This window comes from Companilactobacillus sp. y65-5, from assembly GCF_057541095.1.
Window position 1 is genome coordinate 346,030 of the sequence record NZ_BAAJOA010000001.1, and the last position, 115,343, is coordinate 461,372.

The 115,343-nt window shown below is 37.5% G+C and carries 117 protein-coding genes, 2 riboswitches and 1 other annotated feature (2 of these 120 only partly in view); of the genes, 16 read left to right on the forward strand and 101 right to left on the reverse strand.

Annotation, left to right across the window (positions count from 1 at the left end; translation table 11 throughout):
* The 6 genes from ribA to dhaK all read right to left on the reverse strand — a co-directional run.
* Positions 1–504 carry the 5' end (the start) of a GTP cyclohydrolase II gene (gene ribA / locus AC27FM_RS01785; protein WP_487085611.1) on the reverse strand. Its footprint begins 711 nt before the window's first position, so 504 of the gene's 1,215 nt are visible here — the first part of the coding sequence; it begins with the start codon at positions 502–504; its stop codon lies off the left edge, out of view.
* The gene (locus AC27FM_RS01790) at positions 494–1,093 is read right to left on the reverse strand and encodes a riboflavin synthase (RefSeq protein ID WP_487085612.1); all 600 of its coding nucleotides are present in this window, start codon (positions 1,091–1,093) and stop codon (positions 494–496) included. Before AC27FM_RS01790 ends, ribA begins: the two co-directional genes overlap by 11 nt.
* Complete coding sequence (gene ribD / locus AC27FM_RS01795; RefSeq protein ID WP_487085613.1) at positions 1,093–2,133, reverse strand: bifunctional diaminohydroxyphosphoribosylaminopyrimidine deaminase/5-amino-6-(5-phosphoribosylamino)uracil reductase RibD; 1,041 nt, start codon at positions 2,131–2,133, stop codon at positions 1,093–1,095. The genes AC27FM_RS01790 and ribD overlap by 1 nt, the downstream gene beginning before the upstream one ends.
* 156 nt (positions 2,134–2,289) lie before the next feature.
* Positions 2,290–2,421, reverse strand: a riboswitch (FMN riboswitch).
* Between the two features lie 80 nt (positions 2,422–2,501).
* Entirely contained in the window at positions 2,502–2,870 is a 369-nt protein-coding gene (gene dhaM / locus AC27FM_RS01800) for a dihydroxyacetone kinase phosphoryl donor subunit DhaM (RefSeq protein WP_487085614.1), read from the reverse strand.
* A complete protein-coding gene (gene dhaL / locus AC27FM_RS01805) occupies positions 2,870–3,463 on the reverse strand; it encodes a dihydroxyacetone kinase subunit DhaL (protein ID WP_487085615.1) in 594 nt (197 codons plus the stop codon). The genes dhaM and dhaL overlap by 1 nt, the downstream gene beginning before the upstream one ends.
* An 18-nt stretch (positions 3,464–3,481) precedes the next feature.
* The gene (gene dhaK, locus AC27FM_RS01810; RefSeq protein WP_487085616.1) at positions 3,482–4,474 is read right to left on the reverse strand and encodes a dihydroxyacetone kinase subunit DhaK; all 993 of its coding nucleotides are present in this window, start codon (positions 4,472–4,474) and stop codon (positions 3,482–3,484) included.
* 223 nt (positions 4,475–4,697) lie between these two features.
* Here dhaK and guaD point away from each other — a divergent pair, with 223 nt between their 5' ends.
* Both guaD and AC27FM_RS01820 read left to right on the forward strand, forming a co-directional pair.
* Entirely contained in the window at positions 4,698–5,999 is a 1,302-nt protein-coding gene (guaD, locus tag AC27FM_RS01815; RefSeq protein WP_487085617.1) for a guanine deaminase, read from the forward strand.
* A complete protein-coding gene (locus AC27FM_RS01820; protein WP_487085618.1) occupies positions 5,989–7,332 on the forward strand; it encodes a uracil-xanthine permease family protein in 1,344 nt (447 codons plus the stop codon). The genes guaD and AC27FM_RS01820 overlap by 11 nt, the downstream gene beginning before the upstream one ends.
* Positions 7,333–7,424: 92 nt before the next feature.
* Here AC27FM_RS01820 and AC27FM_RS01825 read toward each other — a convergent pair whose 3' ends face one another.
* From AC27FM_RS01825 to AC27FM_RS01860, 8 genes are all read right to left on the reverse strand, one after another.
* Positions 7,425–8,585, reverse strand: coding sequence for a GNAT family N-acetyltransferase (locus AC27FM_RS01825; RefSeq protein WP_487085619.1), 1,161 nt, complete (start codon positions 8,583–8,585; stop codon positions 7,425–7,427).
* A gap of 73 nt (positions 8,586–8,658) precedes the next feature.
* Positions 8,659–9,441 (reverse strand): MurR/RpiR family transcriptional regulator, encoded by a 783-nt coding sequence (locus tag AC27FM_RS01830; protein ID WP_487085620.1) that lies wholly within the window; start codon positions 9,439–9,441, stop codon positions 8,659–8,661.
* 92 nt (positions 9,442–9,533) lie between these two features.
* Positions 9,534–9,872, reverse strand: coding sequence for a PTS sugar transporter subunit IIA (locus tag AC27FM_RS01835; RefSeq protein ID WP_487085621.1), 339 nt, complete (start codon positions 9,870–9,872; stop codon positions 9,534–9,536).
* A gap of 71 nt (positions 9,873–9,943) precedes the next feature.
* Positions 9,944–10,255: a PTS sugar transporter subunit IIB gene (locus tag AC27FM_RS01840; RefSeq protein WP_487085622.1), complete on the reverse strand. Its 312-nt coding sequence runs from the start codon at positions 10,253–10,255 to the stop codon at positions 9,944–9,946.
* 146 nt (positions 10,256–10,401) lie between these two features.
* Positions 10,402–11,253: a Cof-type HAD-IIB family hydrolase gene (locus AC27FM_RS01845; protein WP_487085623.1), complete on the reverse strand. Its 852-nt coding sequence runs from the start codon at positions 11,251–11,253 to the stop codon at positions 10,402–10,404.
* A 74-nt stretch (positions 11,254–11,327) separates the two neighbouring features.
* Entirely contained in the window at positions 11,328–12,638 is a 1,311-nt protein-coding gene (gene aroA, locus AC27FM_RS01850) for a 3-phosphoshikimate 1-carboxyvinyltransferase (protein ID WP_487086066.1), read from the reverse strand.
* A gap of 222 nt (positions 12,639–12,860) precedes the next feature.
* On the reverse strand, positions 12,861–14,195 hold the full coding sequence (locus AC27FM_RS01855; protein ID WP_487085624.1) for a M20 family metallopeptidase: 1,335 nt from the start codon (positions 14,193–14,195) through the stop codon (positions 12,861–12,863).
* A 37-nt stretch (positions 14,196–14,232) separates the two neighbouring features.
* Positions 14,233–15,735, reverse strand: a complete 1,503-nt coding sequence (locus AC27FM_RS01860; protein WP_487085625.1) for a YfcC family protein — start codon at positions 15,733–15,735, stop codon at positions 14,233–14,235.
* A gap of 189 nt (positions 15,736–15,924) precedes the next feature.
* Between AC27FM_RS01860 and AC27FM_RS01865 the strand changes: the two genes are divergently transcribed.
* Positions 15,925–16,470 carry a hypothetical protein gene (locus AC27FM_RS01865; protein ID WP_487085626.1) on the forward strand — a complete coding sequence of 182 codons (546 nt, stop codon included), beginning with the start codon at positions 15,925–15,927 and terminating at the stop codon, positions 16,468–16,470.
* A gap of 408 nt (positions 16,471–16,878) precedes the next feature.
* Here the strand turns inward: AC27FM_RS01865 and AC27FM_RS01870 are convergent, their stop codons facing one another.
* From AC27FM_RS01870 to AC27FM_RS01880, 3 genes are all read right to left on the reverse strand, one after another.
* Positions 16,879–18,255, reverse strand: a complete 1,377-nt coding sequence (locus AC27FM_RS01870) for a DUF4097 family beta strand repeat-containing protein (RefSeq protein WP_487085627.1) — start codon at positions 18,253–18,255, stop codon at positions 16,879–16,881.
* A gap of 1 nt (position 18,256) precedes the next feature.
* Complete coding sequence (locus tag AC27FM_RS01875; RefSeq protein WP_487085628.1) at positions 18,257–18,598, reverse strand: PadR family transcriptional regulator; 342 nt, start codon at positions 18,596–18,598, stop codon at positions 18,257–18,259.
* An 86-nt stretch (positions 18,599–18,684) separates the two neighbouring features.
* Positions 18,685–19,161, reverse strand: a complete 477-nt coding sequence (locus tag AC27FM_RS01880) for a GNAT family N-acetyltransferase (RefSeq protein WP_487085629.1) — start codon at positions 19,159–19,161, stop codon at positions 18,685–18,687.
* 125 nt (positions 19,162–19,286) lie between these two features.
* Here AC27FM_RS01880 and AC27FM_RS01885 point away from each other — a divergent pair, with 125 nt between their 5' ends.
* From AC27FM_RS01885 to AC27FM_RS01895, 3 genes are all read left to right on the forward strand, one after another.
* Positions 19,287–19,571, forward strand: a complete 285-nt coding sequence (locus tag AC27FM_RS01885) for a hypothetical protein (protein ID WP_487085630.1) — start codon at positions 19,287–19,289, stop codon at positions 19,569–19,571.
* Between the two features lie 319 nt (positions 19,572–19,890).
* Positions 19,891–21,114, forward strand: a complete 1,224-nt coding sequence (locus AC27FM_RS01890) for a cation:proton antiporter (RefSeq protein WP_487085631.1) — start codon at positions 19,891–19,893, stop codon at positions 21,112–21,114.
* Positions 21,115–21,144: 30 nt separating this feature from the next.
* Entirely contained in the window at positions 21,145–22,737 is a 1,593-nt protein-coding gene (locus AC27FM_RS01895; RefSeq protein ID WP_487085632.1) for an L-lactate permease, read from the forward strand.
* Positions 22,738–22,795: 58 nt separating this feature from the next.
* Here AC27FM_RS01895 and AC27FM_RS01900 read toward each other — a convergent pair whose 3' ends face one another.
* From AC27FM_RS01900 to rpsO, 17 genes are all read right to left on the reverse strand, one after another.
* Positions 22,796–23,818, reverse strand: coding sequence for a quinone-dependent dihydroorotate dehydrogenase (locus tag AC27FM_RS01900; protein WP_487085633.1), 1,023 nt, complete (start codon positions 23,816–23,818; stop codon positions 22,796–22,798).
* Positions 23,818–24,456 carry an orotate phosphoribosyltransferase gene (gene pyrE / locus AC27FM_RS01905; RefSeq protein ID WP_487085634.1) on the reverse strand — a complete coding sequence of 213 codons (639 nt, stop codon included), beginning with the start codon at positions 24,454–24,456 and terminating at the stop codon, positions 23,818–23,820. The genes AC27FM_RS01900 and pyrE overlap by 1 nt, the downstream gene beginning before the upstream one ends.
* Positions 24,456–25,148 (reverse strand): orotidine-5'-phosphate decarboxylase, encoded by a 693-nt coding sequence (gene pyrF / locus AC27FM_RS01910; protein WP_487085635.1) that lies wholly within the window; start codon positions 25,146–25,148, stop codon positions 24,456–24,458. The genes pyrE and pyrF overlap by 1 nt, the downstream gene beginning before the upstream one ends.
* Positions 25,149–25,165: 17 nt before the next feature.
* Positions 25,166–26,446 (reverse strand): dihydroorotase, encoded by a 1,281-nt coding sequence (locus tag AC27FM_RS01915; RefSeq protein ID WP_487085636.1) that lies wholly within the window; start codon positions 26,444–26,446, stop codon positions 25,166–25,168.
* Positions 26,403–27,344 (reverse strand): aspartate carbamoyltransferase catalytic subunit, encoded by a 942-nt coding sequence (locus AC27FM_RS01920; protein WP_487085637.1) that lies wholly within the window; start codon positions 27,342–27,344, stop codon positions 26,403–26,405. Before AC27FM_RS01920 ends, AC27FM_RS01915 begins: the two co-directional genes overlap by 44 nt.
* Positions 27,345–27,656: 312 nt before the next feature.
* Positions 27,657–29,087: a Na+/H+ antiporter NhaC family protein gene (locus tag AC27FM_RS01925; RefSeq protein WP_487085638.1), complete on the reverse strand. Its 1,431-nt coding sequence runs from the start codon at positions 29,085–29,087 to the stop codon at positions 27,657–27,659.
* A gap of 24 nt (positions 29,088–29,111) precedes the next feature.
* Positions 29,112–30,356, reverse strand: coding sequence for a tyrosine--tRNA ligase (tyrS, locus tag AC27FM_RS01930; RefSeq protein WP_487085639.1), 1,245 nt, complete (start codon positions 30,354–30,356; stop codon positions 29,112–29,114).
* A 337-nt stretch (positions 30,357–30,693) separates the two neighbouring features.
* Complete coding sequence (locus tag AC27FM_RS01935; protein ID WP_487085640.1) at positions 30,694–32,019, reverse strand: glycosyltransferase family 2 protein; 1,326 nt, start codon at positions 32,017–32,019, stop codon at positions 30,694–30,696.
* A gap of 11 nt (positions 32,020–32,030) precedes the next feature.
* Positions 32,031–32,531, reverse strand: a complete 501-nt coding sequence (locus tag AC27FM_RS01940; protein ID WP_487085641.1) for a hypothetical protein — start codon at positions 32,529–32,531, stop codon at positions 32,031–32,033.
* The gene (locus AC27FM_RS01945) at positions 32,521–33,339 is read right to left on the reverse strand and encodes an EAL domain-containing protein (RefSeq protein WP_487085642.1); all 819 of its coding nucleotides are present in this window, start codon (positions 33,337–33,339) and stop codon (positions 32,521–32,523) included. Before AC27FM_RS01945 ends, AC27FM_RS01940 begins: the two co-directional genes overlap by 11 nt.
* Positions 33,340–33,479: 140 nt before the next feature.
* On the reverse strand, positions 33,480–34,064 hold the full coding sequence (gene yihA / locus AC27FM_RS01950) for a ribosome biogenesis GTP-binding protein YihA/YsxC (RefSeq protein ID WP_487085643.1): 585 nt from the start codon (positions 34,062–34,064) through the stop codon (positions 33,480–33,482).
* Between the two features lie 55 nt (positions 34,065–34,119).
* On the reverse strand, positions 34,120–35,367 hold the full coding sequence (gene clpX / locus AC27FM_RS01955; protein ID WP_487085644.1) for an ATP-dependent Clp protease ATP-binding subunit ClpX: 1,248 nt from the start codon (positions 35,365–35,367) through the stop codon (positions 34,120–34,122).
* Between the two features lie 170 nt (positions 35,368–35,537).
* The gene (gene tig, locus AC27FM_RS01960) at positions 35,538–36,824 is read right to left on the reverse strand and encodes a trigger factor (RefSeq protein ID WP_487085645.1); all 1,287 of its coding nucleotides are present in this window, start codon (positions 36,822–36,824) and stop codon (positions 35,538–35,540) included.
* Positions 36,825–37,044: 220 nt separating this feature from the next.
* Positions 37,045–38,235: an elongation factor Tu gene (tuf, locus tag AC27FM_RS01965; protein WP_487085646.1), complete on the reverse strand. Its 1,191-nt coding sequence runs from the start codon at positions 38,233–38,235 to the stop codon at positions 37,045–37,047.
* Positions 38,236–38,441: 206 nt separating this feature from the next.
* Positions 38,442–39,392 carry a tetratricopeptide repeat protein gene (locus tag AC27FM_RS01970; RefSeq protein WP_487085647.1) on the reverse strand — a complete coding sequence of 317 codons (951 nt, stop codon included), beginning with the start codon at positions 39,390–39,392 and terminating at the stop codon, positions 38,442–38,444.
* Positions 39,393–39,432: 40 nt separating this feature from the next.
* Complete coding sequence (locus AC27FM_RS01975; protein WP_487085648.1) at positions 39,433–41,130, reverse strand: ribonuclease J; 1,698 nt, start codon at positions 41,128–41,130, stop codon at positions 39,433–39,435.
* A gap of 188 nt (positions 41,131–41,318) precedes the next feature.
* Positions 41,319–41,588, reverse strand: a complete 270-nt coding sequence (rpsO, locus tag AC27FM_RS01980; RefSeq protein WP_487085649.1) for a 30S ribosomal protein S15 — start codon at positions 41,586–41,588, stop codon at positions 41,319–41,321.
* Between the two features lie 216 nt (positions 41,589–41,804).
* Between rpsO and rpsT the strand changes: the two genes are divergently transcribed.
* Complete coding sequence (gene rpsT, locus AC27FM_RS01985) at positions 41,805–42,053, forward strand: 30S ribosomal protein S20 (RefSeq protein WP_487085650.1); 249 nt, start codon at positions 41,805–41,807, stop codon at positions 42,051–42,053.
* A gap of 104 nt (positions 42,054–42,157) precedes the next feature.
* Here rpsT and holA read toward each other — a convergent pair whose 3' ends face one another.
* From holA to AC27FM_RS02065, 16 genes are all read right to left on the reverse strand, one after another.
* Positions 42,158–43,171 carry a DNA polymerase III subunit delta gene (holA, locus tag AC27FM_RS01990; protein ID WP_487085651.1) on the reverse strand — a complete coding sequence of 338 codons (1,014 nt, stop codon included), beginning with the start codon at positions 43,169–43,171 and terminating at the stop codon, positions 42,158–42,160.
* On the reverse strand, positions 43,152–45,401 hold the full coding sequence (locus AC27FM_RS01995; RefSeq protein WP_487085652.1) for a DNA internalization-related competence protein ComEC/Rec2: 2,250 nt from the start codon (positions 45,399–45,401) through the stop codon (positions 43,152–43,154). The genes holA and AC27FM_RS01995 overlap by 20 nt, the downstream gene beginning before the upstream one ends.
* A gap of 4 nt (positions 45,402–45,405) precedes the next feature.
* The gene (locus AC27FM_RS02000; RefSeq protein ID WP_487085653.1) at positions 45,406–46,029 is read right to left on the reverse strand and encodes a helix-hairpin-helix domain-containing protein; all 624 of its coding nucleotides are present in this window, start codon (positions 46,027–46,029) and stop codon (positions 45,406–45,408) included.
* A 66-nt stretch (positions 46,030–46,095) separates the two neighbouring features.
* On the reverse strand, positions 46,096–47,145 hold the full coding sequence (locus tag AC27FM_RS02005; protein WP_487085654.1) for a SepM family pheromone-processing serine protease: 1,050 nt from the start codon (positions 47,143–47,145) through the stop codon (positions 46,096–46,098).
* Positions 47,146–47,150: 5 nt separating this feature from the next.
* Positions 47,151–47,642 (reverse strand): pantetheine-phosphate adenylyltransferase, encoded by a 492-nt coding sequence (coaD, locus tag AC27FM_RS02010; RefSeq protein WP_487085655.1) that lies wholly within the window; start codon positions 47,640–47,642, stop codon positions 47,151–47,153.
* 1 nt (position 47,643) lies between these two features.
* The gene (gene rsmD, locus AC27FM_RS02015; RefSeq protein WP_487085656.1) at positions 47,644–48,195 is read right to left on the reverse strand and encodes a 16S rRNA (guanine(966)-N(2))-methyltransferase RsmD; all 552 of its coding nucleotides are present in this window, start codon (positions 48,193–48,195) and stop codon (positions 47,644–47,646) included.
* A 7-nt stretch (positions 48,196–48,202) separates the two neighbouring features.
* Positions 48,203–48,475, reverse strand: coding sequence for a YlbG family protein (locus AC27FM_RS02020; RefSeq protein ID WP_487085657.1), 273 nt, complete (start codon positions 48,473–48,475; stop codon positions 48,203–48,205).
* 4 nt (positions 48,476–48,479) lie between these two features.
* On the reverse strand, positions 48,480–49,646 hold the full coding sequence (locus AC27FM_RS02025) for an FtsW/RodA/SpoVE family cell cycle protein (RefSeq protein WP_487085658.1): 1,167 nt from the start codon (positions 49,644–49,646) through the stop codon (positions 48,480–48,482).
* Positions 49,647–49,776: 130 nt separating this feature from the next.
* On the reverse strand, positions 49,777–51,627 hold the full coding sequence (gene typA / locus AC27FM_RS02030; RefSeq protein ID WP_487085659.1) for a translational GTPase TypA: 1,851 nt from the start codon (positions 51,625–51,627) through the stop codon (positions 49,777–49,779).
* 71 nt (positions 51,628–51,698) lie between these two features.
* On the reverse strand, positions 51,699–52,484 hold the full coding sequence (locus AC27FM_RS02035) for an inositol monophosphatase family protein (protein WP_487085660.1): 786 nt from the start codon (positions 52,482–52,484) through the stop codon (positions 51,699–51,701).
* Positions 52,465–52,758: a UPF0223 family protein gene (locus AC27FM_RS02040; RefSeq protein ID WP_487085661.1), complete on the reverse strand. Its 294-nt coding sequence runs from the start codon at positions 52,756–52,758 to the stop codon at positions 52,465–52,467. Before AC27FM_RS02040 ends, AC27FM_RS02035 begins: the two co-directional genes overlap by 20 nt.
* Before the next feature lie 178 nt (positions 52,759–52,936).
* Positions 52,937–54,364, reverse strand: a complete 1,428-nt coding sequence (lpdA, locus tag AC27FM_RS02045) for a dihydrolipoyl dehydrogenase (protein ID WP_487085662.1) — start codon at positions 54,362–54,364, stop codon at positions 52,937–52,939.
* A 2-nt stretch (positions 54,365–54,366) separates the two neighbouring features.
* Positions 54,367–55,668: a 2-oxo acid dehydrogenase subunit E2 gene (locus AC27FM_RS02050; protein WP_487085663.1), complete on the reverse strand. Its 1,302-nt coding sequence runs from the start codon at positions 55,666–55,668 to the stop codon at positions 54,367–54,369.
* A 32-nt stretch (positions 55,669–55,700) separates the two neighbouring features.
* Positions 55,701–56,678 carry an alpha-ketoacid dehydrogenase subunit beta gene (locus tag AC27FM_RS02055; RefSeq protein WP_487085664.1) on the reverse strand — a complete coding sequence of 326 codons (978 nt, stop codon included), beginning with the start codon at positions 56,676–56,678 and terminating at the stop codon, positions 55,701–55,703.
* Positions 56,679–56,680: 2 nt separating this feature from the next.
* Entirely contained in the window at positions 56,681–57,784 is a 1,104-nt protein-coding gene (gene pdhA, locus AC27FM_RS02060) for a pyruvate dehydrogenase (acetyl-transferring) E1 component subunit alpha (RefSeq protein ID WP_487085665.1), read from the reverse strand.
* Between the two features lie 148 nt (positions 57,785–57,932).
* Positions 57,933–58,931 carry a D-2-hydroxyacid dehydrogenase gene (locus AC27FM_RS02065; RefSeq protein WP_487085666.1) on the reverse strand — a complete coding sequence of 333 codons (999 nt, stop codon included), beginning with the start codon at positions 58,929–58,931 and terminating at the stop codon, positions 57,933–57,935.
* 305 nt (positions 58,932–59,236) lie between these two features.
* Between AC27FM_RS02065 and def the strand changes: the two genes are divergently transcribed.
* The 4 genes from def (at position 59,237) to AC27FM_RS02085 (ending at position 62,930) form a co-directional block, all read left to right on the forward strand.
* Entirely contained in the window at positions 59,237–59,797 is a 561-nt protein-coding gene (gene def / locus AC27FM_RS02070; protein ID WP_487085667.1) for a peptide deformylase, read from the forward strand.
* A 168-nt stretch (positions 59,798–59,965) separates the two neighbouring features.
* On the forward strand, positions 59,966–60,178 hold the full coding sequence (locus AC27FM_RS02075; RefSeq protein ID WP_487085668.1) for a DNA-directed RNA polymerase subunit epsilon: 213 nt from the start codon (positions 59,966–59,968) through the stop codon (positions 60,176–60,178).
* A gap of 3 nt (positions 60,179–60,181) precedes the next feature.
* Complete coding sequence (gene rnjA / locus AC27FM_RS02080; RefSeq protein ID WP_487085669.1) at positions 60,182–61,873, forward strand: ribonuclease J1; 1,692 nt, start codon at positions 60,182–60,184, stop codon at positions 61,871–61,873.
* Positions 61,874–61,982: 109 nt separating this feature from the next.
* The gene (locus tag AC27FM_RS02085) at positions 61,983–62,930 is read left to right on the forward strand and encodes a diacylglycerol/lipid kinase family protein (protein ID WP_487085670.1); all 948 of its coding nucleotides are present in this window, start codon (positions 61,983–61,985) and stop codon (positions 62,928–62,930) included.
* A 24-nt stretch (positions 62,931–62,954) separates the two neighbouring features.
* Here AC27FM_RS02085 and recD2 read toward each other — a convergent pair whose 3' ends face one another.
* The 26 genes from recD2 to mraZ all read right to left on the reverse strand — a co-directional run bounded on the left by recD2 (position 62,955) and on the right by mraZ (position 88,885).
* Entirely contained in the window at positions 62,955–65,351 is a 2,397-nt protein-coding gene (gene recD2, locus AC27FM_RS02090) for an SF1B family DNA helicase RecD2 (RefSeq protein ID WP_487085671.1), read from the reverse strand.
* A complete protein-coding gene (locus AC27FM_RS02095; RefSeq protein WP_487085672.1) occupies positions 65,338–65,982 on the reverse strand; it encodes a tetratricopeptide repeat protein in 645 nt (214 codons plus the stop codon). The genes recD2 and AC27FM_RS02095 overlap by 14 nt, the downstream gene beginning before the upstream one ends.
* Before the next feature lie 8 nt (positions 65,983–65,990).
* Complete coding sequence (locus tag AC27FM_RS02100; protein WP_487085673.1) at positions 65,991–66,641, reverse strand: histidine phosphatase family protein; 651 nt, start codon at positions 66,639–66,641, stop codon at positions 65,991–65,993.
* A gap of 136 nt (positions 66,642–66,777) precedes the next feature.
* Positions 66,778–67,896, reverse strand: a complete 1,119-nt coding sequence (mnmA, locus tag AC27FM_RS02105; RefSeq protein ID WP_487085674.1) for a tRNA 2-thiouridine(34) synthase MnmA — start codon at positions 67,894–67,896, stop codon at positions 66,778–66,780.
* 18 nt (positions 67,897–67,914) lie between these two features.
* Complete coding sequence (locus AC27FM_RS02110) at positions 67,915–68,250, reverse strand: hypothetical protein (protein WP_487085675.1); 336 nt, start codon at positions 68,248–68,250, stop codon at positions 67,915–67,917.
* Positions 68,251–68,302: 52 nt separating this feature from the next.
* Entirely contained in the window at positions 68,303–69,451 is a 1,149-nt protein-coding gene (locus tag AC27FM_RS02115; RefSeq protein ID WP_487085676.1) for a cysteine desulfurase family protein, read from the reverse strand.
* A gap of 15 nt (positions 69,452–69,466) precedes the next feature.
* Positions 69,467–70,159, reverse strand: coding sequence for a 5'-methylthioadenosine/adenosylhomocysteine nucleosidase (locus tag AC27FM_RS02120; RefSeq protein ID WP_487085677.1), 693 nt, complete (start codon positions 70,157–70,159; stop codon positions 69,467–69,469).
* Between the two features lie 21 nt (positions 70,160–70,180).
* Positions 70,181–70,495 (reverse strand): hypothetical protein, encoded by a 315-nt coding sequence (locus tag AC27FM_RS02125; protein ID WP_487085678.1) that lies wholly within the window; start codon positions 70,493–70,495, stop codon positions 70,181–70,183.
* Positions 70,482–71,048 carry an NUDIX hydrolase gene (locus tag AC27FM_RS02130; RefSeq protein ID WP_487085679.1) on the reverse strand — a complete coding sequence of 189 codons (567 nt, stop codon included), beginning with the start codon at positions 71,046–71,048 and terminating at the stop codon, positions 70,482–70,484. Before AC27FM_RS02130 ends, AC27FM_RS02125 begins: the two co-directional genes overlap by 14 nt.
* A complete protein-coding gene (locus AC27FM_RS02135; protein ID WP_487085680.1) occupies positions 71,041–72,462 on the reverse strand; it encodes an MFS transporter in 1,422 nt (473 codons plus the stop codon). Before AC27FM_RS02135 ends, AC27FM_RS02130 begins: the two co-directional genes overlap by 8 nt.
* A gap of 42 nt (positions 72,463–72,504) precedes the next feature.
* The gene (locus AC27FM_RS02140) at positions 72,505–72,732 is read right to left on the reverse strand and encodes a cold-shock protein (protein WP_487085681.1); all 228 of its coding nucleotides are present in this window, start codon (positions 72,730–72,732) and stop codon (positions 72,505–72,507) included.
* Positions 72,733–72,735: 3 nt separating this feature from the next.
* Entirely contained in the window at positions 72,736–75,516 is a 2,781-nt protein-coding gene (gene ileS / locus AC27FM_RS02145) for an isoleucine--tRNA ligase (protein ID WP_487085682.1), read from the reverse strand.
* 182 nt (positions 75,517–75,698) lie between these two features.
* Positions 75,699–76,538, reverse strand: a complete 840-nt coding sequence (locus AC27FM_RS02150) for a DivIVA domain-containing protein (RefSeq protein ID WP_487085683.1) — start codon at positions 76,536–76,538, stop codon at positions 75,699–75,701.
* A 12-nt stretch (positions 76,539–76,550) separates the two neighbouring features.
* Positions 76,551–77,348 carry a YlmH family RNA-binding protein gene (locus AC27FM_RS02155; RefSeq protein WP_487085684.1) on the reverse strand — a complete coding sequence of 266 codons (798 nt, stop codon included), beginning with the start codon at positions 77,346–77,348 and terminating at the stop codon, positions 76,551–76,553.
* Positions 77,348–77,614 (reverse strand): YggT family protein, encoded by a 267-nt coding sequence (locus AC27FM_RS02160; protein ID WP_487085685.1) that lies wholly within the window; start codon positions 77,612–77,614, stop codon positions 77,348–77,350. Before AC27FM_RS02160 ends, AC27FM_RS02155 begins: the two co-directional genes overlap by 1 nt.
* A gap of 18 nt (positions 77,615–77,632) precedes the next feature.
* Entirely contained in the window at positions 77,633–78,034 is a 402-nt protein-coding gene (locus tag AC27FM_RS02165; protein WP_487085686.1) for a cell division protein SepF, read from the reverse strand.
* A 32-nt stretch (positions 78,035–78,066) separates the two neighbouring features.
* Positions 78,067–79,296, reverse strand: a complete 1,230-nt coding sequence (gene ftsZ, locus AC27FM_RS02170; protein WP_487085687.1) for a cell division protein FtsZ — start codon at positions 79,294–79,296, stop codon at positions 78,067–78,069.
* 47 nt (positions 79,297–79,343) lie between these two features.
* Positions 79,344–80,690: a cell division protein FtsA gene (gene ftsA, locus AC27FM_RS02175; RefSeq protein ID WP_487085688.1), complete on the reverse strand. Its 1,347-nt coding sequence runs from the start codon at positions 80,688–80,690 to the stop codon at positions 79,344–79,346.
* Positions 80,691–80,768: 78 nt separating this feature from the next.
* Positions 80,769–81,470, reverse strand: a complete 702-nt coding sequence (locus tag AC27FM_RS02180) for a cell division protein FtsQ/DivIB (protein WP_487085689.1) — start codon at positions 81,468–81,470, stop codon at positions 80,769–80,771.
* A gap of 15 nt (positions 81,471–81,485) precedes the next feature.
* Positions 81,486–82,595, reverse strand: a complete 1,110-nt coding sequence (murG, locus tag AC27FM_RS02185) for an undecaprenyldiphospho-muramoylpentapeptide beta-N-acetylglucosaminyltransferase (RefSeq protein WP_487085690.1) — start codon at positions 82,593–82,595, stop codon at positions 81,486–81,488.
* Positions 82,595–83,965 (reverse strand): UDP-N-acetylmuramoyl-L-alanine--D-glutamate ligase, encoded by a 1,371-nt coding sequence (gene murD, locus AC27FM_RS02190; protein WP_487085691.1) that lies wholly within the window; start codon positions 83,963–83,965, stop codon positions 82,595–82,597. The genes murG and murD overlap by 1 nt, the downstream gene beginning before the upstream one ends.
* A 10-nt stretch (positions 83,966–83,975) precedes the next feature.
* Positions 83,976–84,941: a phospho-N-acetylmuramoyl-pentapeptide-transferase gene (gene mraY / locus AC27FM_RS02195; RefSeq protein ID WP_487085692.1), complete on the reverse strand. Its 966-nt coding sequence runs from the start codon at positions 84,939–84,941 to the stop codon at positions 83,976–83,978.
* Between the two features lie 26 nt (positions 84,942–84,967).
* Complete coding sequence (locus AC27FM_RS02200; RefSeq protein WP_487085693.1) at positions 84,968–87,133, reverse strand: penicillin-binding transpeptidase domain-containing protein; 2,166 nt, start codon at positions 87,131–87,133, stop codon at positions 84,968–84,970.
* Positions 87,130–87,495, reverse strand: a complete 366-nt coding sequence (gene ftsL, locus AC27FM_RS02205; RefSeq protein WP_487085694.1) for a cell division protein FtsL — start codon at positions 87,493–87,495, stop codon at positions 87,130–87,132. The genes AC27FM_RS02200 and ftsL overlap by 4 nt, the downstream gene beginning before the upstream one ends.
* Before the next feature lie 18 nt (positions 87,496–87,513).
* Positions 87,514–88,464: a 16S rRNA (cytosine(1402)-N(4))-methyltransferase RsmH gene (gene rsmH / locus AC27FM_RS02210; RefSeq protein WP_487085695.1), complete on the reverse strand. Its 951-nt coding sequence runs from the start codon at positions 88,462–88,464 to the stop codon at positions 87,514–87,516.
* On the reverse strand, positions 88,454–88,885 hold the full coding sequence (gene mraZ, locus AC27FM_RS02215; protein ID WP_487085696.1) for a division/cell wall cluster transcriptional repressor MraZ: 432 nt from the start codon (positions 88,883–88,885) through the stop codon (positions 88,454–88,456). Before mraZ ends, rsmH begins: the two co-directional genes overlap by 11 nt.
* A 235-nt stretch (positions 88,886–89,120) precedes the next feature.
* Between mraZ and AC27FM_RS02220 the strand changes: the two genes are divergently transcribed.
* Positions 89,121–89,240, forward strand: a complete 120-nt coding sequence (locus tag AC27FM_RS02220) for a DUF4044 domain-containing protein (RefSeq protein ID WP_487085697.1) — start codon at positions 89,121–89,123, stop codon at positions 89,238–89,240.
* A gap of 54 nt (positions 89,241–89,294) precedes the next feature.
* Here AC27FM_RS02220 and thiT read toward each other — a convergent pair whose 3' ends face one another.
* From thiT to AC27FM_RS02280, 12 genes are all read right to left on the reverse strand, one after another.
* Positions 89,295–89,879, reverse strand: coding sequence for an energy-coupled thiamine transporter ThiT (thiT, locus tag AC27FM_RS02225; RefSeq protein ID WP_487085698.1), 585 nt, complete (start codon positions 89,877–89,879; stop codon positions 89,295–89,297).
* 50 nt (positions 89,880–89,929) lie between these two features.
* Positions 89,930–90,028, reverse strand: a riboswitch (TPP riboswitch).
* 27 nt (positions 90,029–90,055) lie between these two features.
* Positions 90,056–90,856, reverse strand: a complete 801-nt coding sequence (gene minD, locus AC27FM_RS02230) for a septum site-determining protein MinD (RefSeq protein ID WP_487085699.1) — start codon at positions 90,854–90,856, stop codon at positions 90,056–90,058.
* Positions 90,857–90,858: 2 nt separating this feature from the next.
* A complete protein-coding gene (locus tag AC27FM_RS02235) occupies positions 90,859–91,521 on the reverse strand; it encodes a septum site-determining protein MinC (RefSeq protein WP_487085700.1) in 663 nt (220 codons plus the stop codon).
* A complete protein-coding gene (gene mreD / locus AC27FM_RS02240; RefSeq protein ID WP_487085701.1) occupies positions 91,518–92,060 on the reverse strand; it encodes a rod shape-determining protein MreD in 543 nt (180 codons plus the stop codon). The genes AC27FM_RS02235 and mreD overlap by 4 nt, the downstream gene beginning before the upstream one ends.
* Positions 92,060–92,923 (reverse strand): rod shape-determining protein MreC, encoded by an 864-nt coding sequence (gene mreC / locus AC27FM_RS02245; RefSeq protein ID WP_487085702.1) that lies wholly within the window; start codon positions 92,921–92,923, stop codon positions 92,060–92,062. Before mreC ends, mreD begins: the two co-directional genes overlap by 1 nt.
* Before the next feature lie 42 nt (positions 92,924–92,965).
* Positions 92,966–93,967, reverse strand: coding sequence for a rod shape-determining protein (locus tag AC27FM_RS02250; protein WP_487085703.1), 1,002 nt, complete (start codon positions 93,965–93,967; stop codon positions 92,966–92,968).
* A 93-nt stretch (positions 93,968–94,060) separates the two neighbouring features.
* A complete protein-coding gene (gene radC / locus AC27FM_RS02255; RefSeq protein ID WP_487085704.1) occupies positions 94,061–94,699 on the reverse strand; it encodes a RadC family protein in 639 nt (212 codons plus the stop codon).
* An 8-nt stretch (positions 94,700–94,707) separates the two neighbouring features.
* Positions 94,708–95,958, reverse strand: coding sequence for a bifunctional folylpolyglutamate synthase/dihydrofolate synthase (locus AC27FM_RS02260; RefSeq protein ID WP_487085705.1), 1,251 nt, complete (start codon positions 95,956–95,958; stop codon positions 94,708–94,710).
* A 63-nt stretch (positions 95,959–96,021) separates the two neighbouring features.
* Positions 96,022–98,670 (reverse strand): valine--tRNA ligase, encoded by a 2,649-nt coding sequence (locus AC27FM_RS02265; RefSeq protein ID WP_487085706.1) that lies wholly within the window; start codon positions 98,668–98,670, stop codon positions 96,022–96,024.
* Between the two features lie 35 nt (positions 98,671–98,705).
* Positions 98,706–98,899, reverse strand: a binding site (T-box leader).
* Positions 98,900–98,940: 41 nt separating this feature from the next.
* Positions 98,941–100,158: a tRNA uracil 4-sulfurtransferase ThiI gene (gene thiI / locus AC27FM_RS02270; protein ID WP_487085707.1), complete on the reverse strand. Its 1,218-nt coding sequence runs from the start codon at positions 100,156–100,158 to the stop codon at positions 98,941–98,943.
* Between the two features lie 15 nt (positions 100,159–100,173).
* The gene (locus tag AC27FM_RS02275) at positions 100,174–101,319 is read right to left on the reverse strand and encodes a cysteine desulfurase family protein (protein ID WP_487085708.1); all 1,146 of its coding nucleotides are present in this window, start codon (positions 101,317–101,319) and stop codon (positions 100,174–100,176) included.
* 77 nt (positions 101,320–101,396) lie between these two features.
* A complete protein-coding gene (locus tag AC27FM_RS02280) occupies positions 101,397–103,085 on the reverse strand; it encodes a septation ring formation regulator EzrA (RefSeq protein ID WP_487085709.1) in 1,689 nt (562 codons plus the stop codon).
* Positions 103,086–103,407: 322 nt separating this feature from the next.
* Here AC27FM_RS02280 and rpsD point away from each other — a divergent pair, with 322 nt between their 5' ends.
* The gene (gene rpsD, locus AC27FM_RS02285) at positions 103,408–104,016 is read left to right on the forward strand and encodes a 30S ribosomal protein S4 (RefSeq protein WP_487085710.1); all 609 of its coding nucleotides are present in this window, start codon (positions 103,408–103,410) and stop codon (positions 104,014–104,016) included.
* 64 nt (positions 104,017–104,080) lie between these two features.
* Here rpsD and AC27FM_RS02290 read toward each other — a convergent pair whose 3' ends face one another.
* Positions 104,081–104,680 carry a DUF1054 family protein gene (locus AC27FM_RS02290; protein ID WP_487085711.1) on the reverse strand — a complete coding sequence of 200 codons (600 nt, stop codon included), beginning with the start codon at positions 104,678–104,680 and terminating at the stop codon, positions 104,081–104,083.
* A 91-nt stretch (positions 104,681–104,771) separates the two neighbouring features.
* On the opposite strand from AC27FM_RS02290, the gene AC27FM_RS02295 reads away from it, so the two are divergent.
* The 3 genes from AC27FM_RS02295 to AC27FM_RS02305 all read left to right on the forward strand — a co-directional run bounded on the left by AC27FM_RS02295 (position 104,772) and on the right by AC27FM_RS02305 (position 106,889).
* Entirely contained in the window at positions 104,772–106,070 is a 1,299-nt protein-coding gene (locus AC27FM_RS02295) for a replication-associated recombination protein A (RefSeq protein ID WP_487085712.1), read from the forward strand.
* Positions 106,060–106,341 carry a hypothetical protein gene (locus AC27FM_RS02300; RefSeq protein WP_487085713.1) on the forward strand — a complete coding sequence of 94 codons (282 nt, stop codon included), beginning with the start codon at positions 106,060–106,062 and terminating at the stop codon, positions 106,339–106,341. The genes AC27FM_RS02295 and AC27FM_RS02300 overlap by 11 nt, the downstream gene beginning before the upstream one ends.
* A gap of 71 nt (positions 106,342–106,412) precedes the next feature.
* On the forward strand, positions 106,413–106,889 hold the full coding sequence (locus AC27FM_RS02305; protein WP_487085714.1) for a universal stress protein: 477 nt from the start codon (positions 106,413–106,415) through the stop codon (positions 106,887–106,889).
* Between the two features lie 76 nt (positions 106,890–106,965).
* Here AC27FM_RS02305 and AC27FM_RS02310 read toward each other — a convergent pair whose 3' ends face one another.
* The 12 genes from AC27FM_RS02310 to AC27FM_RS02365 form a co-directional block, all read right to left on the reverse strand.
* Complete coding sequence (locus AC27FM_RS02310) at positions 106,966–107,829, reverse strand: helix-turn-helix domain-containing protein (RefSeq protein ID WP_487085715.1); 864 nt, start codon at positions 107,827–107,829, stop codon at positions 106,966–106,968.
* A gap of 101 nt (positions 107,830–107,930) precedes the next feature.
* Positions 107,931–108,224, reverse strand: a complete 294-nt coding sequence (locus AC27FM_RS02315) for a glycine cleavage system H family protein (RefSeq protein WP_487085716.1) — start codon at positions 108,222–108,224, stop codon at positions 107,931–107,933.
* 9 nt (positions 108,225–108,233) lie between these two features.
* Positions 108,234–109,436, reverse strand: coding sequence for an FtsW/RodA/SpoVE family cell cycle protein (locus tag AC27FM_RS02320; protein ID WP_487085717.1), 1,203 nt, complete (start codon positions 109,434–109,436; stop codon positions 108,234–108,236).
* A 12-nt stretch (positions 109,437–109,448) separates the two neighbouring features.
* Positions 109,449–109,670, reverse strand: a complete 222-nt coding sequence (locus AC27FM_RS02325; protein WP_334328904.1) for a DUF2969 family protein — start codon at positions 109,668–109,670, stop codon at positions 109,449–109,451.
* 9 nt (positions 109,671–109,679) lie between these two features.
* Positions 109,680–109,970 (reverse strand): membrane protein insertion efficiency factor YidD, encoded by a 291-nt coding sequence (gene yidD, locus AC27FM_RS02330; RefSeq protein ID WP_487086068.1) that lies wholly within the window; start codon positions 109,968–109,970, stop codon positions 109,680–109,682.
* Positions 109,971–109,975: 5 nt separating this feature from the next.
* Positions 109,976–110,158, reverse strand: coding sequence for a DNA-directed RNA polymerase subunit beta (locus tag AC27FM_RS02335; RefSeq protein WP_487085718.1), 183 nt, complete (start codon positions 110,156–110,158; stop codon positions 109,976–109,978).
* A gap of 8 nt (positions 110,159–110,166) precedes the next feature.
* A complete protein-coding gene (gene mreB, locus AC27FM_RS02340; protein ID WP_487085719.1) occupies positions 110,167–111,156 on the reverse strand; it encodes a rod shape-determining protein MreB in 990 nt (329 codons plus the stop codon).
* 106 nt (positions 111,157–111,262) lie between these two features.
* Entirely contained in the window at positions 111,263–112,585 is a 1,323-nt protein-coding gene (gene murA / locus AC27FM_RS02345) for a UDP-N-acetylglucosamine 1-carboxyvinyltransferase (RefSeq protein WP_487085720.1), read from the reverse strand.
* Between the two features lie 29 nt (positions 112,586–112,614).
* The gene (locus AC27FM_RS02350; protein ID WP_487085721.1) at positions 112,615–112,845 is read right to left on the reverse strand and encodes a DUF1146 family protein; all 231 of its coding nucleotides are present in this window, start codon (positions 112,843–112,845) and stop codon (positions 112,615–112,617) included.
* Positions 112,846–113,013: 168 nt separating this feature from the next.
* Complete coding sequence (locus AC27FM_RS02355; protein ID WP_487085722.1) at positions 113,014–113,445, reverse strand: F0F1 ATP synthase subunit epsilon; 432 nt, start codon at positions 113,443–113,445, stop codon at positions 113,014–113,016.
* 15 nt (positions 113,446–113,460) lie between these two features.
* The gene (atpD, locus tag AC27FM_RS02360) at positions 113,461–114,915 is read right to left on the reverse strand and encodes a F0F1 ATP synthase subunit beta (RefSeq protein ID WP_487085723.1); all 1,455 of its coding nucleotides are present in this window, start codon (positions 114,913–114,915) and stop codon (positions 113,461–113,463) included.
* Between the two features lie 20 nt (positions 114,916–114,935).
* Positions 114,936–115,343 carry the final stretch of a F0F1 ATP synthase subunit gamma gene (locus tag AC27FM_RS02365; RefSeq protein ID WP_487085724.1) on the reverse strand. 510 nt of this gene lie beyond the right edge of the window, so the window shows 408 of its 918 coding nt (coding positions 511–918); the start codon falls outside the window, past its right edge; the stop codon is at positions 114,936–114,938.

Consider the following 115,343-nt stretch of genomic DNA (forward strand, 5'->3'; position numbering starts at 1 on the left):
TACTACTTCACAAATGTATGCCACGGGACTGGCTCCGGCTAACTTAGCTAGATCCACCGCCGCTTCAGTATGACCACCACGGCTCAAAACACCGTTTGAACGAGCAATCAACGGAAAAATATGTCCCGGATGATAGAAGTTATCTCTCGAACTATTGACGTCAGCTAAAGTCTTGATAGTATCTGCACGATCAAAGGCAGAGATACCTGTTGTTGTAGTCTTCGCATCAGTACTGACGGTAAAGGCTGTTCCAAAAGCATCGCTTGAATCAGTGACCATTGGATTAAGTCCCAAACGCTGAGCATATTCCTCACTCATAGGTACACACAGTAACCCACGTGCTTTATTGATCATAAAATTAACATTCTCTGGGCTTACAAAATCTGCTAAGCCTACCATGTCACCTTCCGCCTCTCGTTCAGGTGAATCTGCGACGATGATCAACTTACCTTGTTTCAATTCATTAATTGCATTTTCAACTCTTTGGATTTCTTTACTTGGCATAATTATCTCCTAACTTAGAATCAACCACGTATCTACTGAGAATATCTACCTCTAAATTCACCAAATCCAGCAACTTTACCTCACCTAGATTGGTTTCTTCGAGTGTATGTGGAATAATTCCAACTACAAATTTATTATTTTCGACTGAAATGACCGTCAAACTAATGCCATTAAGAGCAACTGAACCTTTCTCAACGACATATTTTTGATATTTGATTGGTAACGAAAAAGTTAAGATAAACGCATTTTGATTTTCGACCCGATCCAATAATTGCACGGTCGTATCGATGTGACCTAATACGATGTGACCATCTAGACGGTCACTCAGTTTTAGAGACTGCTCTAAATTAACAGCGTCACCATTTTTTAGTTGATACAAATTAGTGCGTTCATAGGTCTCAGGCATCACGTCAACGCTGAAATCTTGATCATTTAAATCAACAACTGTCAAACAAGTTCCATTGACTGAAATACTGTCACCCATTTTGATTTCTGTTAAATTTTGATATTGAATTGTAATTTGTTGTGTCTCTTGGACATCTTTGATGCTGATGATTTTCCCAACATCGTGAATAATTCCTGTAAACATTAGCTGTACCTCGTTGCTGTTATTTTTAAATCACGTCCTAATTGATTAACTTGCAAATTATGTAGATTCATTATTTCGGGGGACTTAGTTCCAAAGACTGCAGGTAAACCTGCTCCACCGAATATTTTAGGAGATAGATAAACCACAAGATCGTCGACTAATTGTTCACTGACGAATTCTGCGTGAATCGTACTCCCACCTTCAACTAATAATGATTGGATGTTGTGCTTTGCCAGTAATTCAATAATCGATTTTGGCGTCCAGTCGCCAGAATAAACTGCGACGTTTTTAGGAAATTCTCGGTCACTAGATGTTGCACTCAAAATCCAAATCGGCGACGAACTCATAAATATTTTTCTGTTCCAATCCAATTGATCAATATCCCTAACCAAAATAATCCTGATGGGCGGGAAACTCATTGACTCCGTTCTAACCGTCAATTCTGGATCATCGACTCTAAGTGTATTTTCTCCAATCAAAATTGCTTGATTATCAGCTCGCAACTGCTGTGAATCCAAATAGGCAGCTTCGCCACTAATAAGCGTGCGTTCACCAGTAGTTTGATTAATCTTTCCATCCAGTGACATCGCATATTTAACTGTAACTAATGGTCGATGGTTTCGATAAAAAAAGTTATAAGAACGGTTTATATCTGTAGTAGAGTTTAAAACTAAAACTTCTACGCCATGGTTCTTGAGATAATTAACTCCCCGTCCGCTAACAATAGGATTGGGATCGACTTGCCCTATCACAACTCTTTTGATTCCGACATCCACAACCTTACGGACACAGGGTGGAGTTTTGCCAAAATGAGAACAAGGTTCCAAGGTTACATATAGCGTCGCACCTACTGCATCCTTAATATTATTCAAGTCGTTCAGAGCATTAACTTCTGCATGATTATCACCAAACTTATCATGATGACCACTAGCCAGAACTTGCTCATTTTTTACGATCACGGCTCCAACTTTTGGATTAGTCCAGGTTTGTTTACCTTTCTTGGCCTCATTGATCGCCATTTCCATATACGTATTATCCAAATTCTTATTCACCTCACATTCAAAATGTACAAAAAAAGCCCCGCATCTTTTAAGAATGCGGGGCTACATTTTTTTAATAAGCCAAATAAGATTCCATACGAGAGAGATGTGGAGTTCAAAATGCACATAGACACCACAAAAAAGTATGAATCTTAATTTTTTCTTCTCCCATCCAGACTATACTGTCGGTCTCAGACTTGCACTGAGTCAACCACTAAACGTGGGTCACGGACTTCAACTTACGTTGTTACCGTCGGTCGGGAATTGCACCCTGCCCCGAAGAAATCATATTTAGTTTTCGTTATTATCGTACTCTATGTATTTTTTTATTGCAAACCTTTTCACAAATTTGTCTACAAAATCGAATATTATTTTATTTTCATATCTTTAATACTATTCTCGATTATTTCAATTGGTGAATCCACCTGTGCCATGGTTGCGGCAGCATATGCTCCTTCAACTAAGGCAACATCGTAACGATGAATAGGTTTGTCACTCATTTCTGACACCATATCTAAGTTCATCTTCGAACTACCTAAATCATAAAATGCCAAAATTTCATCACCAGTATTGGCGTCCACAGCATCTTGGATTTTTTGCATGGATGAACCGATTTCGTTATCATCAGTCCCACCAGCAGTAGTGATCGAAAGATCCGGAGCAGCCTCAGAGATAAGATCTTTGACACCTTCAGCTATTTTATTAGAGTGTGAAACGATTAATATACCAAATTTCATCAGCTATTATCTCCTATTACATCGATTAATGAACCGAACAAATACGCACTGGACTGTGAACCGGGATCCAGATGACCTTTAGACTTTTCTTCCAAGTAACTAGCACGTCCCTTAGTAGCAACCATATCTTTGGTCGACTCTAAGGCATCACTGACTACCTGATCAACAAATTTATTTGCTTTTAACGCATCGGCTACTGGTTGCCAAACATCGATCATAGTTTTCATTTTTACATCTGCATCACCACGACGTTTGATACCATCTGCGCCAGTTTGGATCAAATCAGCCAATCCAATGTTGCCATTTTTTACTGCTTTGGACATGTCCAAAAAGGCCGTCCCATACAATGGACCCGATGCTCCACCGACTTTTTGAATCATTGCAAAAGCTGTCGCCTTATACAAATCCGAAATATTTTCGGGTGCTTTCTTAGCTAAAGAGTCAGTTATGGCTTTTGCACCACGATCCATATTAGTTCCATGATCCCCGTCGCCGATGGCGGTATCCAATTCATTCAAAGTTGCCTTATTAGCTTCAAGTTTTTCTACAAACGATTCAATCCATTTTTGAGCTTGATTCAATTCTAATTCCATATTGACATCCTTTCTGCATTACCAACCAATTGTTACAACAGGTTCTTCCAATTTGTCGATCCAATCATCTTCTGTCTTCATAATTGTCAATGATACACCTTGCATATCCAGTGAGGTGACCATATTACCAACTTTACTAAATCCAACTTCGATTCCTTGATTATTCATTTCTTCCAAAACATCATTTGCAAAAATATATTGTTCCATCAAAGGAGTTCCACCCATACCATTTACTAGTACGGCAAATTTACCAGTCTTATTATCGAATTCCTTTAAGATTCTTTCAATTAATTCACTAGCCAATTCCTTAGCTGGTTGAATCTTCTCAACTGAGTAGCCACGTTCATTGTGAATACCAATACCGTATTCAATTTCATCGTCAGCTAATTCAAATCCGGGATGACCTACGGCTGGGACTGTTGCAGCATGTAAAGCTATACCGATCGTTTTGGTATTGTCGATAACTGTTTGTCCTAATGTAGTTAGATCAGCTAGTGACATCCCTGAACGTGCGGCGGCACCAATTATTTTCTCAACTAAGACAGTTCCTGCAACACCACGCTTACCTTGAGTGAATTCACTATTTTCAACTGCAATATCATCATCCACCACAACTGTCGCGATTTCAATATCATCAGCTTCTGCCATCTCTTTAGCCATGTCAAAGTTCATTACATCTCCAGAATAATTCTTAACTATCAGCAAGACACCCATTCCTTGATTCACAGTAGTAATAGCTTCGTAAATTTGATCAGGAGTTGGTGAAGTGAATACTTCTCCGGCAACGGCGGCTGACAACATCCCTTCACCAACATAGCCTGCGTGTAGTGGCTCATGACCACTACCACCTCCGGAGACTATCCCAACTTGTTTTGTCGTTGAAAATTTCTTATCATTTCTGACCACAGCTGTGGTACCTTCAATTTGTTTAACTATATTTGGATTAGTCTTAACCAGTCCTGAAATCATTTCTGGAACTATATCCTCAACATTATTGATGATTTTTTTCATCATAAACCTCCTTGAATTAATGAATTTATTGGGTCCGTTTACATTGACATTTCTATTATACTTCATTGAGTTATTTCAATGAATTTATTGAATACTTAATTCAGGATTTCGCTTATTCACGAACGATTTATCCTTTATTAAATTAATCATTCATGTTAATCTAATAACAACTTAAATAAGGAAGTGTTAGATTATCACCTATCAAATTGTTTTTGAGGGCGCTGTGTTCTCTTCAGCATCGTTTGACAAGGCGGATTTTTCACCCAAAGTTCTCACATGTATTGACCGATCAGGAATGATCGATCATGTAATATCTGTCGATGAACCGGATTTTAAATCGGTCAAACAAACTGCTGAAAATCACAACATTCTTCATGTCATACCAAAAGGCAGTTACATGCTACCAGGATTCATCGATTTACATGTTCACGCACCACAATGGCCACAAGCTGGTCTAGCGTTGGACAAACCACTAAACGAGTGGCTACAAACTTATACCTTTCCACTCGAAGCCAAGTATCAAGATTTGAATTTTGCCAAAAAGAGCTATCAAAGTCTCGTTCGAGAATTATTAGCCAACGGCACGACAACAGTATTATATTTTGGTTCTACCCACGTAGATGCAAATATGGTTTTAGCAAAAATTTGCGCCGAGTATGGTCAGAGAGCATTTATTGGAAAAACAGTCATGGACAATCCTGATCAAACTCCTGAGTTTTATCGCGATGAATCGTCACATCAGGCTTTGGAACAAACTGAACTATTCATCCAACGTCTCCAAAAATTACAACAAGAAACAAACGCAGAATTAGTTCCCGTTATCACACCGAGGTTCGTCCCCAGCTGTACTGATGAAACACTACAAGGTTTGGGAGAACTCGCAAAAAAATATGATCTACCAATCCAATCACATTGCAGTGAAAGTATCTGGGAAGATCAATATGCTATCGACAGATTCAATCTACGAGATGCAGAAGTACTCGATCACTTTAATCTTTTAACCGATCAGTCAGTAATGGCACATGGTACACAATTGAGGGATTCTGACCTCAAATTATTCCACGATAAACATGTAGCCATCGCTCACTGTCCTATTTCTAATGTCTATTTTGGGAACTCTGTTTTGCCTGTCAAAAAGATCCATAATCAGCAAATAAATATTGGTATGGGAACTGACATTGCTGGTGGATACTCACCCAGCATTTATCGGAATATACAGCAGGCAGTTATGTCATCTCAAATGTTAGAGGATAGTAGTAATACAACTGCCCGTATTTCTGCTGCTAACGCCTTTTATCTTGCCACCGTCGGCGGGGCCAGCTCTCTGCATTTACAAACAGGTCAAATAAAATCAGGATATAAAGCTGATTTTCAGATCGTAAACGACGAATATTCAAACATCATGTCTGATGATGCAAATGATATATTCGAGCGTTTGATTTATCATACGACAAAATCTCAAATTCAAGAAGTTTATGTTTCTGGGGAAAAAGTAATTGATCGAGGAGAGAACAATGGAAAATAAAAGCAGCTTATTAGTTGGACCAGACGACAAAGTCGGCTTTGGTGAAGCTGGTTTCTTGGGGTTACAACACGTTTTAGCAATGGATATTTACGTACCACCGATCATCTTGGCCGGAATGATGGCGATGGGAGTTGGCGATCAAATGAGCCTTCTTCAATCAACCTTCTTAGCTGCCGGAATTGGTACTATTCTTCAAACATACGTCTTCATGAAGATGCCCGTATCTCAAGGACCTTCATTCGTACCGTTAGGTGCCGCCGCTGGTGTCGTCTTGGCTTCTGGTGGGATACATGGAAATGGAATGGGGACTTTGATCGGCTCACTATTAGTCGGAGCAATCATTTTGATCATTCTCGGTGCTACTGGTGCCTTCCAAAAAATAATCAGCAAATTAGTCCCTGCCCTAGTGGGTGGTACTATTATTACTTGCGTGGGATTATCTCTGATTCCTTCAGCACTGAATGACAATATTTTTAAAGCAAGCGGAAATATCAATAACAATATTATTTTAGCTTCGATCACGGCACTGACACTATTGATCTCCGTCGGCATCAGCAATCGATATCCTAAAGTTCGTCGTTTCTTCCGTACTGGTTCGATCATCCTGGCACTCGGTGTTGGAACTGTCGTATCGACTATGATGGGATTATTCAATTGGAAAACTGTTTCCGATGCCGCATGGTTCAGTCTACCTACTGGAACTGTCTTGCATTATGGAATTAACTTCTCACCCTCAGCAATTATTACTTTTATTATCATCTACGCAGTTATCACTACCGAAACGACTGGTACTTGGTTCGCAATGGGTGCTGTAACTAATCACGAAATCAGCAAGAAACAATGGAACATGGGAATTATTGGTGAAGGTTTTAGTTGCCTAGTCGCAGCTCTGTTAGGGACTACTCCTGTTACTGGATATTCAACAAACGCTGGAGTTATTTCAATTACAGGCGTAGCAAGTAAACGTGTCTTCTTATTCGCCGGGATCTGGTTCTCCGTTTTAGGTTTCTTCAGTAAGCTATCAGCTTTCTTGGCAGCCATCCCTGCCCCAGTTATCGGTGGTGTATTTGCTATTATCTGTGTGACTATTATGTTGAATGGACTAAATGTTATTAGACGTCTAAATACTACTGATCGTGATATTTATATCATCGGCTTGCCGATCATTCTTACTTTAGCCTTGGTTTTACTACCAACTAACGTTACAAAGCAAGCTCCACAAATAATTCAATACTTATTAGGTTCTCCAATCGCAGTCGCTGCTGTTGCGGCTATCCTGTTAAACTTATTAATGCCTAAAATAAAAGAAATACCTTCTACAAAAACAGCTTAAAACCAAAAAATCTTAACTAGACCAATCACTGTCATTTTTAAAACATTGATTGAACTATGTTAAGATTTTTTTGTGAATACATATGATAAATTTTAAAAGTAATCTCTCAACCGTGGCTTCTGAGTAACTAATACATCACTCAACAAGCTGATCGAAATAGTATTTCCGCTAACGGCGCCATAATGTGCTAATGAACTAAGTGAACGGGTACCAAACATAGCCTTTGTTAACGTCTCAATATCAATCTGAATATCACTTGAACGATCAGTTTTCTCAAAAATAACATGCCCATTATCTATTGCTAACTTCCAAGTTTGATTATTCCAGTCGAGCGAATCAGTGACTTGTATCACGATCGGTTTCAACTTATCTTTAGTGAAGGGATATTTTTTGACAAAACTTTGTAAGTTGACAATTCTAGCCGACATATATGGTACGGTCTTCACTTCCGAAATCAATGGTTCTTCTAACAAATCTGACTGGACTTCTGAATCATCAGATTCATAGATAAACTTTTCAAAAGTAGATTGATGCTTAGTGATAAAATTGGCTAGAGCTCGATAACTATCTGAATCCTTATTGACCCATTCGTGAATATTCAAGGTCTCGCCATCTTTTGAATAAAATAAATAACCATCCAGCTCGTCATTCCCATCATAATACAGTGCCGCCAACCAATCAGAGTGCTTATACGCCATGTGTTTCCACCACCAGTCTGGTCGAATAACCCCGCCAAGCTGATTATGATATTCGTATAATTGATGCGCTGAAATAGGTACTTTATCTATATCCACTCGCTCAACATGACCAACTGACGGTGCTTTGATATGTGGCAACTCATCACTGGAGATTTCCATTACCACGTGATCAAAAACAAACTCAAATCCAAATTGGCGATAAAATCTATACGAAAATGGTGCTAGGTATGACAGCGTAACATTATCCTCATACATGTCTTCCAATGCTGCATTTATCAACTTGCCAGCGCCACCTTGACCAGCAAATTCCGGTGCACTCATCACGTCACCGATTCCATTCATCTGATAAGTAACTCCATGGAAGTCGACTGTGAAGGGAATACTGAATATACCACTACCTAGCTTGTCTCTATTCATAATTCCATATGCCAAGGAGTGCTCATATCTAGTATGAAGAGCATTCTTTTTTTGTTCTGTATTTTCACGATTGAAGGAATACAAGTACAATTCATAAAACTTGTCAAAATCTTCCATTCCTAAACGATAATCCGTCATTATATACCCTCACTTTGTTGTTTGAACGTAATTCAAACCTGACTAATTCCGAAAAATATCTCGATTATTAAACTTACTCATCTTCTCGTGCAACATCCTCTGAGAACTTGTGTTGCGGCTGTTCAGTCATTTTATGGTACGCATTGCTCGAAATCTGTTCGAGCATATAAACTAGTGGTACTTGTGTTGTTACATTTATCTGACCATTTCTAATTTGTGGGATATCATATGAGATTGGAAAATCAACAATTTGATTCAGCGAAGAATAAGAATTTGCCGTCAAGGCAATCGTGGCAGCACCATTTTTCTTGTAATATTTTGCCTGCTGCAATGAGTTGCTAGTTTCACCTGAAATCGAAACAATGATCAGTAAAGTCTTTGAAAAATCTCGATCAGCTAAGGGTTCTGGTTGGAAAGGATCTGCGATCGGCAAGGAATAAATTCCATAACTGGATAGTAGACTGGCACCATATTGTGCGATTCGACCACTATTACCAACTCCAAAAAATAATACTAAGTCAGAAGCGTTTATCATCCGCGCCGCTTGATTGATTTTTTCGTCGAAAGTATTCTCCCGTGCAACAACTTTAAAAAAGTTTTGAATCGGTTCAACACTGCTGTCGTTAAATTTGCGTACGGGATGATTCTGATTTTGTTTGAGTGCGAGCTTAAACTCCGAAAAACCACCATAATTCATTTTTTTCAAAAATCGCAGTACTGTAGTCGTAGAGACATTGGCTTCAGTAGCCAAATCTCGAATCGTCATGCTCTCGACTTCCTTTAAGTGACTAACGATATACTTATAAACTATCAATTCTAATCGATTGAGTTCATGAACCTTTTGATACGGGAACATGAATTACACCTTCTTCATTTATTAATTTACTGCATAACAAAATGAAAAAACTGGATATCTGATTACCAGTTTTTTTATTGTTTCAATTTTTATTACTTTTGAGAATCTAATTTTTTATATAGATCAATGATTTCTACCGCCAAATCCTTGAATGTGATGGCATTCATGATGTGATCCTGTGCGTGCGCCATCAGCAATGAAACTTGCATGTATTCACCACTCGCTTCATTTGCTAATACTTTTGATTGAACATCATGTGATTCGGCTAAATAATGATTTGATTCTTTTATTTTTTGATCTGCCGTGACAAAATCGCCCTTCTTTGCAGCATTGATTGCTTCAAATGCGGAATTTTTGGCGTTGCCTCCGTCAATGATCAAATCCATAATTATTTTTAATTGCTCGTCATCTTGACTTTGATTATTAGTCATTTTGATAACCTCTAATAAGAACAATGAATTTTACATCTTTCGATAACTAAAGGGGCGCTTGCATGCACCCCTTATTCTTTGATTAATGACACAGCGCGATTGAAGATTTTTTCTCCATTCATCATGCCGTAATCCTGCATGCTGATAACTTCAACAGGAATATCCAGCTTGTCTTTGAATTGACCTTCGAGGTATCTGACCTGAGGCCCTAACATCAATACGTCTGGATCTGTCTCATCTAGTTTGGCATCGGCATCAGCGGCAGAAGCAGCAAATATATCAGCTTCGATATTCTTTGCTTCAGCTGCTTTTTGCATTTTTGAAACTAGTAAACTTGTTGACATACCTGCGGCGCAACATAGCATAATCACTTTTTCAGCCATAATAATAGCTCCTCTATGTAATAAATTTATTCGTTTGTTTCTTATAAAAAGCATGGTTGTAAAGCGTTTCCATTAATCAGTTTGATTGTATAACTTGAAGTTAAATATATCAAGCTGTTTTACTCATAAAACACAAATAAATACAATTAGTAATCTGGCTTGCTATTACCACTATTACTGTCAAATTCACCTCTTAAAACTCGATCGATCATATCTGCAACACCATCTTGATTGTTGGTTTTAGTTACCTTCCAAGCAACATCTTTGATCTTTTCGATGGCATTGTCCATCGCAACACCATACCCTACCTCACGAATCATATCCAAGTCATTACCATAGTCGCCAAAACACATAAATTGTGAGATCGGAATCTGTTCTAGCTCTGATATTCTCTGTAGCGCTGACAGTTTGGTTATATCTTGCGCATTGATCTCAAAATAATCACTTCCCGAACGACTGATCGTAACTGGTAGCGAGGTAAAGGATTCTAATTTCTTTCTCAACTCCATCAAACGATTAGGTGTCGTGCTGAAGCATATCTTATAGATTTCAAAGTCTGGATCATCATTTTTTTTACGCAATTCATCGATTGAATTGGCGTGTAGATTATGCCGACTACTACCCTCAAAGTAAGTAGTCCAGATTTTAGTGGGGTCATAGACTTGCGTGTAATTTAATCCATCTAAGACGATTTTGAACTTACTGAATTCCGAACGCTTCAGTATCTCCTCAACAACTTCATGCGACAGCGGTTCATTGACAACAGTTTCCCCCTGACTATTGACAACGACAGCCCCATTGAGTACGACTTTATACCCCGATGTTTTCAAATCATCTTTAAAATACTTATTAACTGAATGTAGAGTTCTACCTGAACAGATTGCAAAAATTAATCCTGAATCAACTGCTCTACGAACTGCATTGATATTTTCTTCAGAAATTTGACTATAACTATTTAGTAAAGTCCCATCCAGATCAGTTCCAATAAATTTGATCATATAGTTTAGTAACCCCTTACACAATTTGTTACATTTATCATACGTCAATGAAACAAAAAAAAGAAGCATAAAACTTATGCTTCCACCAATACCTTCTTCATGTCTGAAATGAAATCTGGGTATGAAATATCAATCGCTTCGATGTTTTTTATTTGAAACGGCGAATCAGTAATATTAGATGCTACGCAAAGCATCATCGCGATGCGATGGTCATTATGGCTATCAACATCGTCTTTAACCCGAATCTCTTGTCCACCTTTAATAACGATAGAATCATCGTTTACGTCCATAACGATGCCCAATTTTGCTAATTCTACCCGCATGTTCTTGATGCGATCACTGATCTGTAAGTGAACATCGTGAATATCCTCAATAACCGTATTGCCACTAGCTTGAGACGCCATTAGTGCAATAATCGGGATTTCATCAATAATAAACGGAACTTGTTTAGCCTTGATCGTCGTACCGTGCAACGGCTGACTCTTAATGAACAAATCCCCATATGGTTCAACGCTATTTTTGGAATGATTGACAGTCTCTATGTGAGCCCCCATCTGCTTAACGACATCCAATAGACCTGTTCTAGTTGAATTAAGTCCCACATTGTGGAGTGTCAGGTTACTTCCCTCTGATAATAGTGCTCCGGCAATGTACGAGGCTGCTGAAGAAAAATCACCAGGTATTGTAAAGTTTTGACCGGTCAAATTAGTATTCTCAGGATTGATAACAATCGTATCTGGATTGGTCACAATATCAGCGCCGAAATAATTTGCTAAAAGTTCCGTATGATCACGAGTTGGCATTTTACGAATTATTTCTGTTTTTGAATCCGCATATAGACTAGCAAAAATCAATCCGCTTTTGATTTGAGCACTGGCGATATCTTGTTGATATGTGATGCCTTTAAGATGTGTCGAACCTGTAATTTGTAGCGGTAGATAATTATCCGACAATCTAGTTAGGTCAGCTCCCATGTCCGTCAACAATAAGGACAAGTTATCCGATGGGCGTTTACTTAAAAAATCTCCACCGTCGAGGGTATACGTATCTGGTAAAGTAGCAAGCATTCCCATGATCAAACTTTGTAGCTCACCAACATTACTCAAATTTAGCCTATGGCTGATTGGCTCAAAATGGTGATCTGAGCCTTTAATAATCATGTCCTTTGTAGTTGATTCAACATGCATTTTTACGCCCATAGATTGGAATAATTTAACAGTCGTCGTAAGATCTTCAGAAAAAGAAAAGTTACTGATCTGTGTAACTCCCTTCGCTAATGATCCTAAAATGATAGCTCGGTGAGCGATACTTTTATCTCCGGGAACAGTCATGTCACCTTCGAATCTATATTTTTTTGGCTGTGTATTAAAATTGAATATAAAAATTCACCCGCAAGCTAATCTTGCAATTTCCTTTCTTGACAAATGAATAGACATTTTGAAAAATCCAACGTTTTCTCTTACCTTTAAATTAACCAATTTATCAGTATAAAACAAATTTTATGACTTGAACATAAATACAAAACAAAAAAAGAACCGCCAAAGCGGTCCTAATTTCTAATTATAAATTATTTTATAATACTCTGAACAACATTACAAAATTTAATATTAAACACAGAGGCGATAGACTGCTTCAGCAATGATCTCCATTGCTTTACGCATATCAGCTTCGCTCCAATGTTCATTTGCTTGATGCATGAAGTCAGGCGTAGTTGGTAGCATTGCTCCATAGGCTACACAATTGTTCATTGTTCTAGCAAATGTTGCACCACCTGAAATAGCTGGTTTAGATTCAGTATCACCAGTTACATCTTGATATGCAGACATCAATGTCTTAACTAAATCTGTGTCTGTTGGTACATACAATGGTCCAACATAATCGAAGTCTTCATACTTCATATCAAAAGGTTTCACAGCATCTGAAACTTTTTGAATGAGTTCATCGTGATCGACCTTAACAGGGATTCTCATATCAATTTGTAGACGTGATTCTTCTGGACTAATTTCCAAACTTGAAATATTAAACGTCAATTTTCCTGATACGTCATCAGAAATATCACCTAACAAGTTTGTTGCATTAGCATCTTCACCAAATTGTTTCAAGAACTTGAGCACTTGAATATCTGGGAATACATCAGCAAGAGCCATACCTAATCTTACAACTGCATTAGTACCCTTTGGTGCGTTCATTGCATGAACAGAGTTACCGTGAACTTCGATACCACCGTCAACGCTGTCAGCATCAAATTTGTGAGCCTTGAGTGCAGCCATTACTTCGTCTTGTTTAGGGCCATCATAGACAGCCTTACCAGGAACGGCATTGAATGAATTGACTAGCTTGAGATTCAATTCATCAGAGCCGGGACCTATTAGATATGATTGTTGTAATCCTTTTTCGGCATATGTTAATGGGAACTCTGAATCAGGAGCAATACCCATATCAATAGGTGCTTCCTTCTTCTCATACTGAGCCATACATCTCCAGAGTGTCTCTTCATCAGTACCAAAAATAAAACGAATTTTTTTATTGAAGGTATATCCAGCGTCCATGATTGCCTTTACAGCAAACATTGAAGCAACACTAGGACCCTTGTCATCTTGAGTACCACGACCGTACAATTGACCGTCTTTTTCAACCATCTTAAATGGCTCTGTATTCCAAGCATCAAGATTTCCAGCAGGGACTACATCCATGTGGCAAACTAATCCAAAGATTTCTTTGCCTTCACCGATATCAGCATATCCATAGTATCCTTCAGGATCTTCAAAGGTCTTGAAGCCGATTGATTCAGCAACTTCTAGGACAGTGTCCAATGCTTTCTTAGGTCCAGGTCCAAAAGGCGCATTCTCTTCAGCGTCTTCACAATACGATGGAACAGCGATGACCTTGCCTAGTTCCTTGATTGCATCTTCTTGAACCTTATCTGTGATAAATGTTTCCATTTTGAAACCTCCTTCAAATTTTTGAATCCAAAACTCTCTACAACATCGAAACGATAACTAGGTATGCCGCTATTACGACAAACAGTATGGCTATCAGCTTCCACATGTACTTCCACCATGTAACGATATCAACGTGTCCAATTGCTAGGGCACCCATAACGATACCTGATGTAGGTGTGATCAAGTTAACTAGTCCAGATGCAGCTTGATAAGCTGTGATAACTAATGATCCGTCAACACCTGAGAACTTACCTAATGGTCCCATGATACCCATTGTAGCAGCAGCTAGTCCGGATGTTGATGGGATCAAGAATGACATTGGTATGTAGAAAATATAAGTTAAGACGATAAATATACCTGATGATAGATTCTGAAGTCCTGTTTCACCAGCATGCAATACAGTAGCTGTGATGTAACCATTGTTCATGATAACTTGGATACCACGAGCAACAGCAACGATGATAGCAACACTCATAAATTCGCTCATACCTTCCATGAAGGCAACGATATAATCTGATTCTTTCATACGGAAAACAAACATGATAATAACTGACATCATGAAGAATAATGTTGTGATTTCTGTAAAGTACCATGTACCTAGTGGTGCGAAGTCTTGTCCAATAAATGCACCTAAGAATGGAATCTTAACGAACCACTTTGTAAAGTCTTCGAAGAATGTCCAGCTTGCATTCAAACTAGTCCAAGGAATCAATCCTAGGATCATGATTACGAATGTCAAAGCGAATAGCCATAGAACACCCTTTTGTTTACCAGATAACTTGTCATCGATCGACTTGTCAGCAGTTGAGAATTCTTCCAAGTCTTTTTGACGACGCTCAAACACATACGAACTACTTGGATCCTTCTTAACCTTGTCCGCATAGCGCATAACATAAATAATACTAATTGCAGTAGTAATAATTAATAAGATAAAACGTGATCCTAATCCATCACCAGGTGAGATATTAATTGTTTGAGAAGCAACACCTGTAGCGAATGGGTTAACCGTTGATGCCAAACATCCGATCTGTGATCCAATCAAGGCCAGTGAAATAGCAGTAATCGTATCATACCCAACACTGATCATAACTGGTATCAAAATTGGGTAAAACGCAATTGTTTCTTCACCCATACCATATGTGGATCCACCAATAGCAAATAATGTCATTAAAATTGGAATAAGAGCTTTTTCTTTACCAGCGTTTTTACGAACAACTGTAGCAATACCATCGTCCAACGCACGCGTCTTATTAACAACCCCTAGGAATCCACCAATAACTAAAATAAATAGTGATACAGAGATAGAGCCTTCGGTTAAATCAGTACCTACCATACCATTGATAGGTGCTAAGAATACGTCCCATAAACCTTGAGGACTACTTGCACGTGATTTATACGTACCAGCAATAATATTTCCCGCTTTACTTGTTGCATATTCACCAGCTGGAATTAACCAAGTTAGTATGGCAACTAAAATAATTAAGAAAAATAAAATCGTGTACGCCGAAGGCATTTTAAATTTCTTTACCTTTTTTTCCATATTGTACCCTCCCTATACTTGTTCTCCCTAAAGCATATACAATAAATTAAGCGATTACAACGGTTTTAAAAGTAATTTTTTCATAATAATTATTGTTTTTTTCTTTCAATATAAATATGAAATTAATTCTTATTGTGAAAACGATTGCAAACAGCTACAATGGGTGTATTAAAAAATATGGGTGGTAGAATGGACAGCACGATTAAATTTGGTAAAGAAATAAACCATGGTCCTCTAATTAAAAGTATTTTAATAAGTCTACTAGTTGGATGTGGTGGTTCTTTAATTAATTTCAAAACTGGACTGACAATCTTTTTAATAATCTTATTGATCATGCTTTTTGTGTATTATCCTAGTTATTTGCCCTTTTTGTATAGTTATTGGACACTTGAGGAACATGGTATTTCATATTATGATATGAGCTCTTATCGACTCAAGCTAAAAATGATTTTTAAGGGCCAAGAAGCTGATCACCAATTCGTAAGTTACTCGGAAATCAATGATTTTAAGATAATTTCTTCCGATAAGTCGTATTCTTTAGCAGATATTTCTGTTTTTAAAAATCAAAAACAACCAATTTTTACTTGGTTACGTAAACCTACTGATTTAGTTTTGAAATTAAAAAATACCGAAATAAAATTAGACGTGTCATGGGATCAATTGCATGACAATAAAAATCTCAAGCCTCGCTTGATGAATGCAATGAGTTTTTTGGGGAACAAGGTTCAATTATAGACCGATTGCTTCTACTATAATGCCAGTGATTACTAATCTGATTTTAATATAGTCTTAACTTGTTACCCTAAGCTAACAAACAATATATTTTATTTTTATTTAGTTGACTTTTAATAAGATTCATCAATAAATAATTAACTTGAAAATGACAGATGGAAAACGGAATATTGTCCAAAGTGTTTTAATCTAAAAACAGACGCTAAATACACGTTGTTTTCAAGCTTATTTTTTTTACAATTTTTTTAGTAGGTCAATTTCTTGGTAACAAAACTTCTACGTAATAATTAATTAACTACCTATAAAGATTCATTGACTGCAATATAATTAATAGTTAATAAAAATAACCCCACTTATTAAATCAAAAAAGTGAGGTTATTTGATACTGGAAATAAATTTAAAACATCAGTTTTAATAAATTCTGATCGTACCGGATGTGGCCTTGCCTCTAACAGTGTATAGAGCACTAGATCCAATATGGCCATCTTTGAAGTCTATCGTGTCATGCTCAAAAATGGCCTCTTGTGGAGCTTTGACTATGCCATTCTTAGCCTGAAGATCAAATTTATAATTAGTTGGAATCATACGCAATTTTATCGTTCCGCTATGTGACGAGACATTCAAATCTCCCAGTAAATCATCGATACTAAGCGAAATCGTACCTGAATGACTAGAAATATCACCACTACCACTCAATCCTTCGCCTCGGACAGAGCCACTGTGAGCATCAATGTCGAATTCAGTTCCCAAGACATCGTTGATTTTGATTGAACCACTGTGTGCGGACAATTCTAAAGCGCCATTAGCTCTAACCGAATCAAGTTTTACTTTACCTGATTGATTTCTGACTGACAAATTCTCCACTAAAATGTTGTTAAAGTATCCATTACCACTATTGATAGTAGTTTTGATAGTCTCTAAGCCACTGATACCTGTAACATACAGATTGCCAGCTAGATTAGAGATTCTTAAATTACCAACGAATTTTTGCGGTATCAACACTTGAGTTCTGACGGTCAAATGCAAAAATTTGGGATAGCGGCCTTGAACGATATTCAATGTACCATTATGAACTTTGGTTTTAGCGAAGTATTCTGGATTGTTACGTGACATGTACTCTCTCAAAATAATTTTTTCGCCATCGACTGGTAACACTCGCACTGTTGCATAATTGTAATTTACATCCAATCGTTCCACTTCAGTGATATCAAAAGATTGTTCATTAGCTAAATCTAATGTTTCTACATAAACTTCTGTATCAACATTGTGATCGAACTGTTCATCGAATTGAGAAAAGGTCTCATGAACATTGTTGGTATTTTGATTAAAGTTTATTCCCCGTCCATCGATCGTCATGTTTCCTAATTTAACGCCGTTACCATCTGCTCGAAAGATTTGACCATTGCCAATGGATACTCCGTTACCGTCAACTCTAAATGAGTTTCCTTTATTCACAAAGATTCCATTTTTATCTATTTTTAATTTTTCACCGTCATCAACCGTAATACCTGATTGATTAATATCGATGTGATGACCATCGTCATGTTCCTCTTCATAGGTACTATCCTGAATGACTTCATCAATCAGATCATTAATATCTCCGAACTCATCAAACGCTTCTTGAACTGCCGTTTCAGCTGATTTACCTTCAGTCATTTTATCTTCAGCTGAAGCAATCAAGTCTGACTTGAGTTCTTCAGCTAACTCATGAATATCTGGAGTATGAGGGTAATCCTCAAATATCTCCGACAATTGTTTTTTTACTAATTCCGCAATTTTTTCATTCATATTAGTCAATCCTTCCGAGAATTAAATCATCGATTACGTGTTTGGCAAAATTCCATTCCTTGACATTAGTCTTCAGTGTCTCCATGCCCTGCTCTGTGATCTTGTAATACTTACGTCGTCCACCTTGGCTTTCGTCACCCCAATAACTCTGAATGTCACCGTTCTTTTCTAGTCTTCTAAAAACTGTATACAACGTCGCTTCGTTCAATTCATAGGTATCATGACTTAATTTTTTAATAATTTTGGAAATCTCATAACCGTAACTGTCACTTTGACTGAGGATATTAAGGACAATCGTGGTAGTGTGTCCACGTATGATATCTTTTGAAATTATAGGTTTCATTCACCGTCTTCCTTTCGTAATAATAATTTATCACGTATTACTATGTGTGTCAAAGTAATTAATTCAAAACAGTAAATTTCTTTTTACTATTTCAATGTCATCGTCAATCTGACCATGTCTCTTAGCACGAAACCGTTGGTGGTCAGATACTTTTCGATGATATTTTTAGGATAATTATTCACGAAGAAATCACGATCGATCCACTTCATTCGAAAACCAACTTTTTGATAGACATGTAGTTGTTGATACGAATTGCTTCCAGTTCCGATTTCCAAAGTTGTATAACCAGCGGTTTTTGCGCTAGTGATCATTTTTTTCAAGATCAACGTTCCGATACCTAAATTCTGTTGCTCTGGAGCGACTGCGATATTTACTATCTCCAAAGTTTCCGGTCTAGTTGGCAACAAGGCTACTATCCCGACTAGTTTATCGACATTGATAACCTCAAAGACGGTCGCACGATTGATATAATCATCTACTATTTTCTTGTATGGATCGGCATCCAGCAACAGCTTATAATCCTCGTCACTTATTTCTTCGACTTGTACATATTCAAGATTCATCTTACTTCTCCCCAATATTTGAAATTTTATCTAAAAACATTACGTTTATTAACTAAACTACTCTATTATAGTAAATGATATTGTATACAAATAAAAATATAGAAATCGCTTTTGGGGGTAATGATTTGAAAGAATTTATGAACTTTTTCGATTGGTATACGAATTACTTTATTGAAATCAACACGGCACCAGAAAATCTCGTCGATCCTAGAGAAATCAAGGGTATCGAAAAATTAGGAAAAATCTCTGCTAACTCCAATCTTGATGCTTGGCATCTTAAGTCCAAAATGGAGGAAGAAGATCTTCGACGTCACTTGTCAGAAATTGTCGCCGCCGAGACAAATATCGAACCTGAGACCGAAATAACCATCACAAAAGGTATTGACGGTGGTCCATTACAAATGTTATAGCAATAAATATGCCAAAAACGCCATCAAAAAATTTTTTTTGATGGTGTTTTTTTAATTTAAAGTTTGTGAAAATAAATACTTGGCGGTATTTCAATAATAGTTAGATATTTAAGTGATTGGAAAAATTAGAAAATTATTGTGAATTATATTTGCGCTTACATTCCTGATACTTCACAGTTTTCACAATAAATGTAATGTGTTAATATAAAAAAACACAGATAATGCATTCATCGGTTGTTAACAGCTTCAAAGTATTTCTCCCCAACTCAATAGCTAGGAAGATTTAGTTTGAGGCCTATTTTTTTGGAGGTTATTTATTATGCAATTTTTGGGTATCTTAGTTTTAATCTTACTCACAACAACCCTTGTTGGACATTATTCTTCACGTATGGGAATTCCTAGCGTAATCGGTCAGCTTCTCGTTGGGATAGTCCTTGGTCCTGCCCTGTTAAATTGGGTACAGCCAAATGAGTTCATCCATTTCTTTTCGGAAATAGGCGTGATCATACTGATGTTCATCGCTGGAATCGAAAGTGATTTGAATCTACTTAAAAAATATTTGAAACCTAGTTTTTTAGTAGCAATTATTGGAGTTATCGTTCCGATGGCAATGATTTATGCAATCGGTGTCGCCTACCAGATGACAAGTTCTGAGAGCCTTTTCTTGAGTGTTATTTTCGCCGCAACATCAGTTTCGATCTCTGTCGCCGTCCTCAAAGAATTGAACGTCTTACAAGGAAAGGCAGGCGCAACAATTCTCGGTGCGGCCGTAGTCGATGACATACTTGCCGTAATCATCTTGAGTGTCATGGTCAGCTTGATTGGCACAGGCAGTGGGAACAGTTCATCCCTCGTCTTAACCTTTGGCGGGCAGGCTTTGTTCTTCGTCTCTATTTATTTTGTAGTCAAGTTCTTAGCGCCGATCATGGCTAAATTGGGAGAAAATTTATTCGTGCCCGTAGGTCCCACTTTAATGGCAATGATTTTGTGCTTTGGAATGGCCTATCTAGCAGATCTATTAGGTCTAAGTTCAGTAGTCGGTGCTTTCTTCGCTGGAATCGCTATTTCTCAGACTAGCGTTAAGGACGAAGTCGATCGCAGCATTGAACCGATCGGTTTCGCAATCTTCATCCCTGTATTCTTCGTAAGCATTGGTCTAAATATGAAGCTCACCGGTTTAGGTAGTCATATCGGCTTCATAACCATACTCACATTAGCCGCAGTAATTTCCAAATTATTCGGTGCAGGTATCGGTGCTAAAATTTCCGACTTTTCATTTTCCGAATCATACATGGTCGGAGCCGGCATGGTATCTCGTGGTGAGATGGCACTGATAATCGCACAAATCGGTTACCAATCCAAATTGATATCTTCAACCTATTATTCAGCTATCATCACCGCAGTAATCCTAACCACATTACTGGCACCATTCTTATTAAAACACGCGGCCAAAATGGCCCCTATATCGAGTTTAGAAGTTAATTCTGGAGATATTGACTTTGAGAGGGAAAACCAGTTTATTACTTCTAACTTATACGACTGAAATACAGACTGACTAACGGAGGAACTATTTATGATACTTGTTGCACTATCAGCCGTAATTCTACCAATGATTTTATTAGGTGTCTTGAACCTACCTGCCACAAAAGGAATGTCAATAAGTGCTGTCGTAGTTATGATTCTCGGCGCAACCTTTTGGAAAATGGACATCAATATCTTACTAGCATCGATTTTACAAGCCATCCATAAAGCACTACCTATCATTTGGATCTTGTTTGGTGCCTTAGTGATGCTACGCACTTTAGAACACACTGGAGCGATTACTAGAATCAATATCGGCTTCGAAAAACTTTCTTCTGACATGCGTGTACAAACCGTCCTGATTGCCTATTTATTTGGGGCATTGATCGAAGGAGTCTCTGGTTTCGGAACTCCCGCCATGGTTACAGCACCACTATTGATCGCACTAGGATTTTCACCAATTGCCTCTGTCACACTTGCCTTAGTAGCCGATTCAGCACCCGCTGCATTTGGAGCAGTTGGTACACCACTTACAGTTGGCTTGAGTAACGTAAATGATAATCCAGAATTTTTAAATTCTGTTGGTCAAAGTCTGACTAGAATCGATTTGTTCGCCGGATCACTCATGCCCACGATGTTAGTATTCCTATTAGCGTTTTTATTCGGTAAAAATAAACAAACGCGACTAAAGAGCTGGCTTGATTTTTTACCGTGGACATTGTTTATCGGTATTTTTTATAGCTCAATCGCTTTATTATCAGCCATGTTTGTCGGCTATGAATTTGTTTCGATCCTATCACCATTTGTCACGATCATCGTCGCAATAATTACTATTAGAATAAAGTTCTTAGTACCAAAATCCAGTTTTACCACTCCTTGGACGATGCGACTAAAATCTAACAAAAATGAAGAAACTTCTGATATGTCACTAGTTAAAGCGTGGTCACCATATATTATTGTTGTATTTTTACTGTTGCTATCTAGAGTTATTGCACCTCTAAAAACATTCTTAACAACATTTTTGAATTTATCATGGAAAAATATCATGGGAATCAAAGGGTTAAATTCTGATTGGGAATTCCTATACTCACCCGGAACATTACTAACAGTTGCCGTGATCATTGGTCTATTGATCCAAGTTAAGTCACTTCAGAGCCTTATACCAACTGGGATCAATGTGATCAAGTCGATGAAGTCGACCGCTATCGCCTTGATCGTCACTCTGATAATGGTACAAGTCTTTACTAACTCAAACTATAATAGTGCCGACCTCGAAAGTATGCCGATGTTTATCGCCAGTTTTATCTCCAAATACTTCTCAGCTGGTTGGATCTTCATTGCACCATTCTTAGGGGCACTGGGTGCATTCGTTACTGGAAGTGCCACGGTTTCAACACTTACCTTCGGTCAAATCCAATCAGACATTGCTAACAATGCACACATATCACAACAAATTGTTTTATCAGCCCAACTGATCGGTGCTGCAGCCGGTAATATGATCTGCGTCCATAATATTGTTGCCGTTAGTTCATTAGTCGGTATGAATGGACAAGAAGGAAATATCCTCCGTAAGACATTAGCTCCATCACTGCTATACTGCCTATTAGTTGGTATTGTTGGATTTGTCTTCCTCACTTTGAATTAAAAAAACTATAACAAAAAGGTTGTGGAAATCCACAACCTTTTTGGATTGAATTAACATTTTATTTTATTCTGGAAACTAATTCTTTTTCCGACAAATATCGATTAATTCGTTCGATCATTGTGGGACCGTTATAAATAAATCCTGTATATACTTCTACCAGTGTAGCCCCTGCTTCAAGGGCTGTTTCAGCATCTTCAGGAGTAAAGACACCACCTGAATAAATTATCGGCATCTCTGGAAATTCACCGTGGATCAACTTTGTCATCGCAATCGATGTCTCAAAAATCGGCTTACCACTTAATCCGCCGTTTTCTTTTTTATCAGCTGAGACTAATTTTTCACGTTTCATGCCACTAGTATTAGTTAAAATAACACCATCTAGTAACCCTTCAACAGTATGTAATGTAGAAAGTAACTCATCTGTATCAATATCATTACCAAATTTACAAAATACAGGTTCTTCAATATTTAATGCTTGAATGCGTGTTAGTAAATCTGTCAATATCTCAACTTGTTGTAATGTGGCAACACCTTTTTGATTAGGACAGCTGATGTTTAGAGCGATGTAATCAGCTTGTTCATGGATTTCTTTAACATCTTCCACTAATTCTGTAACCTTTTGGGCGTCAGTTAATCCATGTCCAGGTGCTAAACTTAGACCGATTTTAACATTAGCTGGATGTGCCTCCAAACGAGCCTTAGTCGTTTCGATACCATCATTGTTCAAACCCATACGATTAATGATTGCGTGATCTTCTGGCAAACGGAAGACACGTTTTTTCTTATTACCAGCCTGTGCTTTTTTAGTTACACTACCAACTTCGACGAAGCCAGCACCTAATGCACCAAGGCTATTGTAGAATTCAGCTTTTTTGTCGAATCCTGCCGCAATTCCAATTGGTGATTCAAAAGTTAAATTTTTGATTTTAACTTGTAAGTTAGGACGTTTTTTTACATAAAACATTTTGCGTAGGATTTCTGATTTATCATTAAACTTCTTCAGTCCGTCAGCAACTAGATGATGATCGACCTCAGGATCAATCTTAAAAATAAGTGGTCTTGCGCATTTATATAAATCCATTATTTACCCCAACTTTCTGGTTCTTGATACCATTGTTTTAATAGTTCCATATCTTCAGCTTCAACGTAGTTTTGTTCTTGAGCTACTTCGATCATGGTTGGATAATTCGTCAACGTTACTAATTTTGTATCAGCATTAGCGAAGTTGGTAGTACTTTCAGGTAAGTTATACGAGAAGATCGCAGCTGTTCCGATAACTTCTGCTCCAGCTTCACGAACAGCATGGACTGCCTTCAAGATACTACCACCGGTAGAAATTAAATCGTCGATCAAAACCACTTTATCGCCTTTTTGACAACGACCTTCAATTTGTCCTTTTTTACCGTGATCTTTAGGTTGTGCACGAACATAGTTTAATGGAAGGTTTAAGATATTTGCGACACCGGTTGAATGAGGAATTCCGGCGGTTGCTACCCCACTGATAACTTCGACTCCTGGATATGTTTCTTTGATCAAATCTGCCAAATCTTTGGCAATTTGTTGGCGGAATTTTGGATAAGCAATTGTCAAACGATTGTCAGTATATATTGGCGCGTTAATCCCGCTCGCCCAGACAAAGGGGCTCTTGGGATTGAGTGTAACTGCCTTTATATCTAATAACTCACTTGCAATATTTTTTGAAACTTCATTTTTATCCATTATTTATCCCACTCTCTACAAATATTTTGATATGAAACATAACTATTGTCAGATTGCGTAATAGGACGACCTACAACGATTCCATCACTACCTAAGACTCTTGCCTTAGCAGGAGTAGCTACACGCTTTTGATCTCCTACCTGTGCTGATTTTGGTCTGATACCTGGAGTAATACATAAGAAATCTTCCCCAGTTGCTTCTTTGATCAGAGGAACTTCGAGGGCTGAAGAAATTACACCATCTGCACCATTGTCGTAAGCTAATTTAGCTAAATGCGTGACGTAATCTTGCGATTGCAAAGGTACTTGCAACTCATTAGCTAATTCAACTTGTCCTAACGATGTTAACTGCGTTACTGCCAATAATTTAGTCTCAGTACCCGCCAGTCCCTCTTTAGCTGCGGCAATCATTTCTGCGCCACCACTTGCGTGAACTGTTAGCATTTGAACATCCCACTTGGCGATCATCTCGCAAGTTCTACGAACTGTGTTGGGGATATCATGCAGTTTGAGATCCAAGAAAATATTATAGCCACGATTTCTCAAACTTCTGACAAATGGATAACCGAATTGACAAAACATTTCTAATCCAATTTTGACAAATAACTCTTCATCCTTGGGGAATTGACTCAAGAACTCGATACATTCAAAATCATCTGCAAAATCTAACGCAATTATTACTGGTTTCTTCATTACTTACTCGTACCTCCTCAAATACTATCTGAATAAACTTCCTCACCGTTTACAAACGTCTGCTTGATTTTAGCAGAGACGCTCCATTCTTTACCCACAAAGGGAGTATTCAAACCCTTAGATAAGAAATCCGTCTGCTTGAAATAATAATCCTGATCTAAATCAATTATCGTAAAGTCAGCTGACTGACCGATTTGAATCTTTCCAGCATCCAAGCCAAAAATCTCAGCTGGTCGGGTAGACATAATAGCTAGTAAACGTTCTAAACTCATTGAACCACTTTCAACAAACAACTGATACATCAATGGGAAGGATGTTTCGATTCCTGTGATACCAAAGGCACTCTTTAAGAAGCCCTTGTTCTTTTCGTCGACAGCGTGTGGTGCATGGTCAGTCGCAATCATATCAATTGTTCCGTCAAGTACGCCTGCGATCAATGCTTCACGGTCTGATTCGCAACGTAATGGTGGGTTCATCTTGAAATTGGCATCATCTGAAATAATATCTGCATCGCTCAGTAGCAAATGGTGTGGCGTAACTTCACAAGTTACGTTGATTCCAGCATCCTTAGCGATTCTGATCAGATTAACGCTGTCTGCCGTAGAAATATGGCAAACATGATAATGGACGCCTGATTCTTTGGCTAAAAGCAAATCACGAGCTAATTGTGAAGTTTCAGCGACGCGTTCGATAGCTGGCAGTCCCAACTTTGTAGCAGTCTTACCAGAATTGATAACGCCTTTATTAAATAAATTTTGATCTTCAACGTGTGCTGCTAGATGACTATTAACTTGCTTGATTCTCAACATTGCGTCATACATGCTCTTAGCATTGTTGATGCCATGTCCATCGTTTGAAAAAGCAAATGCTCCTGCCTTAACAAGATCTTCGATCGGACTAAGTTGATCTGATGTTTCTTCCAATGTGACTGGTGCATATTGTAACGTATGGACGCTAGCTTGTTGGTTCAATTCTATTTGATGTTTGAATTTTTTGATGTCATCAGGTACTGGCGTGACATTGGGCATTGCTCCAACGGTTGTAAAACCACCATGGGCTGCTGCCGCACTTCCAGTTTTGATGGTCTCTTTATGAACTTGTCCAGGTTCTCTAAAATGAACATGAATGTCAACTAATCCCGGAGTAACTAACTTGTGCTCGGCATCAATCGTCTCAAGATTTTCTGGATTCAATTCCTTTGAGATTTTTTTAAACTTACCATCTTCAATCAAAACATCACTATTTATTAATTTATTATCGTAATATAGCTTGGCGTTCTTGATTAACTTCGCTGTCAATTTCTGCTCCTTCAAGTACAGATTCGATCATTGCCATTCTCATGTACACACCGTTTGTCATCTGTGGGAAGATAAATGACTTGTGGCACTCTACTACATCGTCAGCGATTTCTACTCCACGATTAACTGGTGCAGGGTGCATGATCATTGCATCTGGCTTCATCATATCAACACGACGCATGTCTAGTCCATATTCATGGAAATAATCTTCTTTTGAAAAGCTCTTATTTTCTTCTGAACTTAATCTTTCATGTTGAACTCTTAGTAACATTACAACGTCCATCTCGCGGCAGAGGTCATCGACACTCATGTGAGGTCCGATTTCTTGGAACTCATCTGTATACCATGAATCTAATCCACCGAAGCAAACGTCAGCACCTAGTCGAGTTAAGATTTCTGCATTTGAATGTGCTACACGGGAGTGACTTAAATCTCCAATGATTCCGACTTTCAAGCCTTCAAAGTGACCGTAGTGTTCATAAATCGTCATTAAATCTAGTAGTGATTGTGAAGGATGTTGACCAGTTCCGTCGCCACCGTTGATGATGTGAATATTTACGTTGTTGTTGACAAGTTCTTCATAGTATTTGTCTTGACTGTGACGAATAACTGCCACACTAGCACCGATACTTTCAACGGTCTTGACCGTATCGTATAAACTCTCACCTTTAGTTGTTGAAGAAGTCGATGCTTCAAAAGCAATTTCTTTCATTCCTAACTTCATTTCTGCAACTTGAAAACTTGATTTGGTTCTCGTACTGTTTTCGAAGAATAAATTAATAGCAAATTTGTCTTGTCCAATACTTGATTTTTTACCATGTTTAAAATCAATTGCATTCTCGATCAATCCGTATACATCTTCGTTTGAAAGTTGTGACATTGAAAGTATGTGCTTCATTATTTTTTCCTCCAAATAAAAAGGGACACTGTAAGATTCAGTGTCCCAAAGTTGGAGTTCTCTCGTATAACCTTTGGGATCTCACTGGATCCGATTAAAAGTTGTCTTCTTTTATTTTTTCATAATTTTTTATTACGAAAACCATGTGTAACCTTTCAAGCCTCACAGGACTTGCTTAAAAGTTTTCGTTGGAATTACTATATGTTAATTACAAATAATCGTCAAGAAAAATTTTAATTCGCGACAGATAAAAAAATGACCTCTAGCTTGTTATGACAGGCATGGAAGTCACTTTTATTTTATTTTTAATAATTAATTATTAGTATTTAACGCAGGTTTTTTAAAAGAAATTTTTTTACTTTTTGTCTCTGAATCTGTCATGTAACTCTTACCAAATACAAACGCGAAGATAACAGTTAGTAACGGATTCAACCAAACGTAAAAGGCGAATGGGATGAAGGCAAATGGACTTACTCCTAAAATTCCTGAGATAAAAATACCACTAACGCCCCAAGGTACTAATGCGTTGATATCTGCACCACCACTAGCTAAAACACGTGACAAGTATTGAGGTTCAATACCTAATTTTTCAAAGTTACCACGGAAAGTTGTTCCGGGAAGAATGATCGAAATGTATTGTTCACCAACTAGAAAGTTTACACCGATTGCACTAAGCATTGATGCACTGACTAGCTTACCAGGTGTATTGACCTTGTTACTCAACTTACCGATCAAGTTTTCGACAACACCTAATTTTAGTAGGACTCCACCTAATGTCAAGGCCACTAGAATCAATGAGATACTGTCCAACATACTGGAAACACCACCACCACTAACAATAGCATTGATCTGCTTGTCAGAGGAGTGCAATTGGAAGCCGTTCATAATAACATTACTGATTGTCTTGAACGATGTGTGATTGATAAACACGTCCATGATGATAGCGGTCAATGACCCACTCAATAGGGTCGGAATAGCAGGAACTTGCATAATGGCGCATCCAATCAAAACGATGATTGGTAATAACATAACTGGTGATACGAAGAAATTAGCTTGCAATGAGTTAACAATATGATGAACTGAACTCATGTCGACTTGGCCATTAGTGTGGCCGATGAATAAAAAGATAACTGCTGTAATTGCGGCTGAGAGCACGGCGGTATGGGAGATGGTCCTAATATGACTGAAGACATTTTTTACTCCAGCAATACCAGTTGATAAATTAGTCGTTCCAGATAATGGTGACATGTTGTTACCAAATAGTGAGCCTGAAACGATCGAACCAGCTGTTAAAATTGCGTCGATACCCATAACATGTCCGATACCCATGAAGACAATTCCCAAAGTTGAAATCGTTGTAAATGAGCTACCTACAATAACACCGACTAAACAACAACTTACAAAAACTGTAAATAAGAAGAAATGAGGATTAAGAAGCTCTAATCCGTAAACCATGATCGTTGGAATAACACCTGAAATCAGCCATGAAGCAACTAATACGCCGATCATAACAAAAATTATCATTGGAATAATTCCCGGTTTAACTCCAGAAATAATGCCATCTTGTAATTCCGTCCAACTAAAACCACGGAACTTTCCGTAAAATAACAATAATGTAAATGTCAGCAAGATCGGAACTTGTGGGGTCATCCCGAAGCCGATCATCATGGTTCCTAAGATTCCAAACATTACTATCATTACAATTAAACTTTCTAAGGTGCTTAGTCTTTTTTCTGTTTTCATATTTATTCATCGCCCTAATTAAATTTATTTAATCTTGGCTAAGAAGTACTTTTTCTTTCCACGACGGATAACGATGTATTTGCCATCAAATGAATCTTTAGGATCGATCATTGTTGTTGTATCAGTTAGTCTTTCCCCATTGATTCTAATAGCACCGTTTTGAATATCTTCACGTGCTTGACGTTTTGACTTGTCGACATTTGTAGCGATCAATAGATCTACCAAGTTGATTTCATCTGCAGGGATTTCTTCACTTGGTACACCATGAAAGGCTTGTGCGACTTCATCCGTTGTTAAAGCTTGAATTTCGCCTGAGAATAGCACATCAGTAATTTTTTCTGCTGTTTTAAGTGCTTCTTCCCCGTGAACGAATTTAGTAACTTCTTCTGCCAAAGTTCTTTGTGCTTCACGTTTCTCCGGTGCTGTTTTAACTTTTTCAGCTAAATCTGCGATTTCATCTTGTGTTAAGAAAGTAAATTTCTTAAGAAGATTGATTACGTCTTTGTCATCTTGATTGAACCAGAATTGATAGAACTCATAAGGTGATGTCTTCTCAGGATCGAGCCATACAGCACCGCCAGCGGTCTTACCAAACTTAGTACCATCAGCCTTAAGTAGTAATGGAATAGTCAATGCATAGACTTTAGCATCTTGCCCTTCAGCCTTGTGGATCAAATCCAATCCAGCTGTCAAGTTACCCCATTGGTCACCACCACCGACTTGCAATTGAATATCATGTTCACGATAAAGTGTTAAGAAGTCCAATGATTGTAAAATTTGATAAGTAAACTCTGTAAAGGAAATACCAGCTTCGAGACGACTTGAAATAATTTCCTTACCTAGCATTGTATTAACATTGAATAGTTTTCCATAGTCACGTAGAAAATCTAAAATTCCAATTGGAGCAGTCCAGTCATAGTTGTTAACCATTGTGAAATCTGTAAAAATTCTCTTCGCTTGGTTACTTAGAGCCTCAACGTTGTGATTGACTTGTTCCATTGTTTGCATTGGACGTTCAGCTTTTTTACCACTGGGATCACCGATTGAACCAGTAGCTCCACCGATAACGATATAGGGATGGTGCCCCATATTACCAAAACGTTTCAATGTCATGAATGGTAATAAGTGACCAATATGCATTGAATCACCTGTTGGATCCATTCCGCAATAAAGGGAAATGTCTTTTTCGTCGACTAACTTTCTTAAGCCCTCTTCATCAGATTGTTGGTTGATCAGACCACGCCATGAAAGTTCATCAATAATGTTCATGTAAATATCCTCCTATTATTTTGTCCAAGTTATCGGGAATAAAAAAAGCGCCCCTGCAGTTTATGCAGGGACGCTAATTGCGCGGTACCACCCAAATTCAGATAATTAGATTATCTGCTCTTTACTCCTGTAACGTCGGACACGAAATTTCAACTAGGTATTTTATCAAGTTACCCTGCATGACTCGCACCAACCGTCAATTCTCTTTACACCCAGGTAATTGATTACTTCTTGTGAAGTTGAAATTTAATTTATGTAAGTTATACTAACAGACGCCAAAAATAATGCAAGGGTTTTTTATTAAAAATATTTAATTTTTGGATATTTTTATTAATTTTCAATCAGATTTCATAGTTTGACGTTTCGGACTGACCCAAGTGCCCTTGCCAAATCCCAAAATTGTTTTGACGGCTGGAATGAATGTCGTTACTACAGTAATCGGATTGACCATCCAATAGAATAATAGATACAACGGTGCAAAAAATAGATATTTTAATTTGGCACCGTGATGATCCAAGATCAGTGCTGCTAAGACTTGGACGAATCCCGCCATCATCTCAAACGCAACAAATATTAACGAAATGTAAATACCATGGAGTACACGTGTATAGTCCCCATTGATCAGCAATAGCAACATAGACAACAAGAAAATAACCGATGTGACAATAAAAAAGAATGACCAGATGATCGACAAGGTCGAATCCACAAACATCGAATATTGATAGCGATGCTTGATTGGATGCCGCAAAAATTTTTTCAGATTAGTCAACCAAACTTCAGTCCCTCCCTGTGCCCAACGCTTTCGCTGATGGTACAAGTCCTTGATAGTCTCTGGGACATTCATATGAAAGACGATATTAGGTGCAAATCTAGGAACAGCACCGACCATTTGATGATCCCATGCGATACTAATATCCTCCGTGGCTCGATTTTGACGAAATCCACCAACATCAACCAAAAAGGACCTCTTATACATTGTATTAGCACCACTGTACGCATACATCGAGTCATTGATGGACGTTTGGCTTCGTTTGATAACACCGACGATACTAGAAAATTCGACCGTCTGCGACTTTCCTAACAAAGTAGTTCGATTCTGCACATCCATATTAGCCGTAACAGCAGATGTATTCATATCCTGAGTATGAATAAAAAAATTCATATACTTCATCAATGCATCTGGTTCAGGCAATGTGTCGGCATCGTTACTAAGAATATATTCACCTTTAGCAAAGTACATCCCAATATTGAATGCATGCGCCTTACCTTTGTTTTCAACTATTTCAATCGTTCTAAGGCGAGGATATTTTTCTTCTAAGTCTTGTATTATCTCAGCTGTTTTATCAGTTGAACCGTCATTCATGACCAGAACCTCAAAGTTATGGTAATTGAGACTCTCAAATAAATAACTAATAGTATCGCCGATCATGACCTCTTCATTGTGTGCAGGAATCATAATTGTTACTAACGGTTGCTTTTCAATCGGAATATTCACGAAATTGTCATCATACTTATTAGTCTTTATAAAACGATAAGACAAGGCGCCACAGAACCAAAAAAATGAACCAACGATTGGATACAAACATAATATTAAGAGCAGAACATTGAGAATCGTCCCGTTGACAGTGTTTTTTAAAATGCTATCAATAAAAATTTCTGACATGTCCTCACCCCCTAATCTTTGTTCAAACCATTGATTTTTTTATCTGCAAAAAGATTTTGAATTTGATCCGTATCAAGATTTTGTTCAGGTTGAACTTGATAATTTCGAACATTCTCACGAAATTCCTTATCACCAAATCTTCGATCCATAAACTTATTCAATTCAACCGTTCGCTTCTTTTGATTGATTGGATTAAAAGTTGGCCATTGTTCCACTAATCTTTTTCGTTTACGATTTTGAATGATCGTCATCGTAACAGCAAATTGAGCGATGACAATGAATGCAAACAATAGTAACGTACCGATGAATTTGAATTCGTAGATTCCTTCTGAATACGACCATAAATGTGGAATCTTGGGATTATACGATGCCCAGATGGAAGTACCAGTGATAACAATCGGTAAAATTGCTAAAATCCAACCGGCAATTGCCAATATTGTTTGCCAAATTTTTCGTATCCAATGACCTTTTTCAAAGTAATCATCACTATATAACTGCTGTTTATCGCGCAAGATTGTCTTTCCTCTCTTTGGGATTCATGGGTCGACCGAAGTAATATCCTTGACGTCCTGGGATACTTAATAATTCCGCCAACTTTTCATCGTCGTTATTTTCAATACCCATTAAAACTAAATTTATCTGTTTTTCCTTTGCTAATTTATTCCAAAATTGAAGATTCAGATCTAACCAGATGTTCTTATCCGCCTTCCGAAAACTCTTCATCGAACATTTCAAAGTGTCAACATATGGCAGCAGTGGCTTAATATTTTGGTAGTTTTCCTTGTCAGAACCTACATTGTCAATTTGAAAAAGCATGCCATATGCCCGTGCCTGTTTGATATTTTTAAAAAAGTGATAGCGGTCGATCGGCGGCAAAGGTTTGTCAGCAGAATATTCAATCGCAAGTTGCAGCGGCTCGATTCTAGAAATTGCCCATCTGACAAAATACAAAAATTCAGGACTATTTATCTGATCGTATTCAAGATTGATCGACAACGTCAACAACTTAGTTGGTAAAGCACTAAAAGTTTCATCCAATAGGGGAATTATTCGCTGGAGGGGTAACGAATCTAAGTCTTTAGGTAGCGACCATGTATCGTCATTGTTATGCTGACGCAGTAAACATTCGTAACCTAAAAGTTTATTCTCATAATCGACCTGCATTTGAATAAAATAGCGCAATTCTATCTCATCATTACCCAAATAATTATTAGACTTTTTACGCGAATGCCAATAATAAACAATTATTGTAATTAAAAAAATTACGAAGGTTATTAGACTCAAAATAAGCAGAATATTTCCCAATTGTTGTAGTGACATAATTTTCCCTCATTTTTATAAATATACACATTTTATTATATTCTATTTACTAATGGAAAATATATATAAAAATATATAAATGTTAAAAAATCATAATAAAAAACATCCCATTGATTAAATGAGATGTTCCAAAAAAATAATTAATTCATGTGATCTTCAATCCAGTTCCAAACTTCTTCTTTTCCATATTTAGATTCGGCACTAAATAGTTGCAAGTTATCAGTTTGATTGATCTGCATCGTTCTAGTTACTTGACTAATAGTCTTATTCCATTGATTACGCTTGATCTTATCCATTTTTGTAGCGACTACCAGAGTTGGTATATGGTAGTAACTCACGTATTGATACATCGAAATATCATCATCACTAGGGGCGTGTCTACCGTCAACCAAAATAACGACACCCTTTAAAACTTTTCTAGTCGTCAAATATTCTTCGATCATTGCACCAAATTCTTCACGTTGATTCTTAGACACTTTCGCAAACCCATATCCCGGAACATCGACTAAATACAATAGGTCTTCGATGTTATAAAAATTCAATGTTTGGGTTTTACCGGGCGTACTAGACGTTCTAGCAAAGCTTTTACGATTTATTAAAGTATTGATCAGCGATGACTTACCGACGTTAGAACGGCCTAATAGAGCTATTTCAGGGTATCCCTCGTCTGGATACTGTTTTGCGCTAACAGCGCTCAAATTCATAGATACATTATTTACTTGCATGATTCACCTCAATGTAAGTATTCTATCATAAATCAAACAAAAAAAGGCCGCCTCCTTAGGCAACCTCTCCATCTTTAAGAACTAGTTCTGGTTGTTTGACCTTACGAACTGCATCCTTAGTTACTTTGACACGTTCTACATCTGTACGACCAGGAATTTCAAACATAGTGTCTAGCATTGTTTCTTCAACGATTGAACGCAATCCACGAGCACCAGTATCACGTTCGATCGACATCTTAGCGATCTCCTTCAATGCAGCCTCTGTAAATTGTAATTCTACACCATCAAGTGACAATAACTCTTGATATTGTTTAATGAGGGCATTCTTAGGCTTAGTAAGGATGTTGACCAAATCGTCCTCTGTGAGTTTTTCCAATGCAGTAACGATTGGAATACGACCAATGAATTCTGGAATAATACCGAATTTCATTAAGTCTTCAGGGATAATCTGTTGCATCAAACTCTTTTCCTCATCAATACTTTGAGTTTGTTCGGCACCAAAACCAATAGTCTTATCACCTAGACGATTCTTAACGATCTGTTCGATACCGTCAAAGGCACCACCAACAATAAATAGGATATTCGTCGTGTCGATCTGGATAAGCTCTTGTTGTGGATGCTTTCTTCCACCCTGTGGTGGCACACTAGCAATTGTTCCTTCAAGAATCTTCAAGAGTGCTTGTTGTACACCTTCACCTGAAACATCACGTGTAATAGAAACATTTTCACTCTTCTTGGAAATCTTATCAATTTCGTCAATATAAACGATACCATGCTCAGCTTTTTCTACATCAAAATCAGCGTTTTGCAATAGTTTAAGTAAGATATTCTCAACGTCTTCACCAACGTACCCAGCTTCAGTCAGTGTTGTAGCGTCAGCAATAGCGAATGGGACTTTTAAGATACGAGCTAGAGTTTGAGCCAAGAATGTTTTACCTGAACCAGTTGGTCCGATAAGAGCAATATTACTCTTTTGTAATTCAGTATCTCCGTCTTTTGAGTGTTCCATTTTATTAATTCTCTTATAGTGATTATAAACAGCAACTGAAAGCGCACGTTTAGCATCAGTTTGACCGATAACGTAGTCATCAAGGATGTGTTTGATCTCAATTGGTGTTGGAATATTGTCGAGATTCAATGGCGCACTATCTTTTAATTCCTCATCAATGATTTCTTTACACAAATCGATACATTCGTTACAAATATAGACACCTGGTCCAGCAACGATTTTTTTTACTTGATCTTGAGTCTTTCCGCAGAAAGAACAACTGATTGTACCTGTAGTTTCTGTACTATCAAACATATGCATTTTCTCCTTCAATAGTTCCGATACTTTGCAAGTCTAGCATTTAAGAGTCTAGTAGTAAAGTAATTAGTTTATAGAGCTCCAAGGCCGTACTTGTATCATATACCCAAGTTATCAATATTTACAAAAAAAGAGACCTCACGGCCTCTGATTTTAAATAATCAAGATTATTTTTCTTCTGCTGAATCAACGATCAATTCAATTGCTTTCTTAGCAGCAATATCATGAGCTAACATATCGTCTGATAGTGCATTTCTAACAGCACTTTCTTCCATCTTATATTCATCAGCTAATGACTTGATTTCATTTTTGATTTCGTCTTCTGAAGGTTCGATTCCTTCTTTAGCAACGATTGCTTCGATAACTAAGTCAGTCTTAACACGTTCTTCAGCATCTTTAGCAAATTGCTTCTTCAAATCGTCTTCACTTGTACCTGTCATTTGATAGTACAATTGAGGATCGATTCCTTGACGACGTAAGTTAGCTAAGTATTGGTTCATTTGGTTATCAACTTCAGTATCGATCATTGCTTGTGGTACTTCGTCGATCTTAGCATTCTTAACTGCAGATGAGATTGCTTCTTCTTGAATAGCATCTTCGGCAGCTTGTTTCTTTTGATCCTTGATTTCATCATGGATCTTAGTTTTTAATTCTTCAAGAGTGTCAACATCTTCGTCAACGTCTTTAGCAAAGTCATCATCTAATTCAGGTAATTCCTTTGTCTTAACTTCATGAAGTTTAGTCTTAAAGATTGCATCCTTACCAGCTAGATCCTTAGCTTGGTAATCTTCTGGGAATGTAACATTTACGTCAACATCTTCATCAGCACTGTGACCAACTAATGCATCTTCAAAGCCAGGGATGAATGAGTTTGAACCTAATTCAAGTGAGTAGTTTTGTGCACTACCACCTTCAAATTCTTCACCATCAACAGAGCCAACATAGTCGATTACAACTGTATCGCCATTTTCAGCTTTACCGTCTTTAAGAACTAATTCAGCTTGTTGTTTTTGAAGTTCTTCAAGACGAGCTTCAACGTCAGCCTTCATAACGTTACGTTTTTGTTTCTTAACTTCTAGACCTTTGTATTCACCAAGTTCAACTTCTGGTTTAACAGTAATTGTTGCACTGATAGCCCAAGGTTTGTCCTTTTCCATTGAATCAACAGTAATTTGTGGTTGATCAACTGGTTCTACCTTTGTTTCATCAACAGCTTGTTGATAAGCGATTGGTAATACATTGTTCAAAGCATCTTCGTAAAGTGCTTCTTCACCGTACATACGGTTAAAGATTTGACGAGGTACACGGCCTTTTCTAAATCCAGGTACGTTTAAGTTTTTCTTTACACGATCAAAAGCAGTGTCTAGACCCTGCTTGATTGTATCTTGGTCAATTTCAAATTTTAATTCACCAGTGTTTTTTTCTTTTTTTGTAAATTCAGCCTTAGCAGACATTTTATCCCTCCGGTATATTTCACGATCTCATACTTTGTAATGTTACCTTAAAACGGTGACATTGTAAATATTCGACGCTGATTCTAAGCCATTTTCAGACATTACTTTAACATTATATGATACTTTCGTACGTTTTTATATAGATATTAAATAAAAAAAGAGCTGAGACAGTAGTCTCAACTCAATTTAAAGGTTTGTTATTAACAATTGATCAAAGAGATTAGTCTAAGATATCAGTAACAACACCAGCACCAACAGTACGTCCACCTTCACGAACAGTGAAACGTGTACCACTTTCAATGGCAACTGGAGCAATCAAGTCAACTTCAAAAGTAACTTGGTCACCAGGCATAACCATTTCAACGCCTTCTGGCAATTCGATAACACCAGTAACGTCAGTAGTATGGAAGTAGAATTGAGGACGGTAGTTTGAGAAGAATGGAGTATGACGTCCACCTTCTTCTTTTGTCATGATATAAACTTCACCCTTGAATTTTGTGTGAGTTTGGATTGAACCTGGCTTAGCAAGAACTTGTCCACGTTCAACTTGGTCACGGTTAATACCACGAAGAAGAACACCAACGTTATCTCCGGCTTCACCGATATCCAATGTCTTACGGAACATTTCTAGACCAGTAACAGTTGACTTAGTAACGTCTTCTTTCAAACCAACGATTTCAACTTCATCACCGACTTTAACTTCACCACGGTCGATACGACCAGAAGCAACAGTACCACGACCAGTGATTGTGAATACGTCTTCAACAGGCATCATGAATGGCTTGTCTGTTTCACGTTTAGGTGTTGGGATGTAATCATCAACGATGTCAAGAAGTTCTTCAACATGTTTGATTTCCTCTGGGTCACCTTCAAGAGCCTTCAAAGCTGATCCACGAACGATAGGTGTATCGTCCCCAGGATAATCGTATTCTGAAAGTAATTCACGTACTTCCATCTCAACTAAGTCAACAAGCTCATCATCATCAACAAGGTCAGTCTTGTTAAGGAATACAACGATGTATTCAACACCAACTTGGCGAGCCAAAAGGATGTGTTCACGAGTTTGTGGCATAGGACCATCAGTTGCAGCAACAACAAGGATAGCACCATCCATTTGTGCAGCACCAGTGATCATGTTCTTAACGTAGTCAGCGTGTCCTGGAGCATCGATATGTGCATAGTGACGCTTTTCAGTTTCGTACTCAACGTGAGCTGTGTTGATTGTGATCCCACGTTCTTTTTCTTCTGGGGCTTTATCGATATCAGCGTAGTCTTCAGCCTTAGCTAAACCTTTGTCAGCCAATACCTTAGTGATTGCGGCTGTAAGTGTTGTCTTACCGTGGTCAACGTGACCAATTGTCCCAATATTTACATGGGGCTTAGTTCTCTCATAATGTTCTTTTTCTGCCATTACAAAGAATCCTCCTAAAATTTCATTTCATAAGATTAATCCAAAGAAAATGTTCTTTAGATGGCTCTTTACTGAAAAATTATACTACTTTCAGTGGCGAAAGCAAAGTAATTCAGTATAACTCGCCGACTAAAAATATACTCTTTGGATTATACGGGGCGCAGTCAAAATTGTAAATACCATAAATGAAAAAATTTTATTTTATTTCACTGTTGAAAGGTATTTATTAAAGAATCGAATCTCTTTATCCACTTTTTAACCTCTGGAAGCTCCGGATCGTCCCCTACTAGAGACTCATCCAGTAAACCATACCGCAAAAGGAACACTCTTGTCCAGAGACTAGGTTTTTTTATGATATCTTCTCCAAAAGGATATACCATAGCGGCATAGAGCGATAATTCACTCCGAATATTCTCTAATTGTATTTCGTTTTCACTATCGACTAATATCTTTTCAAGTTCATCGCACATCTCTAAATAAATACTGGTTGATAGTATGGGTTTTAGCTGAGAAGGATTGAATTGTTTATTATCACCATAAAAAGATATATCAACATCATCGTCGACACCCAGTTTGAATAAATTTTCAACCGTTTCACTCTTCAATAATGGATGCAATAAAGGATTTTCCAAAAGTAACTTGGCACAACTCAGATAATTTTCTTTATCAAATTCCCTCAAACTTCTGATGAGTTGAATCTGGTCGATCACTGGCTGTGTGACTATGGAATTGAGACTTTCTTGTATCTTCTTCATACGAGGGCTGAAGGAACGATTATGGCGATTTTCAGACAGTCTAACTCTCTTTTCAAATTCTTCAATAAAACTCTTCTTGATAGTAGAAAGTGGATTTGTTTCATAAAAATAAAGCATTTGATTAGCTAACAAATAGTCATTATTTTCAATTACAACGTCTGTTGCTAGACTGGATGCCTCTGGATCACTCAAATAATAATTAAAGTAATCCAAAATCACAGCTTCTGCTTCATCCGCTCTTTTGGAGTTCAACAAAGAAGCTGCCAAACCTTGATTGATCAGAAATGATTGTCTAATTCCATAAGCTTGAGTATACAATTCTGTTGCATCATCCCAGTTACCCTTATCATAGGCGTCTTCTGCCTGATCCAATATATGTTTTAGGTTATTTGAGTCGTCCATTAAAATACCTCTTTATAATAATAGATCGACCAAGGTCGACCTATTTTTTGGATTTTCTATGTCTATTTTGATTTACTTCCATAATTACTGGCAAAATCACTGGGTGACGATTTGTTTGTTCATATAGAAAATGATTTAACTTATCCCGAACACCTTGTTTTAAATCTGACCAATCGAAGTCCTTGCTATTTTGGAGATAATCAACAATTGTATCCACGATTATATCAGAACTTTCACTTAATAAATCCCTACTTGCTCTCATGTATACGAACCCACGAGCAGTAATTTTTGGCTTAGCAACAACCTTTTTCTTCTTACGGTCAATCGTTGCCACAGCGATGAAAACTCCATCTTCAGCCAATAATTCACGATCACGAAGAACAATACTTCCGATGTCACCAACACCAATACCATCGATCATCGTGTCACCGGCGTCAACACCTTTTCCTAGATAGAATTGACCATTTTCATAGTTCAAAACATCACCTTTTTTGGTTAAGAAAATGTTTTGGTAAGGTATACCAGTTTCGTGGGCAATACGTGCATGTGCATCTAACAAACGATATTCGCCTTGAACAGGAATGACATTCTCAGGTGTAAGCAAGTTGATCATCAATTGCAAATCAGACTTGTTGGCATGTCCTGAGGAGTGTTTTTCATCCCCCAAAGACTTAACTTCAGCCCCCGTACGATAAATAGCGTCACGAGTCTTAGCAAAGGTTGTATCCATAGCATGTGAAGGAGTTGTCGCAATAAAAACTAAATCTCCCTCGTCTATTTGGAATTTTGTTTTTGAGGCTGGATTGGCCATTTTTTGTAGTAACTTGATTGGTTCACCTAAACGACCTGTTTCGATAACGACAAGTTTGTTTTGATCGATATCTTTCAATTCTCTAGTATTAACTAACAAATCTTTATTACTTATCTTGAGATAACCTAATTTCATTGCAGTTTTAAGGATTTTTTCTGCATCTGTTCCTGATAAATAAACGCGATGACCAGTTTTGTCGGCAGCATCCATAACTTGTTGCATTCTTTGAATGTTAGATGCAACTTGAGCTACGATGATACGCCCATTGTGATAACTAAATGTATCTAAAATATATTCATAAATATCACGTTCACTTGAATTCTCATAAGGAGATTCAGCATTGGCAGAATCGCTAAGTAAAGCGAGGACTTTTTCGCTACCAATCTTAGCAATTCGTGCAAAGTCAGTCTTGTATGTTGGAACTGCGGCCTGATCAAATTTAAAGTCACCAGTATATACGATCTGACCTTCTGAGGTTTTAACATCGATTCCTAATGATCCAGGGATTGAATGTGTTGTTTTGAAGAAAGAAACTGTTGCTTCGCCAAAATCAATTGCAGTATTTTCGTCAATAACGTGAAAATTATCGAATTTTTTGCTTCTCTTATCGTTAAAACAAACAATTCTAGCCAGTTCAATTGTCATTTCTGATCCAAAGACTGGAATATCGTAGTCACCAATTAAGTATGGTAATGCACCAATAGCATCTGCATGTCCATGTGACAAGAAGATACCAACTACTTTTTCGATGTTGTTCTGGATATAAGTCATATCCGGAACAACCACATCAATTCCATACAAGTCGTTATCAGGATATTGTAAACCAATATCTAGAATATAAATTTCATCGTTAACTTCAACGGCATACATGTTTTTTCCGTTTTCACGTATACCACTTAAAAGGACGATTTTAATTTTTTTGCTCATTTTTTCATCTCTCATTTCATATAAATAGCATAGATCATAATATTTGATTTTGTTTTTTTAAGTCACTAATTAAAAGTAGACTACTTGAGCTATACCTGCTTTTTATTCTATCACACCATAATACAATAATGAAATTAAGTAAAAAAAATAGGAAGCTCCTATACGGGAACTTCCTAACGGTAAAAATATTAACGACGTAGACCAAGTGATTTGATTAATTCACGGTAACGTTGAACATCGTTATCTCTAAGATATTTAAGTAAGTTACGACGGTGACCAATCTTCTTCAACAAACCAACATATGAATGGTGGTCTTTCTTGTTAACTTTTAAATGTTCGTTCAATGAGTTAATATCATATGTAAGAACTGCAACTTGAACTTCTGGAGAACCTGTGTCTCCTTCTTTACGTCCATATTGCTTGATAATTTCAGTTTTCTTTTCTTTTGAAATAGCCATTTCTTTCACCTTTTCCTTATAATTTAGCCACACTACGAAAGACGTTGGTGAATCGTCAAGCAGAGCATGGTTAACACAACTAAATAATTTACTACATTTATCAATAATTTTCAAGTCCAATAAAAAAAATCAAACTATTTATTGCATTGAAAGTATCGATTGGGTATAATTCTATGTATTGAGTTTAAGTTTACTAGGTAATCGGAGGTGACATCAATGCCACAAATTAAATCAGCTATCAAGCGTGTAAAGCAACAAGAAAAGGCTAACCTTCGCAACGCTTCACAAAGAAGTGCAATGCGTTCAGCTGTTAAGAACTTTGAAACATCAGCTGCTAACAACGCCGACAACAAGGAAGACTTGTTCCGTAGCGCTGTACGTGCAATCGACATGGCCAAATCAAAAGGTCTAATCAAAGCTAACAAGGCTGCACGTGATAAGTCAAGACTTGCTAAGATGAACTAATTAATGGGTAAATTAATATAAGTAGCTATATAATTAATATAGGTGCTTATTTTTTTGCTTAAATAATCCCCCTCCACTACCAATTCGTAGCAGAGGGGGATTTTTTAAGCAAATTTAGCAATAAATAAATCGAATAGTAACTCTTTATCTCCCTGACCTGACTTAATCTGATAATCCAAATTAACAATTGCATCATACATTTCGGTCAATCTTGATGGTTCCAAATTACGAGATTGTTTCAGCGTCATTTTAACTCGATAAGGATGGATTTTTAGAGTTTTAGCTATTGTAGCTTCTGTTAGACCCTTTTTACTTAATAATTTAGTTTGGATCAACGTTCGTAGCTGTGACATGATAATTGCGACTAGTAGTATTGGATCGATCTTCTGCAACAAAAACTGATGGTACAACTCCTCAGCTTGATAAATATCTTTATTAAGGATTTTATTCATCAGTTCAAATACATTGTCATCCAAACTTTGAGGTACCAACTCGTTCACAGCTTGACTGTCTATCAGCTTAGTTTGCATGGCAAACAGCTTTAACTTGTCCATTTGATTGATTATTTGAGAATAATTGCCCTGTGTTTTATTGATCAGTAATTCTAGTGCATCATTCTCGATTTTGTATCCGTCGGTATTCAAAAAATCTCTGATCGTCTTAACTAGCATGTGACTGTCCATCTGACTAGCGTCAACATTAGTAGCGACTTTCTTTAATTGCTTTACGATTTTTTTACGGGCGTCCAACTTAGGATATGTCGCAAAAATCACTAAGATAGTTGAAGGTGTCGGATTTTGAATATATCTGGTCAACAAGTCCACATTCTGATCCACCGTATTTTTTACTCGTTCAGAAGTTAAGAAATACGGCCTTTCCACAAATACTAATCTACGTTCACCAAAAAACGGAGCTGAGATAGCTTCGTTGATCATATCGTCTATCGAGACTTCTTCTAAATCAAAGTTAGAAAAATTCATATCTCTTTCTTCAGGCAATAATAGTTTTTTAAATGTTTCTTGAATGTCCTTGATAAAAACTTGTTCATCTCCAGTTACAAAATAAACATTATCAATTTTATTTTCTTGTAAATTACGTTTAAGTTCTGCTATCTTCAACTACTTCACCCTTTAAAAAAGTCGTTATTCTATTTTTATTATTAAATGGATAATAATACCAAGTTATCATACCATAATCAGCTGTATTCAAATGATCGACCTGATTTTTATCCAAAATTTCTATCGTCTCTTTATTAGGATGACCGTATCGATTATTTATACCTGCCGAGATCAGCGCCAGCTTTGGATCGATTGCTTTAATAAATTCATCTCCGCTGGAAGTTTTTGATCCATGATGACCTACTTTTAAATAATCGACCTTGAATCGTTGTTCCGAAAGAATTTTCTTTTCACCCTCAATATCTAAATCACCGGTGAACAACCATCGGTTGCCTTTGATATTTGCCAACAAGGTTAGCGAGTCACCATTTTCCCCGATGGATTTTTCTTTAGGCCATAGTACATTCCATTTTATTTTTCCATCCTCAAACTCATTCCCTGCTTTAAGCGTATTAAATTTTATTTTAGGATTTTGTCTTATCAGTTCGATTATCTTTTGATTCTGTTCTAAACCTGTACCAAAATTTATTTCATCAATCGGAAATTTATCAATTAGAGTATCTAGATTACCAATATGGTCAGCATCCTTATGTGACAAAAAGACTTTATCGATCTTACTTATTCCTAATCGTTTCATATACGGAATAGTGGATGTTTCCACTTGATTCAATTGCTTTCGTTCTTGCCATTCCTCTCGTGGAAAATATAACTTGCCACCTGTATCTACCAAATAAGTACGTCTTCTCAAAGGGGTGGTAACTAAAATACTATCACCTTGCCCAACATCAATGACTGATACACTACCTTGCAAGGGGTATTTATTAAGTAAGATACAGACTGATAGTACCGTCATATATATAATTGAATACTTAGCATTGATAGACTTTTTTTCGGCGATTAATAATCCTAAAAAAACCAATATAAACACCGCAAACAAAGGAATGGCTCCGGTTACAAAAATATAGTCATTATTCTGGGCGATAATATCAATAAATAAATATATTTTTTCAAACAAATCATTAAATACATTCAAAATCGAACTCTCGACAGTGAAGACGGAAATAACTGTTATCGGCAATATAAAATAGGTAAACATCGGGACGAAAATAATATTCGCAAAAATTATCAACCAACTGAACTGATAGGTTAGATAGATAATTATTGGTAAACTAACTAAGTTCATCTTGGCAATACTCACAAACAGATTGGTACTGTGCAAATACAAAAGAGCAAATGACAATAAAAAACTTAACTGTCCACCCATACTCATCATTGAAAAAGGATCGATCAATAGGCAGATGATCATTGTTATACCAAAAATATCGAGTTTACTGAGATTCAAATTTAACTTCTGACAAATTATCCCAACCATTGACAATACTATTGCTCGCCAGATACCAACTTTGGATCCAACTAACAAAGCGTATATGGGTAGAAGAATCAACATGCTGGTATCTACTGTCTCTCTAGTTATTCGTATAAATGAGCAAATTTTTCTGACGATCGTCAATAAAATTAGAACATGTAGTCCTGACAAACTAAAAAGATGTATAACCCCTAGCGTACTTAAATTGTGTAGAAAATTGGGTTCTTCATTGTTGTTGTAACCTAATATTAAACTTTGTGCATGAATTCGAAGCCATTTTGGTAGTTGGTTGAATCTTTTTATTAAATGTATTCGTAAAACATTTATTTTTTCTTCAAATGACAAATTTTGTTTAACAAACACGCTCTCAATAGAGTCCACATAGATACCGTATTTTATTTGATGATATTCCAAATATTTTGCATAATCGAATTCACCCGGATTTCTGGGCGCATTTATTTTTTCAATCGAATCAACTTTTATTTGTAAATTACTGATTTCATCAAATCGCACCCAACGGTTCTTTTCTGATTCCGTTTTTATCCGGTAATAAAATTTGAATTTTTGATTTTTAGAAGTTCCGATACCACTTAATAAGTCTCCTGATATTTTCAAATCATCTGGAGATACTGTCAATTGCGTAATATTTTTCGGTGGAGCAGTATCGCTGTGGTTTTTTTGAACATAGCCAATCAAAAATAGAGCCACAGTCACTGTGGTTATTAATAACTTGAGATTATTCAACATCAATATACGAATCGATAAAATTATCATTAAAAATACTAAAAAATAATTGCTACTAAGTATTATTGATATCGCCAAGGTACCAAAGAGGGCTGGAAATATCCAAAAATCTTTGATCATCAAGCTAAACCGTTATTTGATCGCGTAAAGATTCGATAGTCTTGTCTCCTATACCCGACACCTTCGACAAGTCTTCGATTGTAGAAAAGTTTCCATTTTGTGTTCGATATTCAATAATCTTTTCGGCCTTTTTAGGACCGATCCCAGAAAAATTTTGAAAATCATCAACCGTAGCAACATTGATATTAACCGGCTGATCCTTTTTAGTGCCACCACTGATGCCCGCCTCACCCACGTGAGGAACAAAAATTTGCATTTGGTCCGTAACCTTCTGGGCTTGATTAATTTGCTTTACATCCGCATTATCGACCAATCCTCCAGCTAAATTGATGGCTTCTTGTACGATGGAATTTGGTTTTAATCTATAAACGCCGGGAAATTTAACAGCACCTTGAATATCAACCACAGCCAATTCATTGTTTTTGGGAGCTTCGATAGTTTTGTGTGTTGGTGAATTGACTTTTTCAACGTTATTACTCTTTATTTGATTATCGACCTTAATTGCTGAGGCAGTTTGATTATGTATTTGATTTGAATTCCACATCAAACACATCCCTAATCCTAATATCAACGTAATCACAGCAATTAATATCCTATTTTCTTTGATATACTCAATAACTTCATTCATTCGATCACCTCTTAAAAAATTACGAAAAAAAGACCCGGAACTAATCTCCGAGTCTGATAGTAATTATTATTTTGAGGTTTTTTCAAGATACTTCAAAGCATCATCCAAGCTCTTAACTGGAACGATCTTCATCTTCGTATGAATCTTTTTGGCAGCTCGTTTAGCCAAATGATAGTTGTTGACGTAAGTTGGATCATATTTTTTGATCAACTTCGTGACTGGATCATCTGGTGCAAAGAATATCGTAGCTCCTTGTTCAGATGCTGCATAGACTTTCTTCTCGATACCACCGATCGGTCCAACGGTTCCATCTGGTGAGATCGTACCTGTTCCAGCAATCGTCCGTCCGTCTTTCAAGTCTTTATTGGTGATTTGAGAATAGACTTGTAATGTAAACATTAAGCCCGCTGATGGTCCACCAATATCACCCGCGTTGATCTTGGTTGGAGGATTACCCTTAGCTTCGGTATTATCAGTTAGTGTGATGCCTAGCCCATATCTTTTAGTCTGCTTGAGCTTCACTAAGCCTTCAGTAACAGTTTTCTTCTTGCCATCACGTAAGAACGTGATTTTAACTTTTGAGGTTTTCTTTTGCTTTTTGACGTAACTAATAAATTGATTAGCATTTTTAAATTTGTAGCCATTAATAGAGGTGATCGTATCGCCGATTTGTAACTTGTCTTTGAACTTAGAATTATCCATTACGTCCATTACATAGACGCCTAGATATTTCTTAGTAAACGGCTTGTCAGCTGCCGAATAAGCAGCTTGAATTGCGTTATTAGTGGCGGACTTCATGTAATACTGTTGTACTTGAAAATACTCTTGGCTGTTCTCGTCACCCATCAAGTCTTCTTTGGAATAAATCGTTTCAAAGTTATTCCCAACTGACTTGAGCATGGTAAATAATGATCCGGGTACTATTCCAACTGTTGTTAATAAGAAATTACCCTTTTTCTTATCGTGCTTTCCATCAACTTTTACAAATTGCGAAGTTGCTTCCGCACTACCGGGAACTTCTAAGTAGTAGCCAGTCGGCATAACAAAGAATGCAACTATCATGACAAAAATAAAAATGCCACCAATTAATTTATTTCTGGATTTATTGAATTTCAATTGATCTAATCCTTCCGCAATCGTTTTGTCAATTCAGTTGCCACTGGTTGTGGTACTAGATGAGAAATGTCACCATTGAATTTTGCGACTTCCTTTATCATTGATGATGATATATTAGCATACTTTGCATCGGCTAATAAAAAGATTGTTTCGATGTCATCATCTAAAAACTTATTTACGGTAGCGATACCTGATTCATAAACAAAGTCGTCCCCACTACGCATGGATCTGACTAAAAATTTTGCATTGTACTGTTTTGCCATCTGTGTCGTCAATTGACTACTACCGTCGATCACTTTTACATTCGGCAAATCTGCAATTTCGTCCTCTATGAATTTTTTCTTCTCATCATATGTGAACATATATTTTTTGGAAGTGTTAGTCATAGTTGCAACTATTAGTTTGTCGAATAGCTTCGAAGAACGACGAATGATATCCAAATGTCCATAAGTCATTGGGTCAAAGCTCCCAGCGTAAATTCCAACTCTTTCTTTCATGTTATCCTCCAAATTGATACAGCGCCACTTTAGTATCTTTATAATTCTTTTCTCTGATCAAACTCACCTTATCTAAATCACTCAGATCAACGTCATAGTCGGTTTCATCAACAATGATGGCATCATTCTCTAATAGATCATAATCGACCATATCCTTGATGATCTGTTCAGTGATTTTCATTCGATAAGGAGGATCTAAGAAAACTAAATCAAATTTAATTTCCTCGTCGGCAAATTTCTTCAGTGCTTCCGTAGCCGCTGACTTGATGATCACGAATTGATCTTCTCCGTGTGTTTTTTCAACATTTTCTTTGATAGTATTAATCGCCTTGTAGGCCTTATCTACCAAATAAGCTTGTTCATAGCCGCGTGACACTGATTCGATACCTAAACTACCTGTTCCAGCAAATAAGTCCAATGCGTTTCCATATTGCATATACGGTGAAATCATACTAAAAACTGCTTCCTTAACCTTGGCTGATGTAGGTCTTGTGTTATTCCCGGGAACTGGTTTTAAATTTAAACCACCAAATTTTCCAGATACTACTTTCATCTAATAACTACTCCTCTGAATTATCTCTTTTATCGGTATCGCTTTTTAATACAAAATGTTCGTCTAATTCTTTACGATGTGCCATGGTTACTCGTTTAACGTAATTTTTGGAGATCAATTCTTTTTTTATTTCAGCTGCACGGCTGGAATTCACATAGATCAAAATATACTTCATCTTTGGTGAAACATAATGAATCGTTCCAAAACGTTGAAGTTTCTTTTTCCATTTCATTGAGTAAACCCAGACATACATCGCCTGACGCTCAACTTTTTTATACATAAAATCACCTTTGTTTTTCTTTATTAAAAATCTCAGTTGCTTCTAAATTCATCACGATCCCTAATGCTGCGGATAGGACCAATAAACTAGATCCACCATAACTAATGAATGGTAAGGTAACACCAGTCAGCGGAATCAAACCTAACAATCCTCCGACATTAAAAGCGATTTGCGTCATCAACATAGTCGCGACTCCATAATAGATCAATGAATTATAAGTTCGTTGACTCCTTAATCCTAAAGAAATCATCCTAAAGATAATGATCCCTAACAAGCCTAGGATCACTACATCACCGACTAAACCTAATTCTTCACTAATGATTGCTAAAATAAAATCAGTATGTGGTTCTGGCAAATATCCACGTTTTTGAATACTATTACCAAGACCAACTCCAAATAGCCCACCATTACTAATTGCATAAAATGAATTAACTAATTGATTACCAACTGTTTGTTCCAATTTAAATGGATGCAGCATCGCCAAATAACGTTTGTACTGATACCTTTGAACGATGAATGCCGGCTGGAATTTTTCTATGTACGTGACTGCCAATACGATCCCCGTGATCAACAGTGTATCAAATGATGCAATAAATCTACCGGGTATTGACGATGAAGATACTAATATTATCGTAATTGTACCTAAAATAACTGCACCACCAAAATCAGGTTGAATCAAGACTAATGCAATCACTAACGCAATTATCAAAATAGGAGCCTGAATCTCTTTCCAGACAGTTTTTAGCGATTGTCTGGCTAATAGCTTAGACTCCTTGTTGGTCAGCACTAATGACAAGTACAATATCAACGCCAACTTAGCCATTTCCAGTGGTTGATAATGAAAAGGACCGATTGGGATCCACGCTGATGCTCCGTTAATTTTTTTACCCATTATCATCAATAAGATCAATGGTAAGATCACAAGAATAACCATAATAAAAGCCAGTACCACGGTGCTTTTTAGGACTCGTTCCTTCAACATGTAAAATAGAAAGCAAAAGAACAATCCCGCAACCGCGAAAATTCCCTGTTTAACTAAGTATTGAATCGGGCTACCGCCAATGGACATAGCGTTGTAAAAGCTGGCAGAGTACACCATAACGATACCAATACCTAGAAGGATAATATATGGAATCAAAATCCATAAATCTATCTTCCTTAATTTTTTCACATTTTTACTCCTAAAAATCTAATACTAAGATTATACCACTGATGAAAATGCAGATGTAAAAAAGGAATAACGCAAAAAAAGAGTTACCGACCCACACAGGTCAGCAACTCTTTCATCTATAAAGTGCCTATTAAGCTTTCTTAGACATCTTTCTTTGCTTGTCATACTTCTTACGCTCATTTGTGTTAAGAATCTTCTTACGTAATCTTACGCTCTCAGGTGTTACCTCACAAAGTTCGTCTTCATTTAAGAATTCGATTGATTGTTCTAGTGACATTTCCTTAGGAGTCTTGATTGCGGCAGCGTGGTCTTTACCAGAAGCACGGGTATTTGTAAGGTTCTTACCCTTTGTAACAGTAACGGCGATATCTTGATCACGATTACTCTCACCAACAACCATACCTTCATATACTTCAACACCGGCACCGATGAATAATTGTCCACGATCTTCAACTGATTGCAAACTATAAGTAGTTGAAGGACCTTGGTTGATTGAAACCAAAGCACCAGTTCTTCTACCTGGTTCCCAGTTCTTAACAACTGGTTTATATTCTTCGTAAGTGTGGTTCATGATACCATAACCACCAGTCATTGATAGGAATTCTGTAGAGTATCCGATCAATCCACGTGAAGGTGCTGAGAAGATCAAACGTGTTTGACCATTTCCAGTACTTTCCATGTTCTTCATGTCACCTTTTCTTTGTGAAATTGAATCAATAACTGAACCTACATATTGATCAGGTGTATCAATAGTTACTTCTTCGTATGGTTCGCTGTTTACGCCATCAACAATCTTGTAAATAACTTCTGGACGAGATAGTTGTAATTCGAAGCCTTCACGTCTCATTTCTTCAACTAAGATAGATAAGTGAAGCTCACCACGTCCTGAAACCATCCAAGCACCAGCTTGGTCAGTATCTTCGACTTTTAGTGAAACGTCTGTATGCAATTGTTTTCTAAGACGTTCTTCGATCTTTCTAGCAGTAACTTCTGTACCTTCGCGACCAGCAAATGGTGAGTTGTTTTGTAGGAACATCATTTGTAGTGTTGGTTCGTCAATACGTAGCAATGGTAATGCTTCTTGATGATCAACTGGTGTAACTGTTTCACCAACATAAATATCTTCCATACCTGAAACGGCGATCAAATCTCCAGCCTTGGCTTCATTAACTTCAACACGATCTAGTCCTAAGAAACCAAAGATCTTAGTAACACGGAAATTCTTAGTCGATCCATCTAACTTCATAACAGTAACGTTATCACCGATCTTGATAGTTCCACGGAATACACGTCCAATACCAATACGACCAACGTAATCGTTGTAGTCTAGTAAAGCAACTTGGAATTGTAGAGGTTCGTCTGAATTATCGATAGGAGCAGGAATTGTCTTAAGGATAGTGTCAAACAATGGATTCATAGTATGTTCTTGGTCAGCAGGATCTGATTCATAACTTGATGTACCGTTGATAGCAGATGCATATACAACTGGGAAATCAAGTTGTGAATCGTCAGCACCTAATTCGATGAACAATTCAAGAACTTCATCAACAACTTCTTCAGGACGAGCTCCTGGTCTATCAATCTTGTTGATAACAACGATTGGTGTAAGGTGTTGTTCCAAAGCCTTCTTCAAAACAAAACGTGTTTGAGGCATTGTTCCTTCATAAGCATCAACAACAAGTAGAACACCGTCAACCATCTTCATGATACGCTCAACTTCACCACCGAAGTCCGCGTGTCCTGGTGTATCCAAAATATTGATTTTCTTACCTTTATAATCAACAGCAGTGTTCTTTGAGAGGATTGTGATTCCACGTTCCTTTTCGATTGCATTAGTATCCATGGCACGATCTTGGATTTGATAGTGCTCATCTAATGTATCTGATTGTTTTAGCATTTCATTAACTAAAGTAGTCTTACCGTGGTCAACGTGGGCAATAATGGCAATATTTCTAATATCTTCTCTTCTTTTTTCAGTCAAAGTATTTCTTCCTTCCATAAACGACAATAATCTTCACTTGCAATAAAAAAACTGTGATTGTAATTCACAGTTCAGTCACAATTTTTAACCGTCTTAAGCACTTCAGAAACAACGTTCTTTGTGCCAGCTACTACGACTTGTGATTTTAACATATTTACAGGGTTATCGTCAACACTTGCAACTCTCAAACCTGCTCCTTCACACAACACGCGGCCTGCAGCTAAATCCCACGGTGCCAAATATGACATATACATAACTTCTTTACCTAATAATAAATGTTCAAAAATTATTCCAGCGCTACCATAAATACGTAGACCACTACTGTTTTTTATTACTTCTTGAACATTTAAATAATTATTTAAGGCCATCGGCGCACTTATATCGATCAAACCATTACGCAATGACTTATTTTCCGGTGCTTCTATTTTTTGGTCGTCACAATAAATTCCATAGTTGGGACCACCATGGAATATTTTGTTTCTCATAACGTCGATGATTCCACCAATATATGGCTTGCCATCGAGATAAACTCCGATCATAGATGCGAAATCATCCCCACGCTTAACAAAATTCATCGTACCATCGATCGGATCAACGAAGAAGACCAAACCATCCATTGTCTCGACAACATCGCCATATCCTTCCTCACTGACGATGGTAGCCTCTGGATAAGCTTCCTTTATCATTGAAACAATAAATTTTTCGGTTGATTTATCAAAATTGGTAACTAGATCATTACGATTCTTCTTCGTATCGACCAATTTATTTTTTGTAGTGTCAATAACTAAGCTGCGTCCAACTTCCTTTAAAACATCGACAACAAATTCATCTATTCCCTTAGTTGTTATTTCCATCATAGATCCTGACTTTCCTATTATTCTGAGTCTCTCGAGCCTTTTTGAATACTTGATAGATAGAATAGCCTGATTCAAATTCAAAATCCTTGTCTAACTGTTTTTGTTCCATTTTCATAGGTACTACTTGTTGAAAAGTTCGATACTTTTGTAAGAAATCTTCTCGTTTGACTCCACTTTCATAAGCCATTTCAACCGCATTGTAAAGTGCAATGACTTTGACAATTTCATCCTGATCCCAATCGCTATTCAATGGATAGCTGTAATTTTCTTGCATTAGTATTTCCCCTTTGTTCCCATTTAAGTGTCACCAAAGTATCAAAATCATGGCAATCACACATCCATTATGAATAATAATATTTTTTCGTTGAATAATCAAAGAATGTTTCTGACTTCCTCATTAATTAATATAACAAAAAAAGCGATGCATTTGCATCGCTTAAGTATTATAAACATTAAATATGTGTAGGATATCCAATCAAGATATCTGCAGCTTCTTGAATTGGTTCGCCTAATGTTGGATGTGGGTGAATCGTCAATGCGATGTCTTCAGCATTCAATTGACAATTTACAGCAACACTCAATTCAGCGATCAAGTCACTGGCACCAGGTCCGACGATTTGTCCACCTAGTAATGTACCTGATTCTTTATCCGCGATCAATTTTACAAATCCTTCAGCAGCGTCCAAACTTACAGCACGAGCGTTACCGGCAAATGGGAACTTAGCAACAGTAACATCAATACCTTGATCCTTAGCTTCTGTTTGTGTAATACCAACTGTAGCCAACTCTGGGTCTGTGAAACAAACAGCTGGAACACTAATGTAATCATTTTCTGTGTTCTTGCCTGAGATTGCACCAGCAACTGTCTTAGCTTCAAAGAATGCCTTATGAGCTAATGCAGGTCCGGCAACAATATCACCAATTGCCCAAATGTTATCAACTGATGTACGACCTTGTTTGTCAACTTCAACTAAGCCGCGATCTGTTGTTTTAACACTTGTCATTTCTAGACCAAAGTTATCGGTATTTGGACGACGTCCAACAGTTACCATACAGTAATCTGCTTCAATTGTTGTTGGTTTACCATCAATTTCATATGTAACTTTGACACCATCATCAGTTTCTGTACTGTCTTTAGCCATGGCGTTAGTAACAATTGTTACACCCTTCTTTTCAAGGTTCTTCTTAACAATTGAGACCATGTCTTTTTCAAAGTTAGGGATAATTTGTGGTGAACCTTCAAGGATAGTTACGTGTGAACCTAAGTCAGCGTATGCGCCAGCTAATTCAGTACCTACGTATCCACCACCGATGATTACAAATTCCTTTGGTACTTCAGGAAGATTTAAACCACCAGTTGAATCGATAACACGTTCACCAAACTTGAATCCACGAATTTCAATTGGACGACTACCAGTAGCTAAGATCAAATTCTTAAATTTGATAGTTTGTCCGCCACCATTATCCATGAATTGACGTGGGCCACTTGGCATAACACGTAGTTGAGTGTCATTATCCAAGTATGCTTCACCATTGATCAATTCAACTTGATGTTTTTTAAGCAACATGTTAACACCACTTGTCATACGAGCAACAACTTTTTCGTCTTTCCAAGCTTGTGTCTTCTTGAAGTCAATAACTGCATCACTTGTAGTAATACCATAAGTTGATGAGTCTTTGGCTTGTTGCAATCTATGTCCAGCAGTGATAAGTGCCTTTGAAGGAACACATCCAACGTTTAGACAAACTCCACCAACTGTTTCTTCTTTTTCAATAACTGTAACTGATTGTCCTAATTCGGCAGCTCTAATAGCGGCTACATAGCCACCAGGGCCGGAACCAATGATAACAGTATCTTTTTCAACAACATTCTCAGCCATAACTAGCCCTCCATTAGTAACATATCTGGTTCATGCAACAATTTCTTTAGTAGATTCAATGCGTTTTGTGCTAAAGCACCATCGATCAATCTGTGATCGTATGTTAATGAAAGTTTCAACATCTTACCAACAGCGATGTTGCCATCATCATCAACGTATGGTTCGTTAGCAATCTTACCAACACCTAAGATAGCAACTTCGGGTTGGTTGATAACTGGTGTAAACCAGCCGCCACCGATTGATCCAACGTTACTAATAGTGATAGAACCACCTGACATTGACTTAGCATTTAGCTTATTGTCATATGCAGCTTGTGAATTTTCTGTGATTTCCTTGGCAATTTCAAACATACCTTTAGAATCAGCGTTTTTAATGTTTGGTACATACAAACCATGTTCTGTATTTGTAGCAATACCTACATTGTAATAGTGCTTGTAAACAATCTCATCAGTTGTATTATCAATTGATGCATTGAATTCAGGATATTCCTTCATTACGGCAACTAGGGCCTTAACGATGTATGGCAAGAATGTTAATTTGATATCTCTATCAGCAGCAACAGCCTTGTACTTCTTACGGTTAGCCATCAATGCTGAAACTTCAACATCATCAAAACTTGTAACGTGTGGAGCGATGTCTTTACTACTACGCATTGCCTTAGCAATTGCTTTTCTAGTCATACTCATCTTTTCACGTGTTTCAAGTTCTGGTTCATCTGACTTATATGGTTTAACAGCTGCGCCAGCTGCCTTTTCTGCTGGAGCTGCGGCGGCGGCTGGTGTTGCAGCTGCTGCAGGTGCTCCTGCCTTGAATGAGTCAACATCAGCTTTGGTGATTTGACCATGTTTACCACTTGGTGTTACCGCTGACAAGTCAATATTTTGATCTCTTGCATATTGACGAACTGATGGCATTGCTAAGTAGTTTTTGTTTGCTGAACCAGTTGCTTCAGCTGCAGGTGCTGCGGCTGCTGCTGGCTTAGCTGAGTCTGAAGATGCTGCTGGAGCTTCTTCTTTCTTGTCCTCTGCTGGTGCTGGTGCTTCATCGTCGTCTCCTGTGTCTGGAGAACCATCATCAATGACGATTAATGTAGCTCCAATTTCTACTGTGTCACCCTCTTGGGCAACAATTTTCTTTACAGTACCTGAAACTGGTGAAGGCAATTCCTCAACTGATTTGTCATTTTGGATTTCAACAAGAGAATCATCTTCCTTGACTGTATCCCCTTCTTTGACAAGCCAGCTAGCAATTTCACCTTCGGCCATTCCTTCGCCTAATTCTGGTAGTTTAAATTTGTAAGCCATGGCTGGTTTCCTTCCTTTCTATCTATAAAACATTAATAATTAAGAATTTCGTTTACTTTTTCTTCAATCTCATCTGCGCCTGGAATCCAATAATCTTCACCTTGTGCAAATGGGTAAACACTGTCTGGAGCAGCCACTCTACCAATTGGTGCATCAAGCGAAAGTACTGCATGCTCAGCAATCTCTGAAGCAACTTGTGCTCCAACGCCTGCAATCTTTTGTGCTTCTTGAACGATAACAACTTTATGAGTCTTTTCAATTGACTTGAAAATTGTATCTGTATCGATTGGTGAAACTGTTCTTAAATCAATAACTTCAACTGAGATGTTATTGTCAGCAAGTTTTTCAGCAACTTTCTTTGCTTCATTAACTTCAGCACCGTATGCAACGATAGTAATATCATTACCTTCACGGACAATATTAGCTTTGTCCAATGGAACTGTATACTTGCCATCAGGAATATCGTCTTTCATTGAACGATATAATTTCAAGTTCTCCATAAATAGAACTGGGTCATTGTTTTCAACTGATGAAATCAATAGTCCTTTAGCATCATATGGGTTACTTGGCATTACAACACGAAGACCTGGAGTACTTGTAAAGTAGTTTTCTAGGTTATCAGCGTGCATTTCAGCTGTATGTGTACCACCACCATAAGGTGTACGGATAGTTACAGGAGATGTCTTTAATCCATCAAAACGGAAACGCATTCTTGCTTGTTGTCCTACGATTTGGTCAACTGCTTCAAACGTGAATCCCATGAATTGAATTTCAGGAATTGGACGCCAGCCAGTTAGACCTAAACCTGTTGCTAATCCCAAGATACCAGATTCAGCTAATGGAGTATCGAAGACACGATCTTCACCGTATTTTTCTTGAAGGCCTTGTGTAGTTCTAAATACACCACCATTTTTACCAACATCTTCACCGAAGATCAATGTCTTTGGATCATCTTCTAAGACAATGTCTAGTGCATCAGTGATTGCTTGAATATAGGTTTTTTTTGCCATCTTTACTTCGACTCCTTTGCTTCAAATTTTTCAATTTCTCGTTTTATTTCCGGAGTTGGAATTTCAAACGTACGTTTCAACATATCTGAAACGGTATCAGTTGGTACTGCATCGGCTTCCTTAATGGCTTCCTTAAATGATGCTTTGTATTCTTCAACTAATTTATCTTCTTGTTCTTCTGACCATAATCCTTTTTCTTCAAGAACTTTTCTTAAACGAATAAGTGGGTCCTTGTCAAACCAAGGTTGTGTTTCTTCTTTTGTTCTGTAACGCTTAGGATCATCACCGGCACTTGAGTGAGCACCATAACGATATGTAAGTGTTTCAATCATTACAGGTCCATTTCCAGCTACGATGTAATCACGAGCAGCTTTAGCAACTTTATAGCAAGCTAAAACATCCATACCATCAACTTGGACAGATGGAATACCTGCAGCAACAGCTTTTTGAGCTAGTGTTGGAGCAGCAGTTTGTTTAACACGAGGTGTTGAGATAGCAAATCCGTTATTTTGAACGATGAACAATGCAGGAACTTGGAATGCTCCAGCGAAGTTCATACCTTCATAACTATCACCTTGAGAAGTACCACCATCACCAGTATAAGTAAATGCAATAGCATCTTCTTCTTTGTTCTTCTTGATACCCATAGCAACACCGGCAGCTTCATTATATGCAGCACCAATGATAATTTGTGGCATCAATGCACGTGCCTTGAACTTATTGCCTATTACATGTCCTCTTGACCATAGATATGCCTCAGTAACAGTAGCTCCGTGTTGGATTAATTGTGGGAGGTCACGGTATGCAGGTAACAAGTAATCTTGTTCCTTCATTGCTAATACTGTTCCCATCTCAGATGCTTCCTCACCTTCAGTAGGTGCGTAGAATCCCATACGTCCTTGACGTGAGAAATTCATAGTTTGGTCGTGCAATGCACGCTCCCAAACCATCTTTTTCATAAATTCTACTAAGTCATCATCAGAAAATGAATCGAATTCAGCTTGATCTACGATCTCAGCACTTTCATTCAAAATCTGAACTGGCTTTGGTACGTTTGTTAAATCAGTTTTAATTGCTTCAAAATCAACAATTGGTTCGTTTGCCATTCTCCACAGTCCTTTCATAAAGAAACTAACCCTTGTGAATCTGTAAGGGCTTTCACATAAATTTAGTTTACCATTGATGTATCAAAAAACAAGGGACTAAAGCCGTTTTCACGAAAAAAAATTTTCAATAAATTTGTGAAAATTTTAACTATTTTCCTAAATCAATTTCGTTATTTGAAGTTCCAGTTGTCAATTCATCAACCATGGAATTCAATGAGATGGTTGCCATGTTCTTAACCGCCTTAGTGGTATAGAAGGCAATGTGAGGCGTAAGAATGACCCTTGGACTTTTAATTAACTTTTCAAGTAGTTTATCTTCTAATTCTTGATCTGATCTATCAGAATTAAATACACCGACTTCATTCTCGTATACATCAAGCACAGCACCGTATAGCTTACCGTTAGCTACTGCATCATAGAGGTCTTGTGTATTGATCAGATCCCCACGTCCAGTATTAACTACGATGGCGTCATCCTTCATTTGAGCGATAGTACCGGCATTTATGACCGTATTACCCTTGCCTAAACTTGGAAGATGTAATGTAACAACGTCTGATTGTTTCAATAGCTCATCGAGCGTGTCGACATACATCCCACGCTTGTCCAACTCTTCGTTACGATACTTGTCAAAGGCAATGACCTTAGCTCCAAATCCTTCATAGATCTTGATTGCCGCACGTCCGATCCGACCTGTACCAGCAACACCTACCGTCAATTGATTCAACTCACGGCCAATATCTGGTGCCCATTCGAAGTTATAACCGTCTACCTTGCGAATCATATGTTTTAGATTTCTTAATAGTGCCATTAACCCAGTAACTGAGTATTCAGCAATAGCTTCAGGTGAGTAACTTGGGACATTGGTCAATTTAATGTCGTTTTTCTTCAACGCATCAAATGGAATATTATCAACTCCAACATTTCTTAGAGAGATGACGTGGATTCCATACTCGTTCATTTTGTCAAAAATAGCAGGATCATAAGGCAATTGTTGATAAGCAACAATTCCATCGAATCCTTTTGCAAGTTCTACTGTTTCTGGTGTTAATAAATCTTGAACAATCTTTACTTCAGTATCATTCTCTTTTGACCAGTCTTCGATATACTTCTTTTCGTCGTCCCTTACACCATAATCAATAAGCTTCATAAAACGAATCCTCCTAATGAGTTAATTTTGATAGCGCTAACATCACGGATTAAATTCTAGCATGAATTTAATAAAATTTCATAACTATTTGTATGTGAAAAAGTTAACAATGACGCGGCTTTTCAGCACTTTTTTATTCATAAAAAAAATTAAAATTTCACATAGAATTTGGCTCATAATCAAAATAAAGCGACGCATAAAAAGTTTTTCTTAGATTTACTCAAAATTTTCTGGAAATTAATTTATAATGTAAGTACTTGTATTAATTAATCTAATAAACACATCTATATAATTTGGAGGAAAATATGTATTTAATGAAAGATATCGTCCGTGACGGCGATCCCGTTTTAAGAAAAGTAGCACAAGATGTAAAATTCCCAATGAGCGATGAAGACAAGCAACTTGCTCATGACATGATGGAATACTTAGTTAACAGTCAAGACGAAAAATTTGCTGAAAAACATCAGTTACGTGCCGGTGTTGGTCTAGCTGCTCCGCAAGTCGGTGTCTCAAAGATGATGGCTTCAGTGTTAGTTCCAAACGAAGAAGACCCTGAAAAGCCACTACTAAAGATCACCTTGATCAATCCTGTTATTATAAGGAACTCCGTTCAAAATGCCGCATTATCTGAAGGTGAAGGTTGCCTCTCAGTTGATAAGGACGTTCCCGGATTCGTTCCTCGTGCTGATCGTATTACGATTACATACGATGACTTCGATGGTAACCAACAAACACTTCGCGTTCGTGATTATCCAGCTATTGTTTGTCAACATGAGATCGATCATTTGAACGGCCATTTGTATTATGACAAGATCGACAAGACCGCTCCATTCGACCTTGATCCAAGCACTGTCGTACTCTCATAATTGCATTCTTATCAATATACTTAGACCTACATGTATGTTAAAATTATGCTAACTGTTGATATTTCAACCAAATGGACTGGAAAATTCGACAATGAGACGTATTTGTTTCGTTGTTTTCAAAGTAAAAATGGCTACCTATATGTAGACATAATAAAGGAGAAATTATAAGTGATTTATAAAGTTTTATATCAAGAAAGTGAATTAGATAACCCCCGTCGTGAATCTACAAAATCAATCTATATTGACGCTGACTCAAGTATAGACGTGCGCCAAGCAGTCGAAAATAATACGGACTACCACATTGAACTTATTCAAGAACTAGATGAAAAACACCTTGAATATGAGCAACAAAGTCCCGATTACAAGTTAACGGAGTTTTAGTTAATGACCGTAAAAATTAAGAATAATGAAGTTTCCGTTTTTGCCATCGGGGGCCTTGGTGAAATCGGTAAAAATATGTATGGTGTCCAGTATCAAGATGAGCTAGTTGTCATTGATGCTGGTATCAAATTTCCAGAAGATGAGCTCCTAGGTATCGACTATGTAATCTCCGATTACAGCTACCTAGTTGAGAATCAAGACAAGATCAAAGGTTTGTTTATCACCCATGGTCACGAAGATCACATTGGTGGTATCCCTTACCTACTGCAACAACTTCCAAACATTCCAGTTTATGCCGGTCCATTAGCTTGTGCATTGATCAATGGTAAGTTGGAAGAACATGGTCTACTTAAATCTACCAAGATGAACGTTATCAGTGAGGACACTGTTGTTAAGTTCCCTAAACTAAGCGTTTCATTTTTCAGAACTACCCACTCGATCCCCGATACACTTGGTGTCGCAGTTCATACACCACAAGGTATTATTGTTGAGACCGGAGATTTCAAGTTTGATTTAACACCTGTTGCTGGCTTACCTGCTCCAAACTTACAACGTATGGCTCAACTTGGACAAGAAGGAGTCCTTTGCTTACTATCTGACAGTACAAATGCTGAAATACCAACATTTTCTAAGTCAGAACGTTCAGTTGGATTGACTATCCATCAAATATTCGAAACCATCCAAGGACGAATCATCTTCGCTACCTTCGCTTCGAATATCTATCGTGTTTCGCAAGCTGTCGATGCAGCTATGCAACAGGGTAGAAAAATCGCTGTCTTCGGTCGAAGTATGGAACAAGCAATCGCAAATGGTCGTGAATTAGGCTATTTAAATATTCCTGATGAAATGATCATCGATCCACACGAACTAAATCGTACTCCAGCTAATGAGACCTTGATCTTATGTACTGGTTCACAAGGTGAACCATTAGCTGCCCTAAGTAGAATTGCTAACGGTACTCACCGTCAGATCAGTATTCAACCCGGTGATACGGTCATCTTCTCAAGTAACCCAATTCCCGGTAACACTATTAGTGTTAACCACTTGATCAACCAACTCTCAGAGGCTGGTGCAGAAGTTATTCATGGTAAGGTCAACAACATCCATGCTTCTGGACACGGTGGTCAAACAGAACAAGAATTAATGCTTCGCTTAATGAAACCTAAATTCTTCATGCCAATTCACGGTGAGTATAGAATGTTGAAGATTCATACTGAACTCGCTGAATTATGTGATGTTCCAATGGATCATTCATTCCTACTTGAGAATGGTGATGTTCTAGCTTTGACCAATGATTCGGCTAGAGTTGCTGGTCACTTCCCTGCTGGTGATGTTTATGTTGACGGTAAGGGCGTCGGTGATATCGGTAATGTAGTTATTCACGATCGTCAAGTTCTTTCAGAAGAAGGAATGGTCGTGGTTGTAGCAACTATCGATTATCAAAAACATATTGTTTTGGCTGGACCTGATATTCTTTCCAGAGGATTTGTTTATATGCGTGAATCTGGAGAATTGATCAATCAAGCTCAAAAACGTGTTTTCCATTTGATAAAAAATGCTTTTGACGATGAAGAAACCAAAGTTACTGAAGCATTATTAAAACGAATTATTATTGAAGGATTACAAGAGTTCTTGTACAAACGTACAGCTAGAAACCCTGTTATCTTGCCAATGTTAATTTCAACTTCAATTTAAAACTCAAAAAGTAGACTGTCAGTCTACTTTTTTTATTTTCTCAATTTTCAAAACTATGATTTATGTGATTAAATAGAAACATAGTTGTTTTTTTGAGGGGAAATATTTTATGTCAAAAGTTAGTAAATTAGAAATAATTTTGAATGAACGTGCCGGAAACGGTCAATCAATGAGAACTTGGAAAAAAATCCAAGCTTTTTTAGAAAAATCTAAAATCAATTATCATCTCCATGTAACACAAAAAAATGGCGATGGTGTTAGGATTGCAAGAGGAATAGCTGATAACTTATCAGAACACGAGAAGATCGTTGTTTTAGGCGGTGATGGAACACTGAATCAATCGTTGAACGGTGTTAAGCAGTCAAATCATCCAGATACACCTATCGGCTACGTCCCCGGTGGATCTGGCAATGATTTTAGTCGGGGCATCAAGATTCCTCGGCAAGATCCAGTTATTTTGATACAAAGAATCTTAGCCATGAATGAACCTTCCGTCATAGATGTTGGGAGAGCAGAATTTAATAATACGACTAAATATTTTGTCAATAATATCGGTATTGGTCTGGACGCCTTTACAGTTTATGAGACTAATCACTCTAAACGTAAAGACTTACTCAATCAAATGAAAATGGGAACATTAGCATATGTCTCAAGCCTAGTCACCGTAATTAAAAATCAAGATTCATTCCCGCTAGATGTCAAAGTCAACGGTGATGCAAAACACTTTGATGAGGCCTATATCGTTTCTGCCACCAATCATCCCTATTTCGGTGGTGGTGTCGCGATTGACCCATTGGCTACACCTTTTGATAAAAAATTGGATTTAGTCATTGTTAATAAAATATCTGGCATGACCTTCGTTAAATTGTTTGTTAAATTATTTACTAACGGCTCACACTTAAAGGATAAAAATGTCTGGTATACTCAATGTTCGTCATATCATCTGACTAGTTTTGCTCCCGAACATGGTCAAATGGACGGAGAAGAATTAGGACAACACAATTTTGATATTGATTTTTCAGTTGAGCAACATAATTTTTGGATTCCACTAAAATAAGCCCTGGACTTTTGTCCAAGGCTTTTATTGTTTTATCATAAAATCAAACGGTGTGACACCTTGCATACCGATCATTGGATCGATTGAACTATTCATGACCATATCCAATGTCAAAACGTAGTTGATCGGTTCATCTGATTCAGTTGTTTCAACTTTAGCTTCTCCGTCTGCTGTACCAGTATTTTTCACCTGGAATGTTTCATAAATTCTAGCCTTCAAAGTAGTATTACGTTCGGAGGACTGATCGGTAATGGAACGCTCAAACGCAGAACGATCACCAACCATTATCAAGAGTTTTTTAGAACGTGTTATCGCAGTATACAACAAGTTGCGCCGCAACATGCGTGATTCTTCATTTACTAGTGGCAAGATTACCATCTCAAATTCTGAACCTTGCGCTTTGTGAATTGATGTGCAATATGCTAGTGCAATATTGGTCCAATCCTTACGATCTAACGTGACCTCATTTCCATCGAAATCAATAATCAATCTATCCACGTGATCAGTGTTTTCTTTGGCAGACAATATCCCAACAATTTTCCCGATTTCACCGTTGAAGACGTTATCCTCAGGGGTATTTACTAAATACACGACCTTATCCTTGATCCGATAGTGAACATTCCCCATCGACACTTCTTTTCGTTTAGGTGCCATTGGATTAACTACATCTTGAATCGTTTTGTTTAAATTATCGATTCCAGCAATACCACGATACATTGGAGCCAATACTTGCACGTCAGCAATATCGAAGCCACGTTCTCCCGACTTAGTTATGATCTGTGACAAAACTTCAGGAACATTGCGGCTATTACTGTTGATATAGCTGCGATCGGCCTTGTTCTGGAACACATCATCATTAACGATACCCTCGTTGATATCATGAGCTAATTGAATGATCGTGGAATCTTCATCTTGCCGATGAATATCTTTCAAAATCGTAGTTGGAAATACTCCAGTGTTGATCAAATCAGAGAATATTTGTCCCGGTCCGACTGACGGCAATTGATCTTTATCACCCACTAAAACTACTTGTGTACCCGGTTGAACGGCTGTGATCAAGGTTCGAAACAACTTTGTATCTACCATTGACATCTCATCAATAATTAATAGTTTACAGTCTAAAGTCGGCTCTGCATACTCATCATCCTCAGTACCGGTCAACCCTAACAAACGATGTATCGTCATTGCTGGAAGTCCAGTGGATTCACCCATATGCTTAGCAGCACGACCTGTTGGAGCAGCCAATGCAATCGCATAATCTTCAGATGCCGGATCCAAAGTTGCTCCGTTTAATTTGGCATACATCGCAACGATTCCATTAATAATCGTGGTTTTACCAGTTCCGGGACCACCAGTTAGCAGGAAGACTGAGTGCGTCAGTGATTGTTTGATAGCCTCTTCTTGTGAGGGATCGTATTTGACCTTGAATCCTTTTTCAACATGTTTAAGCTCTTTATGGAATTCTTTATCCTTCCACGTCACAGTCTGAAAAGTATCAGTTATCATCTTCAACGACTGTGAGATGGACCATTCAGCATCGAAATAGTTTTTGTCATACACACGGTCATCCTCTACCAATAACACACCATCGTTAACCAAATCTCGCAAACAGTCAGCTATTTTTTCACCTAGTTCAGCACCATTTTTGTTGCCTGATTGCAAGACACCGATCGCACGCATCAACAATTCTTTTTTGGAGACGTATGTATCTCCACTATTCTGGATCAATACCGTGACAAATTGAACTAAAGCCCCTTTGATTCGACGTGGATCATCTTCAGGGATGCCTAGTCTCTTAGCTAATTCATCCGCCCGCTTGAATCCGATCCCTTTGACCTCTGTTACTAATCGATAAGGATCTTCATTGATGATTTCTAGAGTGTTAGCGCCGTATTTTTGATAAATCCGAGCGCCTAATATATTACCAAAGCCAAAACCATTTAATTGATACAAAACTTGTTCCGTTTGATGATTCTTAGAAATTTGTTCAACAATTAACTTAGTCTTTTCTTCACCGAGTTTTAAAAAATCGAGTGCATTAGGATCTTGCAAGATCTTATCGATCGCATCAGTTCCTAATTCATCAACAATCTTTTCGGCCTTTTTCTTACCGATCCCAGGAAATTCATCACTTGAGAAGAAATTAATGAGCTCTTTACGGCCGTTGGGACGGCTGTGTTGATATGTTTCAGCTTGAAATTGTTTTCCATATTTAGGATGATCTACCATCCTTCCTTCGAACTTATATTCTTCTTCTTCCGAGATATCACCAAAACTACCAGTTACGACAATATCTTTGTCGTCCCAATCAGTATTAGTCTTTTTTATCTTAATTGTGAAGATTTTAAATAGGTTATCTGGATTCTCAAAAAAAATAGCTTTGACAGTGCCAATAAAGTAATCTTTTTCACTTTCTGCCATTTTTCTCACCTGTTTTTTTCAAAAATTGTTGTAAATTTGACAATTTCTTCTCGTTTGCTAAATAATACTTTTCATCCAACTGCTTAGATTTATCCAGATATTTTTGATATTCAAGATTCAAATTCATTGCACAGAGTGCCATATTAAAATAAAACTTTGCACGTGGCTCTATGCTGATTGCCTTTTCGTAGTATACTTTTGCTTCAGCAAAATTACCATTCGACAATAATAGATCCGCCATCAATTCAATACTGGCTAAATCTTTTGGATTCTTTTCAGTGGCTGTCAAAGCATAGACGATTGCCATTTGCTTATTTCCCTGCTCATTGAGCGTTTTTGCCAGCATAAAATAGGCTTCGAACCCATAATTAATTTTGATGAGTTTTTGAAAAATACCACTAGCTTTATCATATTTTGCAGCCAAGAAATAAATATTCCCTAAATTATAGAGTAAATCTTGATTATCCGGAAAATTAGTCAGTGAACGAATCAACAATTCTTCTGCCTGTTCCAGATCATTGACTTCCACCAAATAAGCCGACAATTTGAGAATTTTATCCAATTGTTTGCTATCGACGCTCAAATCTTCGACTAGTTGCTTAATTTCATGTTCGATTTGTTTTTTATCCATTTAATACCTCAAATAGTATCTGTACTCGAAAGTTTTTTGTCTAAATAAGTCGTTTCATTCCACTTGATCAACTGATACTTACCATCAACATACTGAAGATGGGTCAAACTAGTATTAGATAGACCGCCGTGTTTGCGGATATCTTCAACTTTCACACCCAACAATGATTGTATACAAGTGACCAACGCAGCTCCATGACTAACGATCAACGCTGTGCTGTCACTAGGGTTATCATCAACGATCGTTTGAACAGCCGCGTTCGTTCGCTTAGCGACTTGCCCAAATGATTCACCTTTGATGCGTTCATAATCATAAGCACTTGGGTCGAATCTAAATGCATGGATGACATCAGGCATTTCTTTTTCAAGTTTTACAAACTTCTGACCTTCCATGATTCCTAAATCAAATTCACGCAGATCGTCAACCACGGTCAGTGGAATATTGCGGTTCATATCTTTTAATAACGTTTCTGCGGTAGTCTTCGCACGTGGCAAAGGACTAGTGTATGCCTGATCGATTCTCACATCCTCAAGTCTCTCAGCGAGTCGACTGATATCGTGCATACTTTCTGGTAGCAACGGCGAATCACCGTGACCACCTTGATACTTTCCCTCTAAGTTCCATTCCGTTTTTCCATGTCTGACAAAATACAAATCCATATCTATTCACCTTACAAAAGTTAGTTAGTTACTATTATGAAGATTTACAGAAATTTTTTCAAGCCGTTACAAACGGATATACAAAAATAGATCAAGGAATGTCCTTGATCTACCCGAAATATATCATATTGAAATTTTAGATGTACTGTAACTTCTTAGCCTTCATGTAAGCAGCGTCGATAGTTGCTCCACCAAGACACTCCTCGCCATCATAGAAGACAACCTCTTGACCGGGTGTAATAGCACGAACTGGGTTGTCAAAGTCAACACTGACCTTGCCATCGTCTAATACGTGAACTGTAACACCAGTATCTTGCTGACGATATCTGAACTTGGCAGTACAGTGGAACTCATCGCCATAGTCCAAACCAGTGATAAATGACAAATCAGATGCTTCCAAATGATCTGCATACAATCTTGGATTGTGATATCCCTGATCAACGTACAAGATATTCTTTGACATATCCTTACCAACAACGAACCAAGGCTCGTTAGACTTGCCATTGCCACCAATTCCAAGTCCTGATCTTTGACCAATTGTGTAATACATCAAACCAGCATGCTTACCCTTGACCTCACCATCAGGTGTCATCATGGTACCAGCTTGTGCAGGTAAAAACTCACCAAGGAACTTTCTGAAATTTCTCTCACCGATGAAACATACGCCAGTTGAATCCTTCTTCTTAGCAGTTGAAAGACCAGCCTCCTCAGCAATACGACGTACCTCTGACTTTTGCATACCACCGATTGGGAACAAAGCCTTTTGTAACTGATGCTGTTGTACTGTACTCAAGAAATATGTTTGATCCTTGTTAGCATCACCACCACGTAGCAAGTGAACAACACCATTGTCATCACGGAAGCTCTGTGCATAATGACCCATAGCGATATAATCAGCGTTCAACTTCTCAGCATAGTCTAAGAATGCCTTGAACTTAACTTCTTTGTTACACATAACATCAGGATTTGGAGTTCTACCCTTACGATACTCATCCAAGAAATATTCGAATACACGATCCCAATACTCCTTCTCAAAGTTAACTGAATAGTAAGGAATTCCAATCTTGTTAGCTACCTTAGCAACATCCTCATAGTCCTCAGTTGCTGTACAAACACCTGCATCATCAGAGTCATCCCAGTTCTTCATGAACACTCCGATGACCTCATAGCCCTGTTGTTTAAGTAAAAGAGCACTAACTGAGGAATCTACTCCTCCACTCATTCCAACAACAACACGCTTCTTCTTATTATCCATAAAAAACCTCTCCACTCTTTAGCTCTTAACTAAAACTTTCTTTTCGATCATAAAATCTAATAAATGTCGTAAGTTACTGATACCTTGTTCAGTATTCTTCAACTTAAAAATATTGATATTGTGCATGCCACTCTTATCCGTAGTAGCAAGTTTAAGGTTGTCCAGATCCTTATTGATCGTAACTTTTAAAATATAATGTGAATCATAAGGTGAATCTCCACTGATTGGACGTTCCAGACGGAAATTACCTTGTTTTGTTTCTTGAAAACCGACGTCACGTAATGCGTACTTTTTTATTTCAGGACTAAGTTCATAAAATTCTGTATCCCCTAAAATTTGTACCTTTTTACTCATAATAAAACCTCCTAAGTGAATTTCTTCATAAATTCAGTTTGAATAATGACTACTAATTAGTCAAGTCTTTAATGATATCAACCAATTTATGTGAGAATTCAACGATTTCTTCCTCAGTATTGTCTTTTCCAAAACTAATACGTACTGAATCGTTGATCTTAGGACTGTTTTCACCAAACATTGCAACTAATACGTGTGATGGCTCAAGACTGCCAGCTGTACAAGCTGAGCCGCCGGAAACAGCGTACTCTTCCAAGTCTAGTCTAGTTAATAGTATTCCTCGGTCGACACCTGGCAAAAACAAATTGAAGACGTGATTCAATCCGTTTTTGTCAGTCGGACCATTAACTTCAAAAGAAATATTATTTTCTTTTAATATTTGTTGGATCGTCTCTTTAAAGCCAAAATAACGATTACGACGTTCATCTTTGACCTCAGGTGTGATCAGTTTGACTGCTTGCGCAAATCCCGCAATAGCTGGCACATTTTCTGTTCCAGCACGACGCTTCGTCTCCTGATCTCCACCCATGATAAGTGAAGGAATATGAATAGCATCATTAATATATAAGAAACCAATGAACTTAGGACCATTGATCTTGTGTGCTGATGTTGAAAGCATATCGATATGCTCAGCCTTAACGTCAATCGTTTCTTGACCGTAGGCCTGTACAGCATCAGTATGGAAAAATGCTTGATGATCGGCTAACAATTCACCAATTTCACCAATTGGATTCTTTGCACCAGTTTCATTATTCCCATACATGATCGAGACCAAAATAGTATCATCAGTCAAAGCTTCTTTGACTTGCTCAACTGTAACAAATCCCTGAGTATTAGGTTTAAGGTAAGTGACATCAAAACCTTGTTTTTCTAGATACTCCATAGGTTTTAAAATAGCCTCATGTTCAATAGCCGTAGTGATAATGTGTTTACCTAGTTTTTGTCGTGACAAGGCCGTTGAAATAACGGCAGTGTTATCACTTTCAGTTCCACCGCTTGTAAAAACGATTTCTGAATCTTTAGCATTGAGACTTTGGGCAATCGCATGACGACTTTCGTCCAATACTTTACGTGCTTTTCGACCATAATAATTAGTCGCAGAAGCATTTCCAAAATTATTTGCCATTTGTTCAGAAATGACATCAACCACTTCCTTAGCCATTGGTGTCGTGGCAGCATTATCTAAATAAGTAAACTCCAATTTAAAAATCCCCTTCTATACTTCTTGATCCAAGAAATTTAATAGCATTCGTACTGATTTACGACCTGCTTCGATAACAAAATCATCAAAATTAACACTAGCATCTTCGTCTCCAACATCACTCATCGAGCGAATTACAACGAACGGTGTTTTGAATTGTGCACAAACCTGAGCCACGGCTGCGCCCTCCATTTCAGATGCCAAAACATCTGGGAACGACTTTTTAATTGTAGCAATTTTTTCCTTAGAGTCAATAAATTGGTCTCCGGTAACAATTAATCCTGTATGAGAAACGAGCCCAGTATTCTTTGCAGCAGATTCAATTTTTTCAACGTAGTCTTCATCGGCATAAAAATACAATGGTTGTTGTGGCAATTGTCCCACAGCATATCCGAATCCAGTGGCATCAACGTCATGATATGCCAGTCTTCTGGAGATTACGACATCACCGATTTTCAATCCCTCACCGATACCACCAGCAGAGCCAGTATTAACTACTACATCTGGTTGATAGCGATCATTGATCATCGTTGCCGTCATTCCCGCCTGAACCTTACCAATGCCACTCTGTGCCAAGTAAACTGAGTGTGTCTTATAAGTTCCGATCGTGATCTCGACGCCAGCAACGGTTTCTTTTTTTACATCACTTAGTGATTCTCTAAGTAATTTGATTTCTTCTTCCATTGGAACGATTACGCCAATTTTCATTTGATTACCCCTCATTATTTTTTAGACAAAAAATAGTATTAAAAAAACGATAACAATTAAACCAAACACTGTAATGATGGCAATATTCAGATGTTTTTTCAAACGATTTGTCTTATGCTCAAAAGATATGATTTTTTCTTGTTCTATTTGATCAGGATGCTCTCTACGATATTTCTCTTCGACATTTTTACGCTCTTGATCACGAATTTTTCGCTGTTGTTCTTCTGCTTCTTCCGCAGTCATGACTGAACTCTGAGAAGCGTTTTTTTTATTGCCTGAAAAAGTGTCCAGTAGTACATCCTTGAACTTATCCCAAAGCTCATTAATTCTTTGCATTCATTAACTCCCAGTATGTCACAGCGTAGATAGATTTAGCATCACAAATCACACCTGCTTCGATTTGTTTTTTGGCTTCATCGAGCGTTAATTTTTCTACGTTTAAGAATTCATCTGGATCCAACGGACGCTTGTACTCTACATCACGGAGATCATCAGCTCGAAAAATGGTTATTTTTTCATCCGAATAACCGGGACTTGAATAAAACACTGTCACTTTTTCTAAATTATCGGTAGTTAAACCTAACTCCTCATTCATTTCTCGTAGAGCAACTTCTTTGAGATCAGAACCTTCATTTTCGTCGATCTTACCAGCCGGTATTTCCAAAGTTTCCTGTTCCATTGGTTCACGCCATTGACGAACAAAAATCATCTTGCCATCAGATGTAAATGGAATTATAGCCACAGCACCGTGATGCCTAACTAATTCTCGAATAGCTGGGATTCCATTTGGTAAAATAACTTGTTCAACTTCCACATCAAAAATCTTTCCGCCGAACATTCTTTTACTTGCAACTACTTCTTCATAATATCTCGAATCTTCTTTATTCATTCTTTAAACCTCGTGATTTTATTAATCTAATTATAGACATAATTATAGCAATCAAACAAATAATTAATGCAAATGACATCGTGACACGCATACCATCTATAAAAATATCGGGTCTCCCATCAATATATGTGGTAACTGATTTACCGTAAAAGTTACTCATTGAGAGGAACAAAATAGTCGTTGAGACTGAAACACCAATAATCATACCTAAGTTACGTGCTAGAGCATTCAAACCTCCAGCTATCCCTAGGTCCTTGGGTTCCACAGAACTCATGATCATCGTATTATTCGGTGCTTGGAACAAACCGTTACCCAATCCGTTCAGTCCGATGAATAATAAGATAAACCACAGTGCTGTATTTACATTAAAGAATAAATATCCAATTTGAGCAATAGCTAGAACTACTAGACCAGAAATAGTCAGAGTTATTGGATTGATACTGGCTGACATCTTACCAGAAATCGGTGCAACGATCACTTGAACGATCGGAAACATCATCAGGATGTATCCAGCAGTAGAGGCCGGCATTCCTAGTGCATTTTCTAAGTAAAACGGAGAAACTACGTTGAAGAAAAAGTTAGTGACGAATATTAAAAATCCTACTACTAATCCCAACGTGAAATCATGATTTTTAAAAATCCTTAATTCAATCATAGGTTGTTCGGTAATTCTTTGTAGATGCAAAAATAAAACAAAGAAAGCAATTGCGACAATAAAAGTCAAAATAATATATATATTGCCAAACCCAACTGATTGACCAATAAAAATAGCTGAGAAGAATAAAATCACTGTCACGAAGTAAACCATAAACCCTCGATAGTCAATTTTTGCAGGATTCTTAGGTTCTTTCTTCGGTAAATTCAAATAACCTAAGAGCATTGCAATCGCACCGATCGGCAAATTGATCCAAAAAATATAACTCCAGTGGAATTGCGATAAAATTAAACCACCAATACCAGGACCAGCGATAGAACCGATGGAAACGAACGAACCGATGTATCCCAAGGCGTAACCTCGTTCGCGTAAAGGAAACGATTGGGTGATAATACCGTTATTGGTCGCCATCGCCATCGAAGCACCGAAAGCTTGAACTACACGACCAAGAAGCAGAATCGGTAAATCTATACCAAATCCACAAATCAACGAGCCGATAATAAATAAAATCGAACCCATCTTGAAAACTTTTATTTTTCCGATTGAATCGGCTAACTTACCAAACAGTAATAAAAAAATACAAATCGTGACTAAATAAACTGACACGATCCATACAGCCATATTCATAGGAATATTTAAATCCTTACTAATTACAGGTAACGCAATGTTAACAATCGAACCATCTAAAGTTGCCATCAACGTAAAAATACCAACTGAAATAAGTATCATCCATCTTTTGGGATTAACTGCTTCGTTCATAATGTTTCTCCTAAATAAATTATTTCAATAAAAAAGAAAGCACTATTCAGCGCTTTCTTCATCTTGTTCAGCTTCTAATATAGTAATATTGACTGCTTGTGGACCTTTGAATCCAGGAGCTACTTCAAATTCTACATTTAAATCCGGCTTAATAAAGTAGTCCTCGCGATTGAGAATCGAATCAGCAAAAAAGAATATTTCCTCATCACCATTATTTATAAATCCAAAACCACGATCGGTATTAAAACGAACGATTTTTCCTTGAAACATATATTAGCCCTCAAAACCTTCTTCAATTGTTTGAGGATATTCCTCAGTAACAATCTTAGCACATCTAGCACAGAATGTTGGGAAGTTTGAATCTTCGCCGACATCAGTCTTGATCATACGACATCTTTGACATACTTCACCATCAGCCTGTTCAACTAATACGCTAGAATCTTCGTATTTGTCAGCTTCATCAGGAGCAGCATCTGAACTAATGTTAAATTGAGAAACAATCAGTAATTGACCGAAGTTACTGTCGATCTTGTCAAAAGTATCTTTCAACTCTTCACTTGGATAAACTGTAACTTTTGCTTCTAGTGATTTACCGATCAATTTACTATCACGAGCAACTTCTAGTGACTTGAGAACATTGTCTCTAAAGTTCATAAATACTGACCAATCTTTTTTGATTTCATCTGAGCCTGGCAAATCTTCAACCTCAGGCATGTCAGTCAATTGAATAAACTCTTCTGGTTCTTTTAAGTATTCCCATACTTGTTCCATAGTGTGTGGCAAAATTGGTGTCATCAACTTGGCAATTTTAACCACAGCATCATAGATTACAGTTTGCATTGAACGACGAGCGTGTGAATCCTCAGAATCGATATAAACAACGTCTTTTGCAAAGTCTAGATAGAATGTTGATAGATCATTAGTAATGAAACGAACAACGTTCTTAGTTACATCGGCAAAATCATAACCATCATATTCATCGTGTAAGTCTTGAACTAAGTCATTCAACTTCACTGCAATATATTGATCTTCTGGGCGAAGGTCTTCATATGCGACGCGATTAGTCTTAGGATCATAGTCAGCTGTATTAGCAAGCATGAATCTAATAGTATTACGAATCTTACGATATGTTTCTGAAACTTGTTTGAATGAGTCAACTGATACTTGAACATCAGAACTAGAATCAACTGAAGCGACCCAGAGGCGGATGATTTCTGCACCGAATTGTCTTTCGATATCTGCTGGGGCGATAACATTACCAAGTGACTTACTCATCTTAACGCCATTCTTATCCAATGTGAATCCTTGCGAAAGGATAGCCTTGTATGGAGCAACACCAAAGGCAGCAACTGATGTGATCAACAATGAATTGAACCACCCACGATATTGGTCGGAACCTTCAAGCACTAAGTCGGCTGGGAATTGCAAATTATCACGTAACTTAGCAACACCAGCGTGAGCTGTTCCTGAATCGAACCAAACGTCCATGATATCTGTTTCTTTAGTGAACTTACCATTAGGACTAGCCGGATTAGTATATCCTTCTGGAAGCAGATCCTTTGCGTCACGTTCGAACCATACGTTCGAACCATATTTACCAAACAAATCGGCAACGTGGTCGATAATTTCTTTAGTCATGATAGGTTCGCCATTTTCAGCGTAGAAAATTGGAAGTGGAACACCCCAAGCACGTTGTCTTGAGATAACCCAATCACCACGGTCACGAATCATGTTGTACAAACGAGTTTTACCCCAATCAGGAATGAAACTTACTTTTTCAAGCTCAGATAATAATTGTGGTCTAAATTTGTCGATTGATGCAAACCACTGTGGTGTGGCACGGAAAATAACAGGTTTCTTAGTACGCCAATCATGTGGATAACTATGAGTGAAGAATTCAAGTTTTAGCAATGAGCCATTCTCACTCATACGGTCAGTGATCATTTTATTGGCATCGTCATAGAAAACACCCTTGTATTCAGGGACTTCATCTGTAAAGCAGCCGTGTTCATCAATTGGTGAGAAAATAGGTAATTTGTATTTCATACCGACAACAAAGTCATCAGCACCAAATCCAGGAGCAGTATGAACTAATCCAGTACCATCATCTAATGTAACGTGGTTACCAAGGATCAATAGTGATGCTTGATCATAGAATGGATGAGTTGCGGTTAGACCTTCAAGTTCAGAACCCTTGAATGTTTTAAGAGTTTCAACATTTTCCCAGCCTAGTTTTTCTTGTAAGAAACTGATACGTTCTTCAGCAACGACGTATTTTTTACCATCAGCATTAACTAATGCATAGTCATACTTAGGGTTCACACAGATAGCCTTGTTAGATGGCATTGTCCAAGGAGTAGTGGTCCAAATAATGAACGATGTATCATCGTCAAGTAGACCCTTACCATCACGGACTTTAAATGCAACATAGATCGAAGCTGATTTAACATCCTTATATTCGATTTCTGCTTCAGCAAGAGTTGATTCAGATGATGGTGACCAATAAACAGGTTTTTTACCACGATAGATATAACCCTTGTTGACCATTTCACCAAAAACTTTAACTTCTTCTTTTTCAAATTCAGGTTGATAAGTAATATATGGATGATCCCAATCAGCTGAAACACCTAGACGTTTGAATCCAGCCATTTGCTTTTTGATTTCACCTTCAGCAAAGTCAAGACACATCTTACGATATTCTGACATGCCGATTTCCTTACGTTTAACACCTTTTTTAGCTAATTGTTGTTCGATTGGCAGACCATGAGTATCCCAACCAGGGATGTATGGTGAGCGGAATCCGTTCATCGAATGATAACGAACGATAATATCCTTTGAAACCTTATTCAGGGCGTGTCCCATATGAATGTCACCATTAGCAAATGGAGGGCCATCCAATAATTCGAATGTTGGTTTACCTTCATTTAATTTTTGGCGCTTTTCATAAATTTTATTTTCTTCCCAGGCTTTTTGCCATTCTGCTTCTTTGTTAGGTAAGTTACCACGCATTGGGAACTTTGTTTTTCCTAAGTTAAGTGTGTCTTTGACTTTCATTCTTCCACCCCTTTTTGAAATTAAAAAGAACCCATCCAATTCTAGGACGAGTTCTTCGTTATACCACCTATTGGTAAATGATTATAAAATTGTTTAAGAGTCGATATACTAAATAAATTATTTTACTAACCTCACACCATACGTTAGCTCGCTGAAAAATGTTTTATAAAGCACTTATTCTCTTAATTATTAGATTCCCCATTATCATCAGGAACCGCGTCGTCAGATTCGTCATCAGCAAAATTAAAAGTTGGAGCATTTTGTTCATGACTAACTGTATACGGATCTGCAGGCTCCTCATCGGGAATATTGTTATTATAGTTCATTTGTTCATCGTTGGGAATGGTATCTTGCGAATTTTCATAATCTGACTGCTCATTTTCATAGTTATTCCCCGTGGTATCAACATTACTTGAATCAAAATTATTTGTATCTTCGTTATTATTTTGATTATTATTTGTATTTTGGTCATAACTATCCTGATTATCTTGCATTCCCACTCGTTGCTTCAAGTCGTCAGTGGAAGTGTCCTTTGAAAGTTGCTCCCACTCCGGACTTTGGATCATGTTTAATTGTTGGCGTAAAATCTCCTGCAAGCCACGTCTGTAATCAGCCGACTTTTTCTTCAGATCGTCAGTTTCAATGGTTACCTGACGAGCCTTGCTAGAAGCATCTTCGAGAATCTGATTGGACTTTGCTGTCGATTGATCCAATAATTCACGTGCCTTCTTTTGAGACTCTTCAACAATGATCTGTGCCTCTTGTTCAGCATTAGTTTTTACTTTATCAGCAGCGTCTTGAGCAACGATGATCGATTGATTCAAAGCATCTCGCATATCAGTGAAATACTTCAATTGTTCTTTGGTATCTTCTAGTTCTTTTTGTAATTGTTCGTTATTTTGCAGGGCAAGATCATAGTCCTGAGAAACCTGTTTTAGAAATTTATCAACTTGATCACGGTTGTAACCGCGGAATTTACTTTCAAATTCTTTATCATGTATTTCTATTGGTGACAATACCATAATCTCCACCTCTTATTTATTGATAATATTAACGAACAATATATACTTGTTGCCCCTAGATTTACCCATAATGTCATTGACTCTTACTCGACCATATCCACGCACGCTGAGTGTATCGTTGATCGTAATAAAAGAACTTGCATTTTTATTTACGACCCAGTTGATCTGGATTTTACCATGCTCAACTAGAGCTTTTGCAGTTTGCCTAGATAAATCATAGGTTGTTGCAACAATCGTATCTAGTCGCAACGAATGTACATTTATTACTTCGTCGTGAGAATCGTCCTTTGGCAACAAAAGTTCATTAAAATTTTTCTGAGTTAAATGAACTTTGTAAGGTCCAATTTTTTGCACTTGCTCTGATACAAAATCTTTCATTTGATCAAAAACAAAAAATTGCCAGTTTTCACCGTCAGTTATTATATCTCCAAAATGGTCTCTTTCGACGCCTGACCCAGTCAGCGCTCCTAAAATTTGTCCGTGATGCAAATTCGCAAATTTTTCTGGGTATCTGATCTCAAACATTGAAATCTTGAAATCGGCTTCCTTTGGCACAAAATAGTCAGGAGCAATAATACCCCTGACTCTTTCTGCCCCTTCAAATCCTCCGAAATAATGAACATAGAGGTCATCATATTTGTTAACGAGGTTATTCAAAATCAACTGTTCTCTAAGATTGAGAAAATCAGTCAACTGTGGGGTATACATAGTTTGTGTTCTTAGTAATAGATCACTCATTTTGTCAATAAAGGGCTTTTCTTCTGGACGAAAATATCCACTTTTTAAGCTTACATTTTCTTTTTCAGTCATTAGATTATATAAAAAACCACTTTCTGTACTAATTCTAAAATTATTAGAGCAATCAGTGGGGAAAAGTCAATCATTCCAAATCTAGTCGGAATGATTTTTGAAATTGCTCTGAAGAAAGGTTCAACCATCCTAGCGATGAATTGACCAAAGGCCGAATTATACAATGCTGGTATAAATGTCATAATACAATATACAAACACGATCAACTCGTATATTTGGAAAGCACCGCTAATAATTAATGGTAAACCATACGAAATACGATCCATAAGATTCCCCTATCTATTTTATTCATTCAATTCAGGAATACTTCCATCAATTTCAAACTTTGGAGGTGTGCACAAAAATATCTTATCTCCAACACGTTTGATTTCACCATTAAGAGCATATATCGAACCGGTCAAAAAGTCGACTATTCGCTTCGATTGCTCATCATTAATATTGTTGAAATTAACGATCACGGCCTTGTTGTCTAAAAGTTGTTTTGCAATAACCTTTGCATCTGAATAAACTCTAGGTTGATAAATTGCTATTTTACTACTAGTAGGTCTTGATTCACTTGCAGCGGTCATAGAAACTACCTTCTCATTACCAGAATAGTTAGAAGTCGATGATTCTACATTTTCTGATTCATCAAAGTCGTCTTCATCGTTGATTCCAAAGAAATTACCTAATTTTTCAAAAGCCATATTAAGATCTCCTTCTAAGTTTAACTTTTGGATTATTTATTATTTCTGCGTTTAAAAATTGGAGGAGTTGAATCATCGTCATCATCATTCAAGTCAATTGTTTCAGGTTTTCTGAAGATCTCAAAATCACCTTTTTCACCTGAAACGTTGTTGTTAGAATCTGATTCATGGTTAATATCCCAATCAGCCAATGGATCACTAGGCTTTTTCTTTGGTGCTGGCTTAGGAACATCAGTTGGATCGTTATCAAGTGTTGCCATACGATTATTAAGTTGAGGACGTTTTTGAACAGATCTCTTCTTGTCTTCACTTTCAACGCCTGTGGCAATAACTGTAACTTTAACTTGATCACCTAAGGTTTCATCAATTGATGTACCGAAGATAATATTAACATCTGACGTAGCTTGTTCTGAAACGATTTGAGCAGCATCTTGTGCTTCAAATAATGATAAGTCTGGGCCACCAGTGATATTAAGTAATACTTGTTTAGCACCATCGATAGAAACTTCCAACAATGGTGACGAAATAGCTTTGTTTGTAGCATCTGTAATTCTGTTTTCACCATTCGCTGTACCAATACCCATTAGAGCAGAACCTTGGTCAGACATAACAGTCTTAACATCAGCAAAATCCAAGTTAACGAATCCTGGTGAAGTAATTAAATCTGAGATACTTTGAACACCTTGACGTAGAACATCATCAGCAATACTGAAAGCTTCACCCATAGGTGTCTTTTTATCAACAATTTCCAATAATTTACTATTTGAAATAATAACTAATGTATCAACATCCTTCTTCAATTCAGTGATACCATCTGCGGCAAAACGTGAACGTTTTGATCCTTCAAATGCAAATGGACGTGTGACAACACCAACTGTTAGTGCGCCACTTTCCTTAGCAATTCCAGCAACAATAGGAGCAGCACCTGTACCAGTACCACCACCCATTCCAGCAGTTATGAAAATCATGTCAGCACCATCAAGAGCTTCCTTGATAGATTCTTCGCTTTCTTGAGCAGCCTTTTGACCAATTTCTGGATTTGAACCAGCGCCTAAACCTCTTGTTAGTTTAGGACCTAATTGTATTTTTGTTTCGGCTTGTGAGCTTTCAAGTGCTTGCACATCGGTATTAGCGGCGATGAATTGCACACCTTTAATACCAGAATCAACCATGCGGTTAACGGCATTCCCACCTGCGCCACCAACACCAATAACTTTAATAACTGCTCCCGTATTGTTATTTGAATCCAATGAATATTCCATTAAGGAGTTCCTCCTACTACTTTTACTTTTATATTAATAATTAATGTTTAATCGAAAAATTTGCTCCAGAAATCCTTAAATTTGGAAGGCTTTTTACCTTTTTTAGGACGAGGTTCTTGAGCCGTTTCTTTAGGCTCGGTTTCCACTTCAGGCGCCTTTGGTTCTGGTTGAACTTTCGGTTGTTTCTGTACTGTTTGTTGTTGGGGAGCTGATTTTTTCAAGCTAATAGCTGCACCGTTTACTACGTTATCAGCAATAATTCCAATATCATTTAATCTGGATGCGTATGTAACCAACCCTAGACCTAATGAATACGACGGATGACGCATTCCCATTTGTGATGGCACATAGCTCTTGACCTTGACGTTGAAAGCTTGTCTAACAAGTTTTTCAATGTTAGGAGTGGCAGACACACCACCAGTTAATACAATTCCCCCGGGTAATGATAGTGCACCTGCATCTTCTAGCGGATCCTTTAATCTAGTAAAAATCTGTTCTAATCTAGCTTCGATTATTTCTGCTAAATACTCTTCAGATATTGCTTCAGGTTCGTTTTGACCGACTACTTCAACGCTAACATTTTCTTCGGTTGAAGCATCTGTTGAATCAGCGTTACCATAATAGAGTTTTAGCTGATTAGCATTTTCGATAGTCGTATTCAAGACTACTGAAATATCGTGCGTAACGTAATCGCCACCTTCAAAATCAACTGTTGAAAGTTTTAAATTATTATCATGCACGACTGAAGCTGTTGTCTGGCCAGCACCCATATCAATAATCACCGCACCAAAATCACTTTCGCCGTCGTCTAGTACAACTTGGCTTAATGCCATCGGTGATATGACTTTATGAGTAATATTTAATCCCGCTTGTTGGATAGCTTTTTTAGTGTTATGAACAATAGTTTTTGGAGCAGTATAAATTAGACCCTTCATCTCCAAACGGACGCCGATCATACCTCTTGGGTCACGAATGTTGTTGAATCCGTCTACTGAAAACTGCTTTGGAATCAATGAAACTACTTCACGTTCACTAGGTAAGTTTTGAACCATGGCTGCTGCCATAACTTGTCTTACATCGTTTTCGTTTATCTCTTTTGATTCAGTACCAACGGCGATCATACCCTGACATTTTTCGATTTGTAACATGTTAGCGGATATTGCCACTACAACGTCACGGATCGTTATATTTGCCTGAGTCTCAGCCTTCTTAATAGCCTTTTGAATCGCACCTGCGGCTTTGTCGATATCGACTATAACGCCACGGTTGACCCCTTCAGATCTCTCGCTTCCAACGCCAACGACACTTACTTTGTCTCCTGACGATTCAGCAACCACTACTTTGATTGAATTGGTACCTATGTCTAGACCTACAAAAAATTCAGAATTGTCCATTAATCGTGGCAGCCTCCCTTACCTAGAAAAAAAATCTATTCATTAGAAAATTTTAACACAAAAATGAGTATATTAAACCTATTTCTTATCTTTAAATGGATAAGAATACGCACCTACTTCAAGATTGATGACACCTTTCTGTTTCATCTGTGAAGCGATACCCGGATAATACTTCATTTTTGCCTGAACGGTCCGGATATCCGCCACAACCTTGTTGCCATCATTCATATCAATTTTGATACGATATGGATTCAATTTAGTTGGGGAATTATAAAATTCCGAAACATTAGTTTTAACATTATCATTTAATTCTTTATATATATTTGATATTTTTTTTAGTTTATTATTACTATTAAATCCGCTATATATCGGATAATTACCGATGGGTGCCTTTAATTTTTGGTCAATAATTCGTCCATCGTCAATTATCCGATAATAATAACCTTTTTTATAAATCAAGCCCAGTGTCTGATACTCAGTTACGTGTATTGTTAAATCTCGCAAATTATTAGTTCCAAACGAGACGTTTTTAACAGAGGGCAACTTTTTTTCAGTGCGCTTGATGATCGATTTCTTTTCGAAGAAAACGCTCATCAATAATTTATTATCGTTTATCTTAGTTGCATCGATCACCTGTTGTGCACCTAGATCGTTAACTCCTGTAACGGTGATATTACGAACTTTGCTCAGAGGTGACCCCAGATATGCTATGAAGATAATAACAATGGCGATGAAAAAAATAACTATATTCTTAACATTACTTTTCCTTTTCTTTGCCATTGCAAAACCTCAACATCATTTATTTACTAGACTAGTCATAACTTTGATCAATCGATCAGAAGCATCTGGTACTCCGGCTTTCTTTGATGCTTCTGACATTTGCTCTTGAATGTCCTTGTTACTCATAATCTTATTTATTTCTTTAAACAACCCTTCAGCTGTCAATTCCGATTCTGGTATTACCTTTGCAGCACCATTTTTCGCAACCGACATCGCATTCTTAGTCTGATGATCATGTGTGACATATGGACTAGGAATGAAAATCGATGGAATTCCTAACGCTGTGATCTCTGCAATGCTTGTTGCTCCACTTCTACCAACTATCAAATTAATATCCGGCAAAATCTCAGGCATATTGTCGATATATGGTAATACAGAGATATTTTCGCTGTTTCGGAGACTTTCGTCAATTTTTTTAATTACATCGTCATAATGTACTCGGCCGGTGACGAATAGCACTTGATAGTCTGCATTGGAAAAATCATTCAGAGCACTGATTGCTGCCTTATTGATCGGTGTGGCACCACGCGAACCTCCGAATATCATCACGGTCGGTATGCCGGGTTTCAAATCAAATTCCCTCAAACGGTCATTGGGTTGAATTCCGACTGCCTCTTGAGCGCGAGGATTACCAGTAAAGACAATTTTTCGTTTTTCTGAAAATTGATCTTGTGCTTCCTTGAAGGCGATAGCAATTCGATCAACAAAATGTCCTAAAAATTTATTGGTAACTCCAGCAATAGAATTCTGCTCGTGGATAATAGTTGGTACGTGTAAGCGATGAGCCGCATAGACTACCGCACTGGAAACATATCCGCCTGTTCCAATGACAATATCGGGTTTAAAATCCCTAACGATCTTTTTAGACTTACCCACACTAGATAAGAATAACTGCATGACCTTGACATTTTCAAATGTCAATTTCCGTTTGAATCCTTTAATTTCGATTGTTTCAAACTGGATGCCCGCTTGCTTGACTATTTTGCTCTCTAGTCCCTTTTCGGTACCAACGTATAAAACATCATCAATCATCTCACGTTCCTTTAAACGCTTGATTAATGCCATTGCAGGATAGATATGACCACCAGTACCACCACCGGAGACTATAACTCGTAGTTTACTCATTAATTTTCTCCTTTTAATGCTTCGACCTCATCAATATATTGGTCTCCGCGTTGTTCGAAGGTATCGAATTGATCCCAACTTGCTGCAGCAGGTGAAAGTAAAATAACCTCTCCCTCACTACTTTGACGATAAGCCTCTGGAACAGCTTCTTTTAGATTATCTACTTTTGTGATATTGCTAATTTTAGCCTTTTCAGCTGCATCTACCATCTTATCAGCAGTTTGACCATAGAGAATGATATTTTTGACTTTTCCCTTCAAATACGGAACTAATTCATCGAACCCATTACCACGATCCAATCCACCAGCAATCAAGACGATTGGTTGTTTAAATGCACTCAAGGCAACGATAGTTGCTTCAGTATTCGTAGCCTTTGAATCATTATAGAACTTTCTGCCATTTAACTTATCTACGTACTGTATACGGTGTTTAACACCTCTGAATGACGTCAAGACTTCAATAATGTCCGCATTACTTACGTTGAACAACTTAGCAACGTTGATGGCTGCTAGAGCATTTTGAACATTGTGTTCACCGGGAACTTGAATATCATCTGCATCCATTACGAATTCTTGGTTGTAATAAATCTTGTCATCCTTCGCATATGCTCCATCGGTTAGTTCTTGTTCATCTGAAAATGGTTTGATAATAGCTTTGGATTGCTTTGCCAAATCACGCCATTCTTCAGTGTTCCAATTGACCACGAAGATATCGTCGTTAGTTTGGTTTTTAGTAATATGCATCTTAGCTTTAATATAATTTTCGCGTGTTCCGTGAAAATCCAAATGAGTAGAATATATGTTATTCAATACGGCTACATGTGGATGTAAGTCGATCGTTCCTTCTAATTGAAAACTTGAAAGTTCAGTTACAACAACATCTTTTGCAGTTGCCTTTTGAATCACATCTGAAATTGGTATACCTATGTTACCAGCATAATATGATTTGGCAAACTTATCCGAATGAGCAAGCATCAATTGAATCAACGTTGTTACGGTCGTTTTACCATTTGTTCCTGTAACAGCAACCATCGTCGCATCAGAACAACTATAAGCAATTTCAGGTTCTGTTATCACAGGCACACCAATTTCTTGCGCATGTTTGATCAATTCATTGGAATAAGGGATTCCGGGATTTTTCACGACAAAGTCATAAGAAGTATCGACTAATTCAGCATCATTGCTACCGGTTATCACTTTGAAACCGTCATCAATAAGTTGTTGAGCCTCATCGTTACCTTCAAGAGGATTTGAGTCAACAACTGTTACTTCAGAGTTGATTTTGTCTAGTAATTTTGCGACTGCGTAACCGCTTTTTGCAAGCCCTAACACTAATATTTTTTTATTTGAATATTCACTTTCTGTTTTCATAACTGACTTCCTACATAAATAAGATTAAATAGATTCCTGAACAAATAATTCCTACGATCCAAAATACGATATCCACTTTCCATTCATTCCAACCAAGTATTTCAAAGTGATGGTGAATCGGTGTCATCTTGAAGATTCTTCGATGGAAGACTTTGAATGAGAAGACCTGTAACATCACGCTGGCTGTTTCAACAACATAAACCAAGCCGATCAATAGTAATGACCAGTATCTACCTAATAAAATCGATATTGCTGCTAAACCAGCACCTAAAGCAAGTGAACCAACATCCCCCATAAAGATTTTTGCAGGTTTGTGATTAAATACTAAAAATGCCAACAGAGCACCGACAACGGCAAAACAGATAATGGCTAGATCGATTCGGTTCTGATATAGGGAAATATAACCATAGGTTGCATAAGAGATAGTTCCTAAACCACCCAGTAGGCCATCAAGTCCATCAGTTAAATTAGTTGCGTTTGAGAATCCTACTAGCCAAAAAATAGTAAATGAAACAAAAATTACGGCTGAATCAATTGAAAACAACCCCGGAATGGAAAAATTCATCGGTAATTGATCGTTGTTATACACTAATAGAAAAATCGCAGCAACGATTATTTGTAAAATCAATTTTTGCAATGCTTTCAAACCAAGATTGCGCTTCTTAAAGACTTTGATGAAGTCATCAATAAATCCGATACAACCATAAATAAAAATAACAAAAGTTGTGATTAGTAGTGAGTGAGTCAGTTGCCCTTGCCAAGCTCCGACCCAAAGACTTGTAACAGCTGTTGCTAATATTATTAAAATACCACCCATCGTAGGTGTACCTGATTTTTTTTCGTGCCACTTTGGTCCTTCTTCACGAATTGACTGACCTTCCTTATGTGCTATTAGATAGCCAATAAGAAAGGGCATTAATATAGCAACGATTGCTGCGGCACTAGCGATATCTATAACAATATTACTTAATTCCATAAAAATCCCCTTAATCATTTAAAGATTTATTTATTTTTTAATGTAACCTCAATTTTACCACTGTCACTAATCACGTGGCCCTTTTCAATGGATTGTTTTGTGACATATCCATCTCCCTTGGTCGTAAGCTGTACACCAGTGACTTCAGCAAATTTCATCACATCATTCTTAGACCAGCCAGTCAAGTCTGGCATGGTCATCGCTCCATTAGTTAGTAAGACGATTCTTTGGCCAGGCATAACTTTTTCTCCACTGGCAGGAAGTTGTTGGACAACTTTACTCCCAGTACCAATGATACCAGTTTGTAAGCCCATTTTTTTAATTTCCTTAGTAGCTTGTTCAGTAGTGTCATTCAGCAAACTTGGAATACTTACATATTGATTGCCTGCATCGGCGGTACTAGTTGCTTCCTTACCTTGGCTGACTAATCGTTTAACTAACGGATTAAATACTTCCGACAGGATTTTTTCTGGTGATTCTGTCATCTGTTGAGGTTGTTGCATTGTGATATACACTATGTAATTCGGATCATTATACGGTATCATTCCTGCAACTGAGAAAATATAATTGTTATTTCCTGTCAAATAACCACCACTTGGTGACGCAATTTGAGCCGTACCAGTTTTAACTCCAACTTTGACGTTTGGGATATTATAGACTATACCAGTACCATAATCCTTAGTAACGACTTGACGCATCGCCTTTTGCACTTTTTTAGCCGTACTTGCTTTGATCGGAGTCCCTACTACGGTACGTTTGTACTTCTTAGTCGTCTTACCCGTTGTAGGATCAACGATTTTTTGAATGATTTGTGGCTTGATCATCTGACCATCATTAGCAATAGCTGAAAAGGCCTGTAACATTTGCATTGCATTGACGTTCACACTCTGACCAAATGAAGTCATAGCCTGATCACTCTCATGTTGATAAGAGATGCTTCCTGAGACCTCGCCTGGAAGATCTACACCGGTTTTATCACCGATATGGAATTTTTTCATATAGTTCATCCAAGTTTTCGAACCCATTTTTTCTTCCAAATTAACCATTCCAACGTTCGATGAACGTGGGAAGGCCTCGGAAATAGGGATATATCCCCAACCAGCATTATTCCAATCGCTGACCGTCCTGCCACCAACTTCAACTGATCCGGATTTGTACAATTCATTTGCGTTGTAGTTGCCAGAATCAATCGCTGCAGATAACGTTAGAATTTTCATGACCGATCCCGGTTCATATTGATCTTCAACTAAAGTGTCACGCCAACTATCGGTCAATCCCTTACCAGTAGTAGGATTGAAAGTTGGTCGTTGAGTAGCAGCTTCAATCGCACCCGTTTTGGCATTCATTACTAAGATCTGAAGATTCTTAGGGGCATAATTGTCCTCCACATTTTGGGCCAAGATCTCAGCATACTGTTGAATTCTACTATTCAAGGTCAAGTAAATATTCGAACCGTCGACTGAACTTTTTTCAATTATTTGCGACCCGGGCAATTCATTTCCATTGGAATCAACTTTTTTGATCCTTTTACCGTTCTTCCCAGTTAGTAATTTATTGAAATATTTTTCAACACCCATAACGCCACTAATATTACTATTAATGTCATTTGCGTTATCAGCCTTAGTAATACCAACCAAATTAGTAGCAAAAATACCGTTCGGATAAGATCTTGATGGTAACTCAACAAAGTCTATACCCGTCAATTTCTTACTTTCAATTTTATTCTTCATCTCAATTGACAGACCGCGACCTGCTTGCCCGAATTCAACTTGGTACGTTTTTTTATCTTCAGGATTTAAATATTTCAAAATCTCCTTTTTGGAGAGTGGCAAATACTTGCTCAAAGTCTCAGCGACCTTCGACTTATCAGTTACATAGTTTGCCTTTCCGTCGCTAGTCTTAGATTTCTTAGATAAAATAGCATAAATATTGTAAATCGTAGAATCTCCGGCAATCATATCACCGTTGGCATCTAAAACATCGCCACGTTTGGCGTTAACTATTGACGACCGTTCATATTTCATTTTCGTACGTTGTTCAAGGTTGACCCCATCAAATTCTTTACGAGTAGATATCGACGTTAATCGATATATGCAAACAATCAAAAAAAGGGCAGATGCAATCATAATTATTAAACCAACGATATAGCGATTGCGTCTTGCCTTATTTTTAAAAATTTTTCTAAATTTCATTTCGATACGTTCCTTACGCTTTTGTTGCTCATTTTTAGATTGTGTTTTTTAGCAAAAGATGATAAACGATCAAAGCTCGTCATCTCTGAAATCTCTTGACGTAAGTTTACGTTGTTTGTATTTGTTTCTGTTATTTGTGTTGAGATATGATCCAATTCATTTTGAGCGGAAGTCATAGAAACCTTAATACTAACTAGCATAACCATTAATGCCAACGTTAAAAGGCCTAGTCCAACAACTAATGATGTTTCTAATTTAGAAAGGGCTACTTTATGAGTCGCAGGCTTAGGTGCAGCAGCTGGATTAGTTTGTGTTTGTTCTGTTTCATAATTTGGTAGATTTCTAGCTGTACTTTCTCTCATAATAAATTTTCTCCATAATTAAATCTTCTCGACAACACGTAACTTGGCACTATGTGCACGATTATTATTTTCTAATTCATCTTTACTAGGTAAAATTGGTTTTCTTGTAATTTGCTTTAACAATGGCTTCAAGTCATCTGGAACTACGGGTAAACCTCTAGGAAGATCAACTTCTGAATTTTCTTTGAAAATATGTTTTACAATTCTGTCTTCTTTTGATTGGAAAGTAATGACACTGATTCTTCCATTCGGAGCTAACAATTGAATTGCTTGTGCCAACGATTGCTCAAGTGATCCAAGCTCATCATTAACAGCAATTCTGATAGCTTGAAAAATTCTCTTGGCTGGATGCCCGCCAGTACGGCGTCTTGCGGCAGGAATGGCATTTTTAACTATATCAGCCAGTTCCAGTGTGGATGTTATCCGATGATCCGCTCTGATGCGTTCAATTGAACGAGCAATCTGTTTCGAAAATTTTTCATCACTATATTTATAAAAAATACTTACTAATTCGTTATAGGACCAGTCATTGACAATTTTTTCAGCGTCTAATTCCTGACGTTGATCCATTCTCATATCTAGCCTGGCTTCTTTCTTATAACTAAAGCCTCGAACAGCATCATCAAACTGTGGTGAAGAAACACCAAGATCATAAACTATTCCATCGACTTCAGTTATTCCTAAGTCATTTAATCTTGGCTGCATATTTTCAAAGTTATCACGAATCAGTATCAATTTATTAGTACCTATGACCTCGGGATCGTTTTGAATTTGTTCACCCGTTTTAATAGCGGCTTCATCACGATCGAAAGCATAAACAGTACTATTATTGATACGGCTCAAAAGTTCCTTAGTATGTCCACCACGACCAAAAGTAGCATCCACAAAAACGGCATTGTCTCTGGGATTAACCTCATCAACGGTTTCTTTTAATAATACTGTCTTATGTACAAAGTCATTAGAAGTCAAAATCTGTCATTTTCTCCGATATCTCTTCAAAATTGTCTTCGGCTTGTTGGCTGAACTCATTCCATCTTTCTTCATCCCAAATCTCGATTCGGTCAGACACACCAACTACCACGCAGTTCTTTTTTAATTTAGCAAATTCTATCAATGATGAGGATAAATTAACACGACCTTGCTTGTCGAATTCCATTTCGCCAGCAGCGGAATAAAAAAATCTAGTAAAGGCACGTGCATCTTTTTTTGTTAAGGGCAACTTGTCTAGTTGAGCTTCAAGTTTATCCCATTGATCCATGGAGTATCCAAATAGGCATCCATCCATACCACGAGTAAGCACAAAGGTATCACCAATTTCCTTTCGGAATTTGGCGGGAATAATTATTCGGCCTTTATCATCAATGGTGTGATGAAACTCTCCCATAAACATCCACAGTTCACCTCAATCATTTAACACTTCTTAATTTACCACAAATCACCACAATTAACCACTTGATATTGTGAAAAATGACACTGATATATTTAAAACGTTTTATTAGTTGATTTATCAGCATATATCATGGTGGGGGACTTTCTATTATTGATGATTTTTTGGCTACAAATGTTGCATATTTATCCTATCTGAAGTAATATTTCACATATATATTAACTGGGTGGTGGAACGTTTGAACGACGAAAAAAAGCCTAAGAGCACTTTAACTAAAATTACTCAAGTTGTTGTCTGGTTGATGATTTTAGTTACAATTGGTGGAGTTATCCTAGAATCATTAATGAGCTTTATATAACAAAAAAAAGAGTGTGCAAGTGGGGAATGAAATCCCTGCTTACACACTCTTTTTTTAGTCTCTCGTAATAATGAATCTCTTGAATACTCGATTCAAGAATACCAATATTACTAGCAACATGATCATGTTGGCGATGAAACTACCACCATTGATGACCAATGAATAAATCCACGGGTTCATCGTCTTTGGTGCATATGCACCCCAGTAAATACCACCAGCAATGAAGTGCAAGAAGTATTTGACTAAGAATCCAATACTGGAATAAAAGATGATCAAACCTAATGTACTTTTGTCATTCTCAATCTGGCGTTTGACACGATAACTACCTAGTCCAACTAAACCAACTGCCGCAAAGGCTAATGGATATTCTACTAATCCTTGCAGTGGATTTAAAAATCCCCCACTACTAAAACCTTTGAGAAGCAAATCTAGCAATCCCCAGACCAAGCCTGCAAGTAATCCTGGCTTTAGTCCTCTTCTTAATGCATAGACCGCCATGGGAATCAATCCATATTCAACTTGGATTGAAGAAACTCCCAAATCATGCGGTACGAAGGATAAAGCCTGAGCGGCCGCGACGATAATCGCTCCCTCCGTCAATACTACTAAATTATTGTTTCTTGATAATGCTTTTGCCACACAAAAAACTCCCTTCTGATTAAGTCATCACAAGAGAGTTCGAGTTTTTGTTTACTTGAACAACACTATTCCTACGCATGTATTAGCATAACAGGTTTAAAGGGTCTGATTTTAATCACTCTCAGCCAAAGGCTCCCCCTGTGTTGACTATTTAATTTAACAGCATTATACCATTATTATTTTTTTCTACCAAATACTCTGCTGAAAAAACCAGTCTTTTTTTGATCATTGAACATATCTAACGGAATATTCTCACCTAACATTCGATGAGCTATATTCCGATAACTATGACCGGCATCACTGTGCTTATCAGAAATAACTGTTCTACCCGAATTAGATGCTGCAATAACTTCATCTTCATCGACAACGACGCCTAATAATGGTATCCGCAAGTGATTAACAATATCGTCGATTCGCATCGAAGTTCCTTCGTTGATCATATTCTTACGAACACGATTGATGATCAAATGTGGAGTTATCGGCATGTTCATGCTTTCTAGGATTCCAACCACTCTATCAGCGTCACTGACGGATGCGAGTTCAGGGTTTGTGACGACAATCGCCCCATCGGCGACTGTAACAGCATTTTGGAAGCCGTATTCAATTCCCGCTGGACAATCGATCATAACAAAATCAAATCTCTGCTTTAAATAAGTAATGATCCTTCTCACTGAATCTTGATCCAGTACATACTTGTCCGCAAATTGTGAAGCCGCTAATAAATACAAATTGTCTTCAAATCTAGGATCACGAACTAATGCTTGTGATAAAACCACTCTGTTTTGAGCTACATCAACAATGTCATAAACAATGCGATTCGTTAAACCCAAGACAGCATCTAAATTTCTAAGTCCAATATCAAGATCCACCATACAGACTTTTTTCCCAAGACTTGCTAAGACGGAACTAATATTAGCGGTAGTTGTAGTTTTGCCAACGCCGCCTTTACCAGACGTTATAACAATAGATATCCCCATAACTAAACCGTCCCTTTTCTAGAATTACTCATGACCTCTTTGTAATCTTCCAAATCATCTAAGCTGATTGAATGCATGTCATCAATGTAAGCAAACTGATGACTTTGTAATTTATCAGAATTATCATCCGTGATGATCTCAATAACATCCGCGATACGTAACTGCGCGGCATTTCTCAAATCACCAAAAATAACTGCACTAGTATTATCAGGATATCCCGCTTGAACAATTCCGTTAACACGTCCCAAGACGTAGATCGAACCATCAGTGCTGATTTGAGCGCCCTCATGAAGCACACCCAAAAACAAGACATCTCCCTCAAAGCTCAACTTTTGACCACTTCGAACGATTCCCGTTTCAACATTCATCTTGCTAGACTTCAACAATTCAGAAACTTCGACTTTTGATTGTACCTCAGAAATAATATCTTTTATTTCAATTTGAGGATAATCAGTAAAAGTTTTTTTTACTTCTTTGATCTGTTCAGCAGTCAGTAACCTGTTACCAGTTTTGATAGTAAATTGAATAACATCATCATCAGTAGATCCGATGTTTTGTTTAAGAATCAGTTCTTTCAAGTCTTTTAGTGCTTGTTGGAAGTCACTCTCATCATTAATGATTACAACAAATCCCTCTTTACTACCTTTAAGAGTGACGTTACTCATTTACTTTCCCTCCTATATTTAACCAACCAGTCACTAAGATTTGCTAAAGGAATATAGAAAATAAAGAAAGCTATCATATTCCAAAGTAAGGTTGGTCCTAATACATAAGTTATAAAATCTAAAGTATTGGTGCCAGTTTGTTGAAGCAATCTTTCTAACACATAAATCCCTGATTGTAAAAATGTCAGAGCCAAGAAATAAATTGATAACTCATAACCGATATTTGCTTTTACAAACAAGTATTTGAAGTGATCGATACCCACCATCATAAGTGGTAAAAGTATGGTATACAGTCCAATGATGCCGTAATAGTACGAATCATACATCAAACCAAACACTATACCGTATATTAAAATATGACGACGATTATCTATCCTCATTGTTAGTAATACGATCGCCATCAACATGACTTGTGGCAATATCATGAAATCGCCAGTGTTCATATTGTTTAAGAAAGCCCACTTCACTAGACCGTCCAGATAAAATGTCAGCAGCAAAAATATGACTTGTCCAACGATCTTCCGAGTTTTGATTTCCATTATTTTTCACCACTTACCGATGACTTGATAACAGTCACAACTGTAAAGTTTCTTAGCTCAGCTGCTGGAGTTATATATACGGAATTAGTCATACCATAATTGTCTTTTTTAATTCCATAAACTTTACCGATGTACAATCCTCGAGGAGTTCTACCACCTAATCCAGAGGTAATAATTCGTTGACCTTTTTTGATACCTTTAGTTGAGTTGACATTTTCCATAACCAACTTACCGGATGAACTATCATAACGACTAACAACACCAGTAATGGCATTGTTATTGTCATCTAAAATTTCAGAGGCAAACTTATCATTCAGTTCATTATTAGTTGAGATCAATTCAACCTTAGAACTGACTTTATCAACTTCAATAATACGTCCAATCAATCCCTTACCTGACATAACCGGCATGTTCTTCTTCAAACCACTAGAAGAACCACGATTAATCGTCAAATAACTCTGCCAACTACTTGGTGATCGTGACAAAACTGACGCATTAATGGTTGAATAATCTGTTAGTGTGCTATTTAATTTCAATTCTTGTTTTAACTTTTTATTTTCGTCTTGAACAACTTTTAGTTTTACTTGGTTTTGAGCCAAGTCGTCGATTCTGGCCTTCAAATGCTTATTTTCTGTATACGTATTGTATAAGTCAGAAAACTCTGAAGAAGCATTCTTTACAGCATTAGTTGGATACGCAAATACTCCACCAACGATACTGACAACATCATTCCCTACTTGCTGAACGGCAGGAGGAGTCTCTTTGTTGTCTCGAATATTTACAGTTACCGCTAAAAGTCCAAAAGTCACGATAAGAATTACCATTAGAATAATTAACTTTTTGTTTGAAAAAAACTTTTGCATTGCTTCCTCCTACAGTAAACAAAAAAAACGGGTTAAACCCGCTTATTTTTGACGACGCATTACATCGATATTTTTAAGTGATTCTCCAGTACCGATGGCTACACAATCTAGTGGGTCTTGAGCAATGAATACAGGTACTCCAGTTGCTTCAGAAATTACTTCTGGCAAATGATGTAACAATGCTCCACCACCAGTAAGTACAATACCGTGATCAATTACATCGGCTGCGATTTCGGGAGATGTTTCTTCAAGAGTTTCTTTGATAGTTTCAATGATTTCTTGAACATCTTCATGAATAGCCGTGGCAATGTCTTCACCGGTCAATTGAATGGTCTTTGGCAGACCTGTAACTAAGTCTCTACCACGAATTTGCATGGTTTCAAGTTCCTTAGCCTTCTCGATTGAGGCTGAACCAACTTGAATTTTAACATCTTCAGCAGTTCTTTCACCGATTTGTAGGTTAAAGTTAGTCTTAATATAAGCTGAGATAGACTCATCAAACTTATCACCGGCAACTCGAATCGAACGTGATGAAACGATACCACCAAGTGAAATAGTAGCAACATCAGTAGTACCACCACCGATATCTACGACCATGTTACCTGTTGGATCCATAACTGGAAGTCCAGCACCGATAGCTGCAGCAAATGGTTCTTCGATCACATAAGCTTCTCTAGCACCCGCATGCTGAGTAGCTTCAATGACAGCTCTCTTTTCAACTTCAGTAACGCCACTTGGCACACAAACCATAACTGATGGTTTTGAGTTTCCAGCAGCTTTTTCGATGAAGTATTTCATCATTGCAGCTGTTGTATCGTAATCAGCAATAACACCATCTCTCATAGGACGAATGGCTGAAATACTACCTGGTGTACGACCGATCATCTCACGAGCATCGGAACCAACAGCAACGATATCTCCAGTATTATTGTTCTTTGCAACGACTGATGGCTCGTTTAAAACGATGCCTTTACCTTCAGCATAAACAAGAGTATTAGCAGTTCCCAAGTCTATACCTAATTTTTTTGATCCAATACCAAACAATTTATATTCTCTCCTTTAAAGTACACACCACATTTTACGCTACCCAAAATTATATCATACAAAAGGTCAATTTAAAGTAGTCCAATGACATACCTAAATAAATTTTTGTAATTTCATACTTGAATAGGAATTTTTGGCAACAATGAGATGGTCGATCAAGTTTATTCCCATTAGCTGGCAACATTTCAATAACCTTAAAGAAAAATTTTTATCATTTTCGGATGGTTGCCTCCTACCACTCGGATGATTATGTGCAATCACGATCTGAGTGGCGGAAACATAAAGACTTTCACGAATGATATCTCTAGGATGGACAGTTGCAGCGTCTATTGTGCCAATAAAAATTATTTTTTCAGCTATCACATGATAGTTATTATCCAAATAAACAGCTATTAGTTTTTCTTGTGGTGAATTACCGATTTTTTTTATTAAATGTCGACTTAAATCTGACATGTCAACAACTTGATTCAGAAGGGAATCGGCTTCTAATTTTCTCTGTCCTAGCTCAAACGCCGCTAAAATCTTACAAGCTTGAGCTATACCAATTCCTCTATGAGTTAACAATCGTTCCATGTCTAAATTCAAATTCTGTGATTCAAATACTATCTTATCAGCTAATTCAATTACATTTTGTCCTTGAACACCATTGCCTAATATAACTGCAATGAGTTCCTTTGTATCTAGTGATTTAATACCATTTTTTGTGATTCTTTCTCGTAAGTTTACCATCATATAATAAATTACGAAAAATAATGCTCTAACTCTGAAACCAAATAAAAAGATCCTGTAACCAATAAAATCTCCTCATTGTTTAATGAACTGGTTAAATCATCTAAAAATTGGAAATGATCCTCAACATAGGTCACATTATGATATTTTGAAAAATCATAATCAATAGCTTTTGCCGCACGCGGCATATTCAAACTTGTTACATAAACTCTCTTAGTGTTGCTAGTTAAGAAATCTAAAATATCATTTCGATCCTTATCTTTCATTCCAGCATACAAGGTAATTATATCTTTATTAGGCTCATTTGTTATTAAAGATTTAATTAAATTATTAATTGCAGCTAGATTATGTGCTCCATCAAGGATAATCAGTGGTTTTTTTTGGACAATTTGTAATCTTGCAAGAATTTTTTTGCTGTCGATCTTCTGAACTATCTCTTTCAGATCAAAAATATTATGATGCTTTTCTTGGAAACAAATAAATGTTTGAATGGCGATTGCGGCATTCATCGCCGTGGTTTTTTCAATTCCAGTTAATTCAACATCAACATTTTGAAATTTAAAGTTCATTTCTAAATTTTTGATACGAAGATGGCTGATCGTTAAATTATGCCCGTACTCATGAACTGAACTATTCATCTCTTGAGCATGATCCAAAATAACTGTTCTAACCTCATCCTGCAAATACCCCGTAACTAAAGGTGTGTTTGGTTTGATTATTCCAGACTTTTCAATAGCTATATCTTGAATACTAGGTCCGATCAATTGCTCATGATCCATCGCAATAGATGTAATAACAGATACATCTGGATTGATAACATTAGTCTTATCGTGCTCGGCACCAATACCAACTTCAATAATCGCTACGTCCACTCGATCCTTGAAGTACAAGAAGCCAAGACAAGTAACAAATTCAAATTCAGACAGTGTATTCTCACCAATAGTATCGATAATTTTATTAACTAGCTCCAACAAATCCTGGTCACTGATCATTTGATGGTTGATCTGAATCCGTTCGTTAAATACCTTGATGAACGGAGAAGTGAACATCCCTACCTTTTGTCCACTCGCTTCCAATAAGTTGGACAAATAATTACAAACGCTACCCTTACCATTGGTGCCCGTCACGTGTATCGTAGAATAGTCGTTTTGCGGATCACCTAACTTAGTGAGTGCCGATTTAATTCGATCTAATTTATTTGTTCGATGAAATTTAGGCAGTGCATGAATATAATCCACTGCTTCTTGATAATTACTTAGCATGCTATTCCTTCCAATCAATCAAAAAAGGGAAGACAAATAAATGTCTTTCCCCCCTTTATTCAACTATTTATTAGCTTTTAATTGGTCAATACGTTGTTGAATTTTTGCTTGTTTAGCTTGATAATCAGCTAACTTTTCTTTTTGTTCTGCAACAACCTTTTCTGGTGCCTTTGCTACGAAATTCTGGTTAGATAACTTCTTATCTAAACGAGTGATTTCTTTGTCCATTTTAGCAGCTTCTTCTTCTTGACGAGCGATTTCTTCATCAAGATCGATCAATTCTGCCAAAGGAATATAAACTTCAGTTCCGTTAGTAACTGCCGTCATAGCTAATGCTGGTGCTTCTAGATCAGTTTCAACTTTCAATTCTTTTGGATGCAAGAATCTATCAACGTATTCTTTGTTATTCAAAACAATTTGTTTAATTTCATCATTTTGAGGTTTGATCAATATATCAACTGCTTTTGACAGCGGTGCATTAGCTTCAAGACGAATCTTTCTAACTGATTTGATCAAGTCGATCAAAATATCCATATCATTCATGGCCTTTTCGTTCCTGAATTCGTCATGATTTTCAGGATATGCAGCTAATGAAATTGATTTGCCGTTATGAGGCATTGATAGCCAGATCTTTTCAGTAACGAATGGCATAATTGGGTGCATCAATCTGAGGATCTTGTCCAAAACATAAGTTAGGATCATTCTCTTTTGATCTTTAGCATCCCCATCTTCACCAGTAAGTGTCGCCTTACTCATTTCGATGTACCAGTCACAAAAATCATTCCAGATGAAGTTGTATAAGTTACGACCGACTTCACCAAATTCAAATTTGGCCATCAAACGATTTACTTCATTGACAGTACTGTTCAACTTGGCAAGGATCCACTTGTCTGATAGGTCGTAGTGAGTTACTTCAGACAAATCGTCCATAGCTGGAGTATTATCATCAAGATTCATGATAACGAAACGACTGGCATTCCAGATCTTGTTGATGAAGTTCCAAGCGGAATCCATCTTGTCATAACTAAAACGTGTATCTTGACCAGGTGTTGATCCATTCATCAAGAACCAGCGAAGAGCGTCAGCACCGTATTTGTTAATAACATCCATTGGATCGATACCATTACCCAATGACTTACTCATTTTACGACCTTGTTCATCACGAATCAATCCATGAATAACAACGTGTTCGAATGGACGGTCTTTGGTGAATTCCAGACTTTGGAAAATCATTCTTGATACCCAGAAGAAGATGATGTCATAGCCAGTTACCAACGTATCAGTTGGGAAATAACGTTTGAAGTCAGCTGCATTTTCATCTGGCCAACCCATTGTTGAAAATGGCCAAAGAGCACTGGAGAACCAGGTGTCAAGAACATCATTATCTTGAGTCCAGTTTTCGATATCCTTTGGTGCATCTTCGCCAACATACATCTCGCCAGTGTCATTATTGTACCAAGCAGGAATTTGATGTCCCCACCATAGTTGTCGAGAAATTACCCAATCATGAACATTGTCCATCCATTGCTTGAATGTTTCCTCGAAACGCTCTGGAACGAAGTTTACTTTGTTGTCACCCTCTTGGTTCTTCAAAGCTAATTCAGCCAGTGGCTTCATCTTAACGAACCATTGTGTAGACAATCTAGGTTCTACTTGTGCATCTGAACGTTCTGAATGACCAACACTGTGGACGATTGGTTCAACATTTAGCATGTAGTCGCCATCTTCAAGGTCCTTCACGATAGCCTTACGAGCATCGAAACGATCCATGCCATTATACTTACCAGCATTTTCGTTCATAGTACCGTCAGCGTTCATCGTATTGATTCGTTGTAGATCATGACGATTACCAACTAAGAAGTCGTTAGGGTCATGGGCTGGTGTGATCTTAACCATACCAGTACCAAAGTCCTTATCAACGTAGTGGTCAGTGATGATTGGAACCTTACGATCAACCAATGGAACGATTACTTCTTTACCAATTAAGTTAGTATATCTCTCATCGCTAGGATTAACCGCAATAGCGATATCACCAAACATCGTTTCAGGACGTGTTGTAGCAATTTCGATATAACCAGAGCCATCGGCATATGGATATTTAACGTGATAGAAAGCACCTTTATCGTCCTTATGGATAACTTCAATATCCGACAAGGCTGTTTGTAGTTCAGGATCCCAGTTGATGATGTACTCGCCACGATAGATCAAGCCTTGGTTGTATAGATTAACAAAAACCTTACGAACGGCTTTTGACAAACCTTCATCCAAGGTAAATCTTTCGCGTGAATAATCCAATGAAAGTCCTAATTTACCCCATTGTGATTTGATGATCGAAGCAAACTCGTCCTTCCACTTCCAAACTTCTTCAACAAACTTCTCACGGCCAAGGTCATGTCTTGAAATCCCTTGTTTACGAAGCTTGGCTTCAACTTTGGCTTGTGTAGCAATACCAGCATGGTCCATTCCTGGTAAGTACAAAGTATCGTAACCTTGCATACGCTTGTAACGAATCAATGTGTCTTGAATTGTAGTATCCCATGCATGACCCAAGTGCAACTTACCAGTAACATTGGGTGGTGGGATAACGATTGAATAAGGTTTTGCTTTTTTATCACCAGAAGGTTTGAAGACATCTTCATCAAGCCATGCTTGATAACGACCTTCTTCGACTTCTTTAGGATTATATTTTGTATCCATGTCGATTTCTCTCATAAACTTTCCTCCAAATAAAAAAGCACCCATCCTAATAATAGGACGAATGCTCGCGGTACCACCTAAATTGAAAGTCTAATGATAGACTTTCCACTCAACAGATAACGGTGGCCCGATCAAATTTTTTGATAGCTCACAGACAACAATTAAATTTTTTGACTATGCAATTCTCAGCAAACATGCACTCTCTAAAGTCAGCTAATTTAAAACTCCTGCTCAAAGCTGTTGGTATGATAATAAAACATATTTCACAAAACGTCAATTATAATTTTATAACAGACTGCTGATATCTTCCTGGTCTTGTTCCATAAAACGGTCACCATGTTCAATAGTTGTGATTTTAACTCCAGCCAATGAACGTTCGATCAAACCATCGATATCAAGCGAACTTTCAAACTTTCTAGTCTTCTCGATATTAGGTCTTGTTTTAGGACTTGGTGGAGCGAAGACTGTACAACAGTCCTCAAATGGTTGAATCGACAAATTGAATGTATCGATTTTTTCAGCCAAACTGATTATTTCCGTCTTATCCATAGTTGCGACTGGACGCAAAATCGGCGTAGTTGTAACGTCATTGATAGCAGCCATACTCTCCAAAGTTTGTGAAGCCACTTGACCAACAGCTTCACCATTGAAGATTGCTAAACCATGTTCTTTTTCACGCAATAGATCCGTCAATCTCAACATAAAACGACGTTGAATCGTCATCAAGTATCCTTCTGGAACTGATGCTTTGATCGTTTCTTGAATTTCAGCAAATGGTACTTCGATAAACTTGATGTTGCCACCGAATACTGTCAATTTGCTGGTTAATTCCTTAGCTTTGTTTAAAGCTTGTTCGGAGGTATATGGTGGGCTGAAGAAATGAACCATTTCAATATCAACTCCACGCTTCATAGCTAAATAACCTGCTACTGGTGAATCAATTCCGCCAGAAAGCATCAACATAGCTTTTCCAGCTGTACCAACTGGCAAGCCACCAGATCCCTTGATAGTCAAGTATGATAGATAGATCGCATCTTGACGCACTTCAACTGAGATCTTGATGTCAGGGCGCTTCATCTCAACATCTATCTCTGGAAACTCATCACAGATGGCATCTCCAAGTTGCAAGTTGATTTGGTTAGTATCTAATTCGTAACTATGATCAGCCCGCTTAGTTCCAACCTTGAAGCTCATCCCCGGCTTATATGCTTCGTGCATCATTTCGACGGCCTTAGCTTTTACATCCTCAAAATCCTTTGAAACTTTAACGCTCAATGAGAAAGTTTGAATTCCAAAAACGTTTTTTAGTTTTTCCATGATAGGTTGTGCATCTTCACCATTAAGCTGAATATGCAAACGGTCACGATGTGGTTTCATAATTAAATCCGGGTAGTCTTTAAGAACCTTAGCAACATTACCATGCAGACGGTCTATGAAGCTCTTACGATTCTTACCCTTAGTTGATAGTTCTCCGTAGCGAACCATTATCTCAGTGTATTCCATTAAATTCTCCTATTTCTAATTCAAGATTTGGAAATGCTCATGAATTTCATCCAAATTTTTAATAAATTCTTTCATTTCGGCTTCCGTGTTATTTTCGTCTAAACTTACACGAACTGCACTTGTAGCGACTTTTTCTGGTGTGCTCATAGCCTTTAGAGTGCCTGATTCCACACCTTTTTTGGACGAACAAGCACTGGTCGTAGAAATAAAGATATCACGATCTTCGAAAGTATGAACTACTGTTTCACCACGAACTCCATCAATAGTGAAGCAAATAATATGTGGTGCAAAATCATCAGTCGTCTTTGAGAAGATATGTGTGTTAGGTAAACTTTGTAGATGTTCGATCAATTCTGTCTTTAGCTCAGACATCTTCTTAGCCTTCTGTGCTTCATCTTCCTTTAATAGACGCAAAGCTCTAGCCATAGCAGCGATAGCAGGTGTGTTTTCTGTACCACTTCTAAGATTCTTCTCTTGACCACCACCAGCCATAAGTGGTTCTAACTGCTTGCCAGCTTTCATATAAATAAAACCAATACCGCGTGGTGCATGGAACTTATGTCCAGAAAATGTATAAAAATCCACACGTGGATCAATGAACTTATCTTCAATATCCTTACCAATAGCTTGTGTACCGTCAACATGATAACTAATATTGGGATAATCATCCAAAACACGAGCTATCTCATGAATTGGTTGAATCGAGCCGATTTCATTATTAACAGCCATCGTCGAGACCAAAATAGTATCATCTCTGATAGCATTCTTCAAATCCTGTGCACTAACATGACCTGTTTTATTAACTGGTAAGTAAGTTACATCGTAGCCTAATTCTTCAAGCTGACGCATGGAATTCATCACTGAAGGATGTTCGATCGAGGTTGTAATGATATGTTTGCCGAATTCACGTTTCTTAAAGGCGGTTCCTTTGATGATCCAATTATTACCCTCAGTTCCACCACTCGTGAAGACTACTTCATAAGGTTTGAATCCCATCAATTCAGCAATTTGTTTACGTGACGTCTCAAGTAATTCATATGCCTTCAAACCTAATTTATGCAAACTAGAAGGATTACCAAAGTAATTCAAGCTAGCTGCATTGTATGTTTTGAGGACTGACTCCTCAATTTTTGTTGTTGCACTATTATCAAAATAAATCATATTTTTCCCACCAAAATAAAAAGGCCTCAAAGGCCTCATTTTTTTTACTATCTTATAAGATAACGCAAATCATAAAATTATGCATTAATTGTTTCTTTTATTCTCTCAACGGAACCAGCTTCGACACGTTCCAAAGCCTCTGAAATCGTCTCTACTGACTTACTGTAATCATAATCATCATCAAACAAAGCTCGGGCTTTGATCAACTGATCGGCGAACTCCGCATCTTTGTTGGCATATCTATTAGCGTATTGAAGTAATTTTTCAGCTAGACGCACATTCATCTTCAAGTCCGTTGTTTTTTGGACGAGATTTTCCAAGTCCTCTTGCGTGACGATAACTTGCTTACTGATATCTTCCATGTTGATTCGTTCAGCATCCAACTCGTTATATAATTTAGTTATCTCATCATAAACCATATAAAAATAATCCAAATAATCATCTGGTAAACCATTCAAACGCAATTGTTCAACAATTTTCTTTTGGATCTCTAAACGATTAGCATACTTATCAACACTCTCACGAGCGATTTTTTCACTAGAAATCATCTCGTTAAAGTTATCATTGATCGATTTCTCGCTCAATTCGATATCATCTAGTTGCTTAACAATTGACTTGAAATCAGTCTCAGTTTGCGAAAAGATTGCATTCTTATCAGCAATATCTTGCACATCTTGATCAAATCTACCACGAATATCGTTCAATGAAACGAGGTTCTCTCTGAATTTTTTAGTATCATTTTCAGCTAAGATATAATTATTAGATAATTTATGAACTCGGCTATCCAAGCGATTGTGTTGAAACTTCGCATGATTTATATAATCCAAAACTGGTCTTTGTTGTTTCAAGACGTTTCGTTTTGCATCAATCTCAACCGTCAGCGTGTCATACAAATGATCGATACTTTGACGTATTTCTTCATTAATATTATTCACGTAATCAAAATTCAACTCACCTAACTCTGAATTAGCCAAGTCTATATTAGTTTCAACTTCATTTATTGATGATTCAATATCTTCTTCAAAGTTGAACTTTTGATTTACGAGTTTTTGATGGACAGAATTGATCTCTTCAACTTGACCAGGAAAAACTTCGCTCAATTCATGATATAAAGGTTCGATAACTTTGAGTTGATCAGTAATCAAACCTAATTTGATTTTGACATCATCTAAGTATTGACTGGCTTCAATATGATCACCCTTGTCAGTAAGCTGGGATTCTTTATCCAACAGTCCAGCGATTTCAGTTAACTCGCCTTCCAATTTATCATCCGCGGCTCCATACTTAAAAGATTGCGTCAAAATATTTTTGCGCAAATCTTCATATGTTTGTTGTAAAGCTTCACTTTGGGTGGCATTCAATTCGTCACTCTTCGATAGCTCAGCTAATTCTTCAGAAATATTATCCAATTTGTTCTTCATATCATCAAGTGACTGATCGACTTGCTTCAGCACCTTAGATGAACCAAAAACTTTGAATTGCGTATTTTTATACTCAGCGCCACGTATTTGGCGTAATATTTCTGGATAGACATCATTCAGCTGTTCTTGATAATCAGACTTTAAGCTACTGAATTGATCACGACTGGCACCCGCCAGCTTCATTTTCTCTATTTCTTTTAATTTACTATTCAGTCTATCTTCCTTTAATTCATCGGCACGATCCTTGTAAGAATTAAGCATACCTGCGTTTTTCTTTTGTAGAAACCACATGTACCATAGGAAGACTAAGATCAAAATAATTATTCCAATAATAATTGTCGACACTTTTACACCCCTAATGATGATTAGATATCATATAACTTGAATTATACCAGAGAACAACCTTACTATTTATTTTAATAGTCTTTCATAATAAAGTTTTAATTATTATACTCAAAAAATCTTTTGACTTTGTTTGTTAGACACGTTACACTATCCTTTGTGTAAAATATGCAGCAAAGAGCGGCAAGAACGTCAACAGTTAACGACATATTTGTTCAATTAGTAACCCACGGCTGCATGTGGTGAAAATTGTAGCGGTAACTGCACGAATGTTAAACTCTTGTTAATTATTTTACTCCATACAAAATTTTGGAGGAATTTATTTATGTCTAGATATACAGGACCTCGTTGGAAATTATCACGTCGTTTAGGAATCTCACTTTCAGGTACAGGTAAGGAAATCGCTCGTCGTAACTACGCTCCTGGTCAACATGGACCAAACAGTCGTCGTAAGATTTCAGAATACGGTCAACAATTAACAGAAAAGCAAAAATTACGTTTCATGTATGACGTGAACGAACGTCAATTCCGTAACTTATTCTTGCGCGCTGGTAAGATTGACGGTATCCACGGTGTTAACTTGATGGTTCTTCTTGAATCACGTCTTGACAACATGGTTTATAGACTAGGTCTTGCAAGTTCACGTCCACAAGCTCGTCAACTTGTAAACCACGGTCACATCACTGTTGATGGCAAACGTGTTGATATTCCATCATACGAAGTTCAAATTGGTCAAAAGATCAGCCTTCGTGAAAAATCAAAGGACTTAGCTATTGTTAAGGCTAACCTTGAAAACGTTGTTGGTCGTCCTGGTTTTGTTACATTTGACGAAGACACAATGACAGGTTCTCTAGTACGTGTTCCAGAACGTGACGAACTAGAACCAAATATTGATGAATCACTAATTGTTGAATACTACAACCAAATTCTTTAATATTCGTCGAAACATTCACCTCGTGTGGATGTTTTTTTATTTAACAAAACAAAGAGGCTGCGAATTAATCCGCAACCTCTTTGTTTGCTTCTACCATAAACTTACTCAGTTCGATAAAATGATCAAATAGTAAGTCATCATAATTACCTTGGCTCACTTGATCCGAATCTTTCAATAAATTGAATCCAATTACAAAATCACTCGACTTGACGGTTGAATACCGTTTTACGATCAATTCATAATTATCAGCAGACTTCATTGTAGCCACAGTATGATCGTTGGATACTAACCAGTCATTGGCCCTTACCTGCTCACCCCACATATCGATCAAACGATAATATTCTGAACGATTGTATGCATCAGCTAAGAGACTAAAGGTTACAAAATATCTATCCGGCCACAATCCTAGTTCAATATGTGGTGCCTTTTTGTAGCCTCGCTTATCCAAGTTGATAGCCAACCAGGTATCTGGGGGCGGATTCTTAGTCCGCCTCTGATGCTTAGCAATTTTTAAATAAAATTTTTGATCATACTCTTGTTCCAGTCTATCAAGCAATTTATTTCCAAATATTTCAAATTTTGGATCCAACTGTTGTCTTATCAACTCTAAGCGACCAGACAAGGTATTATCATTGAAGACATCAAAATCATTTTTGTCGAACATAATAATCTCCTTTAAATTAATTTATAAAGTTAATCAGTTTTAAAACAATCTCTGTTGTAGAATGTAATTATTGTACTATTAAGGAGGATTTATGCAAAAACCACTAGCATATCGTATGCGTCCGACTAACATTGACGAAATCGTTGGTCAACAGCACTTGGTCGGTCCTAACAAAATCATTCGTAGAATGGTTAACGCTAAAATGCTATCATCGATGATTCTATATGGACCACCTGGGATCGGCAAAACTAGCATCGCCAGTGCAATTGCTGGTAGTACCAAATACGCCTTCCGAATGTTAAATGCCGCCACTGATAGTAAAAAAGACCTACAAATCGTTGCTGAAGAAGCCAAAATGAGTGGAACTGTCGTCTTGCTACTAGACGAAATCCATCGCCTCGACAAAACTAAGCAGGATTTTTTATTGCCTTTACTCGAAAGCGGTTCGATCATTTTGATCGGTGCTACAACCGAAAATCCATACATCAATATCAATCCAGCAATTCGCTCCCGAGTCCAAATTTTTGAGTTAAAGCCACTTGAACCGGACGACTTGAAAAAGGCCGTCAAGCGTGCGCTCACCGATGATCAAAAGGGACTAGGTGAATATAACGTAAAAATAGATGAAAATGCTTTGGAGTTACTAGTTACTTCCACCAATGGTGATTTGAGAAGCATCCTCAACGGACTGGAACTATCCGTCCTATCGACTGAAGAAAAAGCTGGAGAAATCCATCTTGACCTAAAATCGATCGAAGAATCCGTGCAGAAAAAGGCCATCTCCGCTGATAAAAATGGCGATAGTCACTACGATGTTATCTCTGCGTTTCAAAAATCAATACGGGGGAGCGACCCTGATGCAGCCCTACTATACTTAGCAAGACTTTTAGAAGCCGGCGAGCTTACAACGGCCATCAGACGGCTTTTGGTCTGTGCGTATGAAGATATAGGCTTGGCTAACCCACAAGCTTGTCAGCGTGCCGTACAAGCCGCACAAGTGGCACAAATGGTAGGACTACCTGAAGCACGCATCCCTCTAGCAAATGCCGTCATCGATCTATGTCTATGCCCCAAGTCCAACTCCGGAATGCAGGCAATAGACGCCGCACTTGCTGACGTTAGAAGTGGCAAGGCCACCTCGATTCCCGATGATTTAAAAGATGCACATTACAGTGGTGCAAAAAAATTGGGACACGGTATTGGTTACAAATATCCCCACGACTATCCTAACGCTTGGGTCAATCAACAATATTTACCAGATAATTTGGTAAATGAAACCTTCTACAAACCGAATACCACTGGAAAATATGAACAAGCTCTCAAAATGCGTCTTGAACAATTAAATAATTTCAAAAAAACAAACGGAGTGAATACTAATAATGGCAATTAAAATTTTAATGCTAATATTTATCATTTTTTTATTAGCCCTAGCATACAACTTATGGAGTCATCGTAATAAAAAGTTCCTGATCTACTCACCCAATGAAAATTTAAGCTTGAGAAGTGCAATGATAATTACATCTGTTTTACTAGTATTGATATCTATTACGGGCGTGATCATTATGATCGTCGGTAGCAGAGAATCAAACTTTATCACACTACTATTAGGTAGTATCGTTGCCGCCGGATTTTCAATTTATTTAGCAAATATTCGCAGATGACTGTATTTTACAGCCCCAATCAACTAAAATGAAAGTATAGACAGAATATAATAAATCAATGGGGTGATAACATGTTACAACAATATAAAAACATTCTCGTACCAATTGATGGATCATTTGAAGCAGAACTAGCTTTCAAAAAAGCTGTAGAAGTTGCCAAAAGAAATAACGCCGCTGTACATTTACTACATGTAATTGATACACGGGCATTCCAAAACGTTTCCAGTTTTGATTCAACAATGGTTGAACAAATCACTGAAAAAGCAAAAGAAACAGTTAAGAGTTATGTAGAAACTGCTAAAGATGCTGGTTTGACAGATATTGATTACAGCATCGAATATGGTGCCCCAAAGGCCATCATTGCAACGGACTTCCCTAAAAAACTCGGTGTCGATCTTATCATGATCGGTGCTACTGGTCTTAACGCAATGGAGAGACTACTTATCGGTTCAGTTACTGAATACGTAACTAGAACAGCCTCATGTGACGTTCTAGTTGTAAGAACTGACCTTGATAACAAACCTATCCAAAAACCTCGTAAAAAATAATTAAAAAAAAACAGAGAGCCGATAATTTATTTTATCGACTCTCTGTTTTTATTTGAAATTAATAATTTTTTGATTACTATTTATTAAAAATATTGAGATTCATTTCTTCAATCTTTGACTTTAATTTATCAAAAATATTAGTATCTTCGTTTATGCTGGAAAGGACATAAGCTTTGATGTAATCTTCATCTGACTTTTGGCCCTCACGAGTTCCAGCTTCAGCCATAGAACAATACATTGAATCCAATTTGAATAATGATTGTTCTTTCTTAGCGATATGAATACCTTCGTTAGCGTACTCACTAGCACTTTGGTTATCGCCGAGATCCAAAGACAAGGCGGACATATTGGAGTAGATCAAGATACTATCATGATAGTTGTCATCATTGATCTTACCACCACTAGTTTGAATCAATTCTTTGGCTTGTCCATAGTAGACCTTCGCTTCGTCTAACGATTTCTTGTTGACGTATGCCTTAGCAGTATAGACATCGATCAAAATGTCATACATATCGACATTAGCGATATTAACATTCATCGCGCGATTGAAATCAAAAATCGCCTTATCAAAGTTTTCGTTAATTTCATATTCGACCAACCCATTGAAGAAATGAATTAACTTGATTTCTTGCTTGTTATTAACATTGATATCATTCAATTTATTCAGCTTATCACTGATACCTTGGTAGTCATCTTTGTAAAAAGACTCTTTGATATCAGAGATTATTGAATAAATTTGACTATCGTCATTGACGATAACAAGGTTCATTGTGATACCCAGTCTTTCACAAATGCGAACCAAGATTTCCATGCTAGGAATTTTATCCTTTTTTTCAATAAGACTAACAGTAGCCTGAGTACAAATACCATCGGCAAGCTCAGACTGAGAGAGACCTCTGAGCTTTCTGTAGTGGCGAATTTTTTCACCTAAAATTTTCATTTGAATTATCCCCATTCATTTATTAATTTCAGGATAATTTAAACAGTTATTAAAAAAACATGCAAGAAATAAGCAATAATAAAACTATAAGTTTTAAATATTTAATTATTTACTTCAAAAAGCCAAGCATCTTTTTCTGGCCCATTTAATAACTCTGGATTATCACTTAATTTATCATTTACCTTAACAATAGTACCTGTAACTGGTGATTCAAACTCAACTACAGCCTTTTGTGCTTCTACTTCACCAGTAGAATCTCCAACTTTTATATCGCGTCCAACTACTGGTAAATCAATGAACTTGATCTTTCCCAGTGCTTCTTGACCAGCTGCTGTTAGACCTATACGTGTTGTATCGTCACCTTTTTCAACCCATAAATATTTATCTGTTGCCATAAAAAATCCCTACCTTTTTTTGAATGTACCATTCTCGAACATGTAACTCTTATGATGGTAACGCATTGACATGATCAGACCGATACCGATCATATTTCCTAATAAAGCTGAACCACCTTGTGAAATAAACGGTAACGGAATACCAGTCAACGGTAACAGACCAACACTCATACCAATGTTTTCGAACACGTGGAACAAGATCATCATAATAACACCGGTTGATACATATGCATAAAATTCGTTCTTTGTATCAAATGTCACTTGGATCATTTGGTAAATCAACAAGAAATATAAAAGAATCAAGATACATGAACCAACGAATCCAAAGTTCTCACCGATAACTGAAAAAATCATATCTGATTCACGAACTGGAACATAAACGTTGGATACATTAAATCCCTTACCGAAGAGTTGACCAGAACCAATCGCCTTCATGTTTTGCCATATTTGATAGCCATCTTCTGAAGTATCTTGCGACGGATTCAGCCAACTATCGATACGTGCAAACTGATAATTTCGGAAGCCGGCGTGCGTCAATATTGAACGACCCCAATCAGTCGTCGCAAATAACAGTGCCGTTCCACCAATAACTGCAACGATCAAGAAGGCCGTCAGAATAATTCGCCAGTCGATTCCTGAAACCAAGATCATACCGCCCAATATAGCGACGAAAACCAATAATGTACCTAAGTCATTTTGTAATTTTAATAATACGATAACTGGAGCTGTCCATAAAATCATTTTTCCAAGTAGAACAAAGTCTGTCCTCAAAGTATGAGTTGGATTCTCACTGTTGTGGTTGGTTATTACCTTTCCCATCATCAATATAAAGGCAGGCTTCATAACTTCAGAAGGCTGAAATGTAAATGATCCAATTGCAAACCAACTCTTAGCACCTGTATTTGCAGCATATGACCTACTGTAAAATATCAGAACCAGAACTAATAACGCTATCCCGGCATAATAGGCATAGTTAGCCACTTGCCACAGTTGCTCTGCATCGAACTGCATGATAACCGCTATAATGATTGCCCCGAGTGTATACCAAGCTACTTGTGAAACAACATTTCGCATTGGATTTTGTGAATCTTGCGTTGTCGCAACGTAAATAGACATTAAGCCTATTAGAGCCAACATCATTACGGAAAAAATTATCCCGTAATCGATTCTTGAATCCGAATCATTTTCTCTCTTATTATTTCTAATTTGCATTTTTACACCTAATTAATGATTATGTAGATTATACTGCATCAATAATTCATTTATAGCGTCATCCAATTTAACTGATTTAAAGGGAGTGTCAGTGCTTTCAACAAACGAAAGATAACGATCCCCTTCTTTGGTTATGGTACCGATATACTTCTTACCATCCCAAAGTTCATATTTTTCTGGATCATCACTAATATCCTTTAAATTGATTTCAACTGCTTTTTTTGATTTTGACATTAAATCTTCCTATTCTTTACTATGAAATTTCTGAGCAATAATTTCATCCTCATAATCTTCAGGATGAGGATTTCTAAAAATGGTGAAATTATCCGGAACAGGATCAACACCACCACGAACAAACGGATTGCATCGTAATATCCGTGCCAGACCCATAATTGAGCCTAAAATTGCCCCGTGTTTTTTTAATGCGTCGATAAAATAAGTCGAACAAGTTGGATAATATCTACAACTTGGCGGCAAAACCGGCGATATAAATTTTTGGTATATATGGACTAAGCCAATTAATATTTTCTTAATCATAATTATCTCAGAAAATCAAACATGTGCATCCAAGTTCCCGGCCATAAAACAGCTAATGGATTGGATCCGCCTAAAGCAGAGCCGATCAACATACCCAAAATAAGGAAGATGAGCATTAATAACAAAATCCAGCCGATTTTCTTGAACACGCCTCGACGATATTCTTTACCAAAGTCTCGTTTCATTTTTCACCTTAATATTTCTTATGTTTTTCGATATTATCCAAAAGAATGCCTGTTCCTAATGCAACTGAATCCAAAGGACTTTCAGTCATCAGAACTGGTACTTGAAGTTGTTCAGCTAATAACTTATCCAAATTCTTCAAGAGTGCTCCACCACCAGTTAGCATGATACCACGATCAATAATATCAGCTGATAGTTCAGGAGGAGTTTGCTCCAAGACACCTTTTGCAGCTTCGATGATTTGTGTAACGCCATCGCTTAGTGCTTTCTCGACTTCTTTTTCGTTAATGGTGATTTCTTTTGGTAGACCACTGACAATATCAATACCACTGGCTGAGAATGTAACGCTCTCATCAGCGTCCATTGCACAGCCGATCTCAATCTTGATTTGTTCAGCAGTTCTCTCACCGATGATCAAGCTGTGATTTTGCTTCACATAGGCTTGAATGGCACTTGTCATCTTATCACCCGCAAATCTCAAGGAACGGCTTGTAACGACGTCTCCCATCGATAATACGGCCACGTCACTCGTACCACCACCGATATCGATCACCATATTTCCTTGTGGCTTAAAAATATCAAGGCCGGCACCAACAGCAGCAACTTTTGGTTCAAGTTGCAAATAAACCTTACCTCCACCCGCTTGTTCAGCTGCTTCGATAATGGCTTTTTGTTCAACTGGAGTAACGTTTGTTGGAGCACAGATCATAATTGTTGGCTTTGAGAAACGTCCTCCAACATTCAATTTATCAATAAAATACTGAAGCATTTTTTCTGTTATATTAAAATCAGCAATAACACCGTCTTTTAGTGGACGAACAGCTTTAATGTTGGCAGGTGTTCTACCGACCATCAGGTATGCGTCCTTTCCAACTGCGACTACGTCGTCATTCTTGGTATTAATTGCGACTACAGAAGGTTCGTTCAACACGATACCTTCACCTTTAACATCTATAAGTACGTTTGCTGTACCTAAATCAATTCCTAGATATTTTGCCATGCTATATCCTCCAAAATCTAAACACAAAAAGTATATCATAAACCGACGTATCATATTAATTTATCAATAAAAAAAGAAAGTGGGAAACCACTTTCTTAAACTAAATTTAAGCTAACTTAGTAACACTAGATACCGTGTTCAATACTAGACTTTCACGACCACTTTCGTCAATTGAAACACGTCTAACATTAGCACCTAATTCTCTTAACTTTTCAGTGAAACGGTAATATCCACGATCTAAATATTGGAGATTCGAAACACGAGTCTCCCCTTCAGCTACTAATCCTGCTAATACTAAAGCGGCAGCGGCACGTAAATCTGTTGCGGCAACATTAGCGCCTGATAATTGTGCAGGACCAAACATGATTACAGAATTACCTTCAATCTTGTAATCTGCCTTCATTTTTCCAAACTCTGGGAAGTGCATGAAGCGGTTCTCAAAAACGGTCTCCGTCATAACGGTAGTTCCTACGCTTAATAATTGTGCAAGCGTCATTTGTGCTTGCATATCAGTAGGAAAACCAGGATGTGGAAGTGTCTTAACATCAACTGGTTTCAGTTGATTCTTACCGATCACTCTGATACCTTCGTCAGATTCTTCGACTGTAACGCCCATTTCCTCTAGCTTAGAAATCAAAGGCTTGTTGTGAACTACAACGGCATCTTTAACTAAAATATCACCGTTCGTAACGGCAGCAGCCACCATAAATGTACCTGCTTCGATACGATCTTGCATGATCATGTGTTCACAACCATGCATAGATTCTACACCTGTAATACGAATTGTATTTGTTCCGGCTCCACTAACTTCAGCGCCCATCTTATTCAAAACATTAGCTAAATCAACGATCTCTGGTTCACGAGCTACGTTATCGATAACCGTTACACCATCTGCCAATGATGCTGCCATCATGATGTTTTGTGTAGCACCTACACTTGGGAAATCCAAATAGATGTTGGCACCATGTAAACCATCAGTCTTGGCATCGATGAATCCACCACTTTGGCTAAACTCAGCACCCATAGCTTCCAGTCCCTTAATATGCAAATCAATGGGTCTAGAACCAATTGCGCAGCCACCAGGCATTGCAACATGTGCTTCCTTATTGCGAGCTAGTAAGGGTCCTAAAACAACAATAGAAGCACGCATCTTATCAACAAGTTCTTCAGGGGCAGTTGTAGAAATACCCTTGGATGTATCAACAGTTAGAATTTCGTCATTTTCATCAAAAGTTACATCAGCATCCAAAGCTCTTAGCACTTTAGCCATCGTTGTGACGTCTGAAAGTGGAGGGATATTTGATAAGTAAGTTTTTCCTTCAGAAGCCAATAATGTTGACGCTAAAATTGGTAGCGCAGCATTCTTAGCACCCTCAATTCTTACTGTTCCCTTTAATTGACTAGGTCCATTTACGATTATTTGTTGCACAATATTCTCCTCCAAAACATCGGAATCATTTAAAAAAGTAAGGTTAGGTTTTGCGAAACACTGATGATGTTCAAAAAGAAAGAACTCACAGTATAACCTAAAGCGATTGAAACAAACGCTACAAGTAATTGTAACATTCTAGGATTAGATTTGTTATAAATTTTTCGCCAATCTACAACTTGTAATGCATTGAAACTGATCCAGATAAACACAATATGGCTAACCAGCGTAATTATTGCATTTATTCCTAAGTTTGTCATTTTTTAAACCTCACTTTGTAAATCGTAACACTTACATAAATTATTTTGTGGATCTTTTAAGGTTACCTTAAAAGTCTAGCAGATTATTTGACAAATTAATATTTTATTTATGAATAAAATAAAAAGGATTAATACTCTCCTCAAAGAAGATAGTATTAACCCCATTATTTACTTATGTGAACTTACATTAATTCTATTCATAGCCTTGCGCAGAGAAACTTGAGCACGTGCTAGATCATCAACATTATGTTTCTCTGAAGCAGTTTTGATTGTTGCTTCAGCTTTTTGTTTTTGATATTGGGCACGTCTTAAATCAATATCTCTAGCTCTTTCAGCACTATTAGCCACGATAGAAACTAGATTATTGCTGAACTCCAAGAATCCGCCGTTAACAGCGATGGCATCTTCATGATGCGGTTCATCAGTACGCTTTACACGAACTTCTGAAATTTTAACAGGTGCGATAATCGGTTCATGATTAGACATGATACCGATCTCCCCATCAAGCGCATGCACAACAACTAGATTGCCATGATGGTCATAAACAACACCATCAGGAGTAACAATATTGACCGTCACAATGTTATTTGGATCAGCCATATTATCCCCTCCTCATTAGTTAGCGACTGCCTCAGCAGCGTTATCATCGTTTTCTTCATCTTCAGGTGTCCAACCCATGTCTCTGGCTTTTTCGAGGGCATCTTTGATTCCACCGACACCATTAAAGGCATCTTCTGGAACGTCATCGTATTCACCATCAAGAATGGCCTTGAAGTCCTTAACTGTCTCTGAAACAGGGACATAAGAACCCGGCTTACCTGTAAATTGTTCAGCAACACTAAAGTTTTGTGATAAGAAGAATTGAATACGTCTTGCACGAGCAACGACAGTCTTTTCTTCGTCTGACAATTCATCCATACCTAGAATTGAGATAATATCTTGCAATTCACGATATCTTTGAAGAACTTGTTGAACTTGTGTAGCAACATCATAATGTTCTTGACCAACAATAGCTGGATCAAGAGCTGATGATGATGATGCTAGTGGATCAACAGCTGGATAGATACCTTGTTCAGTTAACTTACGTTCCAAGTTGGTTGTAGCATCCAAATGGGCGAAAGTTGTAGCTGGAGCAGGGTCAGTATAATCATCAGCAGGAACATAAACGGCTTGAATTGAAGTGATCGAACCCTTCTTAGTAGAAGTGATTCTTTCTTGCAATTGACCCATTTCTGTAGCAAGTGTTGGTTGGTAACCAACGGCTGATGGCATACGTCCAAGCAAGGCTGAAACTTCAGAACCAGCTTGTGTAAATCTAAAGATGTTGTCAATGAACAATAGAACGTCTTGTCCTTCAACATCACGGAAGTACTCAGCAATCGTCAAACCTGTTAAGGCAACACGCATACGAGCACCGGGTGATTCGTTCATTTGACCATAAACCATGGCAGTCTTTTCCAGAACGCCAGATTCTTTCATTTCGTAATAAAGGTCATTACCTTCACGAGTTCTCTCACCAACACCAGTAAATACTGAAATACCACCATGCTCTTCGGCGATATTGTGAATCAACTCTTGAATTAGAACGGTCTTACCAACACCGGCACCACCGAACAATCCAACTTTACCACCACGAACGTATGGTTCGAGAAGGTCGATAACCTTAATACCTGTTTCAAGAATTTCTGTTGATGTATTTAATTCATCATATGCAGGTGCTTGACGGTGAATACTATCTCTTCTGAAATCGGCAGGGAATTCCTCACCTCCATCAATTGATTCACCTAAAACGTTGAACACACGTCCTAATGTTTCCTTACCAACGGGAACAGTAATAGAACTACCTGTATTAACAACGTCGGCACCTCTCTGAAGTCCATCAGTAGAACTCATGGAAATAGCACGTAAGGCGCCATCACCTAATTCTAGAGCAACTTCAAGTGTAATCTCTGATCCGTCACTTTTCTTAATAACCAAAGCGTCATTAAGTTCTGGTAAGTTTCCATCTAAAGGAAACTCAACGTCAACAACTGGACCGATTACTTGAATAACTTTACCTTTGCTACTCATTTATTTGGCTCCTTTCTAAACTATTCTAGTGCAGCAGCACCGCCGACAATTTCAGTGATCTCTGTAGTAATTTGAGCTTGACGAGCACGGTTGTAATGTAATGAAAGATCAGAGATCAATTCATCAGCATTATCAGTAGCACTCTTCATGGCTGTAACGGAAGCAGCATGTTCAGCTGTCTTCGCATCCATGATTGCTCCGAAAATTAAAGATTCAATATATTGAGGTACGATTGCAGACAAGACCGCTTCAGGACTTGGATCTGTAACATACTCACTTGCAATATGTTCTTCTTCTTGAGTTGAATCCTGTGCTTGTTCAAGAGGCAATAACTTATCGTTAGTAAATCTTGAAACCAAAGAATTAACGTGATGATTGTGGCAAATATAAATCTCGTCAAATGTACCTGCTTGGTACAATTGTAAAAT

Bases quoted from the DNA above. Each gene is read 5' to 3' on its own strand.
- AC27FM_RS01790 (WP_487085612.1), bottom strand. From the start codon at position 1,093: ATGTTTACAGGAATTATTCACGATGTTGGGAAAATCATCAGCATCAAA.
- dhaM (WP_487085614.1), bottom strand. From the start codon at position 2,870: ATGAAATTTGGTATATTAATCGTTTCACACTCTAATAAAATAGCTGAA.
- dhaL (WP_487085615.1), bottom strand. From the start codon at position 3,463: ATGGAATTAGAATTGAATCAAGCTCAAAAATGGATTGAATCGTTTGTA.
- dhaK (WP_487085616.1), bottom strand. From the start codon at position 4,474: ATGAAAAAAATCATCAATAATGTTGAGGATATAGTTCCAGAAATGATT.
- AC27FM_RS01820 (WP_487085618.1), top strand. From the start codon at position 5,989: ATGGAAAATAAAAGCAGCTTATTAGTTGGACCAGACGACAAAGTCGGC.
- AC27FM_RS01825 (WP_487085619.1), bottom strand. From the start codon at position 8,585: ATGACGGATTATCGTTTAGGAATGGAAGATTTTGACAAGTTTTATGAA.
- AC27FM_RS01830 (WP_487085620.1), bottom strand. From the start codon at position 9,441: ATGTTCCCGTATCAAAAGGTTCATGAACTCAATCGATTAGAATTGATA.
- AC27FM_RS01835 (WP_487085621.1), bottom strand. From the start codon at position 9,872: ATGACTAATAATCAAAGTCAAGATGACGAGCAATTAAAAATAATTATG.
- AC27FM_RS01840 (WP_487085622.1), bottom strand. From the start codon at position 10,255: ATGGCTGAAAAAGTGATTATGCTATGTTGCGCCGCAGGTATGTCAACA.
- AC27FM_RS01845 (WP_487085623.1), bottom strand. From the start codon at position 11,253: ATGATCAAATTTATTGGAACTGATCTGGATGGGACTTTACTAAATAGT.
- AC27FM_RS01855 (WP_487085624.1), bottom strand. From the start codon at position 14,195: ATGGAAACATTTATCACAGATAAGGTTCAAGAAGATGCAATCAAGGAA.
- AC27FM_RS01860 (WP_487085625.1), bottom strand. From the start codon at position 15,735: ATGGAAAAAAAGGTAAAGAAATTTAAAATGCCTTCGGCGTACACGATT.
- AC27FM_RS01865 (WP_487085626.1), top strand. From the start codon at position 15,925: ATGGACAGCACGATTAAATTTGGTAAAGAAATAAACCATGGTCCTCTA.
- AC27FM_RS01870 (WP_487085627.1), bottom strand. From the start codon at position 18,255: ATGAATGAAAAAATTGCGGAATTAGTAAAAAAACAATTGTCGGAGATA.
- AC27FM_RS01875 (WP_487085628.1), bottom strand. From the start codon at position 18,598: ATGAAACCTATAATTTCAAAAGATATCATACGTGGACACACTACCACG.
- AC27FM_RS01880 (WP_487085629.1), bottom strand. From the start codon at position 19,161: ATGAATCTTGAATATGTACAAGTCGAAGAAATAAGTGACGAGGATTAT.
- AC27FM_RS01890 (WP_487085631.1), top strand. From the start codon at position 19,891: ATGCAATTTTTGGGTATCTTAGTTTTAATCTTACTCACAACAACCCTT.
- AC27FM_RS01895 (WP_487085632.1), top strand. From the start codon at position 21,145: ATGATACTTGTTGCACTATCAGCCGTAATTCTACCAATGATTTTATTA.
- AC27FM_RS01900 (WP_487085633.1), bottom strand. From the start codon at position 23,818: ATGGATTTATATAAATGCGCAAGACCACTTATTTTTAAGATTGATCCT.
- pyrE (WP_487085634.1), bottom strand. From the start codon at position 24,456: ATGGATAAAAATGAAGTTTCAAAAAATATTGCAAGTGAGTTATTAGAT.
- pyrF (WP_487085635.1), bottom strand. From the start codon at position 25,148: ATGAAGAAACCAGTAATAATTGCGTTAGATTTTGCAGATGATTTTGAA.
- AC27FM_RS01920 (WP_487085637.1), bottom strand. From the start codon at position 27,344: ATGAAGCACATACTTTCAATGTCACAACTTTCAAACGAAGATGTATAC.
- AC27FM_RS01925 (WP_487085638.1), bottom strand. From the start codon at position 29,087: ATGAAAACAGAAAAAAGACTAAGCACCTTAGAAAGTTTAATTGTAATG.
- tyrS (WP_487085639.1), bottom strand. From the start codon at position 30,356: ATGAACATTATTGATGAACTTTCATGGCGTGGTCTGATCAACCAACAA.
- AC27FM_RS01935 (WP_487085640.1), bottom strand. From the start codon at position 32,019: ATGTCAGAAATTTTTATTGATAGCATTTTAAAAAACACTGTCAACGGG.
- AC27FM_RS01945 (WP_487085642.1), bottom strand. From the start codon at position 33,339: ATGTCACTACAACAATTGGGAAATATTCTGCTTATTTTGAGTCTAATA.
- yihA (WP_487085643.1), bottom strand. From the start codon at position 34,064: ATGCAAGTAAATAATGTATCTATGAATTTGAGCGCTGTTAGCGCAAAA.
- clpX (WP_487085644.1), bottom strand. From the start codon at position 35,367: ATGTTTGATAGTACAGAAACTACAGGTACAATCAGTTGTTCTTTCTGC.
- tig (WP_487085645.1), bottom strand. From the start codon at position 36,824: ATGTCTGCTAAGGCTGAATTTACAAAAAAAGAAAAAAACACTGGTGAA.
- tuf (WP_487085646.1), bottom strand. From the start codon at position 38,235: ATGGCAGAAAAAGAACATTATGAGAGAACTAAGCCCCATGTAAATATT.
- AC27FM_RS01970 (WP_487085647.1), bottom strand. From the start codon at position 39,392: ATGGACGACTCAAATAACCTAAAACATATATTGGATCAGGCAGAAGAC.
- AC27FM_RS01975 (WP_487085648.1), bottom strand. From the start codon at position 41,130: ATGAGCAAAAAAATTAAAATCGTCCTTTTAAGTGGTATACGTGAAAAC.
- rpsO (WP_487085649.1), bottom strand. From the start codon at position 41,588: ATGGCTATTTCAAAAGAAAAGAAAACTGAAATTATCAAGCAATATGGA.
- rpsT (WP_487085650.1), top strand. From the start codon at position 41,805: ATGCCACAAATTAAATCAGCTATCAAGCGTGTAAAGCAACAAGAAAAG.
- AC27FM_RS01995 (WP_487085652.1), bottom strand. From the start codon at position 45,401: ATGATCAAAGATTTTTGGATATTTCCAGCCCTCTTTGGTACCTTGGCG.
- AC27FM_RS02000 (WP_487085653.1), bottom strand. From the start codon at position 46,029: ATGAATGAAGTTATTGAGTATATCAAAGAAAATAGGATATTAATTGCT.
- coaD (WP_487085655.1), bottom strand. From the start codon at position 47,642: ATGAAAGAAAGAGTTGGAATTTACGCTGGGAGCTTTGACCCAATGACT.
- rsmD (WP_487085656.1), bottom strand. From the start codon at position 48,195: ATGAAAGTAGTATCTGGAAAATTTGGTGGTTTAAATTTAAAACCAGTT.
- AC27FM_RS02020 (WP_487085657.1), bottom strand. From the start codon at position 48,475: ATGTATAAAAAAGTTGAGCGTCAGGCGATGTATGTCTGGGTTTACTCA.
- AC27FM_RS02035 (WP_487085660.1), bottom strand. From the start codon at position 52,484: ATGATGGAAATAACAACTAAGGGAATAGATGAATTTGTTGTCGATGTT.
- AC27FM_RS02040 (WP_487085661.1), bottom strand. From the start codon at position 52,758: ATGCAAGAAAATTACAGCTATCCATTGAATAGCGATTGGGATCAGGAT.
- lpdA (WP_487085662.1), bottom strand. From the start codon at position 54,364: ATGGCTGAGAATGTTGTTGAAAAAGATACTGTTATCATTGGTTCCGGC.
- AC27FM_RS02050 (WP_487085663.1), bottom strand. From the start codon at position 55,668: ATGGCTTACAAATTTAAACTACCAGAATTAGGCGAAGGAATGGCCGAA.
- AC27FM_RS02055 (WP_487085664.1), bottom strand. From the start codon at position 56,678: ATGGCAAAAAAAACCTATATTCAAGCAATCACTGATGCACTAGACATT.
- pdhA (WP_487085665.1), bottom strand. From the start codon at position 57,784: ATGGCAAACGAACCAATTGTTGATTTTGAAGCAATTAAAACTGATTTA.
- AC27FM_RS02065 (WP_487085666.1), bottom strand. From the start codon at position 58,931: ATGAAGCTTATTGATTATGGTGTAAGGGACGACGAAAAGAAGTATATC.
- def (WP_487085667.1), top strand. From the start codon at position 59,237: ATGTATTTAATGAAAGATATCGTCCGTGACGGCGATCCCGTTTTAAGA.
- rnjA (WP_487085669.1), top strand. From the start codon at position 60,182: ATGACCGTAAAAATTAAGAATAATGAAGTTTCCGTTTTTGCCATCGGG.
- AC27FM_RS02085 (WP_487085670.1), top strand. From the start codon at position 61,983: ATGTCAAAAGTTAGTAAATTAGAAATAATTTTGAATGAACGTGCCGGA.
- recD2 (WP_487085671.1), bottom strand. From the start codon at position 65,351: ATGGCAGAAAGTGAAAAAGATTACTTTATTGGCACTGTCAAAGCTATT.
- AC27FM_RS02095 (WP_487085672.1), bottom strand. From the start codon at position 65,982: ATGGATAAAAAACAAATCGAACATGAAATTAAGCAACTAGTCGAAGAT.
- AC27FM_RS02100 (WP_487085673.1), bottom strand. From the start codon at position 66,641: ATGGATTTGTATTTTGTCAGACATGGAAAAACGGAATGGAACTTAGAG.
- mnmA (WP_487085674.1), bottom strand. From the start codon at position 67,896: ATGGATAATAAGAAGAAGCGTGTTGTTGTTGGAATGAGTGGAGGAGTA.
- AC27FM_RS02110 (WP_487085675.1), bottom strand. From the start codon at position 68,250: ATGAGTAAAAAGGTACAAATTTTAGGGGATACAGAATTTTATGAACTT.
- AC27FM_RS02120 (WP_487085677.1), bottom strand. From the start codon at position 70,159: ATGAAAATTGGCGTAATCGTTCCAATGGAAGAAGAAATCAAATTACTT.
- AC27FM_RS02125 (WP_487085678.1), bottom strand. From the start codon at position 70,495: ATGCAAAGAATTAATGAGCTTTGGGATAAGTTCAAGGATGTACTACTG.
- AC27FM_RS02130 (WP_487085679.1), bottom strand. From the start codon at position 71,048: ATGAATAAAGAAGATTCGAGATATTATGAAGAAGTAGTTGCAAGTAAA.
- AC27FM_RS02135 (WP_487085680.1), bottom strand. From the start codon at position 72,462: ATGAACGAAGCAGTTAATCCCAAAAGATGGATGATACTTATTTCAGTT.
- AC27FM_RS02140 (WP_487085681.1), bottom strand. From the start codon at position 72,732: ATGTTTCAAGGAAAAATCGTTCGTTTTAATACCGATCGTGGTTTTGGA.
- ileS (WP_487085682.1), bottom strand. From the start codon at position 75,516: ATGAAAGTCAAAGACACACTTAACTTAGGAAAAACAAAGTTCCCAATG.
- AC27FM_RS02150 (WP_487085683.1), bottom strand. From the start codon at position 76,538: ATGGTATTGTCACCAATAGAAATACATGATAAAGAATTTGAAAGTAAA.
- AC27FM_RS02155 (WP_487085684.1), bottom strand. From the start codon at position 77,348: ATGACTGAAAAAGAAAATGTAAGCTTAAAAAGTGGATATTTTCGTCCA.
- AC27FM_RS02160 (WP_487085685.1), bottom strand. From the start codon at position 77,614: ATGGATCGTATTTCGTATGGTTTACCATTAATTATTAGCGGTGCTTTC.
- AC27FM_RS02165 (WP_487085686.1), bottom strand. From the start codon at position 78,034: ATGGCTTTTGAAAAATTAGGTAATTTCTTTGGAATCAACGATGAAGAC.
- ftsZ (WP_487085687.1), bottom strand. From the start codon at position 79,296: ATGGAATATTCATTGGATTCAAATAACAATACGGGAGCAGTTATTAAA.
- ftsA (WP_487085688.1), bottom strand. From the start codon at position 80,690: ATGGACAATTCTGAATTTTTTGTAGGTCTAGACATAGGTACCAATTCA.
- AC27FM_RS02180 (WP_487085689.1), bottom strand. From the start codon at position 81,470: ATGGCAAAGAAAAGGAAAAGTAATGTTAAGAATATAGTTATTTTTTTC.
- murG (WP_487085690.1), bottom strand. From the start codon at position 82,595: ATGAGTAAACTACGAGTTATAGTCTCCGGTGGTGGTACTGGTGGTCAT.
- murD (WP_487085691.1), bottom strand. From the start codon at position 83,965: ATGAAAACAGAAAGTGAATATTCAAATAAAAAAATATTAGTGTTAGGG.
- mraY (WP_487085692.1), bottom strand. From the start codon at position 84,941: ATGGAATTAAGTAATATTGTTATAGATATCGCTAGTGCCGCAGCAATC.
- AC27FM_RS02200 (WP_487085693.1), bottom strand. From the start codon at position 87,133: ATGAAATTTAGAAAAATTTTTAAAAATAAGGCAAGACGCAATCGCTAT.
- ftsL (WP_487085694.1), bottom strand. From the start codon at position 87,495: ATGAGAGAAAGTACAGCTAGAAATCTACCAAATTATGAAACAGAACAA.
- mraZ (WP_487085696.1), bottom strand. From the start codon at position 88,885: ATGTTTATGGGAGAGTTTCATCACACCATTGATGATAAAGGCCGAATA.
- minD (WP_487085699.1), bottom strand. From the start codon at position 90,856: ATGGGGATATCTATTGTTATAACGTCTGGTAAAGGCGGCGTTGGCAAA.
- AC27FM_RS02235 (WP_487085700.1), bottom strand. From the start codon at position 91,521: ATGAGTAACGTCACTCTTAAAGGTAGTAAAGAGGGATTTGTTGTAATC.
- mreD (WP_487085701.1), bottom strand. From the start codon at position 92,060: ATGGAAATCAAAACTCGGAAGATCGTTGGACAAGTCATATTTTTGCTG.
- mreC (WP_487085702.1), bottom strand. From the start codon at position 92,923: ATGCAAAAGTTTTTTTCAAACAAAAAGTTAATTATTCTAATGGTAATT.
- radC (WP_487085704.1), bottom strand. From the start codon at position 94,699: ATGATGGTAAACTTACGAGAAAGAATCACAAAAAATGGTATTAAATCA.
- AC27FM_RS02260 (WP_487085705.1), bottom strand. From the start codon at position 95,958: ATGCTAAGTAATTATCAAGAAGCAGTGGATTATATTCATGCACTGCCT.
- AC27FM_RS02265 (WP_487085706.1), bottom strand. From the start codon at position 98,670: ATGAGAGAAATCGACATGGATACAAAATATAATCCTAAAGAAGTCGAA.
- thiI (WP_487085707.1), bottom strand. From the start codon at position 100,158: ATGGAATACACTGAGATAATGGTTCGCTACGGAGAACTATCAACTAAG.
- AC27FM_RS02275 (WP_487085708.1), bottom strand. From the start codon at position 101,319: ATGATTTATTTTGATAATAGTGCAACAACAAAAATTGAGGAGTCAGTC.
- rpsD (WP_487085710.1), top strand. From the start codon at position 103,408: ATGTCTAGATATACAGGACCTCGTTGGAAATTATCACGTCGTTTAGGA.
- AC27FM_RS02290 (WP_487085711.1), bottom strand. From the start codon at position 104,680: ATGTTCGACAAAAATGATTTTGATGTCTTCAATGATAATACCTTGTCT.
- AC27FM_RS02295 (WP_487085712.1), top strand. From the start codon at position 104,772: ATGCAAAAACCACTAGCATATCGTATGCGTCCGACTAACATTGACGAA.
- AC27FM_RS02300 (WP_487085713.1), top strand. From the start codon at position 106,060: ATGGCAATTAAAATTTTAATGCTAATATTTATCATTTTTTTATTAGCC.
- AC27FM_RS02305 (WP_487085714.1), top strand. From the start codon at position 106,413: ATGTTACAACAATATAAAAACATTCTCGTACCAATTGATGGATCATTT.
- AC27FM_RS02310 (WP_487085715.1), bottom strand. From the start codon at position 107,829: ATGAAAATTTTAGGTGAAAAAATTCGCCACTACAGAAAGCTCAGAGGT.
- AC27FM_RS02315 (WP_487085716.1), bottom strand. From the start codon at position 108,224: ATGGCAACAGATAAATATTTATGGGTTGAAAAAGGTGACGATACAACA.
- AC27FM_RS02320 (WP_487085717.1), bottom strand. From the start codon at position 109,436: ATGCAAATTAGAAATAATAAGAGAGAAAATGATTCGGATTCAAGAATC.
- AC27FM_RS02325 (WP_334328904.1), bottom strand. From the start codon at position 109,670: ATGTCAAAATCAAAAAAAGCAGTTGAAATCAATTTAAAGGATATTAGT.
- AC27FM_RS02335 (WP_487085718.1), bottom strand. From the start codon at position 110,158: ATGAAACGAGACTTTGGTAAAGAATATCGTCGAGGCGTGTTCAAGAAA.
- mreB (WP_487085719.1), bottom strand. From the start codon at position 111,156: ATGGCAAAATATCTAGGAATTGATTTAGGTACAGCAAACGTACTTATA.
- AC27FM_RS02350 (WP_487085721.1), bottom strand. From the start codon at position 112,845: ATGACAAACTTAGGAATAAATGCAATAATTACGCTGGTTAGCCATATT.
- AC27FM_RS02355 (WP_487085722.1), bottom strand. From the start codon at position 113,445: ATGGCTGATCCAAATAACATTGTGACGGTCAATATTGTTACTCCTGAT.
- atpD (WP_487085723.1), bottom strand. From the start codon at position 114,915: ATGAGTAGCAAAGGTAAAGTTATTCAAGTAATCGGTCCAGTTGTTGAC.